This is a genomic window from Flavobacterium lipolyticum, from assembly GCF_020905335.1.
GTDB lineage: Bacteria > Bacteroidota > Bacteroidia > Flavobacteriales > Flavobacteriaceae > Flavobacterium > Flavobacterium lipolyticum.
Genome location: NZ_JAJJMN010000001.1, coordinates 1614804 through 1730146, shown reverse-complemented (window position 1 = coordinate 1730146; position 115343 = coordinate 1614804). Strand labels below are relative to the sequence as shown.

Annotated in this window: 94 protein-coding genes (2 of these 94 cut by a window edge); 55 read left to right on the top strand and 39 right to left on the bottom strand. The window is 36.1% G+C overall.

All coding sequences use genetic code 11. The annotated features are described in order from the left end of the window. From LNQ34_RS07695 to metG, 10 genes are all read right to left on the bottom strand, one after another. Positions 1-37, bottom strand: partial view of a DUF2461 domain-containing protein gene (locus LNQ34_RS07695; protein WP_229999120.1) — the start only. It extends 656 nt beyond the left edge of the window; only the first 37 of its 693 coding nucleotides appear in the window; its start codon is at positions 35-37; its stop codon lies beyond the left edge, outside the window. 520 nt (positions 38-557) lie between these two features. Then, positions 558-746, bottom strand: a complete 189-nt coding sequence (locus LNQ34_RS07690; RefSeq protein WP_017495881.1) for a hypothetical protein — start codon at positions 744-746, stop codon at positions 558-560. Between the two features lie 82 nt (positions 747-828). Further along, positions 829-1347 carry a ferritin gene (locus tag LNQ34_RS07685; RefSeq protein ID WP_202702636.1) on the bottom strand — a complete coding sequence of 173 codons (519 nt, stop codon included), beginning with the start codon at positions 1345-1347 and terminating at the stop codon, positions 829-831. Positions 1348-1442: 95 nt separating this feature from the next. Next, entirely contained in the window at positions 1443-2888 is a 1446-nt protein-coding gene (locus LNQ34_RS07680) for a hypothetical protein (RefSeq protein WP_229999119.1), read from the bottom strand. Between the two features lie 50 nt (positions 2889-2938). Beyond that, positions 2939-3568 (bottom strand): chloramphenicol acetyltransferase, encoded by a 630-nt coding sequence (locus LNQ34_RS07675; protein WP_070906328.1) that lies wholly within the window; start codon positions 3566-3568, stop codon positions 2939-2941. Beyond that, entirely contained in the window at positions 3568-4275 is a 708-nt protein-coding gene (locus tag LNQ34_RS07670; RefSeq protein WP_229999118.1) for an HAD family hydrolase, read from the bottom strand. Before LNQ34_RS07670 ends, LNQ34_RS07675 begins: the two co-directional genes overlap by 1 nt. Before the next feature lie 581 nt (positions 4276-4856). After that, entirely contained in the window at positions 4857-5735 is an 879-nt protein-coding gene (locus tag LNQ34_RS07665; protein ID WP_202702640.1) for a DMT family transporter, read from the bottom strand. 78 nt (positions 5736-5813) lie between these two features. Beyond that, positions 5814-7331: a hypothetical protein gene (locus LNQ34_RS07660; RefSeq protein ID WP_229999117.1), complete on the bottom strand. Its 1518-nt coding sequence runs from the start codon at positions 7329-7331 to the stop codon at positions 5814-5816. A gap of 104 nt (positions 7332-7435) precedes the next feature. Next, positions 7436-7711 carry a hypothetical protein gene (locus LNQ34_RS07655; protein WP_229999116.1) on the bottom strand — a complete coding sequence of 92 codons (276 nt, stop codon included), beginning with the start codon at positions 7709-7711 and terminating at the stop codon, positions 7436-7438. 328 nt (positions 7712-8039) lie between these two features. Next, positions 8040-10097 carry a methionine--tRNA ligase gene (gene metG, locus LNQ34_RS07650; protein ID WP_229999115.1) on the bottom strand — a complete coding sequence of 686 codons (2058 nt, stop codon included), beginning with the start codon at positions 10095-10097 and terminating at the stop codon, positions 8040-8042. Positions 10098-10425: 328 nt separating this feature from the next. Between metG and LNQ34_RS07645 the strand changes: the two genes are divergently transcribed. The 3 genes from LNQ34_RS07645 (at position 10426) to pbp4b (ending at position 13451) form a co-directional block, all read left to right on the top strand. Beyond that, the gene (locus LNQ34_RS07645; RefSeq protein ID WP_070906333.1) at positions 10426-10653 is read left to right on the top strand and encodes a CDGSH iron-sulfur domain-containing protein; all 228 of its coding nucleotides are present in this window, start codon (positions 10426-10428) and stop codon (positions 10651-10653) included. A 151-nt stretch (positions 10654-10804) separates the two neighbouring features. Further along, a complete protein-coding gene (locus tag LNQ34_RS07640; protein WP_202702645.1) occupies positions 10805-11935 on the top strand; it encodes a DinB family protein in 1131 nt (376 codons plus the stop codon). Between the two features lie 298 nt (positions 11936-12233). Then, positions 12234-13451 carry a penicillin binding protein PBP4B gene (gene pbp4b / locus LNQ34_RS07635; protein ID WP_229999114.1) on the top strand — a complete coding sequence of 406 codons (1218 nt, stop codon included), beginning with the start codon at positions 12234-12236 and terminating at the stop codon, positions 13449-13451. 243 nt (positions 13452-13694) lie between these two features. Here the strand turns inward: pbp4b and LNQ34_RS07630 are convergent, their stop codons facing one another. From LNQ34_RS07630 to LNQ34_RS07620, 3 genes are all read right to left on the bottom strand, one after another. Then, positions 13695-14597 (bottom strand): PhzF family phenazine biosynthesis protein, encoded by a 903-nt coding sequence (locus LNQ34_RS07630; RefSeq protein ID WP_089076052.1) that lies wholly within the window; start codon positions 14595-14597, stop codon positions 13695-13697. A gap of 75 nt (positions 14598-14672) precedes the next feature. Continuing rightward, the gene (locus LNQ34_RS07625) at positions 14673-15230 is read right to left on the bottom strand and encodes a YdeI/OmpD-associated family protein (protein ID WP_229999113.1); all 558 of its coding nucleotides are present in this window, start codon (positions 15228-15230) and stop codon (positions 14673-14675) included. Then, positions 15230-15751 carry a DUF6438 domain-containing protein gene (locus LNQ34_RS07620; protein ID WP_229999112.1) on the bottom strand — a complete coding sequence of 174 codons (522 nt, stop codon included), beginning with the start codon at positions 15749-15751 and terminating at the stop codon, positions 15230-15232. The genes LNQ34_RS07625 and LNQ34_RS07620 overlap by 1 nt, the downstream gene beginning before the upstream one ends. A 116-nt stretch (positions 15752-15867) precedes the next feature. On the opposite strand from LNQ34_RS07620, the gene LNQ34_RS07615 reads away from it, so the two are divergent. Then, the gene (locus tag LNQ34_RS07615; protein WP_229999111.1) at positions 15868-16038 is read left to right on the top strand and encodes a hypothetical protein; all 171 of its coding nucleotides are present in this window, start codon (positions 15868-15870) and stop codon (positions 16036-16038) included. 153 nt (positions 16039-16191) lie between these two features. Here LNQ34_RS07615 and LNQ34_RS07610 read toward each other — a convergent pair whose 3' ends face one another. The 3 genes from LNQ34_RS07610 to LNQ34_RS07600 are packed head-to-tail and all read right to left on the bottom strand — an operon-like array spanning position 16192 to position 18213. Next, positions 16192-16884: an outer membrane beta-barrel protein gene (locus tag LNQ34_RS07610; RefSeq protein WP_229999110.1), complete on the bottom strand. Its 693-nt coding sequence runs from the start codon at positions 16882-16884 to the stop codon at positions 16192-16194. 11 nt (positions 16885-16895) lie between these two features. Continuing rightward, positions 16896-17492, bottom strand: coding sequence for a hypothetical protein (locus tag LNQ34_RS07605; protein ID WP_202704215.1), 597 nt, complete (start codon positions 17490-17492; stop codon positions 16896-16898). Position 17493: 1 nt separating this feature from the next. Next, the gene (locus tag LNQ34_RS07600) at positions 17494-18213 is read right to left on the bottom strand and encodes a hypothetical protein (protein ID WP_229999109.1); all 720 of its coding nucleotides are present in this window, start codon (positions 18211-18213) and stop codon (positions 17494-17496) included. Between the two features lie 243 nt (positions 18214-18456). Here LNQ34_RS07600 and LNQ34_RS07595 point away from each other — a divergent pair, with 243 nt between their 5' ends. From LNQ34_RS07595 to proC, 11 genes are all read left to right on the top strand, one after another. Continuing rightward, positions 18457-18999 carry a DMP19 family protein gene (locus LNQ34_RS07595; RefSeq protein ID WP_202704217.1) on the top strand — a complete coding sequence of 181 codons (543 nt, stop codon included), beginning with the start codon at positions 18457-18459 and terminating at the stop codon, positions 18997-18999. Between the two features lie 204 nt (positions 19000-19203). After that, on the top strand, positions 19204-20631 hold the full coding sequence (locus tag LNQ34_RS07590; protein WP_229999108.1) for a T9SS type A sorting domain-containing protein: 1428 nt from the start codon (positions 19204-19206) through the stop codon (positions 20629-20631). Between the two features lie 161 nt (positions 20632-20792). Further along, positions 20793-22064, top strand: a complete 1272-nt coding sequence (gene serS / locus LNQ34_RS07585) for a serine--tRNA ligase (protein WP_202702767.1) — start codon at positions 20793-20795, stop codon at positions 22062-22064. A 110-nt stretch (positions 22065-22174) separates the two neighbouring features. Further along, positions 22175-22999 (top strand): prolipoprotein diacylglyceryl transferase, encoded by an 825-nt coding sequence (lgt, locus tag LNQ34_RS07580; RefSeq protein WP_202702766.1) that lies wholly within the window; start codon positions 22175-22177, stop codon positions 22997-22999. Between the two features lie 116 nt (positions 23000-23115). Further along, entirely contained in the window at positions 23116-24897 is a 1782-nt protein-coding gene (locus LNQ34_RS07575; RefSeq protein WP_202702765.1) for a tetratricopeptide repeat protein, read from the top strand. A gap of 135 nt (positions 24898-25032) precedes the next feature. Further along, entirely contained in the window at positions 25033-25344 is a 312-nt protein-coding gene (locus LNQ34_RS07570) for a DUF4286 family protein (RefSeq protein ID WP_202702764.1), read from the top strand. A gap of 77 nt (positions 25345-25421) precedes the next feature. Next, positions 25422-25607: a hypothetical protein gene (locus LNQ34_RS07565; protein WP_017495903.1), complete on the top strand. Its 186-nt coding sequence runs from the start codon at positions 25422-25424 to the stop codon at positions 25605-25607. 1 nt (position 25608) lies between these two features. Further along, complete coding sequence (locus LNQ34_RS07560; protein ID WP_229999107.1) at positions 25609-26085, top strand: nucleotidyl transferase AbiEii/AbiGii toxin family protein; 477 nt, start codon at positions 25609-25611, stop codon at positions 26083-26085. A gap of 82 nt (positions 26086-26167) precedes the next feature. Continuing rightward, a complete protein-coding gene (gene rsmA / locus LNQ34_RS07555; RefSeq protein WP_017495904.1) occupies positions 26168-26953 on the top strand; it encodes a 16S rRNA (adenine(1518)-N(6)/adenine(1519)-N(6))-dimethyltransferase RsmA in 786 nt (261 codons plus the stop codon). Beyond that, the gene (gene mgtE / locus LNQ34_RS07550; RefSeq protein WP_017495905.1) at positions 26937-28286 is read left to right on the top strand and encodes a magnesium transporter; all 1350 of its coding nucleotides are present in this window, start codon (positions 26937-26939) and stop codon (positions 28284-28286) included. Before rsmA ends, mgtE begins: the two co-directional genes overlap by 17 nt. Before the next feature lie 99 nt (positions 28287-28385). After that, the gene (gene proC, locus LNQ34_RS07545) at positions 28386-29162 is read left to right on the top strand and encodes a pyrroline-5-carboxylate reductase (protein ID WP_202702762.1); all 777 of its coding nucleotides are present in this window, start codon (positions 28386-28388) and stop codon (positions 29160-29162) included. Between the two features lie 105 nt (positions 29163-29267). On the opposite strand, the gene nhaA is transcribed toward proC, so the two are convergent. Both nhaA and LNQ34_RS07535 read right to left on the bottom strand, forming a co-directional pair. Continuing rightward, complete coding sequence (nhaA, locus tag LNQ34_RS07540) at positions 29268-30413, bottom strand: Na+/H+ antiporter NhaA (RefSeq protein ID WP_202702761.1); 1146 nt, start codon at positions 30411-30413, stop codon at positions 29268-29270. A 163-nt stretch (positions 30414-30576) separates the two neighbouring features. Then, positions 30577-31266 (bottom strand): alpha/beta hydrolase, encoded by a 690-nt coding sequence (locus LNQ34_RS07535; protein WP_017495908.1) that lies wholly within the window; start codon positions 31264-31266, stop codon positions 30577-30579. A gap of 333 nt (positions 31267-31599) precedes the next feature. Here LNQ34_RS07535 and LNQ34_RS07530 point away from each other — a divergent pair, with 333 nt between their 5' ends. The 4 genes from LNQ34_RS07530 (at position 31600) to LNQ34_RS07515 (ending at position 33885) form a co-directional block, all read left to right on the top strand. Then, a complete protein-coding gene (locus tag LNQ34_RS07530) occupies positions 31600-32547 on the top strand; it encodes a 2-hydroxyacid dehydrogenase (protein ID WP_229999106.1) in 948 nt (315 codons plus the stop codon). 180 nt (positions 32548-32727) lie between these two features. After that, positions 32728-33111 (top strand): DUF4234 domain-containing protein, encoded by a 384-nt coding sequence (locus LNQ34_RS07525; protein ID WP_229999105.1) that lies wholly within the window; start codon positions 32728-32730, stop codon positions 33109-33111. Next, a complete protein-coding gene (locus LNQ34_RS07520; protein WP_229999104.1) occupies positions 33086-33550 on the top strand; it encodes a DUF2752 domain-containing protein in 465 nt (154 codons plus the stop codon). The genes LNQ34_RS07525 and LNQ34_RS07520 overlap by 26 nt, the downstream gene beginning before the upstream one ends. Before the next feature lie 59 nt (positions 33551-33609). Continuing rightward, positions 33610-33885 (top strand): TM2 domain-containing protein, encoded by a 276-nt coding sequence (locus LNQ34_RS07515; protein ID WP_017495912.1) that lies wholly within the window; start codon positions 33610-33612, stop codon positions 33883-33885. A 64-nt stretch (positions 33886-33949) separates the two neighbouring features. On the opposite strand, the gene LNQ34_RS07510 is transcribed toward LNQ34_RS07515, so the two are convergent. Beyond that, positions 33950-35752 carry a GNAT family N-acyltransferase gene (locus LNQ34_RS07510; protein WP_070906348.1) on the bottom strand — a complete coding sequence of 601 codons (1803 nt, stop codon included), beginning with the start codon at positions 35750-35752 and terminating at the stop codon, positions 33950-33952. 119 nt (positions 35753-35871) lie between these two features. Between LNQ34_RS07510 and LNQ34_RS07505 the strand changes: the two genes are divergently transcribed. The 3 genes from LNQ34_RS07505 (at position 35872) to LNQ34_RS07495 (ending at position 38991) form a co-directional block, all read left to right on the top strand. Then, positions 35872-36633, top strand: a complete 762-nt coding sequence (locus tag LNQ34_RS07505; RefSeq protein WP_202702758.1) for an exodeoxyribonuclease III — start codon at positions 35872-35874, stop codon at positions 36631-36633. A gap of 114 nt (positions 36634-36747) precedes the next feature. Continuing rightward, on the top strand, positions 36748-37692 hold the full coding sequence (locus LNQ34_RS07500) for an OmpA family protein (protein ID WP_202702757.1): 945 nt from the start codon (positions 36748-36750) through the stop codon (positions 37690-37692). Between the two features lie 261 nt (positions 37693-37953). Then, the gene (locus LNQ34_RS07495) at positions 37954-38991 is read left to right on the top strand and encodes an NADP(H)-dependent aldo-keto reductase (protein ID WP_229999103.1); all 1038 of its coding nucleotides are present in this window, start codon (positions 37954-37956) and stop codon (positions 38989-38991) included. A 149-nt stretch (positions 38992-39140) separates the two neighbouring features. On the opposite strand, the gene LNQ34_RS07490 is transcribed toward LNQ34_RS07495, so the two are convergent. The 3 genes from LNQ34_RS07490 to LNQ34_RS07480 all read right to left on the bottom strand — a co-directional run bounded on the left by LNQ34_RS07490 (position 39141) and on the right by LNQ34_RS07480 (position 43776). Beyond that, positions 39141-41105 (bottom strand): transglycosylase domain-containing protein, encoded by a 1965-nt coding sequence (locus tag LNQ34_RS07490; RefSeq protein WP_229999102.1) that lies wholly within the window; start codon positions 41103-41105, stop codon positions 39141-39143. Positions 41106-41260: 155 nt separating this feature from the next. After that, positions 41261-42622 (bottom strand): DNA repair protein RadA, encoded by a 1362-nt coding sequence (gene radA, locus LNQ34_RS07485; RefSeq protein ID WP_202702754.1) that lies wholly within the window; start codon positions 42620-42622, stop codon positions 41261-41263. Continuing rightward, the gene (locus tag LNQ34_RS07480) at positions 42622-43776 is read right to left on the bottom strand and encodes an alpha/beta hydrolase (RefSeq protein WP_202702753.1); all 1155 of its coding nucleotides are present in this window, start codon (positions 43774-43776) and stop codon (positions 42622-42624) included. Before LNQ34_RS07480 ends, radA begins: the two co-directional genes overlap by 1 nt. A gap of 767 nt (positions 43777-44543) precedes the next feature. On the opposite strand from LNQ34_RS07480, the gene LNQ34_RS07475 reads away from it, so the two are divergent. The 6 genes from LNQ34_RS07475 (at position 44544) to LNQ34_RS07450 (ending at position 54651) form a co-directional block, all read left to right on the top strand. Further along, positions 44544-45650 (top strand): hypothetical protein, encoded by a 1107-nt coding sequence (locus tag LNQ34_RS07475; RefSeq protein WP_229999101.1) that lies wholly within the window; start codon positions 44544-44546, stop codon positions 45648-45650. A 13-nt stretch (positions 45651-45663) separates the two neighbouring features. Then, the gene (locus LNQ34_RS07470; protein WP_229999100.1) at positions 45664-47346 is read left to right on the top strand and encodes a glycerophosphodiester phosphodiesterase family protein; all 1683 of its coding nucleotides are present in this window, start codon (positions 45664-45666) and stop codon (positions 47344-47346) included. A 22-nt stretch (positions 47347-47368) separates the two neighbouring features. Beyond that, positions 47369-48448, top strand: coding sequence for a T9SS type A sorting domain-containing protein (locus tag LNQ34_RS07465; protein ID WP_229999099.1), 1080 nt, complete (start codon positions 47369-47371; stop codon positions 48446-48448). Positions 48449-48858: 410 nt separating this feature from the next. Next, positions 48859-52233, top strand: coding sequence for a TonB-dependent receptor (locus LNQ34_RS07460; protein WP_229999098.1), 3375 nt, complete (start codon positions 48859-48861; stop codon positions 52231-52233). A gap of 11 nt (positions 52234-52244) precedes the next feature. Further along, entirely contained in the window at positions 52245-53642 is a 1398-nt protein-coding gene (locus LNQ34_RS07455) for a RagB/SusD family nutrient uptake outer membrane protein (protein ID WP_229999097.1), read from the top strand. A gap of 106 nt (positions 53643-53748) precedes the next feature. Then, positions 53749-54651 (top strand): glycerophosphodiester phosphodiesterase family protein, encoded by a 903-nt coding sequence (locus LNQ34_RS07450; protein ID WP_229999096.1) that lies wholly within the window; start codon positions 53749-53751, stop codon positions 54649-54651. A 168-nt stretch (positions 54652-54819) separates the two neighbouring features. On the opposite strand, the gene panD is transcribed toward LNQ34_RS07450, so the two are convergent. Both panD and panC read right to left on the bottom strand, forming a co-directional pair. Then, positions 54820-55170, bottom strand: a complete 351-nt coding sequence (gene panD, locus LNQ34_RS07445) for an aspartate 1-decarboxylase (RefSeq protein WP_017495920.1) — start codon at positions 55168-55170, stop codon at positions 54820-54822. A gap of 14 nt (positions 55171-55184) precedes the next feature. Further along, on the bottom strand, positions 55185-56063 hold the full coding sequence (gene panC / locus LNQ34_RS07440; protein ID WP_202702746.1) for a pantoate--beta-alanine ligase: 879 nt from the start codon (positions 56061-56063) through the stop codon (positions 55185-55187). A 78-nt stretch (positions 56064-56141) separates the two neighbouring features. Between panC and LNQ34_RS07435 the strand changes: the two genes are divergently transcribed. The 15 genes from LNQ34_RS07435 to LNQ34_RS07365 all read left to right on the top strand — a co-directional run bounded on the left by LNQ34_RS07435 (position 56142) and on the right by LNQ34_RS07365 (position 74843). Then, on the top strand, positions 56142-56948 hold the full coding sequence (locus LNQ34_RS07435; protein ID WP_017495922.1) for a glycogen/starch synthase: 807 nt from the start codon (positions 56142-56144) through the stop codon (positions 56946-56948). A 21-nt stretch (positions 56949-56969) separates the two neighbouring features. Continuing rightward, positions 56970-58592: a BamH family beta-barrel-assembly machinery protein gene (gene bamH / locus LNQ34_RS07430; RefSeq protein ID WP_229999095.1), complete on the top strand. Its 1623-nt coding sequence runs from the start codon at positions 56970-56972 to the stop codon at positions 58590-58592. A gap of 10 nt (positions 58593-58602) precedes the next feature. Then, on the top strand, positions 58603-60453 hold the full coding sequence (gene glmS / locus LNQ34_RS07425; RefSeq protein ID WP_202702744.1) for a glutamine--fructose-6-phosphate transaminase (isomerizing): 1851 nt from the start codon (positions 58603-58605) through the stop codon (positions 60451-60453). Positions 60454-61197: 744 nt separating this feature from the next. Then, positions 61198-64029, top strand: coding sequence for a TonB-dependent receptor domain-containing protein (locus tag LNQ34_RS07420; protein ID WP_229999094.1), 2832 nt, complete (start codon positions 61198-61200; stop codon positions 64027-64029). Positions 64030-64114: 85 nt separating this feature from the next. Continuing rightward, positions 64115-65641: an SGNH/GDSL hydrolase family protein gene (locus LNQ34_RS07415; protein WP_229999093.1), complete on the top strand. Its 1527-nt coding sequence runs from the start codon at positions 64115-64117 to the stop codon at positions 65639-65641. A gap of 231 nt (positions 65642-65872) precedes the next feature. Continuing rightward, positions 65873-67384 (top strand): F0F1 ATP synthase subunit beta, encoded by a 1512-nt coding sequence (gene atpD / locus LNQ34_RS07410; RefSeq protein WP_202700447.1) that lies wholly within the window; start codon positions 65873-65875, stop codon positions 67382-67384. 70 nt (positions 67385-67454) lie between these two features. Continuing rightward, a complete protein-coding gene (locus LNQ34_RS07405; protein WP_017495936.1) occupies positions 67455-67736 on the top strand; it encodes a F0F1 ATP synthase subunit delta/epsilon in 282 nt (93 codons plus the stop codon). A gap of 185 nt (positions 67737-67921) precedes the next feature. Continuing rightward, positions 67922-69058, top strand: a complete 1137-nt coding sequence (locus LNQ34_RS07400; RefSeq protein ID WP_229999092.1) for an aminotransferase class I/II-fold pyridoxal phosphate-dependent enzyme — start codon at positions 67922-67924, stop codon at positions 69056-69058. 210 nt (positions 69059-69268) lie between these two features. Further along, on the top strand, positions 69269-69460 hold the full coding sequence (locus LNQ34_RS07395) for a hypothetical protein (RefSeq protein ID WP_229999091.1): 192 nt from the start codon (positions 69269-69271) through the stop codon (positions 69458-69460). A 78-nt stretch (positions 69461-69538) separates the two neighbouring features. Next, entirely contained in the window at positions 69539-70402 is an 864-nt protein-coding gene (locus LNQ34_RS07390) for a TraB/GumN family protein (RefSeq protein WP_229999090.1), read from the top strand. A 7-nt stretch (positions 70403-70409) separates the two neighbouring features. Then, entirely contained in the window at positions 70410-70913 is a 504-nt protein-coding gene (locus tag LNQ34_RS07385; RefSeq protein WP_202700451.1) for an RNA polymerase sigma factor, read from the top strand. Continuing rightward, a complete protein-coding gene (locus tag LNQ34_RS07380) occupies positions 70903-71517 on the top strand; it encodes a hypothetical protein (RefSeq protein WP_229999089.1) in 615 nt (204 codons plus the stop codon). Before LNQ34_RS07385 ends, LNQ34_RS07380 begins: the two co-directional genes overlap by 11 nt. A 144-nt stretch (positions 71518-71661) precedes the next feature. Beyond that, positions 71662-72279, top strand: coding sequence for a dethiobiotin synthase (gene bioD, locus LNQ34_RS07375; protein WP_202700453.1), 618 nt, complete (start codon positions 71662-71664; stop codon positions 72277-72279). Positions 72280-72379: 100 nt separating this feature from the next. Further along, entirely contained in the window at positions 72380-73651 is a 1272-nt protein-coding gene (bioA, locus tag LNQ34_RS07370) for an adenosylmethionine--8-amino-7-oxononanoate transaminase (protein ID WP_229999088.1), read from the top strand. Positions 73652-73673: 22 nt separating this feature from the next. Beyond that, complete coding sequence (locus tag LNQ34_RS07365; RefSeq protein ID WP_229999087.1) at positions 73674-74843, top strand: beta-ketoacyl synthase N-terminal-like domain-containing protein; 1170 nt, start codon at positions 73674-73676, stop codon at positions 74841-74843. Between the two features lie 335 nt (positions 74844-75178). On the opposite strand, the gene LNQ34_RS07360 is transcribed toward LNQ34_RS07365, so the two are convergent. Continuing rightward, positions 75179-78571 (bottom strand): T9SS sorting signal type C domain-containing protein, encoded by a 3393-nt coding sequence (locus LNQ34_RS07360; protein WP_229999086.1) that lies wholly within the window; start codon positions 78569-78571, stop codon positions 75179-75181. A gap of 365 nt (positions 78572-78936) precedes the next feature. Next, entirely contained in the window at positions 78937-79410 is a 474-nt protein-coding gene (locus LNQ34_RS07355) for a regulatory protein RecX (RefSeq protein WP_229999085.1), read from the bottom strand. Positions 79411-79700: 290 nt separating this feature from the next. Here LNQ34_RS07355 and LNQ34_RS07350 point away from each other — a divergent pair, with 290 nt between their 5' ends. From LNQ34_RS07350 to LNQ34_RS07335, 4 genes are all read left to right on the top strand, one after another. Continuing rightward, a complete protein-coding gene (locus LNQ34_RS07350; RefSeq protein WP_229999084.1) occupies positions 79701-83951 on the top strand; it encodes a LamG-like jellyroll fold domain-containing protein in 4251 nt (1416 codons plus the stop codon). Between the two features lie 174 nt (positions 83952-84125). Then, positions 84126-87440, top strand: coding sequence for a T9SS sorting signal type C domain-containing protein (locus tag LNQ34_RS07345; protein WP_229999083.1), 3315 nt, complete (start codon positions 84126-84128; stop codon positions 87438-87440). Positions 87441-87823: 383 nt separating this feature from the next. Then, positions 87824-88261 carry a T9SS sorting signal type C domain-containing protein gene (locus LNQ34_RS07340; RefSeq protein ID WP_229999082.1) on the top strand — a complete coding sequence of 146 codons (438 nt, stop codon included), beginning with the start codon at positions 87824-87826 and terminating at the stop codon, positions 88259-88261. A 467-nt stretch (positions 88262-88728) separates the two neighbouring features. Then, a complete protein-coding gene (locus LNQ34_RS07335; RefSeq protein ID WP_229999081.1) occupies positions 88729-92217 on the top strand; it encodes a T9SS sorting signal type C domain-containing protein in 3489 nt (1162 codons plus the stop codon). A 17-nt stretch (positions 92218-92234) separates the two neighbouring features. Here the strand turns inward: LNQ34_RS07335 and LNQ34_RS07330 are convergent, their stop codons facing one another. From LNQ34_RS07330 to LNQ34_RS07315, 4 genes are all read right to left on the bottom strand, one after another. Continuing rightward, positions 92235-93101: a cupin-like domain-containing protein gene (locus tag LNQ34_RS07330; RefSeq protein ID WP_202700461.1), complete on the bottom strand. Its 867-nt coding sequence runs from the start codon at positions 93099-93101 to the stop codon at positions 92235-92237. Positions 93102-93182: 81 nt separating this feature from the next. Next, on the bottom strand, positions 93183-94271 hold the full coding sequence (gene bioB, locus LNQ34_RS07325) for a biotin synthase BioB (RefSeq protein ID WP_017497387.1): 1089 nt from the start codon (positions 94269-94271) through the stop codon (positions 93183-93185). Positions 94272-94442: 171 nt separating this feature from the next. Continuing rightward, the gene (locus LNQ34_RS07320) at positions 94443-94880 is read right to left on the bottom strand and encodes a hypothetical protein (protein ID WP_017497388.1); all 438 of its coding nucleotides are present in this window, start codon (positions 94878-94880) and stop codon (positions 94443-94445) included. Between the two features lie 253 nt (positions 94881-95133). Further along, positions 95134-96063 carry a bifunctional riboflavin kinase/FAD synthetase gene (locus tag LNQ34_RS07315; RefSeq protein ID WP_202700462.1) on the bottom strand — a complete coding sequence of 310 codons (930 nt, stop codon included), beginning with the start codon at positions 96061-96063 and terminating at the stop codon, positions 95134-95136. A 198-nt stretch (positions 96064-96261) separates the two neighbouring features. Between LNQ34_RS07315 and LNQ34_RS07310 the strand changes: the two genes are divergently transcribed. Continuing rightward, on the top strand, positions 96262-98958 hold the full coding sequence (locus LNQ34_RS07310; protein WP_229999080.1) for a zinc-dependent metalloprotease: 2697 nt from the start codon (positions 96262-96264) through the stop codon (positions 98956-98958). 84 nt (positions 98959-99042) lie between these two features. Here the strand turns inward: LNQ34_RS07310 and LNQ34_RS07305 are convergent, their stop codons facing one another. Continuing rightward, positions 99043-99726 carry a ComF family protein gene (locus LNQ34_RS07305; protein ID WP_202700464.1) on the bottom strand — a complete coding sequence of 228 codons (684 nt, stop codon included), beginning with the start codon at positions 99724-99726 and terminating at the stop codon, positions 99043-99045. Positions 99727-99824: 98 nt separating this feature from the next. Here LNQ34_RS07305 and LNQ34_RS07300 point away from each other — a divergent pair, with 98 nt between their 5' ends. The 5 genes from LNQ34_RS07300 (at position 99825) to LNQ34_RS07280 (ending at position 105722) form a co-directional block, all read left to right on the top strand. Further along, on the top strand, positions 99825-101366 hold the full coding sequence (locus LNQ34_RS07300) for a glycine--tRNA ligase (protein ID WP_229999079.1): 1542 nt from the start codon (positions 99825-99827) through the stop codon (positions 101364-101366). Between the two features lie 261 nt (positions 101367-101627). Then, positions 101628-102437 carry a LytR/AlgR family response regulator transcription factor gene (locus LNQ34_RS07295; protein WP_229999078.1) on the top strand — a complete coding sequence of 270 codons (810 nt, stop codon included), beginning with the start codon at positions 101628-101630 and terminating at the stop codon, positions 102435-102437. 179 nt (positions 102438-102616) lie between these two features. Then, complete coding sequence (locus LNQ34_RS07290; protein ID WP_229999077.1) at positions 102617-102877, top strand: hypothetical protein; 261 nt, start codon at positions 102617-102619, stop codon at positions 102875-102877. A gap of 185 nt (positions 102878-103062) precedes the next feature. Continuing rightward, positions 103063-105027, top strand: a complete 1965-nt coding sequence (locus LNQ34_RS07285) for a tetratricopeptide repeat-containing sensor histidine kinase (RefSeq protein WP_229999076.1) — start codon at positions 103063-103065, stop codon at positions 105025-105027. Next, entirely contained in the window at positions 105024-105722 is a 699-nt protein-coding gene (locus LNQ34_RS07280; protein WP_202700468.1) for a response regulator, read from the top strand. Before LNQ34_RS07285 ends, LNQ34_RS07280 begins: the two co-directional genes overlap by 4 nt. A 203-nt stretch (positions 105723-105925) precedes the next feature. Here LNQ34_RS07280 and thiL read toward each other — a convergent pair whose 3' ends face one another. After that, on the bottom strand, positions 105926-106972 hold the full coding sequence (thiL, locus tag LNQ34_RS07275) for a thiamine-phosphate kinase (RefSeq protein WP_173965104.1): 1047 nt from the start codon (positions 106970-106972) through the stop codon (positions 105926-105928). 394 nt (positions 106973-107366) lie between these two features. Here thiL and LNQ34_RS07270 point away from each other — a divergent pair, with 394 nt between their 5' ends. Next, the gene (locus tag LNQ34_RS07270; RefSeq protein WP_202700490.1) at positions 107367-107849 is read left to right on the top strand and encodes a DinB family protein; all 483 of its coding nucleotides are present in this window, start codon (positions 107367-107369) and stop codon (positions 107847-107849) included. Positions 107850-107899: 50 nt separating this feature from the next. Next, complete coding sequence (locus LNQ34_RS07265; RefSeq protein ID WP_229999075.1) at positions 107900-108400, top strand: DinB family protein; 501 nt, start codon at positions 107900-107902, stop codon at positions 108398-108400. A gap of 46 nt (positions 108401-108446) precedes the next feature. Here LNQ34_RS07265 and LNQ34_RS07260 read toward each other — a convergent pair whose 3' ends face one another. The 7 genes from LNQ34_RS07260 to LNQ34_RS07230 all read right to left on the bottom strand — a co-directional run. Beyond that, a complete protein-coding gene (locus LNQ34_RS07260; RefSeq protein ID WP_230000583.1) occupies positions 108447-109403 on the bottom strand; it encodes a helix-turn-helix transcriptional regulator in 957 nt (318 codons plus the stop codon). A gap of 622 nt (positions 109404-110025) precedes the next feature. Next, on the bottom strand, positions 110026-110322 hold the full coding sequence (locus LNQ34_RS07255; RefSeq protein ID WP_229999074.1) for a type II toxin-antitoxin system RelE/ParE family toxin: 297 nt from the start codon (positions 110320-110322) through the stop codon (positions 110026-110028). Between the two features lie 3 nt (positions 110323-110325). Continuing rightward, on the bottom strand, positions 110326-110547 hold the full coding sequence (locus LNQ34_RS07250; RefSeq protein ID WP_202700496.1) for an addiction module protein: 222 nt from the start codon (positions 110545-110547) through the stop codon (positions 110326-110328). 236 nt (positions 110548-110783) lie between these two features. Continuing rightward, positions 110784-112580, bottom strand: a complete 1797-nt coding sequence (gene lepA / locus LNQ34_RS07245; protein ID WP_202700498.1) for a translation elongation factor 4 — start codon at positions 112578-112580, stop codon at positions 110784-110786. Between the two features lie 261 nt (positions 112581-112841). Then, positions 112842-113516 (bottom strand): hypothetical protein, encoded by a 675-nt coding sequence (locus tag LNQ34_RS07240; protein ID WP_229999073.1) that lies wholly within the window; start codon positions 113514-113516, stop codon positions 112842-112844. Between the two features lie 4 nt (positions 113517-113520). Further along, the gene (locus tag LNQ34_RS07235; RefSeq protein ID WP_202700500.1) at positions 113521-114513 is read right to left on the bottom strand and encodes an alpha/beta fold hydrolase; all 993 of its coding nucleotides are present in this window, start codon (positions 114511-114513) and stop codon (positions 113521-113523) included. A gap of 342 nt (positions 114514-114855) precedes the next feature. Then, positions 114856-115343 carry the final stretch of a helix-turn-helix domain-containing protein gene (locus LNQ34_RS07230; protein ID WP_229999072.1) on the bottom strand. 625 nt of this gene lie beyond the right edge of the window, so 488 of the gene's 1113 nt are visible here — the last part of the coding sequence; its start codon lies off the right edge, out of view — the gene reads right to left on this strand; its stop codon occupies positions 114856-114858.

Sequence of the window (115343 nt, the reverse complement as noted above, 5' to 3'; positions counted from 1 at the left end):
CAAGTGAGGATTTGGGTATCGTAATGTCGTTTTTCATAGATGAACTGAATGAATCGTAAAAAAAATGGGATTAATTTTAACCGTGAGGAATGCAATGGAGAAAAGCAAAGTTACGCAAAGATTTAAGTATTGTGCGAGTCAATTGTAAAAGTTAAGATTTTCTTCTGCATTGTAATACAGATGATGCGAATTCGTTTCATGCGTGTTCTATTGTTTTGGGATCAATCTCAAGAGTTGGGAAAAAAAGGGCTGAAAGCCCTAAAAGCAACAGCATCTTGCGCAGCACTATGAATTAGGTTAAGGTGCAGAATTGCCCTGAAAGGGCAAAAGCAAACTATACATTATAAGTTCCAATAAAGAATCAACCGCTCTTTTATAAAGTATAATTCAAAATGATATAAATCCAACTTTTGTGCATAAGCTTCTGCCCTTTCAGGGCGTAACCGATATTCGTTATCGTTGCTCATAGTGCTGCGCAGCATTCTATTGCTAAAGCTCTTTCAGAGCAATATTCCCAAAATTAAAAAACCCACCAAATGGTGGGTTTGTATATTTCGTTAAGCAGTTTTTTTGAATAAATCAAACATAGGACAACGCGAGCAACGTTTCTTTTCGCTTTTTTTATATTTCTCACAACAAGAAGATTTACAGTTTTCCAACTTCTTAATGTTCTCAAGGATAGCAGCTTTATTTTTCTTTTTCTTCTTATCCTTTTTTTTGTCCTTGTCTTTTTCTTTCTTGCTCAATTTTCCTCTGTATTATAAAAACAGAGACAAATATAAAAGAAAAAAGTTATTTTTAAATGTTCTAAATAAACTTTAACTTTTTTTATTTTGGGTTGATAGCGATCGAACTTGTAACCGTTAATTGTTGAATATCACGGTCGAACAAGTATAGTCCGCCTTTGTCATCTCCAATTAAGTTGATTTTATCTAAGATTGACTTAGCAGTCGCTTCTTCTTCGATTTGTTCAGAAACATACCATTGTAAGAAATTATGTGTTGCATAATCTTTTTCTTCAAAAGTAATGTGTACCAATTCGTTGATTGATTTTGAAACAAAAAGTTCATGGTTGTAAAGTTCCTCAAACATTTCTTTGAAAGTCGAATAAGATGTTTTAGGCGCTTTCAAATCGGTAATATGAGAGTGACCACCGCGTTCGTTTACATACTTTATTAACTTTAGCATGTGTGCGCGCTCTTCGTCTGACTGTGTGTACATAAATTGCGCAATTCCTTCCAGTCCGTGTACTTCAGCCCAACAAGCCATAGAAAGGTAGGTTTGCGAAGATTCTGCCTCTATGCGGATTTGCTTGTTTAAAGCTATTTCGATATTTTTTGATAACATAATATTTCTCTTTTGTGTAAAGTTAGAGAAAATAATCCATTCCCTTTTTTTTCAAACCTGAAAACATCAGACATTTGGATTAATTCTCAATAAAATTAAGGTCTTTCAAATGAAAATGGTTTCGAAAATACAGCCTTATCGATGATCGGGTTTTGTGTTTCATTTTCCGGAAATCCATCGGTAAATTTTCGCATCTGATATTGTTTTAAAGCAGTATCGTAATATCCTAAAATATAATAATCGTCAAATCTAAAAATGTTGTCCAGAATCGCTTTTCTATTATTGTTTAAAAAGTAATACAAGTTGTCAAGCGCCATTGGTGCAGGATCTTTGGCAACAAATTCTGATTTTTGGTTTAAAGCCGTTTCAAAAAATACGGTTTCATCATTCACAACCGGCAAATAATCCCAGGTAAAAGTATCGTTCATGACCGTATAGTAAGCGCCGCCAACACGTGGAGTTCCACCGAGTGTCATAGAAGTACTAATTCCATTGTTATAAAGTGATAAACCTATTTCTAAAGCAGCGAGATGTTGTAGAAAACGTTTCGTATTCTTTAATTCCCGTGGTTTTCTTTCACCGCCTTGCTGAACGAGGAAAGGTGAGGTTTTAAATCGAATCGTATCTTCCTTTGTAACTCTGATATTTTTTATAAGTTCGCCCGAATCATAATTTTTAATGTCAAGAACCAGTTCATCTTCATTGGCATTGATTTGATAAAGCTTCTTTTCATGATAGAAGGAGTTGCTTATTTTGCGAGGGGTTTTAATCTCAGATTGGACAATTTTCTTTTCAATAACGTCCTGATTCTCCAGATTGAGATCAAAAAGCCGTGTTTCTTTCGCATTATGATCCAGCGTCAGAATAAGATGATTGTCTTCGAGATAAATTTTACTTTTTTTGGAGGCTTTGTCTAAAGGCGTATAATCTTCCGGATCAATTTTTATAATTGGATTCTCTTTGATGAGCTGTGAAAAACTTACCGACTGGCCTCTTTTGTTTTGAAAGGTAAAAGGAGCAAAATCAAATATCCGCTCTTCTACAATTCCGTTTTTAAAAACATAGGCCGTTAAAGTATGACTTGTGAGTTCTTTAGACAACAGGTAGAGTAGATTGTTGCTTTGAAACTTAGCTACGATATATTCGCTCGCGGAAGGGAACAGAAATTTTAAAATCTTATACGTCTTGGTTTCCAAATAATATTTGATCACAAAAATTTCCGAAGATTCTTCGGAAGCCCAATAAAGTGTTGGGTTTCCGTCTTCACTAAAACTATAGCCCAATATCGATTTGTTTTCAAGATTGGCACGTGATACTGTAAATTCGTCCTTTAAAAATAAAGCACTATTGTATCTTAAAATAGTAAGATTCTGAGTATTTGTGGCAAAAACAAATACATCGTGCGTTGCCTTATTTTCGACATTAACGATTGTATTATTCTGATCGTACCTCTTTAAATCTAAAGGATAAGAAGCCAAAACTGTCTGACTCAACAGGGTCGACTGATAGGTTACTAATAAGAGAAGGAGTAGTTTTTTCATATGCTTTTATCGACAAAAATTATTCCAAATTTAAACCTCTTGTGTGCGAATTATTGATTCATTAATTCCTGAAAATAATCCACAAATTGTCCCATGTGTAATCCATCCATTAAGGCGTGATGCACATGAACAGACATGGCAATGGTTCTTTTTCCGGTTGGTGAAACCATCATTTTTCCGAAAGAAACCTTTGGGCAGCTGTCCGGAAAGGTAAAACTGCGGGCATGTGAAAGTGACGTAAAGTTCAACCACGGAATTGCCGAGAAGTGAATTAAATTATCATTTTCAAAAGACCTTGTAAAAAGTCCCGTGGTATTCTGAATGCGTTCTATTTCCTGTAAAGCCGTTTTTTCGAAGGTTTTAAAATCAGGATGGTATTCTATAAATGAAAATCCGAAAGTGCCATCTTCACGTCCGATGGTTGCTGAGGCATCGATTTGGTCATTGATGTAAATCTGATCTCCCGAAATTCGGTATCTAAAATTTTCGATTGCATTTACGGCAACCAGTGTCTTGTGCAAATAATAAATAAAAAAGGAGGATTCGAGACTTTTGGCCGTTTCGTAGGCCTGCGTACAATCAATCTCGACGGTAGCACCAAAAAAGGGTTCTTCCATTTGAATGAAGTGTGCAAAGTGTTCTTTTCTATTCCAGTTTTCTAAGTCTAAAAGTGTTTTCATTACAATAAGTTCTGAAGGATTTCAGTGATTTTTTCAAACGAACTAAAATGTTCGTGTTCTATTTTGTGACTGATTTTTTCATGCTCCCAAGTGGTATGAAACGGAATATGTACCGCATAACCGCCAATGCCTAAAACCGGTAGTACATCTGATTTTAAGGAATTTCCGATCATCAGGAATTCCTCTGCCTGAATGTCTAAACGGCCTAATAATTTCGTATAATCAATTTCCTGTTTGTCTGACATTACTTCGATATGGTGAAAATAATGCCCCAATCCTGAGCGATGCAATTTGCTGTGCTGGTCTTTCAGATCGCCTTTTGTGGCTACAACCAGTTTGTACTTTCCGTGTAGTGTTTTTAGGGTTTCTTCGACGCCGTCAAGCAATTCAATAGGTTTCTCGAGTAGTTCTTTTCCGTATTGGATGATTTTTTCGATAACCTCAATCGGAATGGTATTGTTGGAGATTTTCATTGCAGCTTCGATCATCGACAAAATATAGCCTTTGATTCCGTAACCGTACAGAGACAGGTTCTCAATTTCGATTTTGAATAGTTCCTGCGAAATTCCCTGATGGGAAAGATAATCTTCCATCAAAGCGCAAAATTTATGTTCGGTTTCCTGAAAGTAAGGTTCGTTGACAAATAAGGTGTCATCGGCATCAAATGCGATTACTTTTAAGTTGGGGATTTTGTTTTTATGTAACATAATGTTTTTGTTTCAGGTTTGAAGTTTTTCTTGTTTCAGGTTTTTTAGCCACGAATTCACGAATTTTATTGCCACAGATTAGAATGATTTCAAAGATTTTAAAAAAAAATCTGCCAGATCAGCTAAATCTGCGAGAGCATTTTTTCCCCCACGAATTCACGAATTATTTTTTACAATCGGTCTGTGCCATCTGCGTGAGAATTCTTCAGCCGCGAATTTCACGAATATGCACGAATTTTTATTTTACTGCCACAGATTAGAATGATTTCAAAGATTTCAAAAAAATCTGTCAGATCAGCTAAATCTGCGAGAGTATTTTTTCGCCACGAATTCACGAATTTTCTTGCCACAGATTGGAATGATTTCAAAGATTTTAAAAAAAATCTGCCAGATCAGCTAAATCTGCGAGAGTATTTTTTTAGCCACGAATTCACGAATTTTATTGTCGCAGTTTAAAATAATCTGCCAGATCTGCTAAATCTGCGTGAAACCTTTTATTACGAATTCACGAATTTAATGATTCAGATGAATAATCAATCTGCGAAAATCCGCAAAACCAGCGTCATCCGCGAGCCAATGACTTAGAAAAGCTTTTTTAATGAGATCGTCTTATCATAGAACGTAATTCTAATTCCGAACAGCAAAATGATTCCGCCGAAAACCATTTGTAAAGTTATTTGTTCTTCTAAAAACAACCAAGCTAATATCGAAGTAATTACGGCCTGACTTAATAAACTTAACGAAACTCTTGTGGCGCGCATGTGCTGGGTGGCATAACTGATGGATAGCCAGGCACACAATTGACAAATTACGGCCTGAAGTGCCAGTACAAACCAACCCGTATTGGAGAAACCTGCAAAAGGCTGATCCAGGGCATAACATAGAATTCCTAAATAAATACTCGATGCCAGTAAACTGATAGTCATAAAAGATAAAACATCGATTTCTGAGAGTGCTTTTTTGCTCACCAAAAGATAAATCGAATAAAGAATACCCGATAAAACGGCAAACAGAAAGGCCTGATCAAAATTCAAATCCATGAAAAATTCAAATCCCACCAGCGTGACCATTCCGAATAAGGAAACGACAGTTCCGATCCAGAAATTGGTGGCTGGTCTGATTTTTAGAAAGAAAAAAGAACCAATTCCAACCCAAAGCGGTGATAAATTAGTTAACAAAGATGCCTGAGTTGCACTCGAATCCTGAATAGCAATATTCCAAACAGCAACATCCGAAGAGAATAGAATTCCGCAAAGCACGGCTAATAGTATGAATTTGGTTTTCGGAAGCTTAAAGCTTTTAGTAACCAGTACATAAGGTAAAAGCAAGAGTACCGCAAAAAACATTCTGTAAAAAGCCGAGATTAATCCCGGAGCCAGTTTTAGTTTGACTAATATTGGAAAAATCGAAATACAAAGTATTCCGCCAATCAGGGCTAATCTTGGTTTGGTGAGTTTCATTTTGTTTTAATTTGTACTTTCTAAATAGCTGATTTAAAAGCTCATGTTCTTTCTAAAGAAGTTTAAAATTTATTACAGTTATTCGGTAAAGCTGAAAATTTGGTACTTTTTATTGTTCTTATTATAATTTCCTAGATATAAACTGTTTTTGAACTTAAAAAGTATTAGATCTTTGTATAGAGTTTTAGAAAATATTGATACCGTTTTTTTAATTTCTTCATTCTCTTCTAAGAAAATTCTAGCTTTGTCAAAAGCGGAGATTTTCATCTCACGATCAATATGATTAAAAGTAGAATCAAATATACAATTCGTATAAACTACGGCTTTGTTTTTATAGGAAATTAAATTCGTTACGGTATAACTTCTTCCTGAATTAAAAGGTATCATTGTAGTTCCATTCATTCCCATTCCACCCGTACTCATTAAATTTTGATTCATTGATATTCCAACAGAACTTTGAGTTATATCTTCTGAACTTCCAATAGCGGTATAATAAATTCCATTCAAATTATAGCACGATATACTAGGCGCGTCTTTAATTCTTCTAAGAAATTGTTCTGAATTTTTAATAGGTTTTGTGCTGGAAAAAATATCGTTCTTTCGCCAAAAAAAGCTGTTCTTTTGCTGGAGGAAATCAGAATTTTTAAAATCAATTTCCTGATCATGCAAAACTTTATATTCTTTAAGAATGTTACCATTTAAATCACTAATTGTAAAAAACAAAACGAAAGCATTGGTTTTTATTTGAAGAATTTTGTTGTCAATCAAAAAAGAATTTGATCTAAATGTTATTGCACCATATTCGCCTTTAGTTGTTTTTTGTTGCTTAATAGATTTAAAATTTGGTGTAAAATCCTGAAGATTAATTCTTAAAACTTGTGTAGCATGTGTAGTATTATCAATAGTGAAGATAATCTCCTCTGGATTATAGGTGTAAATTTTGTATCTTTTAGAGCTTAATGCTAATGACGGAGGACTGTCATTGGCTATAGTTTGAAAGCAAGGTTCTGAAGATTCATCCGTTAGAACAGTATATAAGTTCTCGGGATGATCAAATATGTTCTTAAATTCTAAATGCGACAAGTCAACTATTTTTTCGTTTAGATTCCCATTATCGTCAGATATATAAAACTTTAAAGTACTAGTGTTTTTTATTATTGTAATAAGGTAAAACTTATTGTTGATGGTAAGTTCTTGAACTATTTTTTCCTTTTTCAGTTCTAAAGCAATTGGTTTATTTTCAGTTTTCTTGGTTGTAAAATTGATATATTGTGAACTGATTTCTTTTCTGTCTTTCGATGCCCAGAAAACAAAACAATTATTGTCCTTTTGACTATAACCAATAATGCTCTCGTATTTTTTTTCTGGTCTTGCAATCGTTAAAGAGTCTATAATATTGAATTTTTCATCAAATCTTATAGCGTTAGCTTTTTCCTTATCATTTAAAAACAGAATCACTTCTTTTTTATCTTCATTGACGACCTGAAAAAAATCTCTTTTTTCTTCTAATTTTAAATCAAATTCTTTTGCAATATCTTGAGAAAAAGAAGGCAGATTATTTAAAAGCAGGAATGTTAAAAGTATTTTTTTTAGCATGTTCAAGGAGTTATTTTTTGCTAAGATCTTACTTTTTTCTCAAATAAAACACCAAAAAAGAAACGCGTGAATCGATTATCAATTTCACGCGTTTAAGAGAGTGTTTAAGCTGTAGCAATTTCACTGCAGGCTTTTGCTATTTGTTGATCCGAGAAAGGATCAAGTGCCTGGGTTAGCATTTTAATGGTTTTCATACAGCTTATCATTTTAGTGCGCAGCTCCTGGTTGTCACCAATCTCTGTTTCCAGAATTGCCTCGAAAATCTCGGACAAATATTCCGGTTGTTCTCTAAATTCTCCTTCCATCCAAAGAAAGGAAAGAAATTTTGCCACCGCTGGCAGTACATCTTGTTGTGTTGGTTTTTGATTTTCCTCTGTCATGATCGAAAATTTTAAACGCACGAAACCCTCATTTTAGGTGTGACAAAATATTCAAAAGAATAGATCAAGGGCAGTTTCCCGCTCCAGCACCATGATGAGGGTTTCGCTTATTGTTACTTTAAATAAGTTTATTATCGAAAGTCTCTCGAATATTTTGTCAGTACAAACGTACAAATATAAAATTGAAAGAAACAATAAATAAGTAAGAATTTTACCTGTATTTTAATTCAATAAACCCGACAGGTTTTTAAAACCTGTCGGGTTTATAAATTTCTAAATTTAGAAAATTATCGCATTATCAAATTGCCACATTTTCTAATTAAAATAATTAGTTTACCGTTTCCCCATTCGGAGCATCGGCATCCGGATTGATGAAAACCAGTTTTCCTTCGGCATTGGTTGTCATCAGGATCATTCCCTGACTTTCTACACCGCGTAAGGCTCTTGGCGCTAAGTTGGCTAAAACCGAAACACGTTTTCCGATAATTTCTTCCGGTGAAAAGCTTTCGGCAATTCCCGAAACGATCGTACGCACATCGATTCCGGTATCCACTTTAAGTACCAAAAGTTTATTGGCTTTAGGCATTTTTTCGGCTTCCAGAATAGTTCCTACACGAATGTCCATTTTGGCAAAATCTTCAAACTGAATAAGATCTTTTTGTGGTTCAGGCTGTTTGCTTTCGGCAAGATTTGCGGTTTTTGTCGCTTCCAATTTGTCTATTTGTTTTTGTATTTCTTCGTCTTCTATTTTTGCAAAAAGCAATTCATTTTGACCTATTTGATGTCCTGACGGAATTAATTCTGAATTTTCAGCAACATCATTCCATTGCAATTTGCCTTCATTTTTCAGGATTCTGGATAATTTTGCAGCAGTAAAAGGTAAAAATGGTTCCGCCAAAATACTTAACGCAGCAGCAATTTGCGAGGCTACATACAATTGAGTTTTTACACGCTCCGGATTTTCTTTTATGACTTTCCAAGGTTCTTCGTCTGCAAGATATTTATTTCCTAAACGAGCCACATTCATCAACTCGCCCAAAGCTTCACGGAATCTGTAACGCTCTACCGAACTTGAAATAACGGCCGGATACGCTTTTAATTCTGCTAAAGTATTTTCGTCAACTTGAGATAATTCATTTGGTGTTGGAATAAATCCATCGTAATTTTTGTTCACCAAAACTGCAACACGATTAATGAAATTTCCTAAAATAGCAACTAATTCGTTGTTGTTTCTTGCCTGGAAATCTTTCCATGTAAAATCGTTGTCTTTGGTTTCCGGTGCATTCGAAGTTAGGGCATAACGTAAAACGTCTTGTTTCTCCGGAAATTCTTCTAAATATTCGTGCAGCCAAACCGCCCAGTTTTTAGAAGTCGAAAGTTTGTTTCCTTCCAAATTCAAGAATTCATTTGCAGGAACGTTGTCCGGTAAAATATAGCTTCCTTCGGCTTTAAGCATCGCCGGGAAAATGATACAGTGAAAAACAATATTGTCTTTCCCGATAAAATGAACCAGTTTAGTGTCTTCATCTTTCCAGTATGGCTCCCAGTCTTTTCCTTCGCGGGCTGCCCATTCTTTAGTAGAAGAGATGTATCCGATAGGAGCATCAAACCAAACGTATAATTTTTTTCCTTCGGCACCTTCAACCGGAACGTCAATTCCCCAGTCCAGGTCACGCGTTACGGCACGAGGCTCAAGTCCGCCGTCAACCCATGATTTTACTTGTCCGTAAACATTCGGTTTCCAGTCGTTTTTATGTCCAACCAAAATCCATTCGGTTAAAAACTCAGTATATCGATCCAAAGGTAAAAACCAGTGTTTTGTTTCTTTTAAAATTGGAGTTTCTCCGGTAATTGTCGATTTTGGGTTAACCAAATCGGTAGCATTCAATGTCGATCCGCATTTTTCACACTGATCTCCATAGGCTTCCGGATTGTCACATTTAGGACAGGTTCCTACCACAAAACGATCTGCCAGAAACTGATTGGCTTTGGCATCGTACAATTGTTCGGTCACTTCTTCAATAAAATCGCCTTTGTCGTACAAGGTTCTAAAGAATTCAGAAGCCGTATCATGATGAACTTTAGCCGAAGTTCTGGAATAATTGTCAAACGAAATTCCAAAATCAGCAAATGATTTTCTAATAATTCCGTCGTATTTATCGATAACTTCTTGTGGTGTAACTCCTTCTTTTTTCGCTTTCATCGAAATTGCAACACCATGTTCATCGCTTCCACAAATAAATGCAACGTCTTTTCCTTGTAAACGTAAATATCTCGAATAAATATCTGCAGGCACGTAAACCCCCGCCAAATGCCCAATATGAATAGGTCCGTTGGTGTAAGGTAAGGCTGCCGTGATAGTATATCTCTTTGGATTCTGTATCATAACTCAATTTTATTGAGTGCAAAAATAAGCAATAGAATTGAGATTTTGTTATTGCGCGGAGTTTCACAGAGAAAAAGCACAGAGATTCACCGAGTTTTTTCTCATTTCGATCGAAGGGAGACCCGAGTGATGAGGTGTTTTATTGTCCGGCTGAGCGAAGTCGAAGCCAGGCAATACAATTGAACTTAGCGAATCTCTGCGAAAACCTTCGCGTAACTTTGTGCAATACCCCATAAAATAGAACCAGTTTAAACTAGCATACCCGCTAAAATCTTCACAATTTATTTCGCAACCTTTGTGCTCAAAAAAAGAACAAAAAAGCAATTTTATGAGCAAGACAAAACTTATCATCAATAAAAACGGATCGATTAAAATAGAAGGTGACTTCGAAATCATGGATTCAGAAGGAGCTGTTTACGGACTACAAGGAAGATCGGCATTGGGTCTTTGCCGTTGCGGATTATCGGCAAACAAGCCTTTTTGCGATGGCGGGCACCGTAATAATTTCGAACATGAGTCTAAAGCATTCGATTTACCACCAATGAAAACAAACTAAGAACTTCGGTTTTGGTTATTTTTTATAAGGAAGCTGCATCTTAACTGATGTGGCTTTTTTTGTTTTCATTTTTAGATGATTTACTAAATATGATCAGTTATTTCCTTAAAAAAGTGTGTTATATTTACCTAAATTTTTAAAAATATAAAGAATGAAAAAATTGGTGACCCCATTGTTGCTTTTATGTTTTGTTTTGGCTCAGGCTCAAACACAAAAGACGGTTTCGAGTGATTGGACATCCTTCAATCAAACGATAGAAATTCAGTCTCCTGTTAAAAAGAAGTTTAAAGTAATCGCGTCGGTAAAAGTAGAAAGTACCGAACCTCAGGCCTGGGCAGGAGTTTGGGCAAGAGTTGATACTAAGAATGAAGAGGAAGGTTTTTTTGATAACATGAGAGACAGACCAATTAAATCAAACGAATGGAAATCTTATACCGTAGAAGGAACTATCGATAAAAATAGTAAATCACTTAGTTTTGGAGGTTTGTGTTTGTATAACGGTAAATTCTATTTTGATAAATTCGAATTGCTGATCGAGAATGACAAAGGTGTTTTTGAACCGTTGGCGGTTTTAAACGCAAGTTTTGAAACCCCTTTGAAAAATGGTGAAATTCCGAAATGGGGTTTAGGCATTTCAAAAGAGGCAAGTGTAAAAGTGAAAGAGTACAAAATTACTCAGGACAAATCCAGTGCTGATGGAAAAAACAGTTTGTTACTGGAAGGAAGCGGGATTAAACCTCGAGCAGAAGCGAAGATTGGAAATGTGGAAGGAGCGTCGCCAAAAATTGGAGATATGATATCAATGCTTGAAGATCTTAAGTCTCGTGTAGAAAGAACAGTGAAGAACATGAATCAGTACGAAATTGATTATTTACATGACGCAGAAGCCAACCGAATTGGTGCACTGGTGATGCATTTGGCCGCTGCCGAAAAGTACTATCAGGTTTTTACCTTCGAAAACAGAGATTTTAATGAAGAAGAAAAGAAACAGTGGAATGCCGCTTTAAATCTGGACCAGGGTGGGCGAGATGAATTTAAAGGGCATGATATTCAATATTATTTAGACATCTACAATGAAGTAAGAGCCAAAACAATTTCGGAGTTAAAAAAGAGAGACGATGCCTGGTTTGCCGAAGTTCAAACAAAGTATGACATGAGTAATCAATATTGCTGGTTTCATGTTATGGAACATCAGTCGAGTCATCTAGGGCAGATTTTGTTTTTGAAGAAACGTATTCCGCCTCAGCAAAAACCAACCTTACCAAAGGAAATTAAAAAGTAATAGTTTCGATTTTATAAAAGAGGTTGTCCAAAAAGACTTAGTCAATCTCTGAAAATTGCATAAATGAAATTTGTCTCCGATAGGAGTCCTAACATTTTTAGTATAAAAAAGGGGGGGCTGTTCATACTTTGGACAGCTCCCTTTTGTGTTTTGATTTTCGGGAAGATCAGATTAAACAATATGACTTTTATTGCTTTGTAATCCATTTTGAAAAACAAGTGAAAAATTTATGATTTTATTTTAGGTTTTTAATAAAAACAAGTTTATTCTTACATTGTTAATTTAAGAATAAGTAAATATGAAAAGTGAGAATAACAGTTATCCTTTAGAATGGATCGAAAAAATAGATCGTCAAATTATCTTTTCTATCAACAATGGCTTACCGGGAACTGTTTTTACAGCCATTAAAAATGAAGAGAGAATTTTTCAAAAAAGTTATGGCAATCAAAGAATATACAACGAAAAAGAACTGATGCCAAATCCTCAACCAATGAAAGTGGATACAATATTTGATATGGCATCACTAACTAAAATTTTTTCGACCACATTTTCTTATATGAAATTAATAGATGATCGTATATTGTCTATAGAAGATAAAGTCAACAAGTATCTTCCTGAGTTTACAGGAGGTGATAAGGATCAGATTACTATAAAACAAGTTTTACATCATAATTCAGGTTTGCCGTCAAGTTTTCATTTTTATGATCCGGATTATGATCCCGATTTTTATTCTCAATCTCGAGAGAGAACGATCGAATTGTTACCATTGGTTCCTTTATTAAATAAACCCGGTACAGTAACATTGTATAGTGATATTGGGTTTGCTTTGCTGGGGATTATAATAGAAAAAGTCACCGGAATGAGACAAGATGAATTTGTTAAAAAACAGATATATCAGCCTTTAGGACTGAAGAATACCGGGTACATTCTGGATAGTACAGGTCTTGTGCAAGATCGATTTGAAGCAACAGAAAGATGTGGAAACACAAGAGATGGTATGGTTTCATTTCCAAATATCAGAACTAAAACTATTCAGGGAGAAGTTCACGATGAATTTGCTTATTATTCTATGGGACAAGTATCCGGGCATGCAGGATTATTTTCTACTGCTGATGATCTTTCTGTTTTATGTCAGTTGATTCTGAATGGAGGAAAGTATGGTGCTTTTGAACTGTGCTCACAACAAACTGTAGATTTATTTCTTAATACTTTAAATATAGATAAAACTTATGCATTAGGATTTCAAGTTCCTACTGATTTGTGCCATCTTATCTATGGTTTATTACTTCCTCAAGCCGGTCATGCATTTGGTCATACCGGATGGGTAGGGAATTGTTTTGTAATTGACTTTCATCACAATTCAATTGTAATAATTCTCACAAACAAAAAACATACACCTGTAATTCCAACTGCTTATCGGGATAGGTTTGAAGGCGATTTACTGCCTGTCGCAGGTTATGGAGGAACAATACAGCTTTTCTATGGAGGACTCGTTTCTGAAACTGTCAAGAACTAAAAAAAACGGGATATCTGTCATAGAAGAGTATAGAAGGAGTTTTTTCTTTTTGCAATTTTAGATATTTTTTGAGGAATAAATGATCAGAAGTTATCTAAGGTATAAAGTAGAACAGGTGAAATTGATTATTGGGATTATTCTTGGTTTAAGTTTAACCCATCTCGTAAAAGAGCTCATCAGTTTTATACCGTTTCCTGAGAAAAGAGAAGCCTGCTTGTACATTGTATTTTATCGATTATTTTTTTACAAATAAAGTTCTCCGCGCATCGTTATGGTAGAGGAACCTCCAACCAGAATATCTTCTTCGCGATTCATTACTTCAATCATTGAGGGCTGTTTTAATCGTACACCCTGAAGTATTTTGTATTCTTTGTCGGATTTAGTGAATTTCTTTTGTGTTAAAAAGCCAATTAAAGGTCCTGCGGCCGTTCCTGTAGCAGGATCTTCATTTATTCCGATAATTGGGTTGAAAAATCTCGTTTCGACGATATGCTCCTCATTTTCATCAGCGATGGTGAAACAATAAAAACCTTCGAATTTATATTCTTTCGAAATTTCGATTAAAAGCTGATTGTCCGGAACAAAACTATTGAGTATCTGACTGCTTTTTATGGGAACCATGGCATGGGCAACTTCTGTATTGACTATGGTAGGAACAAAAGCATTTACATCTAAATCTTCAATTTTTAAACCAAGTGCAACTGCAATTTTATAAGTTGGAATTTCTTGCTTAATGACTGCCGATTTTTGATGCATTTGAACAAGAGGATAGAAAGTAACCGGATCTAAAGTAACGGTTAACGGAATGGCGGAATGTTTCATGATTACAAAAAGCTCACTTTCGTTTTGCTCATCAAAAATAGGCATTCCTTTTAAGAGAGCACCGCAAACAGCCCCTAGTAAATTATGTCCTGCTCCGTCAATCTCGATTCCTGTTGGGGTAAACGAACGAACCATCAGTGCTTTTTCTCTTGTAGAATAATAAACAAAAGAGGTTTCGGAGTAACCAAATTCTTTAGAGATATCCTGATATGTTTCCAGTTTTAAATTACCATCGGTAAAAACAACAGAAAGCGGATTTCCTTTATAACTTTCGTTTGAGAATACATCTAAAACGTAATATTCTAGTGTTTTTCTTCCCTCCATTTTTTATTTCTTTTTAGCTGAGATTTTTTTAGACGGATTAAAGTTAATATTTATCATTTAGCAAAGCAATAGTTGTTACAACATTCGTTTTTGTTCGGCACTTATCTGTATTGCTTTTTCTAATCTTGAAAGTCTGGTTTTTTCTTGTTTGGCACTCATGATCCAGTGAATCATTACTTTTCTGTACGAGGGTGCCTGATGGCTAAAATATTCCCAGGCTGTTTTGTTAGCTTTAAATTGTTTTTCAAATTCCGGGTCAAGCAGGTAGGCTTCTCTTTCATGCGAGTAGATTTTAGATCTTTCTTCAGATCTTAATTCGAAAGCCTTTAAGCCTTCGGAGAGCATGAGTCCGGCCTTAGTGAGTTCTTCTACTTTTTTGATATTGATGGCACTCCAGATACTGGATTTTTTTCTGGGTGTGAAACGTATCGTATAACTTTCTTCATCGACAGCTCTTCGAACGCCATCGATCCAGCCAAAACAAAGCGCCTGATCAACAGATTCTGACCAGGTCATGCACGGTTTTTTGGTACTCACTTTATAAAAACCAACTAAAAGTTCGGTTTCTTTTTGATAGTGTTTTTCTAACCATGCTCTGAATTTTTCGGGTGTTGAGAAGAAGGTTGGTGTCATTATTCCGTTTTAGTTTTTAATGGAGGTGGGGGTGGTGGGGGAAGAATTGTACTTAAATCGCCAAAGTCAATGACCTGTTTTGTTGGAATAAATTTTAAATGATCTTTAAACTTGGATAAAGAGTTAATAAAATTATAAAGCTCTTTAGGAGCAGTATGTCCGTATACAAATATCGATTTGTTTTTATTATTATTTGAAATGTTAAGCAGATAGGCGCTGCCATCACACAAATTATTCTGTGAATATTCACTTTTAAATTTATTGATGTTTAAACTTTGAAGATGCTTGTATAGTTTTTCTTTTATATTACCATTAATTATGGCATAGAAATTTTCTTTTGGTTCGGGATATCTTCTTTGAAGAAAAATAGTATCGCTATTATTGAACTTAATTGAATTATCATGATGTAAACCAGCATATGAAAAAACGAAGCTATCAAACGGGAAATTCTTAACTTCTGTTTTTTTAGAACAAGATATTAGTAATAAAATTAATAGAAGAGATGTAGATATTATCTTCATAGTGAACTGTTTATTTTTTTGATTCAGAAAAGAAAACGGGCGGATCAAAAGTACTAAATAATTGTCTTTGCAATAAGTTCTTTATCTTTGTAAACGCAATTTAATAAAATGAAATCATGGCGAAAGGACCTGAAAAAAACGGCAAAAACAAGGCTTTGCATACCAAATTGCTAAAACGCAAAAAAGCTAAAGTTCAGGAAGAGAAAAGAGAGCGTGCTTTAAAATTAAAGGCTTTAGTAGCAAAAATGAATCAGAAAAAAAATACGGATGAATATGATCTTATTTAGATTGGAACGTGTTTTCTGCCTTCTCTGTTTTGAGCACAAAGACTGTGTTTCTGTTAATTAAAATAGGGTCTGGATTATTCCCTTTTGGGTAAAACGTAAAAAAAGCAGTAAACAATTATATGTTTACTGCTTTTTTAAATCTGAAGAAAGGTTCTATTTCGAGAGTGAAAATACCTTGTAACTGATAGTAACTGATATCATATTGGTTTTACCTTGAAGGGTGGGGCCGGTGTAATTATTGGAACTATCAAAACTGTGTGTTTGGACATCTTCCAGTAAATTAGCCAACCCTAAACTATATCTCAAGTCAAACCTGAAGTCATTGTATCCGCCTGTTAGTCCTAGTCCTAGCCCATAATTGAATTTAGAACTGTCTTGTAGATCGGATTCATTTAATAAATAGGGTAAATAGTATTGATTAGTAACATCAGCACCTTTTGATGGTGTAATTGGGTCAACGTATGAAACGAAAGCACCTGCCTGAGGTCCAAGGAAAAATCTGTCCTCTTCTGGTTTTAAAATGTAATAGTTAACATAAGCTCCAAAACTTATGTCGGAATATTTGTATTTCGAGTTTTTTGCTTCTTCAAAATTATCCTCGACATATTTTACATCTAATATATTTTGTTTGTATGCAAACTCGAATTGAAAATTGTAATTTTCATGATAACCCAAATGGTACTGTGCTCCAACTGTAAAACCAGGTTTAGAATCAGTGAGTAAATCAGATGATTTTAAATTGTTTTGAGAAAAGCCTGCCGAAATATATACTCCTCTGGGAGCTTGAGCATATGTAGATAAATTATATAATAGTATTGTGATAAAAAGTAGTATGTTTTTTTTCATTATTGTAGATGTTATTGGCATTTAATATATTCTGTGTCGAAGAAAAAGGATAAGATTTCTCGATTATTTTGGTCGTGTAGATCATATTTGCTTAGCTTGGTCATTAAGGCAGGGCAATCCGAAAAGTACTTTTTAATGAATGGAGAGATCTCTCCTCGAAGTGCTATTTTTCCTTCTGTGTTTGTTGATGTACCGTTAATTTGATCTAAAATAGTTTCATTATTATCAATTAAATACAATTCATAAAAAGTTTTTTTAAAGCCTTCTACATGGTGTCCCTGAATTGTTTCTATAATATAGGCAAGACCAACAAGTTTTCGATCGTTTTTTTCGCCATATACAAAATATACATCTGCTTTTTTCTTTTGGTTTAGATGAAACGATTTTAGTAAAGAGGGGCCTATAACGGCATGATCGAGATCTTCAAATTTGATATACTTTTCCCAACTCTTGCCAAGGTTTACATACGATATTCGCTTATCTACCAGGAGTATGTCTGTAACTTCATCACGAGTAAGTATCTTGTTTCCTTTTTTGTCAACTATGTAGGAGTTTTGCGCAAAAGAATTTGAAAATGTAAAAATTAAAATTAGTACTAATAGTTTCATTTTAATTTTCTGTTATAGTTGTTGAAGCATTTAATGTAAAAGAAGATGGTTTAAAAATTACATTACAGAATGCTGCTGTCAGTTTTCCATTTGAAGAAGATATATACACGACTCCTTCGCGGGCGCGAGCAAGATCTAAGTAATTAAAGCTTACGCAAACTTCATTTTTTTCCATGAAAGAAGTGGGACAGGAACTGCAAATAGTATAAATGCCGGGAACTGGTTTTACATCATTAGCAAATTCTATCCTTAGATCGCCCTGAGACGAGCTGGCAGTCATTGTGAAATTATCAGTTCTGTTGGATGTGGATACTGAATTAAATTTTATTGGAGCGAAAGAACCTGTGAAAACAATGGTATTTTTGTTGGTAGTGCAAGGAATATTGGGAGCATTAACTTCAACAAGCAATTTACTTTCGATACTTTCGCAGATTCCTTTTGTTGTTTTTAAGGTGTATTCTCCTGCCATAGCAGATGTAACATTTTTAATAATTGGATTTTGAAGGTTGGACTGAAAATTATTAGGACCAGACCAATTGTATTTAACTTCAAAACCATCATTAAAGGGGGTTTCCAGCTCCAAAGTTGCGCCTGGTACTAATGGGGAGTTACTGCTGATTTCTGCAGTAGGAAGATAACATGTTACAGCATCAGTGGAAGAACAGCTCCCAAACAGGAGTGTGCAGAGGCTTGGAATGAGAAGAAGTAGTTTTTGCTTCATAAAAATGGTGGGAGTAATATTTGTTTTGATTAAAAGAGCGCAAAAGTATGTTTTTTATTAAGTTTTTACCTAGATTTTAAAGAGAAAAATAGCTGCTAATCTTATGTTTCCGGTAAGTAGTTCGTTTGCTTTTGTTTAGGTTCTAAGTCTTTTAATCTGAATTCCTTTTTCTTTAAATTATAGATTTTGTTCTCTGTTTATTTTATCCGAAATTTGCATCAAACACACTTAAATAAATTCAAAATGGAAGAATTTGGCAGAATAATAGTTTCTGAAACGGCAATGAACAGTGAGAATCTGCAGGATGTGATTCACTCGAATATTTCGGTAATCAATTTAATGCGTGAAGAAGGGGTCGATGATGAGTTCATCCATGAAGATGCTTTGATGAGTTATTATTTAGATTTCTATTGGTCACAATATACAGAAGGGAATTTTGCTCAGTTTGTCTATAAATCAGGTTGGAACAAAGAATTAAACGAACTTATTGAAGAAGGTCTGACTTTAATTGGTGCCGAAAAACACTTGGAATTGTTTCAGCAGCAAAGCAAAAAAGTGAGATTGATGAGCAGTGTAAAACTCAATAAATTTTTAAGCGGAAAATTGGAAGGCGTAAACCCAATACGTGATTTACTGAATAACGATGCGTTTTATGAATTAGAAGAAAACCTGGTGAGACTAAATGCCGATTTTTTAAAAAATCATCCCGATTTCGAAGTGCTTTCTGTCGATGATATGTTCGCGACTTTGGAGGAATTTGTGGGACATGAGATTAAGAGAGTTTAGTTTTTTAGGTTCAGAGGGGCAAAGGTTCAGAGGTTTTAGTTGGGTTTTGTCACAGAGATTCGCGGAGTTTTTCACAAAGCTTCACAAAGTTAACCGAAAAGAGCCTTTGGCTCGAGACATATTGTTGGGATGGATTTTAATCCATCCTGAAAGAAAACAAATAATTTTACCTGAAATTACATTTTCCGTCTAATCAATAAAATCTTGAGAAAACAAATTTCCATTTGTAAAAAGGCGGTTTTTGCCTTGCTGTTCTTGCCGATAGTTTTATCCGGTCAGGTGAACAATACAGATACAACTGATAATGTTACCCGTTATTATTACGACGATCAGGTAGTTTCGGTGCAAATTTGGTACGGAGCAGATAAAAATCCGGACAGTACCAAAACATATTATCCGAACGGAAACCTAAATGAAGTTTTTTATTACGACGAAAAAGGGCTAAAAGATTCCGACTGTTTTCAGTACAATCAGGAAGGCGAAAAGTTAGTCACCTGGAATTTTTCGCATGGGAAATTAGTTAGCAGAATTGATCACAAACTGCCTTTCAGTAAAGACAAGGAAGAGTCGGTAAAAAAAGCCCTCAAACTGCTTACTGAAATCAATGTCAAAACAAATTACAATCCCACTAAAGTGAATGATCTGTACAATCGCGGTGTGTTAAGTGTTAGTTTGGGTAATATTACGCTGGCACTTGAGGACTTAAAAAAAGTCGAATACTCGATTGATAAAGATCCTAAAAATAAAAGTATCGTTCTGGCCGATTCGTTAGAACAAAAGAAAGATTTGTTTCGAAGCAAGCTTTACGACAGATTAGCCTTTGTCTATGCATCACTCGAAATGGATAGTTTTGCGATCCAGTATTACCATAAGGCCATAAAAAGTGCTCCGGACGATTTACGAATCCTCTATAATTTTGCTTCATTGCTCCAGCGAAGAAAGATATACGATTTAGCGTGTTTTTATCTGGAGAAAATTGCAGCTGTAAAACCGGATCACGCATATGCAAGATGGAGCCTCGCGAGATTGTACAGCGATACAGGCAATTATGAGAAAGCGATGGAAAATGTTGCAAAAGCTTTTGCAGCTGAAAATACAATTGCAGGCAGAAATTCGGCTTACGGTGGCAGGGATTTAAGAACCATCCGGGGTTTAATCTATCACAAATTAGGAGAATCAAATAAAGGAATCTCCGATTTAAAAGCAGCATTAGAAACGGATAAAAACAATTCGTACGCGATGAAGAATCTGGGGGTTATTTATTTGGAGCAGCATAAATACAAAAAGGCTTGCGAGTTGTTTCAAAAAGTAAAAGAGCTCAATTATGCTCTGATTTATGATGAAACAGATTTATCAGCATTGTTGGAAAGTGCCTGCAATAATACTCCGCATGAAAATACAACTACGAAAAAACCATATGCTTTCCCGAATCCCGCAACAAGTGTAATTTCGATAAAAGACCTTAATGCCGAAAACTTTGATTATGAGTTTTTTAATTTCGAATCGGTTTCTGTTTTAAAAGGAAAAAGTACAGATGGAAAAATAGACGTCTCGACCCTGTCTGCTGGTTTTTATGTGCTTAAAGTGACTATGGCAAATTCAACAGCAAGTTTTAGGGTGATTAAAGAGTGAAGAGTGAAGAGTAATCTCTGCGTATCTCTGTGTTTTCTCTGCGAATCTCTGTGGTACAGCCTCGAAATAACTTTAGAACCAACTTTGTCATGATCTTAGGAAACATTTCCTTAAATTTGCTTCCATTATAAAAAAAATACAATAGTTATAAAAAACAAGCTATGTTACAAATCGCATTTATTAGAGAGAATCAGGAGAAAGTAATCAAGGCTTTAGCAAAACGAAATATCGATGCTAAAAGCGTTGTGGAAGAAGTGGTGCAATTAGACGAAAACCGTCGCGCAACACAAGTAGAATTAGACAACACTTTATCCGAATCTAATAAATTGTCCAAAGATATAGGGGAATTGATGAAAGCTGGCGAGAAATCGAAAGCCGCAATCTTGAAAGAGAAAACAGTTTCCTTAAAAGAAAAAAGCAAAGAATTGGGCGAAAAAGCAGAAGCTTTAGCTGCCGAATTAACCAATAAATTATACACTTTACCCAATCTTCCTGCTGATATTGTTCCCGAAGGAAAAACACCGGATGACAATCTGAACGTTTTTCAGGAAGGAGATATTCCGGTTTTGCACGAAGGAGCACAACCACACTGGGAGTTGGTGAAAAAGTATGATATCATCGATTTTGAATTGGGTGTAAAAATTACTGGAGCAGGGTTTCCGGTTTATAAAGGAAAAGGAGCCCGTTTACAGCGTGCTTTGATCAATTACTTTTTAGACAAAAATACTGCTGCCGGATACAACGAAGTTCAGGTACCGCATTTGGTAAACGAAGCTTCAGGTTATGGAACAGGACAATTACCGGACAAAGAAGGGCAAATGTATCATTCAACTGTTGATGATTTGTATTTGATTCCAACCGCTGAGGTTCCGGTTACGAATTTGTTTCGTGATGTGATTTTAAACGAGAGCGATTTGCCGGTTTTGCATACCGCTTATACGCCATGTTTCCGTCGTGAGGCAGGTTCTTACGGAGCTCACGTGCGTGGATTGAATCGTTTGCACCAGTTCGACAAAGTAGAAATTGTACGTGTGGAGCACCCGGATAAGTCTTATGAAGCATTAGACGGAATGGTCGAACACGTAAAAGACATTTTGAAAGAATTAAAATTACCATACCGTGTTTTACGTTTGTGTGGGGGTGATATGGGCTTCACATCTTCTTTGACTTATGATTTTGAAGTGTTTTCAACGGCACAGGATCGTTGGTTAGAAATCAGCTCAGTTTCTAACTTTGAGACTTTTCAGGCCAACCGTTTGAAATTGCGTTTCAAAGACAAAGACGGAAAAAATCAATTGGCACATACCCTAAACGGAAGTTCATTGGCATTGCCAAGAGTTTTGGCCGGAATTTTAGAAAATTACCAAACTCCGGAAGGAATCGTAGTACCGGAAGTATTACGTCCATACTGTGGATTTGATATTATAAATTAAGATTGAAATAAGGTTTACAGTCGCAGCCTCAGTTTCCAGTGAATTGCACTGAATATTGAGACTGCGACTGAATACTGTAAACCGAGACTGAATACTAAAAAAAGAGGAAGATGGGAGGGATTTTAAATTGGGACGCAGATCCCGTTATTTTTTGGATTACAGATAGTTTTCCATTAAAATATTATGGCGCTTTTTTTGCCTGCGGATTACTGCTGGGCTACGCTATAGTGCGTAATATTTACAAAAAAGAAAATCTTTCGCTCGATAATCTTGATAGTTTATTGGTTTATGTGATCGTCGGGACCATTTTGGGTGCGAGATTGGGACATTGTTTTTTTTACGAACCGTCCTATTTTTTACAGCATCCTATAGAGATTCTGTTGCCCATACAAAAAGTTGCGGGAGTTTATAAATTTGTTGGATACCAAGGGCTCGCTAGTCATGGAGGTTCAATAGGAGTTCTAATCGCTATGGTTTTATATTGCCGAAAGTATAAAGTAAAATTCCTGTGGCTTTTAGATAAAATGGCAATTGGAGTTCCGGTAACGGGAGCTTTTATCAGATTTGGAAATTTTATGAATTCTGAGATTTACGGAAAACCTACCAATGGAAACTGGGGTGTGGTTTTTCAGAGAGATGATTTGATTCCAAGACACCCGACACAGCTGTATGAAGCCTTTGCCTACCTGTTGATTTTTGTGATTTTATTGATGATGTACAAATCAGAGAAGATACGAAAAACGGATGGTTTGATCTTTGGCTATTTCCTGATGTTACTGTTTCTGGCGCGATTTATAATTGAGTTTTTCAAAGAAAATCAGGAAGCTTTCGAAAATAGTATGCTTATTAACATGGGGCAAATATTGAGTATTCCTTTTATTTTGATAGGTCTGGGACTGATTGTCTGGAAGTCTAAGAAGAATGTTCTTATTTAGTTTTCATTCGCGGTTCTCAGTCTCGGTCTACGTTGAATAATGTAAACTGCGACTGCAAACGGAGATCGAGAACTGTGACTATAAACTGTCACTGAACACTGAAAAAAAGCTAAAATATGAAAAACAGCATCATCTATATCGTCTTATTCTGGTCTGCTTTTGCATTTTCACAGAATGAACAGCTTGCGCAGTATTATTACGATAAAGGTGATTTTGAAAAAGCTAAAATCAGTTACGAAGAACTTTTAAACAGTTCGCCGTCCAATACACAATATTTTTTAAGAACAATTGACTGTTATCAGCAGTTGCAGCAGTTTGACACTGCACAGAAAGTAATTCAGGATCGTTACAACAAATACAAACAAGGCGTTTTTTTAGTAGAGTTAGGGTATAATTTCCAACTGCAGAAAAACGATGCGAAAGCCAAAAGTTACTACGAACAGGCGATCGAAAAGATTAAAACCAATCCGAATGATGTTTACGGAGTTGGTAATTCTTTTGAGAAAAAAGTATTGCTTGAGTATGCATTACGAGCCTATCAGACCGCCATGTCAATTCAGCCGAATTATAATTTCAATTTTCAAATCGGAATGTTGTACGGACAGTTAGGGCAGACGGACCAGATGATTGATCTTCTGCTGACAGAATCGTACAAAAATCCACAGAACGCAAATTTAATACAGACACAGCTGTCTCGTTTCATGAACGGTGAAACGGATAATACCGCTTTTAAAGATGCGATGCGAAAAGCTTTGATTCTGAGAACACAAAAAGATCAGGATGTGTTTTGGAATCATTATCTGAGTTGGTTTTATGTACAGCAGAAAGAATTCGGTAAAGCCTTTATTCAGGAAAAAGCAATTTACAAACGCGACCCGGAATCACTCTCAAGCATTGTTAATCTGGGACAATTTGCGTTAAATGAAGATGACACTGACACAGCAGAGGAAATTTTTAATTTTATTCTTCAGACGACTAAAGATCGTGATTTACTCATTCAGACAAATTCGTCTTTGATGCAGATAAAAATCGATAAAGCGCAGGAAAAAGAGTATCCATTAATCAATTCCGAACTACAACAATTGCTCATAACCTATGAAATAACTCCTTTTACCTTATCTTTGCAAATAATTCAGGCACATTTCCTGGCATTTAGTCTCAAAAAGACAGAAGAAGGTAAGGATATTATTAAAAAAGCGCTGGAATTAAATCTGAATGCCTATCAGCAGGCAGATGCGAAAATGGAACTGGCAGACATTCTGCTTTTAGAAGAGAAGTTCAATCAGGCACTTATTTATTATTCGCAAATTCAATTGGATTTGAAGAATGATGTAATGGCGCATGAAGCGAGTTTGAAAGCCGCCAAAACAAGTTATTACAAAGGTGATTTCGAGTGGGCTTTGAAACAGTTTAAAGAATTGAAGGCGGCAAATACGCAATTAATTGCCAATGATGCACTCGAGTATTTTTTACTGATCAACGACAATACAGTTGCCGATTCAACACAAACCGCTTTGAAGCAGTTTGCCAAAGGTGATTTTTTGATGTATCAGAATAAAAAGCAGGAAGCAATAGCTCAGTTTCAAGGGATATTGAAAACGTTTAAAGGGCAGGAAATTGAAGCTGTTACAATGTTGCGTTTAGGTAAAATTTACGAAAGCCTGAAGGATTACACCTCAGCTTTGGCGCAGTACCAGCAGATTATTGACTATCATGGTGACGGAATTTATATCGACGAAGCCTTGTTTTTCTCTGCAGAAATTTACAACGACGAATTGCATAATGCAGAAAAGGCAAAGCCTTTATATGAGAAGGTAATTTTTAATCATCAGGACAGTATTTACTTTGTTGATGCCAGAAAAAAATACCGGGAGTTAAGAGGAGACAAGAATTTATAATTTAGCTCATTAGACTTCTTAGATTTTAGATCACTTAGATTGTTTAGATCTCAAAATATCTCAGCATCTAAGTTTAATAAGCATTAATCTAACATTCTAAGAAGTCTAAGAAGTCTAACAATCTAGAAAGAAAAAATGATTATTTACAACGTTACTACCAATATACACGAGAGCGTTCAGGAGCGATGGTTAAAGTGGATGCAAGAGAAACATATACCGGAAATTCTGGCCACACAAAAGTTTTCTTCGGCAAGAATTGTCAGAGTGATGATTGAGGAAGAAATGGGTGGGATTACCTATTCTGTTCAATATGTTACAGACAGCAAAGAAACGTTAGAACGTTATTATATCGAAGACGAACCGGCATTTCATAGAGAAGCGTTGGAATTATTTGCTGATAAAATGCTTTCTTTCAGAACAGAGCTGGAAGTGATTTCGGAACATTAAAAGAGATTGTTGGATTATTAGATGTTTCGAATAATCCAACAATCTAACGATCTAACAGTCTAACAATCTAAGAAAAGATGGAGATTCGGTTTCAAACAAAAGAAGAAAGCAACAAACAGCAACAGGAAGATTTCCTGAAGTTGTCTAAAACCGAAAGAGTTTACGCTTTTTTTCGTTTGATGGAACAGGTAAGCAGGTTTCCGATTAAGAATAAAGAGGATAAGAATAAAGATAATTTTCTCATTGTGATTAAACCAAAATAGGATGTCAAAATTGTGGAATCAAAACATTGATGAATTTATCACTTTAGCCAATAAACATCAGGTTCGTATGCTTATGGTAGGTGGAGGAGCGGTTAATTTTCATGGTTATCAGCGACATTCAGCAGATGTTGATTTTTGGATCGAGACAACAGCAGAGAATTTTAAAAGACTGATTCTTGTTTTTAACGATATGGGGTATGAAATTGATGATTTTCCTGATAATGTGAAAAGACAAGAACAGAATATATCCGTTAAATTTTCGCCTACAGACTTAGATTTGGAGTTAATTACCAGATTTTCGGTAAATAAAACTTTTGATGAGGCTTATAGGGATAGTGAAGAAACAACGGTTAGTGATAAAACATTTTTAAAATGGAATGTTTTATCACTGGAAGACCTGATTACAAGTAAGATTAAAGCGAACAGAGCTAAAGATTTACTCGATATTCAGCAGCTTCGTGAAATAAATAAGAAGTAGATGATTTGATTGTTAGAGTATTCGATATTTTAATAATCTAACAATCTAGGGAGTCTGACAATCTAAGAATCTAGAAAAGAGAATGGAAAAAGTAAAAGCTAAAAAACATTTAGGACAACACTTTTTAAAGGATGAAAGTATCGCCAAAGCAATTGCAGATACCTTAAGCCTGAACGGATATGATGAGGTTTTAGAGATAGGGCCGGGGATGGGTGTGTTGACTAAGTATTTGCTTGACAAACCAATTAATACACACGTGATCGAGATCGACACAGAATCGGTGGCGTATTTAGGTGAAAATTATCCAAAATTAAAAGATAACATTATTTCTCAGGATTTCCTGAAGTACAATATTAATGAGGTTTACGAGAACAAGCAATTTGCTATTATCGGAAACTTCCCTTATAATATTTCAACACAGATTGTTTTTAGAACTTTAGAATTTAAACATCAGATTCCGGAATTTTCGGGGATGTTTCAAAAAGAAGTTGCAGAACGAATCTGCGAGAAAAAAGGATCAAAGGCTTACGGAATCTTATCCGTTCTGGCCCAGGCTTTCTATACTACAGAGTACCTGTTTACAGTAGATGAAAACGTCTTTATTCCTCCGCCCAAGGTGAAGTCGGGTGTGATGAGAATGACCCGAAAGGAAGATTATAGTCTTCCTTGTGGAGAAAAATTGTTTTTCACAGTAGTGAAAACGGCTTTTCAGCAAAGACGAAAAACATTACGTAACAGTTTGAAAACATTAAATTTAACTGATAAGTTGCGAGAAGACACTATCTTTGATAAACGTCCTGAACAGCTTAGCGTAGAAGAATTTATTGAACTGACTCAAAAAATAGAAGCCGATGGAGTTCAAAGTTAGCAAAGACTTAATCCAACAATTAGAAGAGCACATTGTTAAGAAAAATGACAAGGAACTTGAAATTTTACTTAATGATTTGCACCATGCTGATATAGCCGAAATTCTGGACGAGCTGGATTTCGACGATGCTACCTATATTTTTAAGGTTTTAGATAGTGATAAAACGGCCGAGATTCTTCTGGAACTAGAAGATGATCTTCGTGAAAACATCTTAAGCCGTCTGTCGCCTAAAGAGATTGCAGAAGAGCTTGATGAGCTGGAAACTAATGATGCGGCCGATATTATTGCCGAACTTTCGCAGGACATTAAAGCAGAGGTAATCTCTGAGTTAAACGACGTTGAGCATGCTAAAGACATTGTCGAATTATTGCGTTACGACGAGAATACTGCCGGAGGTTTGATGGGAAAAGAGCTGGTGAAAGTTAATGAAAACTGGAATGTTCTTACCTGTGTCAAAGAAATGCGTATTCAGGCCGAGAATGTTTCCAGAGTACATTCAATTTATGTCGTTGACGATGAGAATCGTTTGAAAGGCAGGCTGTCTCTTAAAGATTTATTGACCACTTCTACCAAAACACAGATCGGAGATATTTACATCAGAAAGTTAAATTTTGTAAATGTTGATACCGAAGATGTTGAAGTTGCCCGTATCATGCAGAAGTATGACTTAGAAGCAATTCCGGTGGTAGACGAGTTAGGCCGTTTGGCAGGAAGAATTACTATCGATGATATCGTAGACGTAATTAAGGACGAAGCTGATAAAGATTATCAGTTGGCAGCGGGTATTACACAAGACGTTGAATCTAACGATAGTGTTCTGGAATTGACCAAGGCACGTTTGCCATGGCTTTTAATTGGAATGGTAATCGAAATTGTGGCATCATTTGTACTAAAGGGTAACGAAGCCACTTTTCAGAAATATTCAACTCTGATTATTTTTGTGCCGTTGCTTTCTGCGACAGCAGGTAACATTGGAGTTCAGGCTTCGGCAATCGTTGTGCAGGGTTTGGCAAACGGAACATTAAAAGAATTCAGCAGAGGATATTTTAGCAAGGAGATAACCGTTTCGATGATTTCGGGAACTATTATTTCATTACTTTTACTGGGATATCATTCCATTATGTACCAACAATACCTGGTAGGAATGGCCATTTCAATTTCGATGATTGTAGTAATTTTGTTTGCAGCGACTCTGGGAACTTTAGTGCCGTTGTTTTTACATAAAAATAAAATCGATCCCGCTATTGCAACAGGACCTTTTATCACCACAACCAATGACGTATTTGGTATTATGCTCTACTTCGGAGTAGCCAAACTTATTCTTGGATTCTAAGTTTTTGCAACAAATTAATAGATAAGAGTGATTATTGATCTCTAAAATCGGCGTAATTTGTAACCCAATAATTCGCTATTAACCAGCCAAATAAAAGCAATGAAAGTACACATTATAGGAGGCGGAAACCTCGGGGTTTCTATTGCCTTGGGAATTGCTAAATTCTCTAAAAATAATCAGGTTACCGTTACAAGAAGAAACACCGCCAGTATTCAGTATTTATCAGAGTATGGAATTACGGTTTCATCAGATAATAAACATACTATTCAGGAAGCTGATGTGGTTATTTTAACCATAAAACCCTATCAGGTAGACACTGTTTTAGCAGAGATTTTGCCTGTTATTAAAGGAAAAACAATTGCCTCGGCTGTAAGTGGATTGTCTCTGGACATGCTTCAGTCTAAAACCAATAATGAATTTGCAGTAGTTAGAATTATGCCCAATATTGCTGCGCAGTTTGGTGAATCGGCAACCTGTATTTCTTTTCCTGAACAAGACAGAGAAAAAGCATTACCAATTGTTGATTTGTTTCAGGATTTGGGGACTGCTCCGGTAATTGACGAAAAATTAATGGATGCAGCAACCGTTCTTGGCGCATGCGGAACAGCCTATGCCTTAAGATATATTCGCGCTTCTATGCAGGCCGGAATCGAAATTGGATTTGATTCTAATACGGCTTTGGCTATCGCTGCTCAAACGGTCAAAGGAGCGGCAAAAATGTTACTGGAGGAACAAGTACACCCCGAACAATTAATCGACCGTGTAACGACGCCTCAGGGTTGTACAATTGTAGGTTTGAATGAAATGGAGCATAATGGTTTCAGCTCATCGCTAATCAAAGGAATTAAGACCTCTTTGAAGCAAATCAAAGGATAGTTATAAACGATATTATTTTAAAAATCCAAATTCCAGGTGTTGATACATTGGAATTTGGATTTTGTGTTTTTTAGAGTTTTGTAGAATTAATTGTTTTATGAAAAACTAGGCCTTCTTTTTCTTCGACAAAGTAAACTTTAGATAGAATAATCCAAAAAGACCTGAAAGCACAGAGGCAATCAGAATAGCGATCTTCGAGAAAACAATAATTTCAGGATCTTTGAAAGCCAGAATAGTGATGAAGATGGACATGGTAAAACCAATTCCGCCCAGCATTCCGGCACCTAGTATATGAGCCCATTTTAAGTTTTTAGGCAAGCTGCACAATCCAAGACTTACACCAATAGCCGAGAAAAGTAAAATTCCTAAAGGTTTCCCTACTACGAGCCCCAGGATAATTCCAAATGTATTAGGGTGATTCAAACCTTCATGCCAGTCCGACTGAATAGCGATACAGGTATTCGCAACAGCAAACAAAGGCAGAATAAAAAAAGCAACCGGTTTGTGTAGAAAATGCTGCAATTTATAAGAAACAGAATTTTCATCGCCACTTCCAAATGGAATTACAAAAGCTAGAATAACTCCCGTGATGGTAGCATGAACACCTGAGTTTAGCATGAAATACCACATTACAACACCTCCGATAAGATACGGGATAAGGTTGTGAACTTTCAAACGATTCAAAACAAACAAGAAAACCCAGATTCCCAACGCAATTGCAAGATTTATAAATGCGATTGAGGTTGTATAAAATATAGCAATAACGATTATGGCTCCCAAATCATCTATAACAGCTAAGGCAGTTAAAAAAACTTTTAGCGACGAAGGAACTTTTTTTCCTAAGAGAGATAAGATTCCAATAGCAAAAGCGATGTCGGTTGCCATTGGGATTCCTGCTCCGTTTTGAGTTGCTGTTCCAAAATTTAAAATCAGAAAAATACCGGCAGGCACTAGCATGCCTCCTAAGGCAGCCATGATAGGTAAAGATGCATTTTTAATATTGGACAATTCACCATGATAAATCTCTCTTTCTAATTCTAAGCCAATTAACAAAAAGAAAATAGCCATTAAACCATCATTAATCCAGTGTGTAATTGAATGTCCGTTGAGGTCTTTTTCCCAGAAAGCAATATATTCCGTTTGATAAGATGAATTGGCAAGATAAAGCGATATGATGGTGACAAAAAGCAGGAGTAGTCCTCCTGATTTTTCATTGTTGAAGAAGGCTTTAAAAGTTTTTGTTAATTTCATTTTTATAAAAGTTCAGTGAATTTAGAAGGGATTTTTTGGAGGCATATATTTTCAAAGTTAAAAAAAAATGAACGAATAAAAAATTCAGGTGTATCGCGTTGCGGGATGCGGTTGCGGTATTAAATAAAAAAAACCGCTAATAGTTAGCGGTTCGGAGTGTTTTTTAGAATGTAGCAGCTGCTTCTAAAATTAAGGCTGTCACTTCTTTGGGGTGTGATGCGAGAGAGGCATGTCCTGCATCGAGACGAATGATTTTTTTGGGGTTTATTCGCTCCGCCATTTCTTTTTCTGTTTCCGGTGGAATCATATTGTCGAAGTTGGAAATTTGATACCAGCTTGGTTTGTTTTTCCATGCCGGTTCACCTGCGATGTCTCCAAAACATTGTCCGTGTATCGGTTTTTGGGCCAGTGATAAGACCAGTGTTTCTTTATGGTCTAAATCCTGAGCAAATGCGTCATGAAACTCGTCATATTTAATCCATAGAAAACCTTTTGGGTCAGGATAAATACTGGCTCCGCCCGATCCTGGTCTACGACCTAAAAGAGCTCCCAGGCTATCTCCTGCATCAGGAGCAAATGCTGCAATGTAAACTAAGCCTACCACTTTATCATGATGTCCGGCACCCGAAATTACTGCTCCTCCATAAGAATGTCCTACCAGAAGCACTTTTCCTTCCTGAGCATCAATTAGATCCTGAGTTTTATTGATGTCATCTTGTAAAGAAGTCAAAGGGTTTTGAACGCTTCGCACTTTATACCCTTCTTTTACTAGTCCCGGAATTACATGTTGCCAATGTGAACCATCTCCCCAAGCACCGTGAACCAAAATAATGGTTAAATCTTTTGTTGCCATAATTACTGTTGTTTAATTGATTAAAATAAAATCTTTAATTTAAAATTCAATATGTGATGTAGCAAAATGGGGCGAGTTGTCCTCCGAAGTAAAAATCTATGCATAAATATATGAAATTAAATAATTCGTTAATGTTAAGATATAGAGAACTTTAATTTGTAACTGTTTTAACTTCAGGGGATAATGTTCTTGCCAGGAAACCGGGAAGCTATTACAGTCCATTTTTTTAAGACCTTTTTTCTTTACATCTCTGTGAACTCCGGAAGCTAATAGTTGAAACGGGAAATTTAAATAAAGAATAAGCTGTATTTTTGTTTTATAAAATAGAGTACAATGAGTATAAAAATTCTTCATATTGATAGCAATCATCCGGTTTTATGGCAACAATTGGAAGATGCAGGTTTTGAAAACCATGCAGATTTTAAATCTTCAAAAGAAGAAATTGAAGCGAAAATTGCAAACTACAACGGAATTGTGATCCGAAGCCGTTTTAAAATTGACAAGACCTTTTTAGATCAGGCAAGTAACTTAAAATTTATTGCTCGTGTAGGGGCTGGCCTGGAAAGTATTGACTGCGAGTATGCCGAAACAAAAGGAATTCATTTAATTGCCGCGCCGGAAGGAAATCGTAATGCAGTTGCAGAACATTCGCTGGGAGTGATTTTGTCCTTGTTTAATAATCTCAATCAGGCAGATGCCGAAGTGAAATCAGGACATTGGAATCGGGAAAGTAACCGCGGTCATGAATTGGATGGTAAAACAGTGGGGATCATTGGTTACGGAAATATGGGAAAAGCATTTGCGAAAAAACTTCGCGGCTTTGAAACGGAAGTGTTGTGTTACGATATTCTGGATAATGTAGGAGATCAAAATGCGAGACAGGTGTCATTAGCTGAGCTACAGCAAAAAAGCGATGTGCTGAGTCTTCATCTCCCGTGGACTCCTGAGACGGATAAAATGGTGGATCAAAGTTTTATAAATGCTTTTTCAAAACCCTTTTGGATTATAAATACCTCACGCGGTAAAAACATTGTCACAGCAGATTTAGTAGAGGCGATGAAAACTAAAAAGATTCTAGGCGCGGGTCTGGATGTTTTGGAGTATGAGAAATTATCTTTCGAAACCTTATTTCAGGAAGAAAGTACGCCGGAAGCCTTGCGATATTTAATGGAGTCTAAAAATGTTTTACTGACGCCTCATATTGCCGGCTGGACATTCGAAAGTCATAAACGACTGGCTCAGGTGATAGCCGATAAGATAAAAGTGGTCTTTAATAGATAGTCTTGTAGGGTGAGATTGAAATTCAGCTTCCTTTTTACAATTAAATAACGAGTTTTTTCTGTAGAGTTTTTGGGTTATAATTAGTTTTTAAGATTATTTTTTAATAATATTGTTTCTAAATAAGGAGTAACCGAAAATCCCAAGAGTAGGACATAACCAATTAATTTTAACTAGTAAAAAATGGAAAACGATTTTAAAGAAACGTCAAATAATTTTAATGACCAAATTCCGGTATTCAAAGTAGATCCAATAATGGTGTTGCTTTTTAGTTTTTTAACTTGCGGATTGTACTTGATTTATTGGAATATTAAAGTATCTGAGGTTTTTAATGCCGTAGCAGGAAAAGAGGTTGTCTCTCAGCCAGTTGCAATCTTTGCAGGATGCTGTATGCCGGTAAATATTTATTTTTATTATTTAGCTGGTAAAGAAGCGTTGCCAAAAGTGTATCAAAGAACTGGAGAGCTTCAAAAAGACCAGTCAACTTTATTAATTGTTTTAGGGTTCTTTTTTCCTATGGCAGCAGCAATGATTGTACAAGGTGATATCAACAGATTATACAAATAATAGTAGAATAAAACGTAAAATTTACGGAATTATCGGTGCAGCAATTACACTGATAATTCCGTTTTTTTTAATGCTCGACAACCATAACGACCATCTGGAGACAGATCAGTCGTTTTGTCCTTTTAAAATGGTAACCGGTTTCCCTTGTCCGGGTTGCGGGATTACTAAATCATTAGTTTATTTTTATGAAGGCGATATCTACAAGTCGCTTAGTTACCATATTCTGGGGCCGTTTGTAATTGTATTTTGCTGGCTTACCATCATTATACTGACCACCGAAATTATTACTAAAAAAGAATATTTTACAGGACTTCTGTACAATAGAAAATTAGCCTACAATATGGCTTGTTTTTTAGCCTTTTATCATTTGATACGCTTGGTTCTTTTTATCAGAGAAAGCTCTTTTGATGATATTTTACATCAGTCCATTTGGTTTTAAGTCTAAGAATATCATCCGCTTAAAGTTGAATTTAGAATAACTAAAAAAACACTATAAAAATGGAAAACAGTAAAACAGAACATTGGAATAATCCTCCGGTTCATCGGGAGGAGAATAAAAAAGTAGTTGCAGGAATCCTGGCAATTTTATTAGGTGCGCTGGGTATTCATAAGTTTTATTTAGGATACAATAAAGAAGGGGTTATTCAACTTATTCTCGGATTTATTTTCGGAATAGGTGGTATAATAGGTGTGATCGAAGGAATAATTTATCTCACCAGATCAGACGAAGAATTTTATCAAACCTATCAGGTTGGTCAAAAAGGCTGGTTTTAAGTCGTTTTAAAGCATAAAAAAATCCCATTTTACGATGGGATTTTTTGTTTGTATGATGATGCAATTAATCTTCTTTCTCCGATAATTTGCGTTCTAATTCTATTTGAAATTCTTCAATAACTGGTTTCATCGTGCTTTCAGGAATATCTGCTATTCTGATATACATTAAACCGTCTACGGCATTATTGAACAAAGGATCGACGTTAAAAGCGACTACGCGGGCATTTTGCTTGATGTACTTCTTGATTAAAACAGGTAAACGTAAATTTCCTGGTTCCAGTTCATCGATAATCTTGTCAAACTTGTTCAAGTCAGACTCGGCTTCGTCAAAGATAAAATCTTTATCAGCGTCTTTAAGTTTTACTTTATAAGCTTTCTTCGGGTGAATATACTGTGCGATATACGGATCATAATAGTTAGACTTCATAAACTCAATCATTAACGATTTAGAGAAGTCAGAAAACTGATTGCTGATACTTACACCACCAAGCAAATATTTATGTTCCGGATAACGTAAGGTGGTGTGAATAATTCCTTTCCACAACAAGAACAAAGGCATTGGTTTTTGCTGGTATTCTTTGATGATAAAAGCACGCCCCATTTCAATTGATTTGTGCATCATATCATGCAATTCCGGTTCGAACCTGAAAAGATCAGTCAGATAAAAACCTTCAATACCATGTTTTGGATAGATTTCAGAACCTAATCCCATGCGATAAGCACCAGCTATTTTTTTGGTGTCATCATCCCACAAAAACATATGGTGATAATACTGGTCGTATTCGTCTAAGTCAATAGATTCGTTAGTTCCTTCGCCCACTTCACGGAAAGTAATTTCACGTAAACGACCAATTTCGTGTAAGATATTCGGAATTGATTTTGCACGCGCAAAAAATACTTCGTAGTTTTTACTCTGCAGCAGCCTGCAGTCACTGTTTCTTAACGCACAAACCTCGTCAATCATTTTTGACTCATTTGCCGGAGTTGCAATTTTTTTAGGTGCTTTCGGAATCTTTAGGCTTGCGGTGTCTAATAATTTGCTGTCTTTCTCAAAAGGATTGGCCAGCATATAGGTTTTCTTTCTTAAAAATTCTGAATATTCTTCAAATGATTCGATTTCATTTTGTTCGTTCACCGAGATTGGTTTTCCGATACGAACTTTAATCACACGGTCTTTTTGCGTAAGCAGCTCCGAAGGTAATTTTGCTGTACGTAAAGTATCGTCAATCTTAGAAAGCCAATAAAACAACTTACTGTTTTTGGCATGGAAGTAAATAGGGATTACCGGAACTTTGGCTTTTCGGATTAACTTCAAAGCGCCTTCTTCCCATGGTTTATCCACGACTAATTTTCCATCCTTGTAAGTCGAAACTTCCCCTGCAGGGAAAATTCCCAACGGTTTTCCGTCACTTAAATGGCGTAAAGTTTCTTTAATACCCACCACACTTGATTTGGCATCCTTATGATTTTCAAAAGGATTGACAGGCATGATGTATTTTTTTAACGGAACAATTCTATGTAGTAAAAAGTTGGCAATGATTTTAAAATTAGGTTCTCTTTCAAGCATTAATTTTAAAAGTAAAATACCATCAATTCCCCCAAGAGGGTGATTTGAAATGGTAATATAAGCACCATCTTTCGGTAAACGTTTTAAATCTTCTTCGGGAATTTCAAATTTGATTTCCATCTCATCCAAAATCCCGTTTAGAAATGCAACATCCTCTAAATGTTTATTATGATCGTAAATTTTATTAAGAGTAGATATTTTAAGGACTTTCATAAGAAGCCAGCCCGAAAAAGTACCCAAAACTCCGTACTTATCAACATTTATCGCTTTTGCAACTTCTTTCGCGGTAACTAAACCCATGTACTATTTTTAATTTATTAAGAGCAGCGAACAAAGATAACAAAAAACTCTACTTTTCGCTGTTTCAAATGCAAACTTTCCACTTTTTTATTACATTTGAAATCCTAAAAAAAACACTGATGAAAATTATTTCTTATAATGTAAATGGAATACGTGCTGCAATAACCAAAGGTTTTATTGAATGGCTACAACAAGCTAATCCAGATGTGATTTGTCTTCAGGAAATAAAAGCTACTGAAGAACAGATTCCGGTTGAGGAGATTACCGCAGCAGGTTATCCCTATCAATATTATTATCCGGCAACAAAAAAAGGATATAGTGGTGTTGCTATCTTATCTAAAACAAAACCCAATAATGTGGTGTACGGAACCGGAATTCAGCATATGGATTTTGAAGGGCGTAACCTTCGTGCCGATTTTGACGATTGCTCTGTAATGAGTTTGTACCTGCCTTCAGGAACTAATATTGAAAGACTGGATCATAAATTTATGTTTATGGACGATTTTCAAACTTATATTAACGAATTAAAATTGACGATTCCGAATCTGATTATTTGTGGGGATTACAACATTTGCCATGAAGCGATTGATATTCACGATCCGGTTCGAAATAAAACGGTTTCAGGATTTTTACCAGCAGAACGTGCCTGGCTTGACGGATTTATGAAATCAGGTTTTATCGACAGTTTCCGTCATTTTAATAAAGAACCGCATCATTATTCCTGGTGGAGTTACCGTGCAGGAGCCCGAGGAAACAACAAAGGCTGGCGTATCGATTACAATCTGGTGAGTAATGTTATGGAGCATAGGTTAAAAAGAGCCGTAATTCTTCCGGATGCCGTTCATTCAGACCATTGTCCTGTTTTAGTCGAAATCGAGTAAAAGTGGTATTGTTATTGTTGAATGAATTGCAGTTTAAATTTAAACATTGACGCTGTCATTGGTATTGAGTTTTGACATTATACGATTATTAATACCCTCCAAATAAAACAAAAAATGATTAAAAAGGCCTCTGTCGGATTATTGGTTGTAGCAATGACTATGACCTCATGCGTATCCAAGAAAATTTACAACGATCTTGAAACCAAATATTCAGATCTGAAAAAAGAAAACCGTGCAATTGCTGATGAAAACGAGAGTTTACAGAAATCAAAAAATCAGTTAGAACTGGATCGTGACGCTTTAACAAAAGATTTAAATGCAACTAAAGCGGATCTTGAAAAACAAAAAGCAGATCTGGCTGCTCAACAGAAAAAATACAAAGTACTTCAGGACTCTTACAATGCGTTAGAGAAAAACAGCAACGATGCTTTAGAAAGTAATATGGCTAAAAACCGTGAACTTTTGGCACAACTGGAAGCGAAATCTAAAAAATTGGCTGATGAACAGGCTCGTTTAGATAAAACAGCAAATCGTCTGAACGAACTCGAAGCGATGATTGCCGCAAAAGAAGAGGCAATGCGTAAATTGAAAGAGACGCTGTCTAAAGCATTAAACGGTTTTGAAGGAAAAGGGCTGACGGTAGAACAGAAAAACGGAAAAGTATATGTTTCGATGGAAAACAAACTGCTTTTTAATTCAGGAAGCTGGGCCGTTGGTACCGAAGGTAGAAAAGCTGTAGTGGAACTTGGAAAAGTTTTGGGCGATAATCCGGATCTTTCGGTTCTAATTGAAGGGCATACCGATGATGATCCGTACGCAGGTTCAGGACCGATTGCCAACAACTGGGATTTGTCTACCAAAAGAGCCACCGCCATTGTAAATATTTTAAGCGAAAATACTAAAATCAATAAGCAAAAATTAACGGCAGCGGGTCGTAGCGAATTTTCTCCGCTGGCAAGCAATGCTACTCCGGAAGGAAAAGCAAAAAACCGCCGTATCGAGATCATTTTAACACCAAGATTAGACGAGATTGCGGAAATGCTTAATAGTATAAATTAAGGTGCTAAGGTTTTAAGGAGTTAAGCTTCTAAGGTTTTTAGGAAAAGGTTCAAAGTTTTGCTTTGGACCTTTTTTTAGTTAGAAGGGTAAGAACTTATAATCCCCCAATTTAATATTTCAGAAGTTTTGGAAAAAATCTTGTAATTTTTTTAACTTTTGTCAAATTTCTATTTGAGAAATAGCATCGTATCTTTGAATTATTAGAATTTTAAAGAAAAACTTAGAACCTTAGCTCCTTAGGGACTTAGCAACTTAAAAAATATGAAATACACCACTTTACCCCATACCGACATAAAAGTTAGTAAAATCAATCTCGGAACGATGACTTTCGGGCAACAGAATACAGAAGCCGAAGGGCATCAGCAAATGGATTACGCATTGGAGAGAGGCGTTAATTTTTTTGATACAGCCGAAATGTATTCCGTTCCAGCACGTGAAGAAACTTACGGAAGTACAGAGAAAATTATAGGAACCTGGTTCAAGAAATCGGGAAATCGTGACAAAGTGGTATTGGCTACTAAAATAGCTGGCCCGAATCCTGCGTTCACATACATGCGTGAAAAAGGTGATTTCTCACCAGCGAGCATCAAATATGCTTTAGAGAACAGTTTAAGACGTCTGCAAACCGATTATATCGATTTGTATCAGCTGCATTGGCCAGAGCGAAAAACCAATTGTTTTGGACAGCGCGCTTTTAACGGTCACGATGATGTTTGGGAAGATAACTTCAGAGAAGTACTAGAAACATTTGATGGCTTAATTAAAGAAGGTAAAATAAAACATATTGGAGTTTCGAATGAAAACGCCTGGGGAATGATGCGCTTTTTAGAAGAAAGCAAATACCAGAACCTTCCAAGGATTAAAACAGTTCAGAATCCGTACAGTTTGCTGAATCGTCTTTTTGAAGTAGGTTCTGCCGAAGTTTCAAAGTATGAAAATGTGGGCTTGTTGGCTTATTCTCCTTTGGCTTTTGGAGTTTTGACGGGTAAATTTTTAACCGGAGAAGCGCATCCAAATGCCAGAATCAATCTTTTTCCGCAATATACACGTTACAACAGTGCACAAAGTACACAGGCCACAAAGTTATATCAGGAAATCGCGATTAAACATGGTTTAACCTTAACTGAATTAGCAATGGGATTTGTGTTGCAGCAACCATTTTTAACAAGTGCTATTATTGGTGCCACGACTATGGAGCAGCTAAAGGAAAATATCGATACCATTGATGTAGTGCTGTCAGAAGAAATTATAGCCGAAATTAATGCTGTCCAGGCCATAATTCCTGATCCGGCTCCTTAAAAATAGTATTTAACCGCAAGGTTCGCAAGGTTTTAATTAAGATGGATAATAGAAAAAGCACACAAAGATTTTAACTTATAATAAAAAATCTTTGTGTGCTTTGCGTAAATCTTAGCGAACCTTGCGGTTAAACTTCGCTTATGCAGTAATTACAAATCAAACTCATCGGCAATAGCCAAAGAATCATTCTTCACCGCTGTAGAATCCGGAGCTTTAATTCTGATCAAGGAACGCGCATTTCCCGAAATGTAAACGGGTAATTGTCCAAGAGTATCTTCAGGAACCAACAAACCTCTTCGGAACATTAAATTCTTCAGGAATTTTTGATTTTTCAATGCATAATCCCTTAAATTACCTTGATCATTAAACTGATACATGAATTTTCTGGGTTTTGGAATAATTGTCGCTAAGTACAGGCATTCATCAACATTTAAATTAGCGGGGCTTTTCTGGAAGTAAAAATGACTTGCTTCTCCAATCCCGTACACATTAGGTCCCCATTCGATGATGTTGAAATAAACTTCCAGCATTCTTTCTTTGCTTACAACGCGATTGTTCTCTAAAATATATACCAGTAAAATTTCTTCGAGTTTGCGCGAAAGCGTTTTTTCTCTGGTGAGGAAAACGTTTTTAATCAACTGCATGCTGATGGTGCTCGCGCCGCGTGAGAATTTTTTCGTTCTGATGTTTTTTAGGATAGATTGTTTAAAAGCCTCATTGATAAAACCACGATGCGAAAAGAAGGACGGATCTTCAGTCGTCAGAACACATTTTCGCAAATAAGGTGAAATCTGATCTAAAGGCGTGTAGTTTGGATTTGCATTCCCTACTAAAATTGGTCGCTGTAGTACATTTTGAATAATAGCTCGGTAAACAAATTCGCCATTTAATTTGTTAAGATCAGCTTCGCCGTATTTCGTGATTTTCAAACCTTCTTTATTGAGTTTACTGTCAAAAACCAAAGCATTCGGTTTGTTTTTATTGAATTTAAAATCGAGCTTATAATCAAAATTTCCGGCAGCTTCCATTCCTTCAAAATGGGTAAACAAACCTTCGGGCAGAGAAACAATAAAATCTTGTGCCTGCATTTTCGGAATGTTTACTTTTAAAGTATAAACGGTATCTTTCTCCGTGTTATAAGAAACATAAGGATGCAGTTTGATTTTATTCAACTGCATGCTTGAAGTGCTGTCAATCGAAATAAAACTATCTCCAAGTAAGAAACGATAATCAAAACGGGCATTTTTGATTATGACATCTTTGCTTGCAATTTTTGGATGATTGATTTTTAAATTAGTGATTGAAGTATAACCATCAAGGTGTAATTCACTGCCGTCTTTTTCAATATTCTGAACATTCAGGCGAATCGAATCAAAGCTCGCTTTTAAGTTGTAGCGTTCGTCTAAGTACGGAACACGAATGGCTCCGGTATCCAGATTAAAAAAACGAATATCGGCTTTTTTATTTCTCGGATCGGCAAAGCCTTTGATGTTCCAGCGCTGATCAAAATTTTTGCTTTGAACATGAAGATTGGTTTCAAGCTGCTTGTTATTTAGAACCAGTTTGTTGATGGCTACAGACGTTTTTTTGCCATTGTCATCGATTCTGAAAGTCAAATTCTCGAGCTTCATATCGGTCGGAACCAGATTTAATAGTTTCGAAATGATGCGATAAGCAAAGGTGGCATATTTGCGCTTTTCATTTTTATCCGAATCTGATTTATCTTTTTTTAAGAATGCATCAAAATTGCGAATATTTCCTTTTTTGACCAACTGAATGTAACCGTTGTTGATTTTTAAAGTTCCAATTTGTACATCACCAATCAATAAATTAGCAAGACTGATACTGGTTTCTATTTTTTGAATATGGCAAAGCGTGTCGGCATTTTTAGGAACCAAAATCACGTTGGTTAATTTTATGCCGGACAAACCGTCAAATGAAGCCGATTTTACGGAAAATGTACTGTTGTATTCCGTGTTCATTTTGTGGGTTACTTTGGCGATAGCTTGTTTTAGAAGTGAATCGCGAAAAAAGTAAAACCCTAAAAAAAACACTACCAATACTAATGCAAGTATGAAGAGTACTTTGTATATTTTTTGTTTTGAGAATTTCATAAAGTTAATTTCATAAAAAGTGCACTTATTCGCAAAATGAACAGTTTTTCAGCCGCTAATTTCTCGAATCAGAGTAACACGAACAAATTTGAACTTGTACTAAATTTAAATAAAAGTTCGTGTTTAATTGGTGTAATTCGTGGCGAAAAAACGAATTATCCAAATAAAATCCCTGCTACATCTTCAATTTTAGCCACAAGCTCAATTTTGATTCCAGTATCCTTTAAAGCAATTTTATTGTATTTGGATACAAAGATAGTGGTGAATCCAAGTTTTTCAGCTTCCTGAATACGTTGGTCAACACGATTTACCGGGCGAATTTCACCCGAAAGTCCAACCTCTCCGGCAAAGCAGAAACCTTTGGTTACCGGAATATCTTCGTTGGAAGATAAAATTGCAGCAACAACAGCTAAATCAATCGCAGGATCGTCAACAGAAATTCCACCTGTAACGTTCAAAAAGACATCTTTGGCCCCTAAACGAAATCCGGCTCTTTTTTCGAGAACCGCCAGAATCATGTTTAGCCTTTTAGCATTATAGCCCGTTGTGCTTCTTTGCGGAGTTCCGTAAACTGCGGTACTGACTAAGGATTGTATTTCGATCATCAAAGGACGCATGCCTTCAAGTGTGGTCGCAATTGCTGTTCCTGATAATTCTTCGTCTTTATGGGAGATCAGAATTTCAGAAGGGTTAGATACTTCGCGTAAACCACTGCCCAGCATTTCGTAAATTCCAAGTTCGGCAGTAGAACCAAAACGGTTTTTTAACGAACGTAAAATTCGGTACACATGATTGCGATCACCTTCAAACTGTAAGACTGTATCGACCATGTGTTCGAGGATCTTAGGGCCTGCAATATTTCCGTCTTTTGTGATATGTCCGATCAGGATAACCGGAATATTAGTTTCTTTGGCAAATTTGATGAGTTCGGCAGTGGTTTCTCGGATTTGAGAAATACTTCCTGCAGTAGATTCAATATAATCGGTATGTAAAGTCTGAATCGAATCGATAATTACAATTTCAGGCTGTATGGCTTCAATTTGTTTGAAGATATTCTGTGTTTTGGTTTCCGTCAAAATGTAGCAATTGTCACTGTTAGGAGTGATTCTCTCTGCGCGCATTTTGATTTGCTTCTGACTTTCCTCGCCGGAAACGTATAAGGTTTTGTAAGGTAGTTTAAGTGAAATCTGAAGCAAAAGTGTACTTTTTCCAATACCCGGTTCACCTCCTAAAAGCGTTAAGGATCCGGGAACAATTCCGCCTCCCAAAACACGGTTTAATTCACCATCAGTAGTATTCATTCGAATTTCCTGTGCCGAATCAATTTCGTTAATTTTTAAAGGACGCGGCGCTTTACCGTTTGAAGTAGGTTCGCTTTTCCAGGCTACCTTTTCCTGCTTCTGGATAATTTCTTCGGCAATAGTATTCCATTCTTTGCAGGCATTGCATTGCCCTTGCCATTTGGCATATTGAGTTCCGCAGTTCTGGCAAAAAAAGGAAGTTTTAACTTTTGACATTATTTGGTGGTTTTTGCTAATGCATTCATCTGGTCCATTTTCTCGTACATCAAATCTTTATTCAAATCACCAATGGGCTCCATTTGAGAAGCATTTTGGTATTTTTTAGAAGCTCTTTTAGGATCTCCCATTTTTTCGTACATCAATCCCAATTCATATTCTCCCAACATGGCTTTTGGATAATTTACATTTCCAATTTCAGCCATCTTGCCTAATTCATCATAAGCATTCTTTTTTAGAATAAGATTTTCAATTACTTTAAAATCACTCATTCTTACCGGAATCTGAACTCCCAGAACTTTAGACATCGTATTGTATTTGTTTTCTAAATAATCAGCATATCCGGTTTCCAGAACGGCAATTTTATTATTGTATTCGGAAGAATTGATAGGCTTGTAAACATCGAAAATTTGATATAAGGCACTAGGTATTGCATGTAAAACCTGAGTATAGTGGGTGGTGCCTTTAAATAAATCGTATTTGTAACTTACTAATGGATTATTAGCGATTTTAATATTGCTGTCTAATTTTTCGATTGGTTCTTTGAGTTTTTTATTGTCACCATCGGCTGCAGAAAGATAATAGAATACAGGTTCTGTGACTTTGGCAAGTTTCTCAGGTATTCTAATTTCCATTTTATTCGCCAGTTCCGGACTAAAAGCAATATAGGCATTAAAAAGAGGCTGCTCTTTGTAAAGGTAAAAATTGATGAAGCTGGCGGTTACGTCATGACCGGCGATAATCCTGAAAGGCGATGTGCGGTATTTTTTCTCAATATAAGGAACCAATTCGGCACCCACAAATTCAAAAAAGTTGGCTCCTTTTTCAAATGGCAGCCCGGTATTTTGATCAATAGTAGTATCGTCTTCGCGTTCGTCGTTTTTGTTTTGATGGACACCAATAATGATCATCTCAGGTAAGTCTCCCCAATAGGTACCATAACTTACGGCACCGGAAAAAGGATCGAATAAATAATCACCATCCAGTAGGTATAAAACGGGATATTTTTTATCGGGATTGGCTTCGTAAGATTCCGGAAGTCCAATGGTTATTCTTCGTTCTTCTCCGAGCTTTTCGGATTTAATGTTGTCAAATTTTTTCTGCGAGAAGACAGAAATTGAAATAAAAGTAATAAGTAGGTAAACTTTTTTCATGAGTTGTGAATTTTGATCTATTAAAAGTTTGGGACATTTTAATGGTTAACAAATATATGCATTTAAGATATTCTATCTTTTAAAAAAATGAAGACTTTCTTCATGGGGAATTGTAAGTATTTTATGGTGATTTGTTTTTTAAAGTTAGAACTAATTGTGTAGCAATTTCAATAAACAAAGCATAATGAGAGGAAAAATTACGTTGTATTATCCTTGGATAGGCTTGTACAAAAGGGTAAAAACAGGTAAACTTTTTTAAGGACGAGATAAAGGAAAACTTCATGAAGTTTTTATAAAAAAAACACTTGTCACGTCAATTGACCACATATAACTAATTATATACCACTTATTAATTAACGCACCTTGTATAAGTAAAATCGGGTTAAATTTATGTAAAATGAAATGAAATTTACCAAATGATAAGGAACTTAATTTTTCTATTGATTTTGCTCTTTAATAGTGTGTTAAGTGTTTTCACTGAGTAGATTATGCCATATTTCATTTTTTGTTTACTAGTGCTGACTTAAATGGTTTTTTGAGTTATGTACTTACAATAACATAATTCTGTTTTTTGTGGGTCGATTTTTAATCAGGTACAAAAATACAACGTCAAGAACTAGGAGATTCAAATAATTACAGGTTTAAAATTAACAGCAACTAAGAGACTAACTCAATAAATATATTTGACAGACCTACAAATTATATTAAAAATCAACGGATTCAATTTTACTCAACGAGTTATTATTAATGACAAAAATCAAGTATTTATGAAAACAACTAAATTTCAAAATCAATTAAAAAGGAAAGATTATTTTTTTAATTTATTTACCTTTTTATTTCTTACAGGTTCCGGTTTTGCTCAAACTTTTATTCCATTACCTTATTCTAGTGATACATATCCGTATTATTATGCCGCATCGATATTTGATTTACTGGTAGATAAAGACAACAATGGCCCTAGTAGTGGTCTAAAAGGTGTAGAAGGTTTTAGATGGTGGCATGATAATGATCAATCTACCGAGTATATGGGAATGTCATTAACCTGGAGCGCTTATAATAAGGCCAATTTATGGGTAAAAGGAGATATTTACTCTCAGGGAAACTTAACGGTTGCCAGTACTAACCCAAATGGTCAACATGACAATTTTAAGGTGCTGGTGGATGATTACAAAACACAACTTATTAGTTATGGAGACGAAAATGGTTTGAATATTTCATCAGATTTAGGAAACAAGGTATACATTGGTGATAGTAACGATACTGTTCTTTTTCCCGGCGAAAATATTGGAATAGGCATTGATTCTCCTCAATTCAAAGTTCATGCAAATGGTACAATAGCTAGTGATTATAATGGCATTCAGGTTAAATTAGCTAACAATAAGACTAAGACTGACGGATGGATTGGTACCGGTTCAAATCATGGTCTATTTATTGGAACAAATGGAACAGGTTCAAACATGTATTTGGACACTAGTGACAATGTATATATTGGTGGTGTACAGCCAAGCGAAATTAATACTTCAAAGAGAAGTTCTTATGATTTATTTGTTCATAAGGGCATATTGACTGAAGATTACGGAATTGGTCCTAAAGCAACATGGGCAGATTATGTTTTTAACGATACTTACAAATTAAAAACACTAAAAGAAATCGATGAATTTATTTCAGTAAATAAACATTTGCCTAACATACCTTCTCAAAAGTCAATATCTGAAAATGGCTATAATTTGCATGAGATGAATGTAAGGCTTTTGGAGAAAATAGAAGAACTTATGCTTTATACAATAAACCAACAAAAGGAATTGGATAAGATTAAAGAGGACTATCAGGGATTGAAAAATTCTATCCGAAATCTAGAGATCAAGCGTCATTAAAAAACCTGAAACAATGAAGAGTATAAATCTTTACTTCAAAAAAATCAACCAGAAAGGCTTGTTTTTTTTGAGTCAATTATTGTTTTTTCTATCTATTACTACGGTATTAGGACAGGAAAAAGTAGCTTTAAACACTACAGCCGAAATAAGTTTACTAAATATTTTTAGTCCGGATGCGGATTTATCGGGAGGAATAATTGGAGAGGTATTGGGTAACGGTAACATTCAAATAGAAGTTTGGACGTATGATGAAAGCAGGCCTTTTAAAAAAGGTACTTTAATTTATAAACTGTCTACTACTGCTACCACAAATAATTTTGCAGGGACTTCATTTACGCAAACAAAGAATTCAATGACTTCCAGTGATGCCGCCTGGCTGTCCAATTACCCTGATACCTGGGAGACTGCCGATATCAAAAGGGCTTTATGGGCAATTGATAAATCTCGTTATGATAAATCTCAAAAAACATCCATTTATAATTTTTTATCGACTAATATTAAAGTAAATATTTTTGTATTTACCACAAATGCAACCTTCTCCAGGATCAAAGTACCGGGAATAGGTGTTATTGGTTCGGCAGGAGGAAATCTACAATTTGATTCAAATCACTTTTGCTATAATTTAGATAATTCCGGTGATCCTATTTGTACTATTTGGAGCAAAATTAAATCTCCAAATTTAGAGCACGGATCTAATTTAGTATTTGCTGCACACAGAGGGTATTGGGGATACGACTTAGGTAATGGCCCTCCTGAAAATACTCCTGAAGCAATAAAAGCCGCCTTGAAGTACACAAAAGTTATAGAATCGGATATTACACGGACGAAAGATAATTTAATAGTTGTAAGTCACGACTATTACTTGCCCCGTCTTACAAACTATTCCGGACCAGATACAGATTATATTTATGATAAAACCCTGAATGAATTGAAAACATTAAAGTTAAGAAAACGCAATGGGACCGTAAGTGACAATAATTTTATAACTTTTTCTGATCTGTTAGATGAAATGATTGCAAACAAAACAATATTAACCATTGATATTAAATCTGCCAAATCCCGAAATCAGATGTATACCAAGGAGTGCATAGCAAGGTGCGATTACGATCCGCTACTGAATCCAACAAACGCAGACAGAATGCAAAAAGAGGATTATATGTTAATATTGAGAAAATGTATTGAAGTAGCGAACACTAAAAATGCCTTAAAATATGTAGCATTCAAAGTAACCTATACCTATGAAGATATTGTAAATGGTATGCCAGCCGATTTCGACAAAAATTTGCTTTCCAAAATCCTATATTTTCCTGTTTTACAACCTGGTGGCGATATTCAGTCTAAAGCTCAATTTATTGATACTTGGTATAGTACTGCCGGCAATAAAATTATGGCTTTTGAAACCAACTTTAAAAGTGAGAGCGAAAGTACTATTAACTCTTTTAGTAGAGGAGGTAAATTATATGGAAACTTATTTGAATATACGTATAAAATAACTGGATTAAGACCAGGAATTTATTCTGAAGAGGCTATGGGACCTAAAGGGAACGTAGACAGATGGGCACAATGGAATATTAAGGATATGCGTATTGACGTTAGAGGAGATCATTATTTTTTAAATAGTATTCCTTACTTTAATATATCCGTTCTCACAACTGACAGACCTGATATCTGGTCCCAAGTACAATCCAATTTTTGATTACATGTAAATTTATACCGTTATGAAAAATATTTCTTTTTGTACTTTTTCGATAGGACAACTAAAACTTTTACCACTGCTATTGCTGCTAAATTTTAATGTGTCATTTTCTCAAGCAGGGCCTTATTCCTACTTTGCACCTTATGGGAATAATGTATTTACAAGCAAATCAGAAGCAGATCATAATTCGCAGATTCTTATAGCGAATCAAATGGATAATTTATCACAAAGTAAAGATGGTCTGGTGATTATATGTGATTTTGAAGCTCCAAAGAATGGAGATCAATTATTAAGTTTTGAAAGCAGTAAAGGGCGATTTTTAGAAGTCTTCTATCAAAATCAAACCGTGATGCTTAGAAGATATCATGAAAATGGTACATATTACGATTATCTTTTATTTGATCCGTTATTTACTTTAAAAGACCAGACTCCTGTTGATGCAGTCTGGACAGTTCGATACTTTTTTACAGCCCGCTTTATGTGGATTGAAGTGCAAATAAAGCAAACTACAATTCCAATTAACACTCAGTATTTGTCAGCAACTTACTTTGGTTTGGATTACAAGTTCAATGATGCTAATTCTCCAATGAATGAATTTTTAAAGAGGACTTCTACCGCTAAAATTCGCATAGGTTCTAATGCTAATAGTACAAAATTTAAAATACCGGGGATAGTTAAGATACATGAATTTAATTATTCAGAACTTAAAGATCATGTACAAACTCATTTTTCATATCCAAAAGAAGAAAATAAGACACAGAAAAAAAGAGAAGTTGCATCCACTCCTGAAGATAAGAATAATGAATTAGAAAAAGCAAAAACAGAGGGTCTAGAAACAAACAGTGATTTTGAATTTAAAGTTTATCCAAACCCATCAAAAGACTATTTTAATATCGATATCAATTCAAATAGTAATCGTGAAATTCAAATTCAAATTTTTAATCTGCAAGGTAAGGAATTGTATTCTGAAGCCAAAAATCTAAATTTAGGCTATAACAAAATTACAATAAACCATAGCAATATTAGATCGGATAGCGATGTAATGTTTTTAAAAATAACGACAAAGGATAATACTTATTCTTATAAACTACTCCACAACTAATCAGTAAAAATACTTTCATATTCCTTAACCGCTTGTTTTACTATAATAGAAATTTAAGGCAGCAACTTTTAAAGAATTAGGTGTTTTAAAATTAATTATTTAACAGCTAATATTAGAAAAAAACCGTTTCATCAAGTAAATCTGTGGTAGTAATAAAACAAGTTACAAATGAGATATGTAAAAGGATGTGATTTGAATTAACAATAAATAAAAGGATATTTTAAAAACAAAAAATATGGAGAAAAAAAGTAACAGTATTTTAAAAAGTTCAAAAAATCGAAAAATAACCATGTTTTCCGGTTCTATGTTTTTAACTGTCTAGCCAAGAAGTTCTGAAACAGGGTATAAAGATAAAAATTGTCTCTTCTTAAGGAATTAGTTATCCAAAAAAATAAATAAAAACCAATTTTATGAATGAAAAAATAAAGGTCACTTTGTTGACCATGATATTGTATTTCCTAAATCTAACGGGATATGCACAAGTTATGACTCTGAATTACAGTGATGTAAGTGTTGGGAAAGCAATAGAAACCCTGAAGGAAAAAAGTGGATACTCTTTTGTTTTTGAATCGGGAGACTTTGATACAAGAAAGATAATTTCGATCAATGCAACAAATCAATCTATTGATGAGATTGTAAAACAAATTATTGTAGGACAGGAGGTTCAGTATGAGATTAAGGATAAAATTATTAGAATAAGAAAGCAAAATAGATTTATCCCTACAGCTACAAAAATTGAAAAAATTACAGGAATAATTACAGATAATAAAGGGCTTTTTATTGCCGGAGCAACAATTGAAAATAGGGAAACCAATAAAGCTACTATTTCTGATTCCGAAGGTAAATTTGATATAGAAGCTTCATTAGGAGATAAACTGGAGATTTCCTATATAAGTTATATTACTACATCAATTACAGTATCTGATAAAAGTATGGTTAGTATTATACTGCAGGAAGATTCTAAAGTTCTTGATGAAGTAATAGTTATTGGCTATGGGAAACAGTCAAAAACGAAGGTAATGGGGTCTTCTGTTCAGATTAAAGCAGAAGAACTTAATAAGGTTGCCGGAGCCAATTTTGTACAACAATTGAGTGGAAAAATGGCAGGAGTTCAAGTTAATGAAACATCAGGACAACCGGGATCCTCTTCAAAGATAATTATTCGCGGTACAGGTACATTAACCGCAGGCTCTAATCCTCTTATTGTTGTAGATGGTGTTCCTCTTTCTGAGGGAGCAACATTAAACGCCATAAATTCCTATGATATCGAATCTATAAATGTTTTAAAGGATGCCGCTTCTGCTGCTATTTATGGATCAAGAGGGGCTAATGGAGTCATTCTGGTTTCTACAAAAAAAGGAAAAAAAGGAGCTCCAATAATATCATTTGATTATTATACCGGTATCCAAAGACAGGCTTCCGGAGTAGAAATAGTAAATGCAAATCAAGCGGCTCAATTTTTCAATGAAGCCAGAGATTGGGGGTATGTGTCTAAAAAACCTGACAGTCGAAGTGAAAATGACGATGAAGCTACAAGAATAGCAAAAGGCGCAGGTAAGCGTGAGCTTAGACTTAATTACCTGAAAAACCCCGGATTAGAAGGGTTAGCAAATACCAGTTGGATGGATGAAGTTTTTAGAGATGCGCCGATAACGAATTATTCACTTGGCGTTTCGGGAGGAAATGAAAAATCAAATTATTACATTTCCGGAAATTATTTCGAACAACCAGGAATTGTTATCGAAACAGATTATAAACGTTATACCTCTTCAATTCGGTTTAATACGGAATTATCAGATAAATTTAAATTTGGTATTAGCTTGAATCCTTCTTATTCGGTTCAGAATAAGTACAATCAAGATGATGGATTTAATACTAATCCTGTTCTCTCGCTTCTTATTTCCTATCCATTTTTTAGTCCTTATAATAAAGATGGTTCTTTAGCTATTGGCAATCAACTTGCTGCAAATGCTCCTCAAGATGGGGCTTTGGCAGAAAATCCGGTTGCGGTCATGAAACTAAATTCAAATGTAGAGAGGTATTTCAGGCTGTTTGGAAATGCTTTTGTTACCTATGATATTAGTGATGGGCTGCAATTTAAAACATTGTTTGGTGGAGACTATAGAAATATTTTAAACCAATTCTACAGTCCGTCTTCAGTAGGTTATTATAGAATGCCCGCTCCCAAGGCAGCTGTAGCTTCTGAGACGAATTCAACTGCAAAAAATATTATTACCGAGAATACATTAAACTATACTAAAAATTTTGGAAAGCATCAAATTGAGCTATTGGCAGGATATACGTATCAAAGAGAAGAAGGAAATTCATCAGATATTGTAGGTACAGGAATACCGGATGATAATCTTCCAAATATTGCGGGAGCCAGCGCCTTTAAGGTGACCAGTTCAAAAGATACATGGGTATTGATCTCCTACCTTGGCCGTGCTCAGTATTTTTATAAAGAAAAGTATCAACTCACAGGGACTTTGAGGCGTGATGGTTCCTCTCGTTTTGGTTCTAATTCAAAATGGGGACTTTTCCCTTCTGTAGCCGGAGGCTGGATAGTAAGTAAAGAAGCCTTTTTTCCTGAAACGACGATTTTTACTTTTGCTAAAATACGTGCCAGTTGGGGTAAAACGGGAAATAATCAAATTGGTTCTTATGGATCTATTCCGTTAGTAAATCCTCAAAATTATGTATATGGAAATGAATTAAATCCCGGATTTGCAACCACCAGTTCCCCTAATCCGAATTTATCATGGGAAACCAGAACGTCAACCAATTTAGGATTGGATTTAACTATCTATAGAAAATTTAATTTCACAGCTGATTTTTATTCGTCGATTACAAGTGATTTGCTTCTAAATGTGCCCGTACCGCAACAATCTGGATTTACAACTTCTACTCAAAATACGGGAGAATTAAAAAATTCGGGTTTTGAAATTTCATTTGAAGGAAACGGGATCAATCTGGGGCAAGTAAAATGGAATTTCGGAGGAAATATTTCAACCAATAAAAGTGAAGTGTTAAAACTGGGAAATAACCAGAATGAAATAATAACAGGTTATCAAGGATCTTACAGGACAAAGGTCGGAGGTCCAATTGCAGAACTTTATGGATATAATATTTTGGGAATTTATAAAACAAATGAGCAAATTGCGACAACACCCCATATGCCTGGCACCCTAACGGGAGACTATATTATGGAAGATATTAACAAGGATGGAATTATTAATGAGAAAGATAAAAAAGGCTTTGGAAGTTATGCTCCTAAGATTGCCTATGGTTTTAATTCTTCTTTTACTTATAAAGATTTTGAATTAAGCTTCTCTATAAACGGAATTCAGGGCAGAAAAAAATTCGCTAAAGAATTGGCCGTGTTTATGGAAGCAGGTGAAGGGTTTTCTATACCCAATACCTATTATTTTGAGAATAGATATCATCCTATTAATAATCCGGACGGTTTTTTGGGGCAACCCAATACGGGAAATTTCTCGTCAAACAGACAAGCTGCCAGAGGATCAAGCATTACTTTTACTAATGCGGACTATATAAGACTTCGAGATATACAAATAGCTTACAATCTGCCTAAGACAGCCATAAAAAAGATTGGTTTAACAAGGGCAAGAATTTACCTTTCGGGTAATAATCTGATAAATATTACGAAATACAGAGGTTTCAATTCTGAAGCAGAAACGGCTAATATTCTTGAAATGGGGTTTAATGATAATCGCATCTATCCTAATACAAAATCTGTAATTTTTGGAACTAACTTAACTTTTTAAAGATGGCTATTATGAAAAGAATAAAAATAATTGGTTTTTTCTGTCTGATGGCGCAGTTTTCCTGCACAGATGATTTGTATCAAGATCCAATCACGTCAAAAGTGGCTACTAAATTTTATAGTACAGAAATCGAAATTGAAGAAGCCGTTAATGGTGTTTATGATGGATTACAATTAAATGGGCTTTATGGACTAAATATGGTGGCATTGGGTGAGATTCCTTCAGACGCGACTTATGATGAAGTTCCATTAAATGATGACGGCACATTTGGCAAGTTGGATAATTTTAGTGTCACAAGTATTGTAGGTTCGATAAGCGAAACCTGGAGAGATTCTTATAAAACAATTCAACGCGCTAATGTGGTATTAAACAGAATTGAGAAGATCCCCTTTAAGGTTGCTGTTGTCAGAGATAATCGGATAGGAGAAATGAAATTTATTCGTGCGCTTTTGTATTTTAACTTGGTAAGATTATATGGAGATGTGCCATTAGTCACTCAGGAAACGATAGATCCTAATAGTTATTTAGGACAGGGAAGAGCTTCGACCAAGGTTGTATATGATCAAATTATAAAAGACCTTACAGAAGCCGAAACCCTTTTACCTGTAAAGGCTGATAAACCGGGCAAGGTAATTAAAACAGCTGCACAAGCTTTATTAGGAAAGGTCTATTTGACCTTGAACGATTTGCAAAATGCTAAAATATGGCTGCTAAAAGTTAAAGATTCTAATATTCATGATTTAGTGTCTATTGCAGACGTTTTTGATATTAACAAGGAAACAAATAAAGAAATATTATTTTCAGTTCAATTTGCTTCCGGCATAAATGGGAATAGTGAAGGAAGCAGTATGCAGCAAATATTTAGTCCTTCAGGAACAATATCGGGAGCAAAGGGACATAACCTTCCGACCAAAAATCTGTATAGTATGTATACAGCCGCAGATAATCGTAAAGGCAAGTATGTTGCTATAACAGCATCGGGAGTTCCTTTTTCTTTAAAACTTACTAAAAGCAGTACAGTTCCTGCGGATGGAGGAAGTAATGTAGTTGTGATTCGTTATGCAGATATTATCTTAATGTTGGCAGAAATAGAAAATGAACAAGGTAATATTACTTTGGCAAAGACTTACTTAAATTTAATAAGAACACGGGCAGGGCTTGCAAATATTTCTTCTGTAAATCAGGTAGATCTGAGAAGTGCTATTGACTTGGAACGAAAACTTGAATTGGTTGGAGAAGGAGATAGATGGTTTGACTTACTTCGCAAAGGAACGGCAATAACGGTAATGAATCAGTGGTTTAAAAGTGAAGGAATATTGATTACAATCGATAGTCATAATCTCTTAATGCCAATTCCTCTAACAGAAATAAATACAGATCCGGCTATCAAACAAAACCCAGGTTATTAGGCTTTAGTAAAAATCAGAAAAGAAGCATGAAAATTGTAATAAGCACCAAAACCATGCTTTTTTTCTGATCGTGAAATTTGTTTAAATCCAAACATAAAAAAGTAAAATGAAAAAAATACTCGTAACGATGGTATTGCTAATACTGTTTTTTGAAACTATTCAAGCTCAGACTCATGCAGATAAGCTCATTAGTGTTTTGCAAGATTCCAAGAGTAAATATGTTTTTGTAGCTGCGCATCGTGGAGACTGGAGAAATGCTCCTGAAAATTCTATAAGAGCGCTAAAAAAATGTATTGAGATGGGAGTTGACATCATGGAAACAGATGTCAGGCTTACAAAAGACAGTGTTTTAGTGTTAATGCACGATACTAGCATTGATCGTACCACGACTGGAAAAGGGAAATTATCGGATTATACTTATGATGAATTGCAGAAATTTTATCTTACTGGTGGTTTAAGCAGAAAGACTTATGAAAGAATTCCAACTTTTGAAGAATTTATGCTTACCGCAAAAGGAAAGATACTAATAAATGTTGATAAGAGTTGGAAATATATGGACAAGGTTGTTGAAGTATTAAAGAAAACAGGAACACTTCGTCAGGCATTAATCAAAGGCGAAGATTCTTATGCTGAGGTTTATACTAAGTATGCTTCGCTAATAAATGATGTTTTATATATTCCCATTATCAGAGAAGAACAGACGAACCTAAATACGTTTGTTGATGACTACCTCAATAAGACTCATCCTATTGCCTTTGAGGTACTGTATTCTTTTGAAAAATCACCTATGTTTGAACAAATAAAAAAGATAAAACAAAGAGGAACAGGGATTTGGGTGAATACCTTATGGGGCGAAATGTGTGCCGGTCATGAAGATGAACGTGCTATAGACTCGCCCGATACAAATTGGGGTTGGGTTATAGAGAATGGAGCTACAATGATACAAACTGACAGGCCAACAGAATTATTAGAATATTTAAAAAGAAAAAGACTGCATACATTAAATTAGCGAAATTCTTGGCAAAACAGGCACATTCAGAGCTAAGTTAATTTTCGAGTAAAACAGTAAAAATGACCGATATTGAAAATCAAAACCGGTCATTTCTGTTTTTTATGGTTTTTTGAAGAATCTTTTTAGGCTACAAAAACAGATTCTTTTAAATTTTGAGAGAAAACCTTACGTTAACGAATTATCATTTTCATTTGGGAAAATGATCCATGGTTTGAACGTTTTAGCTTCTTCAAACTCCAGGGTAGCATAAGAGATGATAATGATAATGTCGTCTTTTTGAACCTTTCTCGCGGCAGGTCCGTTCAGGGTTATTTCTCCTGAATTTTTCTCTCCCTTGATTGCGTAAGTTTCAAAACGTTCGCCATTATTGATGTTTACAATTGCTACTTTTTCGCCTTCAATAATGTTTGAGGCTTCTAGTAAAGTTTCATCAATAGTAATGCTGCCAATATAATTTAAATCAGCGCCGGTCACTTTTACTCGATGAATTTTAGATTTTATAACTTGAATTTGCATGGTGCAAAGGTAAATTAATTTAATGAAATGGTGTCAATCAACCTGATAGAATTAACAAATACCGCTATAAAGGCACGGTAGTTTTTGTCTTTATTTTTATGTTCTATAGGTAACAATGTGGATTCGTCAGCAATGACGAAATATTCGAGTTCAAATCTTTCGTTGTCTTTGAAAGAATTTTCGACAAACTGAATCGTTTCTTCAGGAGTGCCTTTGTGAAATATTTCTTTTGCTTCAGTAAGTACTTTAAAAATTATAGCGGCTTCTTTGCGTTCCTCAGTAGTTAAGCGTTCGTTTCGGGAGCTCATGGCAAGTTGATTGTCTTCTCTGAAAATAGGACAGCCAACAACATTTACGGGTAAATGATTTTTTTCGACCATTTTTTTAACAATCTGTAGCTGCTGAAAATCTTTTTCTCCGAAGTAAGCATTGGTAGGAGTTACGATTTCGAACAAACGTTTTACGATGGTTCCGACTCCGTTAAAATGACCGGGTCTGAATTTTCCTTCCATCTGATTTTCTAAACCGTCAAAATCAAAAGCTTCAGAAACGGTATGTCCTTCGTAAATATCTTCTACGCTAGGAGCGTATAGAATTATTTTGTCGCTTAAACCTCTCATTTTCTTCACATCTTCTTCTAAAGTACGCGGGTATTTTTCGAGATCTTCGGGGTTGTTGAACTGAGTTGGGTTCACAAAAATACTTACAACGGTATCGTCATTTTCTTTGAGTGATCTTTGCATTAAAGCCAGATGCCCTTGGTGTAAAGCTCCCATTGTGGGTACAAATCCAATAGTCGAATTTGTGGTTTTGATAGTTTTTAAATAGGCTATCAAAGCTACTTTACCGTAGAAAATATGCATGGCAGTATTATTAAAATTTACTGCAAACATAATATATTAGTTAATAACTGCATAAAATTTTGTAATTTTGCAACGTTTTTATTACCAAAAATTAAGTAAAATACTATTATGAAAGATAAGAGGATATTATATGTATCATCTGAAGTCGTGCCTTATCTGGCTGAAAATGAGGTTTCTTTAATGTCTTATGACGTTCCGAAAATGATTAACGATCAAGGAGGTCAGATTAGAATTTTCATGCCAAGATATGGAAATATTAATGAGAGAAGACACCAGTTACACGAAGTAATTAGACTTTCAGGAATGAACTTGGTAGTGAATGACTTAGATATGCCATTGATTATTAAAGTTGCTTCCATTCCGAAAGAAAGAATTCAGGTTTACTTTATTGATAATGATGAATATTTTAAACGTAAAGCAACTTTTGCCGACGAAGACGGGGTTTTGTATCCTGATAATGACGAAAGAGCTATCTTTTTTGCAAAAGGAGTTGTTGAAACTGTAAAAAAACTAAACTGGGTTCCGGATATTATCCATGTTCACGGTTGGTTGGCTTCGATGTTGCCTATTTACATGAAGCACTATTATAAAAATGAAGCTTTATTTTCTGAAACTAAGATCGTAACTTCGGTTTACGGACAATCTTTTGATGAAAATCTTGATTTAGAAATGATTAATAAAGTAAAATTTGACGGGGTTCCGCATGAATCAGTTGCTGATCTGGAAACGCCTAACTACGAAAATATCTTAAAAGCCAGTATATTGCATTCTGATGCCGTAATTATTGCTTCTGAGCATGTATCGCCAAGTTTAACAAAATTTATAGAATCTTCAGGAAAACCTTTTTTACCTTTCGCCACGAAAGATGCATTCGCTGAAGCGTATACAAATTTCTATAAAACAATGGGTCTCTAAATTTAAACTTTATTATTACACATGTACAATACTTCTTTTGTTAAGAAAATACTATTAGTTGCAACAGTTGTCCTTTTATATTCTTGCGATAAAGATTTTAATGCGATTGGTGATGGTTTGATCGGAGACGATCATTTTGGTCTGGAATCTGAAAAATATGAAGTTTTAGCTTATAATCAGGAAGTAACCCCAATCCAGTCAAACGGATCGGTAAATTATGGTTTAGGTATTTACGATAATGCAGTTTTTGGTAGTTCCGCTGCCAGTTTTGTGACTCAGGTTGGTTTGGATACGTATGCACCTACTATTGGTGATGCACCAGAAATCGTAAGTGTGGTGCTAAGTGTTCCTTATTTTAATCATGTAAAAACGGCAAACAGTGACGGAAGCAGAACTTTTGTACTGGATTCTATCTACGGAGCCTCTAATGGTAAAATTAAATTAGGGGTTTATGAGTCAGGGGTTCAAATGCGTAGTTCTTATTTTGACGGAGGAGCTCAATTTGCACAGTTGTATAATACAGATATGGATACAGATACAGGTGTGGATAGTTATATTAATTTTGATAAATCTAAAAAACCATATGTTGCTACTGGAAAGGCTTTAAATGACGATCCTAACATAGCACAAAATGATGAATTTTTCTTTAATGCGAGTGAGATCACAGATGTAAGTACAGATCCCACAACGGGTAAAGAAACAAGTACTAAAGTTGCCCCTGAAATGCGTTTGAATCTGAATAAAGCTTTCTTTTTAGATAAAATTCTTAAAGCTCCGGCTGCAAAATTGGCCTCTGCCGATGTTTTTCAGGAGTATTTTAGAGGATTATATTTTAAAGTAGAGCGTTCAGGTAGTAGTCCGGTTAATATGGCTTTGCTGAATTTTGCAACAAATGGTAAAATAACGATCAAGTACAAGGCTAAGACGGCTATAACAACAGACCCAGATACTACAATGGAGGATAAGACCTTAGTTATTAAGCTAACAGGTGCTTCGGCAAGTTTGCTTAAAGAAGCAAAAGACCCTGCTTATGCCAGTGCGATAGCAAATCCAAATAATAAGGCTGGAGACGACAGACTTTATTTAAAAGGAGGTCAGGGATCTTTAGCGGTATTAGAATTGAATGGTTTTGGAGCAAAATTAGATCAAATCAGAACCAATAAGTGGTTAGTGAATGAGGCTAATTTAGTTTTTTCTATTGATACAGATAAAATGACTGGGATTTATGAGCCTAAACGAATTTATTTGTACAACCTGGATGATAATGTGCCTATTGTAGATTACGTTTCTGATGCAACTTCTTCATCTAATCCGTTATTGAATAAGGCAATATATAGTGGGATTATTAATGTAGATCCTACAACCAAAAGAGGTACTACCTATAAAATTAGATTAACCAATCATATTCGTAATATGATTAAGAATGCAACTGTGAAAAACGTAAAGTTAGGTTTGGTGGTGACAGGTGATGCAAGCACAATAGCTTCTAACAAATTAAAACTAAAAAACAACGTTATCTCAGAGGCACCTAGAGCCTCAGTTATTAGTCCATTAGGGACGGTATTATTTGGAGGCACTTCAAGTGCAACTATTCCAAAAGGGAAGAAATTACAGCTTGAAGTTTACTACACGAAACCAAATTAATAATTAATATATGTGTGGAATTGTTGGATATATCGGTCATCGAGAGGCTTATCCTATTGTAATCAAAGGATTAAAGCGGCTCGAGTACAGAGGATATGACAGTGCCGGTGTTATGTTGTATAACACTGAATCAGGGATAAAACTTTGTAAAACAAAAGGGAAGGTTTCGGATCTTGAGGTTAAAGCCAAAGAGAACTTAGACGCAACCGGAAGCATAGGAATTGGACATACACGTTGGGCAACTCACGGAGTTCCAAATGATGTAAACTCACACCCACATCTCTCTAATTCAGGAGAGTTGGTTATAATTCATAATGGAATTATTGAGAATTATGCACCGCTAAAAGAAGAATTAAAAAAGAGAGGTTATACTTTTAAATCAGATACAGATACCGAAGTTTTAGTGAACTTAATTGAAGAAGTTCAGAAAAATGAAGGTTTGAAATTGGGTAAAGCAGTTCAGATAGCTTTAAATCAGGTAGTAGGAGCTTACGCAATTGCTGTTTTTGATAAAAAGAACCCAAATGAAATTGTAGCTGCCAGATTGGGTAGCCCATTGGCAATTGGTGTTGGAGAAGGAGAGTATTTTATTGCCTCTGATGCTTCGCCTTTTATTGAGTACACTTCAAATGCGATCTATCTTGAAGATGGTGAAATGGCAAACATTAGATTGCATAAGCCTCTTAAAGTGAGAAAAATCAAAGATGATTCATTAGTAGACCCTTACATTCAACAGCTTCAAATGAATTTGGAGCAAATTGAAAAAGGAGGGTACGATCATTTCATGCTAAAAGAAATCTACGAGCAGCCAAGTGTTATAAAAGACACGTACAGGGGAAGACTTCATGCCAATGAAGGAATCGTTCAGATGGCAGGTGTTGAAGATAATTTAGAGAAATTCTTAAATGCTAAACGTATTTTAATCGTTGCTTGTGGTACTTCATGGCATGCTGGTTTAGTAGCTGAGTACATCTTTGAAGAATTCACCCGTATTCCTGTTGAAGTAGAATATGCTTCAGAGTTCAGATACCGTAATCCAATCATCAATAAAGACGATGTGGTAATTGCGATTTCTCAATCGGGAGAAACAGCTGATACTATGGCGGCTATTAAGTTGGCGAAAGAAAATGGAGCATTTGTTTTTGGTGTTTGTAATGTCGTAGGTTCTTCTATTTCAAGAGAAAGTCATGCAGGTGCTTATACGCATGCAGGACCAGAAATTGGAGTAGCATCGACTAAAGCCTTTACAACTCAAATTACGGTTTTAACCATGATCGCATTGCGATTAGGTAAAGCAAAAGGAACGTTGTCTAATACGGATTTTCATACCTACTTACAAGAATTAGAGATTATTCCTGAAAAAGTAGCAGAGGCGTTAGAAACTAACGACCGAGCAAAAGAAATTGCAGCAGCATTTAAAGATGCGCCAAATTGTTTGTACTTAGGACGTGGTTATAATTTCCCGGTAGCGCTGGAAGGAGCTTTAAAACTTAAAGAAATCTCTTATATCCATGCCGAAGGTTATCCTGCTGCCGAAATGAAACACGGGCCAATTGCTTTGATTGACGAGCACATGCCGGTTATCGTTATTGCACCTAAACAAGGGCATTACGATAAAATTGTAAGTAACATTCAGGAGATCAAATCCCGTAGTGGTAAAATCATCGCGGTAGTTACTAAAGGGGATACACAAGTTCGCGAATTAGCGGATTATGTGATTGAGATCCCTGAGACTTCAGATGCATTGTCTCCACTGATCACAACCATACCTTTACAATTGCTTTCGTATTACATCGCAGTAATGAGAGGTTGTAATGTTGATCAGCCTCGTAACCTGGCAAAATCAGTTACAGTAGAATAGAAATATTCATTTAAATATTTAGAAATGCGAGGCTCAGGCTTCGCATTTTTTTTTGTTATTTTTTTTCTGGTATAAATTCTTGTAGTTCTGTTTTTCTTATTGATTTGGTTTGTTTAAGATAACGTTGAGAGGTGATTGGATTGTTTTTTTCTACCGGCAATTATTTTAAAATTTAAATTTGTAGGTTTTGAAGTATTAATTTATATATTTGTAGGAAAATTTGTTATTTTTATTGGTGTTTGGCAGATAGGCATTTTGTTCCTGAATAGAGATGGTTTTTTAGTGCGCCTGAGCATTTGCGATTTTATTTTTTCGGTGATTCTAGTTATGAGGGATGATATCGTCGTATGCAATTACCGCTGTTCAATCGGTTTTTGAAAAAGCAAGAAGCTTTGATTGCTTGTACAGAGTACATAGGAATTTGTAACTGATTTGAAAGTGGGATTGTGAAATAGCATTTGTTAAATCTTTGGAGATATTTGGGCTTGCCTTTTTAATTGTCATATTTTTTTTATCCGTGGTGTATTTTTATTAAATCCTCATTTTTTTGCTTTAAAATAATATGTACGCATAGTATTTAGGGTTTTACAAGTTTGATCTTTGAGTTTAATTTAATAAAATCAATTGTCAAATAGTTAATATTGTAACAAATTTTATATCGAATATTTATTTTTTTTAACATTTTTTTATACATATTAAAATTATTTGTATTTTGGTAGTATAAACTAAACAAAATCTAACCAAATGAGAGTCTATTTATTAATTATGTTGTTTTTCAGCGGAATATCTTTTGCGCAGAATTCAATTACCGGTTCTGTGACTGATGGCAGTAAACAAGCTATTCCGGGAGCCAATGTTGTCGTAGTTGGAAGTTCAAACGGTGCTTCTACCGATTTCGATGGTACATTTAAGTTAAATACTTCGGCAAAGCTGCCTTTTACAATTAAGGTTTCGGCTGTAGGTTTCGAGTCCAAAACAATTAATGTTACATCAGTAAATCAAAAGATTAATGTAATTTTAAAAGATGAGGAAACCAAATTAAATGAAATTGTGGTTTCGGCTTCGAGAACTCCTGAGAGAGTACTTGAGTCTCCGGTAACTATTGAAAGAATGGGAATTCAGGAGATCAAGAAAACTGCTTCTCCTTCTTTTTACGATGGACTGGAAAATTTAAAAGAGGTACAGATGAATACCAGTAGTATGTCTTTTAAATCAATCAATACTAGGGGTTTTGCAACGGTAGCCAATACGCGTTTTATGCAGTTGGTTGATGGTATGGACAACTCCTCTCCGCTTTTAAACTTTGTATTGGGGAATTTGATTGGTGTTTCAGAGATAGATGTTCAGAGTGTGGAGTTGTTGCCAGGTGCATCTTCTGCATTATATGGAGCCAATGCTTTTAATGGAATTATGTTCATGAACAGTAAAAGCCCGTTTACGTATCAGGGAGCATCAGCTTATTTTAAATACGGAATGACTTCGCAGGAAGCTGCCGGTACCAATAATTACTACGATTTTGGAATGCGATTTGCACATGCGTTTAATAAATATTTTGCGGCCAAAGCAAATTTTACTTATATGGAGGCTACCGATTGGTATGCTACAAATTATAATGACAAAACAATTCCCGGAATCGATAGAAGTAATATCAATTATGATGGAATTAACGTGTATGGTGATGAAGTTTCGACTAACTTAAAAGGTGTTGGACAGTCATTAGCTGCCTTAGGAATTATTCCTGCTTCAGCTGTAAATTTATTGCCTAGTAAAAATGTCAGCAGAACGGGTTATAATGAAGTAGATCTTACGAACAACAAAGCTGGAAATACCAAAATTGATTTTTCATTGCACGGAAGGCCTTTTGGAGATGATAGATTGGAAATCATCTGGCAAAGTAAATTTGGTACCGGTAACGCGGTTTATCAAGGAGCTAATAGATACTACTTAAATGATTTTTTTATGCAACAACATAAAATTGAATTTAAAGGGAGGAATTTTTTCGTAAGAGGGTATACTACATCGGAAGATGGAGGGCATTCTTATGATATGGGTTTTACCGGAATTAATATAAATAGAAAATGGAAAGATGATAAAACCTGGTTTGGTCAGTATGCAGGGGCATACGTTCAGGCTACTTTAGGAGGAGCCACTCCGGAACAGGCTCATGTAGCAGGAAGAACCACAGCAGATACTGGTCGTTTCTTGCCAGGTACAGCCGCATTTAAAAATGCATTCAATCAGGTAATTGATGACGAAAGTGTACTTACAGGTTCAAAATTGGTAGACAATTCGAAAATTTACCATTCAGATGCAAATTACAACTTTAAAGATTTGATAAAGTTTGCTGAGATTCAGGTGGGTGGATCATTCAGATTGTACGAATTAAATTCTCATGGAAGAATTTATACCGATGGTAACGGTGGGATTAATTATACAGAGTATGGTGCTTACACACAAGTAATGAAAAAGTTTTTGGATGAAAGATTGAAATTTACAGGTTCTATTCGTTACGATAAATCTAAAAATTTCGATGGTAATTTTTCGCCAAGAGTATCTTTTGTGTATTCAGGAGGGGAGAAAAAGAATCATAATTTCAGAGCTTCATTCCAAACTGGTTTTAGAAACCCGTCTACACAGGATCAATATATAGGTTTTAATATTGGTAATGCAGTGTTGATTGGTTCTGCTCCGGACAACTTATTGCGTTATACAGAGACATTACCTGTTTCAACAACTGCAGGTCAGGCTTTTGCCGGAGGTTCTACCGTTGTAATGACTGGAGTCAATGCTTATAATAATTCGTATACTGCCAGTTCTGTAGCTGCTTTTGCTGCTTTGGCAGGAACTAATCCCGTGGCTGCTGCTGCTCTTTTAAGAAAAACAAATATAAATTATGTGAGACCGGAAGAAGTTAAGGCATTTGAGTTAGGATATCGTTCTTTTATCAATGATGTTTCAGTCGATCTTAATGCTTATTATAATGTTTACAATCATTTTATTGGGAATTTGAACGTTGCGGCTCCTTTTTATGGTACAGCGCAAGATGCTCCAAACCCTTTATTAGGACCTACAGATCCTGGATTCCAGACGCTTCATGCGCTTCAGAATGGAAACATCAGAGCGTACCAGTTGTATACCAATACAGATGTTGAAATCAAATCGTTCGGATTTGGAGTTGGTCTTTCTAAAAAAGTGATTGCTAATTTTGAATTGGGAGTAAATTATAATTATGCTCAGTTTGATTTCGATCAGGCCAAAGATCCAAGTTTTGAAGCCGGGTTTAATACGCCAAAACACAGAGTTAAAGTGTCTCTTGGAAATGACAAGTTGTTTGAGAACTTCGGATTCAATGTGAGCGGAAGATGGAATAATGAATACAAATGGGAATCAACTTTTGCAGATGGTGTAATTAAGGCGGCAACTGTAATTGATGCGCAGATTAATTACGGACTTCCGAAATTAAAATCACTTTTCAAATTAGGAGCTTCCAATATTGGAGGAAAAGAATATGCTCAGGTACTTGGTGCAGGATATATCGGTCAGCAATATTTTGTTTCCTGGACGATCAATCCGTAATTTGGGATAATAGACGAAACAAACCTTTTATTCGCTTTTCCGGATACAATATTCAGAAAAGGATAATTATAAAATATAGTAGATCATGGTAAAAAATTTAAAATGGCTGTTTTTGGTTTCAGTAACCTTTATGGCTTGTAATAGTGATGATGCGGTAACGGTCTCAGATTCGTCTGACGGACAACCGTTAACTTCGGGACAGGCGAATTTTTCAAAATATGTTGCGTTGGGAGATTCTTTTGCGGCAGGTTTTTCAGACAATGCTTTGTTTAAGGCCGGTCAGGCAAATGCATACCCTAATATTTTGGCACAGCAATTTGCATTGATAGGTGGCGGTACTTTTACGACTCCTTTTATGGCCGATAATATTGGAGGGTTTTCCTCCGGTGGTGTTCAGGTACCTAGTTTAGGAGTTAGGTTGTATTTAGATGTACCAACAAGTACTCCGGTTCCTGTTAGTGGTGTTTCGGGTACCGATATTAGCGCACGTTTAACGGGAGCTTTCAGTAATTTGGGAATTCCGGGAGCAAAAGCAACACATTTGGCGCTAGCTGGTTATGCGAGTGCTAATCCTTATTTTGGCAGGATTGCTTCTTCGCCTTCGGCAACGGTTTTAGGTGATGCTTTGGCACAGAATCCTACTTTTTTCTCTTTGTGGATTGGGGGTAACGACGTTTTAGGTTACGCTACATCCGGAGGAGACGGATCAAATCCGATTACAGCCCCGGCTACTTTTGATGCTGTTTATAAAAACCTGGCAACAGAATTGTCTAAGAATGGAAGAAAAGGTGTTGTGGCCAATTTGCCGGACATCAGTACCTTGCCGCACTTTACAACAGTTCCTTACAATCCTTTAACGATTTCTGTTTTAGGTGGTGGAAGTACGGCTGTTGGAACGGCAACGATCAATGCACTTAATACACAATTATACGGTCCGTTGAAAAGCGCCTTAAATTTTCTTGGAGTTACGGATAGAATTGATTTACTATCGCTAACTGCAGCAAATCCTTTGTTGATAAAAGACGAAACGCTTGCCAACTTATCGACTCAGCTTACTGCAGTGCTTACGCCATCGGTGGGAGCACAGACTGCGGCATTTTATGGTACTGTTTTTGGACAAGCGCGTCAGGCTAAAGCTACCGATTTGGTGCTTTTGAGTACAAGAGCAGCTATTGGAACGGCACCTACAGCAGCAAACTCAGGAATCGGAATGGTGCCTCCTGCTCCGTTGGATAAATTTGGGATTACGTATCCGTTACAAGATAAGTATGTATTAATTCCGGCAGAGATAACGGAGATCAAAAATGCTACTGCGGCCTATAATTTAACCATTAAAGCAGCTCAGGAGGCAAACGGTCTGGCATTAGTAGATGCAGACGGATTGATGAAACAGTTGTCTACTGCAAACGGGATCTCTGTAAATGGCTATACTTTGACAAGCGCATTTGTTTTCGGAGGAGTGTTTTCTCTGGATGGTGTTCATCCTTCAGCCAGAGGTTATGCATTTATTGCTAATAAGTTTATAGAGTCAATTAATGCAAAATACGGTTCAAATCTAAAAGGAGTAGATGTCGGGAATTACCAGACACTTTATCCTAAAGTTATAAATTAAATTTAATTTTTTCATAAAACAGCCACTTGCTTTCAGAACGCAGTGGCTTTTTTTATGCAGTTAAAAAATGCTGTTTTCGGTATTTGAGGGCTGACTTTTAAGAATCAAACAAAATCGTAGTATTTTTTATAAAAAAAATATTGATTTTATATTTTAAAAATTTATCTTTGCGCTCTGAAAAAAGAGGTATTTTCGATAAACCTAAATAGCTATTTAATAAATACATAAGTAATGTCAAAAGTAATAGGAAAAGTTGCTCAAATCATTGGACCAGTAGTTGACGTAGTTTTCAACGGTAAAGATGTTGAACTTCCAAAAATTTATGATTCATTAGAAATCACAAAAAAAGATGGAACATTATTAGTTCTTGAAGTACAATCTCACATTGGTGAAAACACTGTTCGTACAATCTCTATGGACTCTACAGACGGTTTGTCAAGAGGATATGAAGTAGTTGGAACTGGAAATCCAATCCAAATGCCAATCGGTCCAGACGTATATGGACGTTTATTCAATGTAATTGGAGACGCAATTGATGGTTTAGGCGAATTGCCAAAAACTGGAGAAAACGGTTTGTCGATTCACAGACCAGCTCCTAAATTCGAAGATTTGTCAACTTCATCAGAAGTTTTATTCACAGGTATTAAAGTAATCGATTTGATCGAGCCTTACGCAAAAGGAGGTAAAATTGGATTGTTTGGTGGTGCTGGTGTTGGTAAAACAGTATTGATCCAGGAGTTGATCAACAATATCGCAAAAGGTCACGGTGGACTTTCAGTATTCGCAGGAGTAGGAGAAAGAACACGTGAAGGAAATGACTTACTTCGTGAGATGTTAGAGTCAGGAATTATTAAATACGGTGATGATTTCATGCACTCTATGGAAAATGGAGGATGGGATTTATCTAAAGTAGATATGCCAGGAATGAGAGAGTCTAAAGCTACTTTCGTTTTCGGACAAATGAATGAGCCACCTGGAGCTCGTGCACGTGTAGCACTTTCAGGATTATCTATCGCTGAGTATTTCCGTGATGGAGCAGGAACTGATCAAGGTAAAGACGTATTGTTTTTCGTTGATAACATCTTCCGTTTTACACAAGCAGGTTCTGAGGTATCAGCACTTTTAGGACGTATGCCTTCTGCAGTAGGATACCAACCAACTTTGGCAACAGAGATGGGAGCTATGCAAGAACGTATTACTTCTACAAACAAAGGATCTATTACATCTGTACAGGCGGTTTACGTTCCTGCGGATGACTTAACTGACCCGGCACCGGCAACAACGTTTGCTCACTTAGATGCTACAACTGTATTGTCTCGTAAAATTGCTGAGTTAGGTATTTATCCTGCGGTTGACCCGTTAGATTCTACTTCAAGAATTTTGACTCCTCAAATCTTAGGAAATGAGCATTATGACTGTGCACAAAGAGTAAAAGAAATTCTTCAAAAATACAAACAATTGCAAGATATCATCGCGATCTTAGGTATGGAAGAATTGTCTGAAGAAGATAAATTATCAGTATCAAGAGCACGTCGTGTTCAGCGTTTCTTATCTCAGCCATTCCACGTAGCGGAGCAATTTACAGGTATTCCTGGAGTATTGGTTGATATTAAAGATACTATCAAAGGATTCAACATGATTATCGACGGTGAGTTAGATCATCTTCCAGAAGCAGCTTTCAACTTGAAAGGTTCTATTCAGGATGCTATCGAAGCTGGAGAAAAAATGTTAGCTGAAGCTTAATCTAGTTTTCAGTATTCTGTCGCAGTAATCAGTACTGAGACTGTAAACTGAGACTGTAAACTAAAAAAAAATGATTTTAGATATAGTATCACCAGAAGCAAAATTATTTTCAGGAGAAGTAACATCAGTAACGTTGCCTGGGGTTGATGGAAGTTTCCAAATATTGAATAATCACGCTCCTATCGTCTCTATTTTAGAAAAAGGAACTGTTAAAATTGCTTCTGCAAAGTTTAATTTTTCTAAAGATGTAGCGAGTAAATTCACAAAAGTAAACGAGCAAACTTATACATTAGAGATTGCATCAGGTACTGTTGAAATGAAAGATAATAAAGTAATTGTTTTAGTTGACTAAAGCAGTTTCGGAATAAATAGAAAAAGACTTCAAGTAATTGAAGTCTTTTTTTTTATGCTCTAATTTTTCTTTTTGACTACAGGAAGATATGGTATTCAAAGAGTATTTAAACGATTTATCTCCAATTGGGGTTGTGATAGCAAAGCAATAGCTTATTTTACAATCAATTTTATAACTTTGCTTTTATGAAATTACCGGAGAACCTGAATCAGAAATTAGAGATACGAAAGCAAAATAATTCGCTTAGAAAATTACCGGTTTTTAGTAACCGAATAGATTTTTCATCAAATGATTATATAGGCTTTTCAAAATCAGAATCTATTTTTAAGTTAACTCATACTTATTTGCTGGAAAACGAAATTTTTCAAAACGGCGCAACCGGATCACGATTGATCTCAGGAAATCACTCTTTATATCAAATTACAGAAACGTTTATTGCGGAATTTCATGACGCTGAATCGGCGTTAATCTTTAATTCGGGTTACGATGCCAATGTTGGTTTTTTTAGCGCTGTACCGCAAAGAAATGATGTTATATTGTATGATGAGTTAAGTCATGCCTCTATTCGTGATGGCATCACTATGTCTAATGCAAAATCATATAAATTCAATCACAATGATTTTGAAGATTTAGAACGTCTTATTCAGAAATTTCCGGATACTACGGTTTATATTGTTACCGAAACGGTTTTTTCTATGGATGGGGATAGTCCTAATTTAGAAGAATTAGTAGTCTTGTCTGAGAAGTACAATTGTTATCTGGTAGTTGATGAAGCGCATACTTTAGGTGTATTTGGAGAAAAAGGGGAAGGTTTGATGCAATATTTGAAATTGCATCATAGAATTTTTGCCCGAATTATGACTTTCGGTAAGGGCTTAGGATGTCATGGAGCAACAGTTCTAGGAAGTACAGCTCTTAAAGAATATCTCGTAAATTTTGCCAGAAGCTTCATTTATACTACAGGTTTATCACCTCATTCTGTTGCGACAATTTTTGTAGCCTACAAACAATTGGAAGCAGAGAAAGCAACCATTGAAAAGTTACGCAGTAATATTGTGTTTTTCAATCAGCACAAAAACTTATTAGGACTAAAGCCAATGTTTGTTCGGAGTAAATCGGCAATACAATCGGCTATTGTTCCGGGAAACGAAAATGTAAAACGCCTCGCAGAACAACTTCAGGGTAAAGGATTCGATGTAAAGCCGATACTTTCTCCAACCGTTCCGGAAGGTCAGGAACGTTTGCGTTTTTGTATTCATAGTTACAATTCAGATAAAGAGATCAACGAAGTTTTAGAATTACTGGGAAACTTCGTGTTTTAGGATAATATGTTTCACAGAGATTCACCAAGTTATCACAGAGCTTCGCAAAGTTATTTTGTGAGGCTCTTTTTTCTTTGTGAATCTCTGCGTGAAAAAAAATATTTCCGTCAGCCCTTTGTTTGTGGTCATTTAGAAAAAACTTTTAATTTTTTTGTAACGTTTTGAATGTTTGATTACTTACGAGTCGTAATCAAATAAACCAAAATAATTATGAAAACAACTTCAACACCAATTACCGAAAAAGTATTCCATTTTGTATTTGTCTTTGTTGCTTCGGCGGGGCTGGGATATGCTTTAGTAAATCAATTTATTTTAGATAAACCCAATAAAGAACTACTTCTAATTATGATTTGTCTCTTCGTTGCTTCAATGGCTTCCTGGCAAAGAAAAAAAATATACTAAATCATAGTGCTTATTCAATCATCAATCAAAACAATCAAAACAATCAAAACATCATCAATCATTAAATCAATCAACAAAATGAAAAAATTAGTTACATCTGCACTTGCTGTAATCGCATTAGTTTTTAGTGGAACGACACAGGCACAGAATAAATCTCCAGAACTTGAAAATTCGCTTTTATGGGAAGTGTCGGGAAATGGACTGTCAAAGCCGTCTTACTTATACGGAACAATTCATGCGATATGCTCAAAAGACTATTTTCTATCTGAAAAAACAAAGAAGGCATTTGACGCTTCTACTGAATTGGTTTTAGAAATTGATTTGGCTGATCCAAAAGAAATGGCAGATATGCAGCAAATGGCTATGGGGAAAGAGCCGTTAAGTAAGAAATTGAGTCCGCAACAACTTACGAAATTGGGTGTAATTCTTGAAAAAGCGACCGGAATGACGGTGAAACAAGTGGACGCTTTGAGTATGGCTACAGTAATGAGTCTGATTGCTGTCAAAAGTTTTGGCTGTGATGATATTAAATTTTATGAAATGGAGTTTATCGAGCAAGCTAAGAAAAGAAATATCGACATCGGAGGTTTGGAAACGGTAAAAAGCCAAGTGAAAGTACTCGAGAATGCCTATACAGATGATGAATTGCTTAATATGTTGGAAGGGTTAAATACTTCGCTAACATCTGAGTCAGTTGCCTTTTATAAGACTGAAAATATAAAGGGATTGTATGGTGTTACAGTTGATGAAAAAATGTCGAGTGAAAAAACAAATAAGATTATCTTAGACGATAGAAATGGCAATTGGGTTAAGAAGATGCCGAAATTGATGAAAAATCAGAGTGTTTTTTTTGCAGTAGGATCGGCACATTTGGGAGGTGAGTATGGAGTGATTAATTTATTAAGAAAAGTAGGGTATAAGGTAAAACCAATAATGAATTAAGATTATTTTGAAAGAGAAAGAACAGGAATTTTTAAATCGGATCGAAAGTCATAAAGGAATACTGTACAAGGTTTCCAAGATGTACATGGATAATCCTGACGATCAACAGGATTTGTTTCAGGAAATTATCTGTCAGCTTTGGAAATCGTATGATTCTTTTAGAAATGAAAGTCAGTTTTCGACCTGGATGTATCGTGTAGCCGTGAATACAGCCATTGTTTTTCTGAAAAAGGAAAAACGAAAGGTGGATAAATACGAAATCGCTTCCGAAAATATTAAGGATGATGAAGGAGATTCGCACATCAAAGAAAGTCAGATCGATCATTTTTATAAAGCTGTTCAAAAACTCGAAAAAATAGATAAAGCGATCATTTTTTATCAGCTGGAAGGGTTTTCTCATAAGGAAATTGGAGAGAATTTAGGAATTTCAGAAGGAAATGCCAGGGTAAAATTAAACAGAGCAAAAGAAAAATTAAAAGAAATAATTAAAAATCAGGGATATGGATTTTAACGATATACAAAACGCATGGAACAATGATAAATCGGATAACATTGTTCTTCCGGATGATCTGGAAAAAATACAATCGGCCAATACGCCATTAGACAGAATCAGAAAGAATTTAAAAAGTGAGCTGATTGCGCAGGGAGTTTCAATAGTGTTGATAGGATTTACACCGTATATTTTTCATTTTGAAGAGAAGTACATCGTTCCGTTTTTTTTGCTTTTTGCTATGTTTACCGCGGTTTGTATTTATTATTTGACAAAACTTTATTTTTTCTATAAACGACTTCATAATACCGCTTTAAAAACAAAGGACAATCTGTATGAAACTTATTTTGATATCCGTTTGAATATGGAGTTGTATAAGACTTTCGGATTTGCTTTGACACCTTTTATGATTGTGTTTTTAACGGTTTTAATCTACGATCAGACTTCCAAAACCACCAATTTTGTTATGTTTGACTTTAGCAGTACAGAAATAATTGGTGTTTTTTCAGCTATTCTTTTTTCAATTCTTTCTATGGGATTGTTTTTGGAATGGTGGGTTCGGTTTTATTACGGAAAATATGCTAAAGAAATAAAGAAAGTGATAGACGAATTAAAAGAAGAGTAAGTTAAATAGACCCCATCATACGTGATGGGTTTGTTTTTATTGGTATTTTTGCATCGATTATTAAGCAGGTATTCACCGAGAAAAGATTATTCGATACCAGAAAGCATAATTGTTTTTTGTGAGTATTTGCCAAACAAAAGAAGCATGAAAATATTTATAACCGGAATTTCAACAGATGTTGGTAAAACCGTTACTTCGGCAATCGTTGTTGAAGCTTTAGAGGCCGATTACTGGAAACCTGTTCAGGCCGGAGATTTGGATTTTAGTGATACACACAAGGTAAAATCTCAAATTTCAAATTCGAAATCTCAATTTTTCCCAAATGCATACGAGTTAAATACACCGGCAAGTCCGCATCTGGCAGCAGAAATAGATGGGCTTACGATCGATTTGAAGAAGATTATGGAACCTCGAACTGATAATCATTTGGTTGTAGAAGGTGCAGGGGGGATTTTTGTTCCGTTGAATGAAAAGGATTCCATTATCGATCTAATTCAGGCCGATTATAAAGTAATTGTGGTTTCAAGACATTATTTGGGGAGTATCAATCACACCTTGTTAACCGTAGAAGCGATTCAGAACAGAGGTTTTGAAGTGGCAGGAATCATTTTCAGCGGAAGCGAAAACCAATCGACTGAAAGTTTAATTCTGAATAAAACCGGAATAAAATGTATCGGAAGAATTGATGAAGAACCTTATTTTGATCAAAATGTAATTCGAGAATATGCCGATCAGTTTAGAGAGAACTTACTTAATTTATAGAGAAAACAAGACAGAATAAAGAAAATAGACTTTCTTATCTTTGTCAAAATTGTAGAGTTTAGACTAATTTCTATACTCTAATATCCATATTCTAAACAAGATGACATTAACAGAAAAAGACAGCCAATATCTTTGGCATCCTTATACACAGCATAAAACAGCACAGGCGCCAATTGCAATTTCCAGAGGTGAAGGTGCTTTACTTTGGGATGAGAACGGTAAGGAATATATTGACGCTATTGCCTCATGGTGGGTGAATCCGTTTGGACACAGTAACCGATTTATAGCCGATGCGATTTACAAACAATTAACCACTTTAGAGCATGTGTTGTTTGGAGGTTTTACACACGAACCGGCAGTCAAAGTGGCGGAGAAACTAATTGAGATTCTGCCTAAAAATCAGCAGAAGATTTTCTTTTCTGATAATGGTTCAACAGCAGTTGAAGTAGCTATAAAAGTGGCTTTGCAGTTTTTTTTCAATAAGGGTGAAAAACGTACCACAATAATTGCTTTTGAAAATGCTTTTCACGGAGACACTTTTGCGGCGATGGCAGCAAGTGGAATCTCTTTTTATACACAGGCTTTTCAGGGAATGTTTATTGATGTAGTCCGAATTCCGGTTCCGGTAAAAGGACAGGAACAGGAAAGTTTTGATGCTTTGAGAAATGTGATTCAAAATCATAGTTGCGCCGGTTTTATTTTTGAACCTTTGGTGCAGGGTGCAGCCGGAATGGTAATGTATGAACCGGAGGCTTTGGCAAAACTGATTCAAATCTGCAAAGAGAACAATGTTCTTACCATTGCCGATGAAGTAATGACAGGTTTCGGTAAAACCGGTAAGACCTTTGCAATGGATTATGTGACAGAACTTCCGGATATGATGTGTTTGTCTAAAGCACTAACCGGAGGAACAATTCCGATGGCAATCACCACTTTTACACAAGAGGTTTTTGATGCTTTTTATGATGACGATATCAATAAGGCTTTGTTTCATGGACATACCTTTACTGCAAATCCTACGGGTTGCGCTGCGGCTTTGGCTAGTATTGAATTGTTGCATACAGATGAAATGCAGGCTAATATTGAAAGAATTCATAAGAGTCATTTGGATTTTCAGAAGAAAATTGAAAAGCATTCAAAAGTAACTACCGCGAGAACATTGGGGGTTATTTTTGCAGTTGAAATCAAATCAGATTCAGAAGAGAGTTATTACGGTTCAATGCGAACGAAACTCTATAATTTCTTCATTGATAAAGGTGTTGTTTTGCGCCCTGTCGGAAATATCGTTTATATTTTACCTCCGTATATCATGAGTGATGAGCAGCTTCAAAAAGTATATAAAACCATTGAAGAAGCCATTGAAATGGTGTAATTTTGCGATTAAATAAAATATTTTGAATACACAAAAAATCTCTATAACAGCTTTTTCTTCTATTTCACCTTTAGGAAATACCACGGAATCAGTGTGGGAAAAGTATCTTGATCGTCAACATTGTTTTTCGAAACAGTTTTTAGACCAACAGGAAACTTCTGTCGCCGCTCTGGATGCTGATTCTAAACAAATTGTCTCGGAAATAAGAGAGTCCGATCCTAAGTACAAATTTCTGGATGATTCGGTTTTGTTTGCTTTGACGGCTTCTCGGCAAGCGGTTAAGCAGGCAGGATGGAATTCGGATGATATCTTCGGAATTAACATTGGTTCGTCCCGAGGAGCAACCGATTTATTCGAAAAACATTATAAAGAATACATCGATACAGGAAAAGCACAAACTTTAGCTTCTCCAACAACAACTTTAGGAAATATATCTTCCTGGATTGCTCACGATCTGCAGAGTACTGGACCGGAAATATCGCATTCTATAACGTGTTCAACTGCACTTCATGCCTTGTTGAATGGTGTGGCGTGGTTGAAATCAGGTATGGCCGATAAATTTTTGGTAGGAGGAAGCGAAGCTCCATTGACTGATTTCACGATTGCTCAAATGAGAGCGCTTAAAATATATTCGAGAATCGATCAGGAAACGGAATCATGGCCCAATTTGGCTTTCGATTTTGAGAAAACTCAAAATACTATGATTTTAGGGGAAGGTGCGGCGGTTTGCTGTCTGGAAACCGGCGAGAAAGAGAATGCAATTGCATACATAACAGGTGTTGGTTATGCAACCGAGATTTTAGAACACAATATTTCTATTTCTGCAGAAGCAACCTGTTTTCAAAAATCAATGAAAATGGCTTTAAGGAATATAGCTCCTGAATCGGTTGATGCAATTGTGATGCATGCTCCCGGAACGATCAAAGGCGACTTAACTGAGTTGAGGGCTATTGAAAAAGTTTTTGGATCTCAGTTGCCTTTGCTGACTACCAATAAATGGAAGATCGGACATACTTTTGGAGCGTCCGGTATATTGAGTTTAGAGTTGGCACTTTTGATGTTTCAGCACGATACTTTTATTGGAGTGCCTTTCGGAGAAGAACAAAAACAGACAAAATCGATTAAAAGAATATTGATTAATGCCGTAGGTTTCGGAGGGAATGCAGTTAGCGTTTTGATCGAAAAACCATAATTGGGACTTTCGGAGCCTCATAAATTTACACTATAAAAAAATCCATTCGCCACAGCGAATGGATTTTTTTATAGAACGAATTAACGAATTAACGAATTAACGAATTAACGAATTAACGAATTAACGAATTAACGAATTAACGAATTAACGAATTAACGAATTAACGAATTAACGAATTAACGAATTAACGAATTAACGAATTAACGAATTAACGAATTAACGAATTAACGAATTAACGAATTAACGAATTAACGAATTAACGAATTAACGAATTAACGAATTAACGAATTAACGAATTAACGAATTAACGAATTAACGAATTAACGAATTAACGATTACTGAAACAGTACTTTTCGGGTGACAGTAAAATCATTTGCTAAAGTGACCTTCACCAATAAAACCTGATTGGCTGAAGGTAAATTTTCAATTTGAAAGGTCGCACTGTTTAATTTGTTCTTACTGTATAATTGTTTGCCGGTAATATCAAAAACAACAACTTGTTTAATGTTTTCTTTTGATGAAGACATTTGAATAGTTTTATTGCTAGTCGAAATAAGAATGCCATTTTCGATGTTTTCAAAATCTCCTGTACCTAAAGTTTTGCCTGGTTTATAGCGCAGTGTCAAACGTTCGGTAAAGGTACCGGCTTCGGTTTTAAAAGTATAGTTGCTTTGTGTTAAATCATGAACAGTCCCGGTTGTTTTGTCTTCAATGTAAATGGCTTGATTGCTCATGTTTCCATCTACTTCGTCAATTGCCACAGTAAAATCACCTGCAACTGTTGTGCGGTATCCTAATGGAACAAGATCGGCATCTGTAAATGGCAGAGCACGTCCCTGAATTACATATTTGTTTTTTTGATCCGTAGTGTAAAAATCTAAATATTGATTGCCGTCAAAAGTTAGTCCGTCATATCTGTTTTCATAGTCATTGGTTGCCCCTTCGATGTAGCTTACTAGCAATTGTTTAAAAGCTCCCGTGGTATTGGTCATGTTTAACCAAATGCGGTGTTTTTCTATAGCTGCCACTTTTGAGGTGTTTCCGGGTCTGAAAAACTGACCGTTATTGGCTCCGCCCAATCGCATTAAATTGTTGAACTTCACTTTTCCTGCAGCATTCGTCGTTACAAAAAAGGCTTGCCCGGCTGCTATGTTGCCCGTCGGTTTAGTGCCTTTGTCTTTTGCAGGATCGTTATTGTGCTGTTTATCCGATTTTGCAGAAACTCCTCCACTAAGGTTGTATGAAGCATAGTCATCCGCGCTGTACTGATTACTTGGAACAGGTTTTGCAGGAGTGTTATGCGTCCAGAAATAGAGCGTTCCATCTAACATTGGATTGTCTTTTAAAAGCCTATCAGCACTTAAGGCAGACGGGTACGGATTTCCAATCAGGTGGCCTTTCATTGCGGTTAGGTGTTCTCCCTCTAAATCTCCATTGTTTGGAATTCCTTTGAAAGTTGTGGTAAATTCTTGTTTGGTTGCATTTGTATAGTTCGAGGGGCCTCGAATAATGTAGCCTTTTCCAACAATCATATTGCTTTCTCTATTGGTTCGTACCCATTGTGTACCGTCATTGCCATAATACATAGTGGCAGGCGTAGAAGGCGAAACGTCTACTAATTTTTGTGGAGTTACCGGAGTAGACCAATACAAATAATCTTTTTGGAATATAGGCGGACTGGTACGGATGTATGAAATACTTCCCGTATTCTTAGCATTGCTTTTTTGTATCAAACTGGAACTGTTTTCAAAAACTAAAGATCCGGAGTTTACGTCTATACTATTGGCAATAGTTAAGGTGTTTCCTGATTTTATAGTTACTGTTGCTCCATTCATGATTGTGCAGGAACATCCGTTAAGATCTGTTTCTGCAGTATAATTTCCTGTAAATTGAATTGGATCGTTTAACGAAGGTGTTCCGCCTGACCATTTAGTGCCATTCCACACATTTCCGGGTAGGATTACAATGTCTGACGAATATACTCTTGTGCAGTTATCATCAATGGCAAATTTATAAGTTCCGGGAGCTAATCCTGAAATTTCATATGTGGTTCCGGAAGTTGTATAATTGTAGACAGTTCCTCGTGATTCGACTAATCTTCCTGATGTAGGTACATTTTCTAAAACAACACTTCCGCTTGGGGTAGTACAGGTAGGTTGTTTGATCGTTCCTACTGTTGGGGCAATATTTGCCTGTTTGGTTATAATAGCTTCCGAAATTGCAGTGGTTGCCGTTCCGCAGTTTGATGTTACTACCGCATAGTAATACAATGTTCCTGATGTTGTGGATTGTGGCGTGTAACTATTGGTTCTAGCGCCATTTGCAGCTCCTAATGCCGTTCCGTTTGTGGCAGTTGCAGCAGTATTACTGAACCATTGATAGGTTAAGGTTCCTGATGCTGTAGCGGTAACCGTTAAAGGTGTAAAGGCATCGTTGAGGCATTTGGTTTGAGTAGCGGTAGACTGTGAGGTAATTTCTAATGATGGGTTAACCGTTAGTTTAGCAGTGTTTGAGTTTGTGTTGGTATTGGCAGGACAAGTGGTTGAGCTTCTTGCGACACAACGAACATAGTAGTCGCTGTAGGACAAAGGAAGGTTGGTCAAATTTAAGGTTGCTGTATTATGACCTGATACCCCCTGAACGCCATTGGTATTAGTCCAGTTTGTTGAGCCATTGGCAGAATATTGCCATTGGTAGGTCGCATTCGATGCTGATGCGGTTACGCTAAAGGTGCCGGATTGACCTTCGCAGGCAACTAAATCCTGTGGTTGACTGGTGAACGTTAATCCTGCTTGTACATTGACTGCTATACTGTTTGAGGCATTGCTAGGACACATATAGTCTTTATTTTGTGTAATTACCGAGTAGGTACCCGATGCTGTAACCCTTATGCTTCTGGTAGTTTGCCCGTTTGACCAAAGGTAGTTGTCTTCAATACTTGAAGTCAATACTACACTGCCTCCCTGGCAAAAAGTAGTTGGTCCGCTTGCGGTAATAGTCGGTCTTGACGTTTTTCCGTTAGTGATATTGACATATTTGTATATGGCATCATTTGTTTTACAATCGTTAGAGGCTACAACAGTAAGATTTCCTGCGGTTGAGCTGGTAGTCACGGTAATGGAGTTGGTATTTGCTCCTGAGGTAATAGTCCAGCCAGAAGGCACTGTCCATACATATTTGGTGGCATTTGTTACTGGTGGAATCGAGTAAACTTGCCCTGTATTTCTTGGACATTGTGGTGAAAAACCTGTGATTTCGCCAGTTTCACCTAATGTTTCGTAAACTGTTATCTTTTTTTGAGAGGTTTTAACAGTAGGGCAATTTGGCTGTGTTATCGTATAAATGACGTTTGCAACTCCGGGAGCTTTTGCAATGGCATTGGCGCCTCCGTCACTTTTAGTAACAACTTCGAGAACTGATGGATCTGATGAGGACCAGGTTCCTCCGCTCCATCCTCCGGCGGCCCAGAACAATTCTGTAGAACCTACGCATAATTTACTATTATTGCTGCTAACCGTGCCAGGAGTTGCATTGGAATTGCATTGCGCATTTAAATGACTGACGTTGATAAATAGGCTAAGAGCAACGAGTAATTTAAAGTAATTTTTTGGGGCTTCGAAAGTGTTTTTTATAGCTGAAAAAAAGTTGATTTTTCTATCGGAACTAATTTTTTTTGACGAAAGATTAAAAGGAAAAGGAGGTGTTTTAAAAAGTAAAGTTTTCTTCATAGTAGGTGTATTCTATACAATTTGTTATGCCGGAACAGGATAATTTTTTGCCTTGGCAAAGATAGATACACATACGTGATTGGACATATGAAGGTTTTCGGAACGATCATTTAATCGACAAAATGTCAAAATAGTCGACGAAATGCATCTTTAAAAATGGGATTTTATGTTATTTCTTATAAATAGTAATTTTAAAGTATAAGAAAAATCGCAAAATAGCGCTCGAAATGATTCGTTTTTTAGAACTATAAGCACAAAAAACGTCTTTTAAGTAAAAAATTTGCAAGAAAATTGAATGTGCGAGTGTAGTGATTTTGACGAAAAAAATCAAAAAGTAATGAGGTTAAGCCCGTGATTTTTGTGGGCTAGAATTCTTTCTCAAGCAAAGTAACTTTATCGTAAACAAGAAAACTTTCGTAGCCGCGGCGAAGCATATAGTCGCAGAATTTTTTTCGTTTTTTTAAGGTGTTTTTTTCGGAAATGCTATTCCAGCATCGCTCAGAAAGCTGGTCGAAAGTGGCTTCGTATTCCTCGATAGTAATTTCTTTTAAAGCAAGCGTAATATTAGCCGACGAAATTTGTTTTGCTTTCAGTTCATTGGTAATTCGAATTTTGCCCCAATGTTTCATGCGATGTTTGCCTCTGGCAAAGCTGCAGGCAAATCGGGTTTCGTTTAGAAAGTTAGTTTCAATCAATTGAACCACAATAGTATCGATTTCATCGGCAGTCATTTTTAGGCTGTACAGTTTGGATACGACTTCGGCATGACAGCGCTCCTGATAAGCACAGTAGTGTTCTAACTTCAGTAAAGCCTCTTTGGGAGTGCAAATTGAATTCATGGCTTTTTTCTTTCTTTTTAACGATTACGGCTAAAAATAGTCATTTAAATGTTAAAATCACAACTATTTTTTTTGTTTTTCTCAGAAAAGTCTTTTGTTAAAATGTTGTATATGTGGGGAATTATAATATTTTTGTACACAAAATTAACAGTTTTTTATGACCTTGTAAAACAGGGTTTTAGCTTTTAGTTTTAAAACAAAGTATAAAAAACAACTCCTGAATTTAATAGGGAGTGTTTTTTTGTGTTTTGTTGCCCAAAAACAAATTTAATCATAAATACCACTTTCATATGATTCAAAAATTACTTTTGAGCGTTCGCTCTGTATTTTTAAAATTTTCTGATCCCCAGGCCAGAAAAACTTCTAATCCCGTTATCAAATTAGCCTGTCTGGGAATGTTTTTGGTTATGAATTTGGGGTATGGGCAAACAGTAACCTGGGATGGCTGGAGTGGGGATGGAAACTGGAATACACCAACAAACTGGAGTACCAATTCTGTTCCAACAATTGCGAATGATGTAATTATACCTAATGGTTCTAGTGCAATTCTTAGAACCGTTAATATTAATACGGCGGCCGTTTGTAAATCATTGACCATTAATGGAGGGGGTAGTTCGAATTCAACCACAGCCGTAACAATTACAGGATCAAATTCATTAACGGTTTCAGGAGCAGTAACTATTGCTGCTGTGACAGTAGATGGAATTACTAAATATATAAATGCTGCTGCTGGTTCATTGTCTTGTGCAAGTTTCACAATGCAATCTTCAGGAGGTACAAATAGAAGAAGTAGTTTAAGATTGTCATCGGGAACAATAGAAGTGTCCGGTAACATAGCAATGAATAGTACTAATAATGATGTAACTTTTAGTGGATCAGGATTATTGAAAGTAGGAGGTTCGATGACTTCGGGAACTTTAACTCCTTCAACAGGTACTGTAGAGTATAACAACTCAGGTGCGCAAAATATAGGGAATTATCCTTTTTACAATTTGACGTTATCCGGGAATAGTGGTGCCACTAAAGCATTTTCTTCATCCGGAATTATAACTTCGAATATTCTGACTATTGGCAATGATATAGTGGCTAATTTAAGTACGGTTACACATACCGCAAAGACCTTAATTCTTGGAGGAATAAACAGGCCGTCAGGAACGTGGGGGAGCTCTTCTTCAAATGCAACAAATATTAATGATTTATACTTTTCCGCAGCAACAGGGATCATCAGTGTAACTGCTTGTACGGCACCGACGGCTTTTAATGTAACAGGTACGGGAGGAGCATTTTGTAGTTCAAATGCCGGTTCTTCAATCAGTTTGTCTAACTCGCAGGCTACTTGCCGTTATCAATTAGTAAGAGGTAACGTAGCAGTGGGTTCACCAATAACGGGCACAGGAGCTGCAATCAATTTTGGAACGTTTAATACTACGGGATCATATACCGTTATAGCGACAAATACAACATCATTGTGTTCTGCCGTAATGACCGGATCTGTAAATATTTATCGCTACAGTTCACCGCCGGTTCCTACTGCAACGGTTGTAAATGTTTCTTGCCCGGGAGAAGCCACAGGAAGCATCACAGTTACGAATGCTGTTGCTCCGGCTTCTGCTAATTTTGTTAGTGCAAACAATCAGGGAATAAATTTAAACGCTTCTTTGTTATCTAACAGGGCAGCCTTTACTTTAGAAGGATGGATTAAATTTGATAAGAACAACTATATTGCAAGGATGGCACTTTTTGGTCAGAATGATATTATTGAAGTTGGCTTTGAGGGTAATAATCTTAGATTCTGGACAAGTCGCGGAACGGTGGATTTACCCTTATCTTCATTTCCTGCAGGATATACATGGAATCACGTAGCCGTGACAGCCGACGGTAGTTCTATGAAAATTTATTTAAATGGAGGGACTCCTGTTTCAACTGCAGTAAATACTACCAATTATGGGAGCAACAGCAATACGACAAAAATGGGATATGGGGTTATGGATGATGCCGGAGTGGGTTTAACTGGTGAGATTTTTAAATTGGGAGTTTGGAACAGAGCACTGACTCCAGCAGAAATTGGTGTTTTAGCGTCAGGATTTGTAGACTATGATGCATCACAAAATGGATTACTTGCCGGTTATAGTTTTAATGAAGGCACCGGTTCTACATTATATGGTGTTGGTAGTGCCGCAACGAATGGAACTTTGATGGGGAGTCCTTCTCCGGTATGGACAGATCCTTATACGTATTCATGGACTTCTACCCCTCCCGGATTTACTTCCAGTTCAAAGAACTTAACAGGATTAACCAATAGAACGTATAATTTAGTAACTTCTCTAACAACCTGTACAAATTCAGGTTCATGGACAGTAAACGCAACTAATTTAACAACAGCGATTACAACTCAGCCATCAGCTGCAACTACCTGTGTGGGTAATAATGCAGCATTTAGTGTTGCTGGCACAGGAACCAGTTTAACTTATAAATGGCAGGTTAGTACTAATAGCGGATCAACTTTCAGCGATTTATCCAACGGTGGAGTTTATTCGAATGTTACTTCAGCAACGATGAATATCACTTCTGCTATCGCTACAATGAACAATTATCAATATCGTTGTATTGTTGGAGGTGCCTGTCCATCAGTTACATCAAATGCAGTAACGCTTACAGTGAATTCGGCTATGCCGGCGCCAGTCGTAGGTACTGTGACGCAGCCAACCTGTACCGTTACTTTCGGTAGTATTGCCTTAAGCGGATTACCTTCGGGAGGAACTTTAACAAGATCACCTGGAGCAGTAGCTGTACCTTATACAGGAACGACGGTAACAGATACTAATCTTGCGGCAGGAACCTATTCGTACGCAGTTGCAAATGGTCCTTGTTCCTCAATTTCGACTACAGGAATTGTAATTAATCCGGTTCCGACAGCAACCTATGGTGCGAGTGGATGGGATAACACTGCAACTATAGATAAGAAACTTATTTTTAACTCCAATTTTACTTCAATAGGAGATGTGAGCGGATGTACCTGTGAAGTCAATTCAGGTGCAAATGTTGTAATAGGAGTGGGACATACCTTGAAGATTGCCAATGAGGTTAAAGTACTTAGTGGTGGTACGATGACTTTTAAAAATACAGCAAGTTTAGTACAAACCAATAACGTCACCAATACAGGCGATATTACTTATGAGCGTACCACACCTCCTATATTGCTAAAAGATTATGTGTATTGGTCAACTCCGGTTAGCCCTCAACGATTGGTCGATCTTTCGTCTTTAACGCCTAGCACTATGTATTACGGTTTCGATGGTACACAATGGGTTCGAACGAATAGAACTGATAATATGGTGGTAGGTAAAGGGTATATTATTCGTGCTCCATCCAATTATTCGAATAGTTCTAAGACAGCCTATCCGGCAAGTTTTAAAGGAGTTCCGAACAATGGAAATATCGAAACAGAAATGTTGGCTTCAGGAAAAAGTTATTTGATAGGGAATCCTTACCCGTCTGCTTTAAGCGCAGAGAGGTTTGTTTCAGAGGGCATAGAAGGGTTTATAAAAACAAATGAAAATGTAATAAATGGTACCCTTTATTTCTGGACACACAATACACCGGCAAAACCTGTTCCAAGTAATCAGTACAGTGCGGATGATTATGCTTCATTCAATTTGACTGGAGGAACAGCGGCGAGATCGGATGTAGATTTTGGTTCAGGAGGCGGTGTTAAACCAACTGGAGAAATTGCGGCTGGGCAGTCATTTTTTCTAACGACTAAGGCTGCAGGAAAAATATTGTTTACTAACGCAATGCGATTAGGGGCAACAGATAACGGTCAGTTTTTCAGACCTGCTAATACCTCAAGAAGAACTACTGTTGAAAAGAATCGTATTTGGTTAAACATGACTAGTACAACCGGGGCCTTCAAACAATTATTGTTAGGGTATATAGAAGGTGCAACCAACAATTATGAAACCCTGTATGACGGGTTAAGTCTTGATGGTAACCAGTATTTGGATTTTTACAGTGTAAGTGATGCAAATAAATTTGTAATTCAGGGACGTGCGGTACCTTTTACAGATGCTGATATTGTTCCCTTAGGTTACCGAACTGCTGTTGCAGGCGATTTTACAATTGCAATAGACGAGGTTGATGGTAAAATGACCAATCAGAAGATTTATGTTGAAGATAAAGTAACGGGAGTTATTCACGATTTAACACAAAGCAATTATACTTTTAAAACCGAGGTGGGGAACTTTTCTGAACGTTTGGTATTGCGTTACACCGGTAAAACTTTAGGTGTCGGAGATTTTGAAAACCTTAAAGACGGGATTTTAGTTTCTATAAAAGACAAAGTAATTGCGGTACAATCTTCGCAGGAAAATATTAAAGAAGTTATAGTGTATGACGTGTCAGGAAAAATGCTTTACCATAAAAAGAAAGTAGGTAATACAGAATTACAAATTCAAAACCTGCCATCATCCAATCAGGTTTTGTTGGTGAAGGTAACTTTGGCAAATGATTTTACAACGACAAGAAAAGTTATTTTTCAATAAATTTTAAATAAGAGTTCATTTCAAAAAATCCATTCCGTTTTCGGAGTGGATTTTTTTTTGTCTAAGAAAATAAGGTGTTTAAAAAATCACCAAAATTGGTGATTGTGGATTTTATATAAGGGTTGTAGTTTTAGGCCAAATTATGATCAAAGAAAAACTTAAGCCCCTAGAGTTATGATTAAAAAAATACTTTTTTTCCTTGTTTTGGCAGACTGCTTCCATGGTTCGATACTTTTAGCTCAACAAGGTAATACAATGCAAAACGGAAACTGTCCTGTTGCTGCCGGTGTTACAATTTGTGAAGGAGGTTCAGGTTTTTTAACCGTTTCATCTAGCTGTGCTGCAGTTGCCCAAACCCCTGTAACTGCCAGAGGCAGCGGAGGAGTATCCAATAGCATAGTTTATGGTGATCGTGCAAATACAGACATTACCATAAATGTTCCTTCGTTACCGGCGGGGGCAATAGTAACGTCTACAAATGTTACGATAAGTTTTAAGGCAAATGGTTTTTCCTTTAGAAGTGAGTTGAGGGTTAAGGCAACACCCCCAACAGCAGTTGGAGCAGTTCAGAGTGATTTGAACCCTGTTCCTACACTCGATAGTCCAGGGACTTCAACTAATGTGCCATTAGGAATATGGGGTACTGGGAACCCATCCGGGACTTGGGTATTTGCATTTAGAGAGTCCTTTCTTGATGTTTCTGTAAATACTGATGCAAATATTACAAACATTACCATTAGAGTTAATTATGTTTTGCCGGAAGTAGACTGGTATACATCAGCCTCCGGAGGAACAAAAATTGGTTCAGGGATTTCATTTAATCCGGTAGGTGTTAGCGGTTCAGGTCTTATGGATACCAATACTGCGGGTACAACTCCTTATTATGCGGCTTGTACCAATAATCCTGGTTGTAGAACAATGGTAAATTTTGTGATTAACAAAGCTTCGGTTGCAACGGGTGTTACAATTTGTCAGGGAGGTTCAGGTTCGCTAACGGCTCCATTTACTTGCTCAGGAGTTGCAGTTGCCCAAACCCCTATGATTGCAAGCGGTAGTGGTGGGACAGTAAAAAGCACCGTTTACGGAGGTTCCGGAAACACAGATATTAGTATAATTTTCCCGTCATTACCTGTTGGAGCTGTTGTTACTAGTACCAATGCTACTATAAGTTATAATACAATAGGTCGTTCGTATTTGAATGAGGTACGGGTTAGAATACAGCCGCCAGCTGCGATGGGCACAGTGCTGAATGATATAAGTCCCGTCTCTGTTAGTAATAGAGGGAGTGTTATAGATGTTCCTTTAGCATCTTGGGGAAATACAAATCCTTCAGGAAGTTGGATATTTCGATTTAGAGAAGATCATGATGATGATGAAGATCCGGATGCTAATATTACAAATATTAGCATTACAGTTAATTATACATTACCGGCAACAGTAGATTGGTATACAATGGCTTTTGGTGGTACCAAAATTGGTTCCGGAGTCTCGTTCAATCCGGTAGGTGTTAGTGGTTCAGGTCTTATTGATACTAACACTGTGGGTACGACTCCTTATTATGCGGTTTGTTCCGGTGATTCTCCAGTTTGTAGAACAAAGGTGAATTTTGTAATAAATGAAGTCCTGGGAAAACCAGTAGTGGGATCCGTTACACAACCAACCTGTGTTACGGCTTTTGGCAGTATTGCTTTAAGCGGACTTCCTACTGGGGGAATCTTAACGAGATCACCCGGAGCGATCATGGTACCTTATACCGGAACTGCGGTTACAGATAGTGATCTTGCAGCAGGTACATATACCTATACAGCTGGAAATGGAAATTGTACATCGTTGGCAACTTCGGATATTGTGATTAATCCTTTATCAGTAGCGACTTATAATAAGGGTATTTGGAGCACTGCTCCAACCATAGACAAAAAACTTGTTTTTAACTCTGATTTTACTTCGACAAGCGATGTGAACGGATGCTTTTGTGAAGTTAATTCCGGAGCAAATGTTGTAATCGGGGGTGGACATACTTTGGCCATTGCGAATGATGTTAAAGTATTTACAGGAGGCACAATGAACTTTAAAAATACAGCAAGTTTAGTACAAACCAATAACGTAACCAATACGGGTGATATTACTTATGAGCGTACCACGCCTCCTATATTGTTAAAAGATTATGTGTATTGGTCAACTCCGGTAAGCCCTCAAACATTAGTGAATCTTTCACCTTTAACACCAAGTACCATGTATTACGGTTTCGATGGCACACAATGGGTGCAAACGAATAAGGCTGATAACATGATGGTTGGCAAAGGTTATATTATTCGTGCCCCGTCAAATTATTCGAATACTTCTAAGGCTGCCTATCAGGCAAGTTTTAAAGGAGTCCCAAATAATGGAAATATAGAAACGGAGCAGCTGGCTTCCGGGAAAGCTTATTTAATAGGAAATCCTTATCCGTCTGCTGTAAGTGCAGATGATCTTATTGCTAATGCAGCAAATAATGCTGTAATAAACGGAACACTTTATTTTTGGACTCATAATACGGCTGCGGTTTCTACACTGACAAATCAGTATACGAGCAATGATTATGCTTCTTACAATCTTAGCGGCGGAGTATCGGCAAAATCAGATCCTGGTTATAATAGTGATCGAGTATTTGATAAAGGTATGAAACCAACAGGCAAGATAGCGGCAGGACAAGCTTTTTTTGTGACTACTAAAGCAGCCGGAAAAGTTCTTTTTACCAATTCAATGCGACTGGGGACAGCAGATAATGGTCAGTTTTTTAGATCTGTGAATCCGAAAAAAGAAGCTGCGATTGAAAAGAGCCATGTCTGGTTAAACATGACCAGTGCAACAGGCGCTTTTAAGCAATTATTGGTGGGGTACATACAGGGGGCAACTAATGATTATGATAGTAATTATGACGGGTTAACTTTTGATGGCAACAAATATTTGGATTTCTATAGTATCAGTAATGAGAATAAACTTGTAATTCAGGGACGTGCGGTACCTTTTACAGATGCAGATATTGTTCCTTTAGGTTACCGAACTGCCGTTGCAGGTAATTTTACAATTGCAATAGACGAGGTTGATGGTAAAATGACCAATCAGAAGATTTATATTGAAGATAAAACAACTGGAGTTATTCATGATTTAACACAAAGTAATTATACTTTTAAAACTGAGGTGGGGAACTTTTCTGAACGTTTGGTATTGCGTTACACTGGTAAAACTTTAGGTGTCGGAGATTTTGAAAACCTGAAAGACGGGATTTTAGTTTCGATAAAAGACAAGGTAATTGCGGTACAATCTTCACAAGAGAACATTAAGGAAGTTGTGGTATATGATGTGTCAGGAAAAATGCTTTACCATAAAAAGAAAGTAGGTAATACAGAATTACTAATTCAAAACCTGCCATCATCCAATCAGGTTTTATTGGTTAAGGTAGCTTTGGCAAGTAATTTTACAACAACAAGAAAAGTTATTTTTCAGTAAATTTTAAATAAGAGTTCATTCAAAAAGAATCCATTCCGTTTTTTGGAGTGGATTTTTTTGTGTTTAAGAAAATAAGATGTTTAAAAAAATCACCAAAATTGGTGATTGTGGATTTCATAAAGAGTGTCTATTTTTGCGTTAATTCTTGTTAAAATTTAACAGCTTAACTTTCAATTTTGATAAAAAAAGTGCTTTTTTTTCTGATTTTAACGAACTATTTTCATAGTCCGTGGCTTTACGCGGAACGAGGGAAAGCAGCTGTTTTTTTTAGCGCGATTGATTATGGAAAAAAAGGAAATACAGTGGGAAGGGAATTTTTACAATCCGACAAAAAAAGTTGTACGTTAAGCCTTAATCAAACTTTATGTCGATATTTAATCGGTGTGCAACTGTGTAGCAGTACAGCAAATGATTGTGTAAATGGAATTGGTTTTAATAAGGTTGTATTTCTAAAAGGCGAAAAATTAAAAATACAGAACCATTCAAAACAGGGAGGGTATTCATTTTCTATTGACCGGGAAACTTTTAATGAACGTTTTGTGCTGTCTGATATTGAGGAAACTTTAGCAAGCAACAGTTTTTCGGAGGAAAATCCAGACGTATTTATTTCGGTAGAGGATAGAATTATTAAAGTCATTTCAACTCAGGATATAATCACTCAAATAACTGTTTTTGATATTTTGGGCAAACCACTGTATAGAAAAGAAAATATTGAAAATCTGGAATTTCAACTGCCAAAATTCAATTCTTATCATCAGGTTTTAATTGTGAAAATTAAATTTGGAGACGGGAAAATAATGACAAGGAAAATTTTGCTTTAAATGACTTTCTTAAAGGAATAATCGTTTTTTATCATCGTAAATATATTTAGCATAAACCGCCATATTTACTGGTAAAATGCTGTTTATGATCATATTGAAAAAGTTATAAGTGTTAAATTCTCACAATTAAATCGAAAATATTTAGTTTTAATGTAAATAAAATCGTACCTTGGTTATTGCTTTACGATTGAAATACTTAAAAGCCTGTTAAGTTAATTTTTATCATTTTCTATTGAAGCTTATAAATAGAGTGTCTATACTCTTTACCTGCCTAAAATACTGATTGCTAATTTAAATGCCCCGATTAAATGAAACAAAAAGTACTCTTCACTTCAACATTTCACTTGTACTATCAGGATTAGTCTATCCTGTTTCGGCGTTTTATTTTTTGAGGTATTTAGAAATTACTTTAATCAGATTCTCGTCTGATTGAAAAGTTATGTTTTTAAATATTAAAAAATACCACGATGAGAAAATATTTACTTACACTTCAGTTATTTGCATTGCCTTTATTTTTTTATGCACAGACTAAAACAGTCTCTTTCTCGGCAACAGGAACAACAAATTTAACTACGAGTTTTGTGATTCCGGCCGGTTCAACATCTTTAACAATTAGTGCCTGGGGAGGTGGAGGTGCCGGAGGTGGTACAACTAGTGCCGGATTAAGCTTAGAAAAAGGAGCTGCCGGTGGTGGTGGTGGTGCTTTTGCCGGAGGAGTATATACAATTTCGTCAGGTGCAACAATCTCTCTTACCGCAGGTGGTGGAGGTGTTGGAGGTACCGGAGTTAATGGTCAGACAGGGAAAACCTCTCTGGTCACAGGTCTTGTTTCTGCTGTGGGCGGGGGTGGCGGTACAGCCAATACATCGGGAGGTACTCCGGCCAAAGGAGCGGGAGGTCTTGCTTCTTCAAGTGTGGGTACAAATACATTTGATGGTGGAGCAGGAGTAGACGGACAAAGTGGTTTAACAGCTGCTTCTGGTTCAGGCGGCAATGGAGGAAATGGTGGTGGTGCCGGTGGTGCCGGATTTTCATCTTTATTGGGTACAGCGGATGGAAATCCGGGTACAGTTCCCGGCGGAGGTGGAGGTGGAGCTAAAAGTTCTATTCTTGGGGCAGGGAAAGCCGGAGGTGACGGAGGTCCGGGAAGAGTTGTTATCTCATACGATTGTGCAACTTATAGTCTGACCAGTACGAGTGCTTCAGCGGTAAATATCTGTTCCGGAACATCGTCAACGATAACCCTAAACGGTACTTTACCGGTAGGAGTATATAGCGTTGCTTATCAGGTAGACGGAGTAACTCAGACGCCGGTAACTATGACTGTAAGTGCAAGTGGAACCGGTACTTTTACAGCTCCCGGATTTTCAGCTTTAGGAAGTAAAAGTCTAACAGTTACCTCTTTAACTTCTGGAACAAGTGGCAATGCTGCCGATAATTGTGCTTCAACCATCAGTGCCAATAATACTGCTTCAGTAAATGTAACGTCATCCGGGACAGCTCCTGTTGCTTTAGCAGGAACCGGAGCAACCTGTACCCAGATTACAGCAAATTGGCAATCTGTTTCAGGATCAACGTATTACACATTGGATCTTTCGACAGATATTAATTTTGGAAGTTTTGTTGGAACCTACAACGGTTTGAATGTGGGGAATGTTTTAACGGTAAATATCGCAAGTTTAAGCAATGCGACTACTTACTATTACAGAGTTCGAGCATTTAATGGGACCTGTTTGAGTGCTTATTCGAACACCATAACTTACAAACCTGCTGTTTCTCCGGGGAATGTTGTTTTGCAGGCAGCCACTAATACTTCTTGCACATCATTTATGGCAAATTGGAGTGCAGAAGTCAATGCGGTGAGTTATCTGTTAGATGTCTCTCTTGTAAATACATTTACCACTACTGTCTCAGGATATAATGCCCTTGATATCGGAAATGTAACGACCTATACAGTTACTGGACTGACTGTAGGTACAACCTATTATTACAGACTCAGATCAAAGAATGGTTGTGGAACCAGTGCTACAGTTACCGCAACAGTACAAAATATAACCACATTTACGCAGCCTGGTACACCACTTAATGATCCGGTGGTTCAACCCACCTGTGATGTTCTTACCGGAACTGTGGTTTTAAAGAATTTGCCAAACAGAAATGATTATACGATTACGCAAACCGGTACGTTCTCAAATACTTATTCGGGAGGAGTTGGTGCCGATTGGACTAAATATACCATTACAGGTCTGGCTCCCGGTACTTATAATTTCACAGTACAATATCCGGGCACTTGTGCTTCTTTGTCATTGTCGAATATTGTCGTAAATGCTTTGGCAACGAATACGTATACAATTGCAGGAGGATGGTCACTTGGGACGCCAACGACAAGCCAGAATATTGTTTTTGCAGATGATTTTTCTTCGTCCGGAGATGTGAATAGCTGTGGCTGTACGATAAATGCCGGAAAAAAAGTAACCATAAATAGTTCAAATACGTTAACAGTTAAGAATGCATTAATTGTGAATTCGGGAGCAGGAACCTCTTTGACTTTTAAAACCAGTTCAAGTTTGGTTCAGGTGAATAGTGCAGTTAATTCCGGAAATATTTCGTACGAGAGAACAAGTCCCGGAATTTTAAAAAAGGATTATTTATATTGGTCCACTCCGGTAAATCCACAAAGATTAATCGACCTTTCGTCCGGAACATCAGCAACAAAGTATTTTGGTTACGATGGTGCTCAATGGGTATCTACCGACAGAACAACTAATATGGTGGTAGGCAAGGGGTATATTATTCGTGGTCCGGAGACCTATTCGAATACGGTTAAAACAACCTTCACAGGAATTTTTTCAGGAGTTCCAAACAATGGAAGTCTGGAAGGAGAATCTTTGAGCTCGGGAAAAAGTTATTTGGTAGGAAATCCTTATCCATCTGCTTTAAATGCTGATGCTCTTATAAGTACAAATAGTATACTAGGCGGAACAATCTATTTTTGGACGCATAATACGCCTGTACAACTAACCTATACAAATCAGTACTCAGCCGATGATTATGCTTCTTATAATTTAAGTGGAGGGGTTTCAGCAAAGTCGGATCCATTGCACAGTGACATTCCGGCAAATGATAACGGAATTAAACCAACAGGTAAAATAGCAGCCGGACAATCCTTTTTTGTGACTACTGTAGCAGCAGGAAAAGTACAATTTAACAATTCAATGCGATTAGGTGGAGCCAATAACAATCAGTTTTTTAAAACTGAAAGTGCATCTAAGGAAGTTACTTTGGTGAAAAAACGTATCTGGTTAAACATGAGCAATACGACTGGAGCTTTCAAACAGTTGCTGGTAGGATACATAGAGGGGGCGACTAATGAATATGATAGTAATTATGACGGGATTAGTTTTAATGCTAACCCTTATCTCGATTTTTTTAGCGTGGCAAACGGAAACAATTATGTCATTCAGGGTAGAGCTTTACCTTTTGTAGATACTGATATTGTTCCTTTAGGATATCGTACGACAATCGCGGGTGATTTTACTATTTCAATTGATGAGGTAGATGATAGTATGAATGAACAGGCTATTTATATCGAAGATAAAACAACTGGGGAAGTTCATAATTTAAAACAGAGCAATTATACGTTTACAACCGCAGTCGGAACCTTCTCAGACCGATTAGTGCTGCGTTATACCGGAAAAACATTAGGAACAGACGATTTTGAAAATGGAAAGAATGCTATTGTTGTTTCTGTTAAAAATAGAATAATAAATGTGTCGTCAAAAGAACAGCTTAAAGATGTTTTTGTTTATGATGTGTCGGGGAAACTGCTTTTCAATAAAAGTAAAATTGGGAATAAAGAGTTTCAAATACAAAATTTAACACCAGGTAATCAGATGGTACTGGTAAAAGTGATTTTGGAAAATGATGCTACAGGAACACGAAAAATAGTTTTTTAGAAATATAAAGAATGCTCTTAAGAGGTTTTTTGCAGATTTTCATTGGTATTCCGGATGGCTTTTTCATTTTTATAGTCAATCCATTTTTGACCTTTGAATTTACGCATCATGATATCGAAATAGCGCATAATAAAAACATTGTAAAAGGCTTTGGACAGGTTGGTAATGTTTTTAGGAAAAGCTCTCAGACTCATCGAAAAGCCCGGGGTTAAATATTTCATGTAATGCCAGTATCCTTCAGGCATGTACAGCATTTCGCCATGTTTTAAATTGGTAATAAATCCCTGTGCATTTTTAAGAGCAGGAAATTTTTCATAGTCAGGATTGTCAAAATCAATGTCTTCTCTTGAAATTAAGGCATGTGGTACCTTGTACATGTATTTGGATTGATCGGGAGCAAAAAGCATGCACTGTTTTTCTCCGTGAAAATGAAAATGTAAAATATTGGAGTAGTCAATATCATAATGCATGAACACCCGTGCATTTTCTCCGCCAAAAAATAGCATTGGCATTTGTTTCACCAAATTCAAGCCAATATCCGGCCATAAAAAGTCTTCTTTTAATAGCGGAACTTCTTTCATCAGATTATAAAGAAAAATACGGTAGTTCGTTGGTTTTGATTCCAGAAGATGAATGTAATCACTCATTTTCATAGTGGTATGAGCTTCGTTAAAACCATCTTCATGATTTACAGGTCTGTCATCGTATAGAGGAACAATACTATTTCCGGCGATTTCGTTGATATAAGATAATTTCCATTTGTGATAAGCTGGCCAGTCTTCGGTCAATTCTTCGACAACTACAGGAATTTGATTTTTCACATACTGGGAAATAAAATCAGCCTTTGAGATTTTTTTTACCCTTTCGATTTGCTTTAACTTCATCTCTATTAAATAAAAAAATTGCTTATAACACATGTTATAAGCAATTTAGAAATATTTATCGAGATTTAGGAACTCTTTTTCTTAAATTTTTGATTTGGCCGTAGCTTCAAGATTTCTTTCAATAGTGTGTCCTGGTCTTGACCATTTTGGTTTTTCTCCTAGAGGAACGAACTGAGAATCAGCTGCTTCAACTGTTTTAGGTTGTGAAACTTTTGTAAATGGCTTTTGTGGATTCAATCCTAACATTTCAAACATCTTCATGTCTTCATGTACATCAGGGTTTGGTGTCGTAAGCAGTTTATCACCTGCAAAAATAGAATTGGCCCCTGCAAAAAAGCACATTGCCTGTCCTTCACGGCTCATGTTAGTTCTTCCTGCTGACAAACGAACCTGTGTATCCGGCATTACAATTCTTGTAGTGGCAACCATACGGATCATTTCCCAAATTTCAACTGGTTTTTCCTCTTCCATTGGAGTTCCTTCAACAGCTACCAAAGCATTAATTGGCACAGATTCCGGTTGAGGGTTTAAAGTAGAAAGCGCTACAAGCATTCCGGCTCTGTCTTCGATACTTTCTCCCATTCCAATGATTCCTCCACTGCAAACGGTAACATTCGTTTTACGAACATTCTCGATAGTTTGCAAACGGTCTTCGAAACCACGGGTTGAAATAACATCTTTATAATATTCTTCAGAAGTATCTAAATTGTGGTTGTAAGCATATAGACCTGCTTCAGCCAAACGCTGCGCCTGATTTTCGGTAATCATACCTAAGGTACAGCAAACCTCCATGTCAAGTTTGTTAATGGTACGAACCATCTCTAAAACCTGGTCGAATTCTTCACCATCTTTTACATTTCTCCAGGCAGCTCCCATACATACACGTGATGATCCACTGGATTTTGCACGTAAAGCCTGTGCTTTAACCTGGCTAACACTCATTAGATCGTTTCCTTCAACACCCGTGTTATAACGTGCAGCTTGTGGGCAATACCCGCAGTCTTCCGGACAGCCTCCGGTTTTGATTGAAAGTAAAGTAGATACCTGAACTACGTTAGGATCATGTTTTTGCCTGTGAATTGTTGCTGCTTCATACAGCAAGTCCATCATAGGTTTATTATATATGGCAATTATTTCGTCTTTTGTCCAATTGTGTTTTGTAATGCTCATTGATGCAGTTTTTTGATGCTCCAAAAGTAGTTAAATAGTTCCAATCAACCAATGCCCAATCCTGTAAATGAATATTTGACAGCTATTTTCAAAAAACAAACACTCTAAAATCATATAATTTTAATTTTTTATGATTTTAGAGTGTTATTTAGTTTGATTTACTTTTAAAAATTAATCGGCTGCATATTTGTTATTCCAGTACAGCATCATCATCAATGTAACGATTACTGATGAAGCGATTCCTTCAAAAAGTAAGCAGATGCAATAAGTTGGTACCGAAGGATTTCCGCCAAACATAAAAGTTTCCGAAAGTGTTTTTACATAAGCATCTCCACCCCGGGCATAACTGTAAACGAGCAGTCCAAAAACACTTAAGGCTACACCCACTACAGAGGTAGCCATTGCTGAGACTGCATTTGATACAAAATTAGTTTCACCTTCATGAAGATTCATTCGCATGGTTTTATTCACGCCGTAAAATATAAAAAAGACATTTAGGGTTCGCAGATAGAATAAATGAGCTAAACCTAATACGTTCATCAATAAAAAGTAAATTCCAATTCCAAGGAAAATCAGAAAACCGTTGGTAATTTCTTTAGGTAATTTCATAATGGTTATTTTTAAAGAAGTTAATAGCAAATATTTGATAAACAGAGTTCTATGTCAAATTTACTAAAAAAATAACTACGATGATTTAAAAAGGGTAAAAAGTATGTCAGGCGACATTGTCCTAAAAAAGAAACGATGAATTTTTTATTGTAACACTTAGAAACATAGGTCTAAGTGTCCAAAAATGGGAAGCTAAGAAGGAAAGACTTTTTTTCTGGTTAAAATGATTTCAACTCAGAGGTTGAAAGCTATTCTAAATTTTGTTTAAAAATGCGAGAGCATTTTTTCTGTCCAGATGCAATTGTTCTTTTAACAAATCGACAGAGCCGAACTTTTGTTCTTCCCTCAGGTATTGTAATAACGAAACCTGAATTTTTTTACCATAAATATCGGCATCAAAATCAAAAAGATTCACTTCGATGGTTTGTTTTTGCCCGTCAACAGTTGGATTAAAACCAATGTTCATCATCCCCGAAACCTCTTTTTGATCGATCAAAACTTTTACGACGTATACGCCTGCTTTAGGAATCAGTTTATACTCATCATTAATTTCGATGTTAGCCGTTGGAAAACCAATAGTTCTTCCCAGCTGTTTTCCCTGAACAACTTCACCGGATAAAAAGTAGTGATAGCCCAGATAATCATTTGCCAAAGACATATTTCCTTCGCTGAGTGCTATTCTGATTTTGGTTGAACTTACAGAAACGTCCTGAATTTCCTGAGCGGAGATTTGCTCAACTTCAAAACCGTATTCATGACCGAAAGCGATTAAATCATCAATATTGGCCGTTCTGTTTCTGCCAAAGCGATGATCATGACCAATAATTATTTTCTGGATATGAAACTGATCTACCAAAATTGAATGTACAAACTCTTCAGCGGTTAGTCTGGAGAAACTTTCGTTAAAAGGATGAATGATCAGATTTTCGATTCCGGTTGCTTCCAGAAGCTTTGACTTTTCAGTGATGGTATTTAAAAGTTTTATTTCTGATTTTTCCTGCAGTACCATTCTTGGATGAGGAAAAAAGGTAAGCACTAAACTTTCATACTTTCCGTTTTCAGTGTTTTGGGTAATGCGTTCCAGAATTTTTTTATGGCCAATATGTACACCGTCAAAAGTTCCAAGAGTTAAAATTGTTTTCTTGGTTGACTGAAAATCGTTTATAGAATGAAAGAGCTTCAAAACAAATAATTTAAGATGGTGCAAATTTATACTATTCTATTTTAAATTTAATGCTAAGCGTAATTGATTTTTTACGCTCCAACTGTTAGTTTTTGTGAAAATAGGTCAGTCTATAATTTAAAACTGTATAATTGTCTCTAATAAGTGTAAGATTTTGATTTAATTCGCGTAATTTTGATATACTTTTATATTTAGAATATGAAAAAAAACCTACTTTTTTTATTTTTTACTTTTTGCTGTGCTGGTGTATATGCCCAAAATGATGGTTTGTGGCAAAAAGTTGATGCTGTTTCACTAAGCAAAAGAGGAGTTATGCCTCAATCAGGGCGATTGTACTATAAGCTGAATTCAGATTTTCTGAAGGCTAAACTTAGTGTTACTACTGCTAGAACAGCAAGAAATACTTCGACAGAAATTACATTCCCTAATGCCGGAGGTGTACTGGAACGTTTTTCAGTTTGGGAATCTTCTAATTTTGAGCCTGAGTTACAGGCAAAATATCCGGAAATCAGAGCTTATGAAGGACGCGGTTTAGACGACAAGACGGCGAAGATTTATTTTAGTGTAGCGCCAATTGGGGTTCAGACGATGGTACTTCGTACAGATAAGCCATCAGAATATATCGAGCAAAATCAGGAAGACAAATCGTCCTATGTTTTGTTTACCAAAAATGATGTAGCTTCAAAATCTCGCTTGACTTGTAAAACAACAGACGTATTAGCCAGTTCAAGTACTTCACCCAATACTGCAAAATCGGCAGCAAACAATAAAGTTTTCAAAACCTTTAGACTGGCACTGTCTTGTACAGGTGAATACACCGCTTATTTTGGAGGTACAAAAGCAGGTGCATTGGCAGGAATGAATGCTACTTTGGCGCGAGTAAATGCTGTTTTTAATAAAGACCTCGCTGTAAGAGTGGTATTAATTGCCAATAATGATGCTGTAATTTATACCAATGGGCTAACAGATCCTTATTCTAACCCAGATAGAGGAACCTCTAAAGATCCTTCAGATGGTAATGATTATTGGAGCAAAGAAGTTCAAAGCACTTTAACGAGTGTAATTGGAGAAGCTAATTATGATATCGGACATTTGTTTGGAGCGTCAGGAGGAGGAGGAAATGCAGGTTGCATTGGCTGTGTTTGCGATAGTCCGACACCGTCTGATGCAATGGGGAAGGGAAGTGCTTATACATCACCGTCTGACCAGAAACCGGAAGGTGATAGCTTTGATATTGATTTTGTTGCTCATGAAATGGGACATCAGTTTGGAGGATATCATACTTTTTCTTTTGATGGATCAGAAAGAACAGGCTTAAATGTTGAACCGGGAAGCGGATCAACTATAATGGGTTATGCAGGAGTGTCTAAGGGCTATGATGTTCAGAATCATTCAGACGATTATTTTGCTTACGCCAGCATTCTGCAAATCCAGAATACGTTGTCTGGAAAGAATTGTCCCGTTAGTACAGCCATAGCAAATAATCCTCCGGTAGTTGATGCCGGTGCAGATTATACAATTCCGATTAGTACACCGTTTATTTTAACCGGTACTGGTTCAGCTGTTACTGGTGTGACCTATACCTGGGAGCAATTGGATAGTGCGTCGGGATCATCAACTGCAAACAGCAATAGTACAGCCTATCCTGAAAAACCAAATGGACCTTTATTTAGGTCTGTACGTCCGGGGAATTCACTTGTTCGTTATATGCCCGACTTGAACACTGTACTTTTGAACAAGTTGACCACAACTTGGGAATCGGTTTCTTCTGTTGCAAGAACATTGCATTTTACCCTGACTGCAAGAGACAATGGTGCATCGGGAGTTGCACAGACGAATACTGATACAATGATTGCAACGGTCGTAACTAGTGCCGGACCATTTACGGTTACTTCGCAAAATACAGATGACGTTAGTTGGCCAATAGGATCGAACCAGACTATAACATGGGCAGTGAACAATACCAGTACACTACAGGGATCTTCGTCAGTAAATATCAAGCTATCAACAGATGGAGGTCTGACATTTCCAATAATTTTAGCCTCAAACACACCGAATGACGGTTCGCAAACCGTTCAGATTCCGACCAGTGTAACTGCTTCAACAAATTGCAGACTTAAGATTGAACCAACAGCAAATATTTATTATGCTTTAAATAGTAAGTCGTTTGCAGTGGGGTATACTTCAACGACAACTTGTGATTCTTATAGTTTCGGGAATGCTTTTGCTATTCCTTCCGGAAATTCCTTTACTTCTAAAACGGTAAATGTGCCGGCATCAACCGGGACAATTTCCGATGTAAATGTTTTGGTTAATGTAACACACGATAAGCTTTCAGATTTCGAATTGCAAATAGTAAATCCGCAGGGTACGGTGGTTAATTTATATAATCGTAACAGCTGTGGCGGAATAAATTCTACTTTGGCTCTTCAGTTTGACGATGCCGGAGTTGCTTTAGATTGTTCCAAAACTACAAGTCAGATTGTTGTTCCAATTGATTTATTGAGTGTGTTTAACGGTCAGGATCCTAAAGGAACCTGGAGTTTTAGAGTTCGAGATGCAGTTTCGGGTAATTTTGGAACTATAAATTCAGCTTCATTGAATATTTGCAATAAAGCATTTTTTTTAGGAGAGATTGATATTGAAAATGTAGCGTTTACTTTATACCCGAATCCGAACAGAGGAAATTTTACCATTCAGTTTACTAGTGATTCAATCAACAGAGTTCAGGTTTATGTACACGATATTCTTGGCAGACAAGTATATTTTAACTCTTTTGATAAAACGCCTTATTTTAATCAAAATATTCAATTAGCAGGAGCTACAGCAGGGATGTACCTGGTGACTGTAATAGAGGGGGAGCGCAGAACGGTTAAGAAAATAGTCCTATACTAGAGAAAAGATAAATTTTTGAAAAAAATCCAAATTTCAATAACTGTTGTTGTTGGAGTTTGGATTTTTTTGGATTGGAATTTTATCTTATGAATTTGCCATTGCCATACAGACAATGCTGATTTTGGCACCGGGAATTTTTTGTAAAGCTCTGGAACAGGCTTCAAGGGTAGCGCCCGTTGTCAATACATCGTCAACGATTAAAAAATGTTTGTTGTGATTTTCATTCGAAAATTTGACGTCGAAGATGTTTTCGATGCTTTCGGATCTTCCTAAAAGATTTTTTTTAGATTGGGTTTTTGAATATTTTTTTCGGTACAATAAGCCTGGGTCAAAAGGAATTGCCAGACTTTTAGATAAAGTGGTGCCAAAAGTAGTCACCTGATTATAACCTCGTTTTTTTAGTTTTTTGGGATGCAGTGGTACAGGAATGATTACATCAAAAGGAATTTTTAAACGTAATTCTTTTAAATCTTCGGCATACCAATTACCTAGAAAAGTCCCGATTTCTTCATGACCTTTGTATTTGAGATTATGGATCAGTTCCTGAACAATTCCTTTTTTGTTGAAATACAAAAATGCCGATGCATGCTGCATGTCGATTCTTCCATAAAATTTCTTCACAGCCTCATTTTTTGGATTCAAATGGTATTGAGTAAGAGGTAATTCGTGGCGACAACGGGTGCACAAAATAGTTTCACCACTAAGTAAAAGGGTGTGACATCCGACACAAACTTTAGGAAAAAAGAGGTTGATGAGATAATTAAACACAAATAGAAAGAATTTAGCTATAAAAATAACCAAATCATTGCTTCAAACTTTATTATTTTTCTTTTTTTTAAAAGTACTTTTTATATTTTTGCATCACTATGGCAAAACAAGAAGATTTATTTAAGAATGTGGTTTCGCACGCAAAAGAGTACGGATTTATTTTTCCGTCAAGCGAAGTATACGATGGATTAAGTGCAGTGTATGATTATGCACAAAATGGCGTCGAGTTAAAAAAGAATATTCGTGAATATTGGTGGAAATCAATGGTTCAGATGAATGAAAATATTGTCGGTTTGGATGCTGCAATATTAATGCACCCAACAATCTGGAAAGCTTCAGGCCACGTTGATGCATTTAATGACCCATTAATTGACAATAAAGATTCAAAGAAAAGATACAGAGCCGATGTTTTGGTAGAAGATTATGCTGAAAAACTTAATCTGAAAGCTAAAAAAGAAATTGAAAAAGCGAGTGCTCGTTTTGGAGATGCTTTTAATGAGCAGGAATTTGTTACTACAAATGCCCGTGTAATTGAATATCTGGCTAAAGAAAAAGAAATTAGAGAGCGTTTAGGACGTTCTTTAGGAAATGGAGATTTAGAAGACGTAAAAGCACTAATCGAAGAATTAGAAATTGCTGATCCTGAAACAGGTTCCAGAAACTGGACGGATGTGAAACAGTTCAATTTAATGTTCGGAACGAAGTTAGGAGCTTCTGCAGAGTCTGCAATGGATTTGTATTTGCGTCCCGAAACGGCTCAGGGTATTTTTGTGAATTTCCTTAATGTACAAAAATCGGGTCGTATGAAAGTTCCTTTTGGAATTGCTCAAACGGGTAAAGCGTTCAGAAATGAAATTGTTGCAAGACAATTTATTTTCCGTATGCGTGAATTTGAACAAATGGAAATGCAGTTTTTTGTACGTCCGGGTGAAGAAATGAAATGGTACGAACACTGGAAGACTACTCGTTTAAATTGGCACCTGTCTTTAGGTTTAGGAGAGCAAAACTATCGTTTTCACGATCATGAAAAGTTAGCACACTATGCAAATGCTGCTGCAGATATCGAGTTCAACTTCCCATTCGGATTTAAAGAATTAGAAGGGATTCACTCTCGTACAGATTTTGATTTAAAAGCACACGAAGAATATTCCGGTAGAAAATTGCAATATTTTGACCCTGAGTTGAATGAAAACTACGTGCCATATGTAGTGGAAACTTCTGTAGGTTTAGATCGTATGTTTCTGGCTGTTTTTGCCACTTCATTGCAAGAAGAAGTTTTAGAAGACGGATCAACAAGAACCGTATTGAAATTGCCGGCCGTTTTAGCTCCAACAAAAGCAGCTGTATTACCATTAATTAAAAGAGATGGTTTACCTGAGATTTCTAAAAAAATCATCGAAGATTTAAAATGGGATTTCAACGTAGCGTATGATGAAAAAGATGCAGTAGGTCGTCGATACAGAAGACAGGATGCACTTGGGACACCATTTTGTATTACTGTAGATCATCAAACGATTGAAGACGAAACTGTAACGATTCGTCACAGAGATACAATGAAACAAGATCGCGTTAAGATCTCTGAATTAAAAGACATCATCGAGAACGAGGTTTCAATGAAAAACTGGTTGATGAAAATGTAATATTTACGACATTTAGATATAAAAGCCCAAATTCCTTTAAGGAATTTGGGCTTTTTTAATACCGAATAGTGTATTTTGGCGATTATTTTTGCATTTCATCCTTTTGTGTTAACATTTGTTTGTAATATATTAACAATGAAATAGCAGAATAATTGAAATTTGTATTTTTAATTGCGAATAAATAGCGAAACAGGAGCCTTTTAAAAGGATCGATGAAATAAAAGTTTGTCGGGGGTTTAGGAAAAATCAACTAAAGTAAGATTGAAAAAGTATTCGTATATTATTATTGACGATGATGTGGAAAGTATTTTGAAAACCAGAACAATTGCTGAAGGTTTTTCAGAACTTACTTTTGTGGGATCGGCTGCGAATTATCAATCGGGATTGAATTTGGTTTTAGAGCATCGACCACACCTCATTTTGTTAGAAATAGATCCGAAAGACAGATCAAGCAATTTGTCACTTGCTTTTGTAAATGAACTTCATCGGTTCTTGTCGCTTATTCCTAAGATCATAATCACAACAACAAAAAAAGAGCTTGCTTTTGAGGCTATTCAGCATGGTGTTTTTGATTATATTTTAAAACCTGTTCTACGGATCGACTTGATGAAGACTATTCTGAAACTCGAAAAAGCATTTCCTGCAGATGATTCTGATGCCGTTGAGGAAGACAGTACGCCATTGAGTGAATTGTTTGCTGAACCGGCAAAAAGTGCGGAGCAGCCCCTTGTATTATGTGTGAAATCCTATGGAGATTATCGCTACATCAATTCCAATGATATTAGTTACTTTCAGGCAGATAATAATTCGACCGATATTTATTTGAATTCAGGCGAAATGATAACTGCTTTTAAAACCTTAAAGCACTTTGAGGGCGTATTGTCGCATCCTTTTATTAGGATTCATAACAGTTACATCATCAATCAAAATTATATTGCAAGAATCCATAGCGGGAACTCGACTTGTTATATCAGGAATTCCTCCAAAAAGATTCCTTTTTCGAAAACCTATAAATCAAATGTTGACTTAATTATTGCTGATTTCGCTATAGGGAATTATTTAGAAGTGTAAAAAATAAGCAACTACATTGATTTGCCCCTCATTGACTATCAATTGGGTACGATCTACCATAAACCTTTTTTTTCCTGTTATTTTTTTTAAATGTGTATTTAGTTTTACACCATGCATTCGCGCATAGCGATGATTTTTAAAACTAAAAAAAAACAACAAACATTTAATACCCTCAAATTATGAAAAAAGCAGCTTTAGTATTAGGAATATTTTCTTTAGTAATGGTTTCAACTTCTTTTTCTTCTCCTGAAGTTCCGAATAATTTATCTGCTTCGGCAGTATTTTTTGATGGATCTATTTTTGGTGGTGGAGCTACTAATCAGGGACGACAAAAAGCAGATGTTGCTTCATTAGTAAGTAATTTAAAATCAAATAGTAAGCAATTAAGTAGTTTTGCTTCAGATAGTCAATCAACAAGAATGACTGTAAAAGTAGACTAAGAGAAAAATACAAACGATAAGAAAAAGGCTGTCCATTACGGACAGCCTTTTTTTGTGTCTATACTTTTAGTATTTTTGGTAAAACTCTTATAACGATATTGAAAAATACTTCTCTAATATTATTCCTTTTTTGTTTTGTTTTTTTGGGTTGTAGCGAAAAGAATAAAGAACACAAACCTGATATTTTGCAAGAAGATAGTCTTGCTATTTACCTTTCGTTGGCAAAGGATATCAATCTGCCTCTTGAGTATAAAAAGAAATACAATACAAAAGCATTGATGATTATTACGAATCAGGAAGATGATTCGCTTAATAAAGTAAATCTTTTTAAAGTTGCCAACCGGTATTACAATATGAATGAATGGAAAGATTATCTTCAAACCACAAAATTCATTTTGAAACGATCGATAGACTCCGGAGATTCTGTTAATGTAGCTAAAGCGTACAGTTATTTAGGAGATTATTATGTGTCAAAATCGGTATCAGACAGTGCCTTTTTGAATTATTTTAAGGCCGAGAAAGTTTATTCAAAAATAAATGACAGGTACAATTTAGCTAAGACCTATTTGAACAAAGCGAATCTTCAGTTTAATGAAGGAGATTATTTTGAAAGTGAAATTAGTGTTTTTAAAGCGCTTCGGATCTTAAAGGAGGAAAAGAATGTCAATGATCTGCTTTATGATTGTTACAACTTATTGGGGTTGTTGTACAATGAACGGGAAGAGTTTAATAAGGCTCTTGAATTTCATAATAAAGCATTGGCGATTCTCACAGATAAATCAATCCCGGCTGAGTTTCAATTGAAAGCAACATCATTAAATAATATAGGTTTTGTCAATTTAAAGAAACATAACTACAAGATTGCAAAGTCATATTTTAAGGAAGCTTTGGAAGAGAAAAATTTGTACAAACAAAATGCAACATTGTACGCTATCATCTTAGATAACTTGGCTTATTCTAGATTTAAGTTAGAAGAGCCTGAGGAATTATCTACCCAGTTTTATAAATCATTGAAAATCAGAGATAGTCTTGGTCTTAAATCGGGGGTGGTTTTAAGTAAAATGCATTTGTCGGAATATTTTGCTTCCAAAAAAGATACTTTTAAAGCGATTCAATATTCAAAACAGGCTTTGATTTTGTCCCGTAGCTCAAATCAAATCAATAATGTTTTGGAAGTTCTGAGGCAAATTGCCGTTGTAGATCCTCAAAATGCGTCTGTTTATTCCGCAGAGTTTATTCAGTTAAACGACAAGATGCTTAAATTGGAGAGAAACATGGGGGAAAAATTTTCCAGAATACAATATGAAACCAGCGAAATAAAGAACCAAAATTCAAGTTTACAGGAGAAAAATAAAACCTTAATTTATGTTTTCAGTATTTGCACATTGATTGGTCTGTTTTTTTATGTTTATAAAACACAGCAGGCCAGACACAGGGAATTACTCTTTAAACAACAGCAGCAAGTTGCGAACGAAGACATCTATAATTTGATGATTTTGCAGCAAAATGACATTGAACAAACCCGAATTAAAGAAAAGAAAAAAGTAGCGCAGGATTTACACGATGGTGTGTTGGGAAGAATGTTTGGTGTGAGAATCAGTCTTGATAGTTTAGATAAAGTAGATGAGGGTGAGGCGGCTCCTAAGAGAAAAAAATACCTTGAGGAACTGAAAAAAATTGAAGAAGATATACGTGAGATTTCGCATGATTTAAACAGAGAAAAATCAGAATTAATTAATAATTTTATCGCGATTTTAAACAAATTGTTTGAGGATCAAAGAAACACCTATGAGGTAAAATTAATTAGTTCTTTTGATTCCAATATTAAATGGGAACTCGTGAGTAATAACGTAAAAATTAATTTATACAGAATTATTCAGGAAGCGCTTCAAAATTGCAATAAGTATGCGAAGGCGAGTACAATAGTGGTTGAATTCAAAAGTGAAGTCGACCATTTGGTTTTGTCAATTGCTGATGACGGAATCGGGTTTAATACCAAAACAACAAGAAAAGGTATAGGATTGCATAATATTCAATACAGAGCGACAGAATGTAAAGGCTCTGTTTTATTAAAATCGGCCAAAGGAGAAGGAACTCTTATGATAGTTAAAATTCCAATAGATCAAAAAATAAATCTACAGCATACATGACAATTGACCCCAATCCACAGGCTCCTCAATTAATTAGGAAAAACATTTTAATTGTTGACGATCACCCTTTTATTATTGAAGGATATAAGAATGCGATAACACGTTATAATCCTGATAAGTATCAGTTTTTTATTTTGCAGGCCCATGATTGTAAATCAGGGTATGATTTAATCGAAGATGCTCAGACTCCTGAATTTGATGTTGCTTTTTTAGATATCAGCATGCCTCCATACGAAGAAAAGAATATTTTTTCGGGTGAAGATCTGGCGAAATTACTTCTGAAGAAAATGCCAAAATGCAAAATAATTCTGTTAACAATGTATACCGAATTATTAAAAATTAAAACAATCATCAGAACCATTAGCCCCAATGGTTTAATTATCAAAAATGATCTCACTTTTGATGAATTGCTTTTTGCATTTGATAAAGTAATGAAAAGTGATAAATATTACAGCCAGTCCGTTCAGAAGATACTCAATCAATCGGCTCATAATTCTATTGAAATTGATGAGTTTGACAAGCAAATTTTATTTCACTTGTCAAAAGGAACTTCTGTAGCAGACATGCCGCAATACATTCCAATTTCTGTTAATGAAATCGAAAAGCGCAAAGCGGGTCTTAAAGAACTGCTTAAAGTGAGAAGCGGTTTTGATGAGGACCTGGTCAAAGAAGCGAAATGTAAAGGGCTTTTTTAGAAGGGGAAATTCCAAAAAAAAATCCAAATTCCAGGGATATTACCGGAATTTGGATTTTTTTTATTTCAGTCTCAGTCTCAGTCTCAGTCTCAGTTTTCAGTCTCAGTTTTCAGTCTCAGTTTTCAGTCTCAGTCTCAGTTCTCAGTTTCATTTTTACTAAAGACTGCGACCGGGAACTGCGACTGAAAACTGCGACTAAAAAACTACTCCGTCAGAGCATCCCAGCCACGGGCTTTCAGTGCAATTTTTGTATTGGCACGTGTTACCAGATGAACTCCTTCGCTTTCATCAGCCATGTGACCAATAATAGAGAAGTTAGGGTTGCCTTTTATTTTATCAAAATCATTAATATCGATGGTAAATAATAATTCATAATCTTCACCGCCATTTATAGCAACCGTTGTACTGTCGATATTGAATTCTTCACAGGTCGAAATGAATTGAGGGTCTAGCGGAAGTTTATCTTCATACAAATTACAACCCACTTTTGATTGTTTGCAGAGATGCATAATTTCAGAAGACAATCCGTCTGAAATATCAATCATCGCTGTAGGTTTAATTTCAAGTGCATGCAATAAAGTACGAACATCTTTTCGGGCCTCTGGTTTTAACTGGCGCTCGATCAAATAACTGTACATATCCAGATCCGGCTGGCTGTTAGGATTCACCTGAAAAACCTGTTTTTCACGCTCCAATACCTGCAATCCCATATAAGCTGCTCCTATGTCTCCGGTAACAACAAGTAAGTCGGTTTGTTTGGCACCATTTCGGTAAACAATTTCTTCTTCGTTAGCTTCACCAATTGCAGTGATGCTAATAATTAGTCCTTTTTGCGATGAGGTGGTATCACCACCAATAACATCTACTTTGTACTCTTTTGCAGCATGTGTAATGCCTTCAAATAATTCTTCTAAGGCTTCTAGTGGGAAACGATTAGAAACCGCCACAGAAACCGTTATTTGCGTTGGTTTTGCATTCATCGCACAAATGTCGGACAGGTTAACAACAACCGATTTGTAACCTAAATGTTTTAAAGGCATATACGCCAGGTCAAAATGTACGCCCTCAATTAATAAATCGGTGGAGACCACTACTTTTTTGTCCTTAAAATCAAGGACAGCGGCATCATCGCCTATACTTTTTAGGGTAGATTCCTGAGTGACATCAAAATTTTTGGTTAAATGGTCAATTAGGCCAAACTCGCCTAATTGTGCTATACTGGTACGTTGCGGATTTTTATCTTCGATCATTTTCTTTTAAGTTCCAAAGTTTGTAAGGGGCAAAGGTACAAAGGTTTTGTTTAATTTTTTGGATTGTCGTCTGCATTACTTTTTCATTATAGAGAGCTTTACCGGAAAAATAGATTTCGTTTATTTTCGATAGGATTCTTCCCCCCTTAAATTAGATAAACTCAAAAGGGAAGAAGCTGCTTCATCTGTGTTTTTACTGAGCAAATTTATTGTTTTGTTTTTTAGAGTTTGTTTATCAGTGATTTATGGCGTTGAATCTGAGCAAAATGTAATAAATTTGTGCGTCCTGCTGTTAGAAAAGAAAATATTTTTAAAATTTTATTTTCCTGCTGACAAACTGTTGTCACCGACCCTCAATACTTTTGAAGTATCAAATAATTAAAACTTTAAAATTATGAAAACATTAGCAGCTCAAGTAATTACTCCAGAAGATTTATTGATACACTGGCAAGGACACCGTAAGCTTACACGTAACCTTATTGAAAAATTTCCGGAGAAAGATTTTTTCGAATTTTCAATTGGAGGAATGCGAACTTTCGCCAAGTTGACCGATGAGCTTTTAGCTATCGCAGTTCCGGGTATTAAAGGAATTGTAAACAGAGAAGTGAAGCCATTTTCAGAAGAAGCAACAGAGAAACTGATTTTCAAAGCGCAATATCTTGAAAAATGGGATGAAGCAACAGCTGAAATAAATGAACTCTGGCAAAAATTATCGATCGAAGACTTTAGTGAAAATTTTAACCTTTTTGGTCAGTATGAATTTCCGATATATCAGAACATACTGTATTTTATTGACAATGAAGTACACCACCGCGGACAAGGATATGTGTATTTAAGAGCTTTAAATATAGAACCTCCATTTTTCTGGGAAAGATAATCGTAACCGGAAGTATTTGATAAATTTTATTCTAATATAAATCGAACACTATGAGTTTTAAAAAAATCATGACCAATTATGCCGCTTATAATTTATGGGTAAATCAACAATTTGTGAATTGGCTTTCGGCAAAAACCGATGAATTGCTGCATAAAGAAGTTCTTTCAAGCTATCCAAGCATTATTAAAACGCTACATCATATTTGGGAAACCGAGGAATATTGGTTTTCGGTAATAACTGAAACTCCCCAGCCCGAAAGAAGAGCGAGTACTGATTTAAACAAGGATGAAATATTTGAAGGTTTATTGAGTACCTCCACAAAATTAGCTGCATTTATCACATCATTATCAGACGAACAGTTATTGAAAACAATCAAAATTGAAAATCCATGGTTTCAGTGCGAACAGCCTGTAAGCGACTACTTGCTGCAGGTGGTGAATCACGGAACGTATCACCGAGGACAAATTGTAACCATTGGAAGAAATGTTGGTATTACTGATGCTTCTAACACCGATTATAATTTTTACAATGTGGTAAAAGAGAAACACTAGATTTGAAAAACTCCTAAGGATGATATTTCGCCTTTAGGAGTTTTTTTTATAGCAGTCTTTTACGGTTGATTTCCAGTAATTCCAGTGTTTTGGCCTTGAGTATTTCAGGTTCCAGAATCGTAGCGTAATCTCCATACATTAGAAACCATCGCGGAAATGAGTTTTCGATATCGCGTGACATAAAAGTCATTTCTATTTTTCCGTCTACTTCTTTTTCTGAAATGAATCCGTGGTACTTTTTTTCGGTACCCAGGTAACGGGCGATTTTTTTGTCAACTAAAATTCGGACTTTTGTTGTTGGACAAGTTTCTGTTTTTTTGATATAAGTTTCTAAAGCATCGTGTTCGATCGTAAAATCAGAATCTGTTTTTCGAATACCCTGGATTCTGTCTGTTCTAAATTGACGATAGTCTTGTCGTAAATGACAATATCCTAAAAAATACCAGTTGTTGTTATCGTGAAAAACACCCACAGGTTCTATGTTTCTTTGCGTAGCCGTATCAGTTTCGTAGGTTTTGTACGAAAGTAAAAGCTGTTTTTTCTCTGCAATACCTTCAAAAAGAAGTGCTAAAGTATTTGGCGAATTATCATTAAACATCGGTTCGGAAGTGTTCATTATAACCCGCGATTCGATATTGGACAGCCAGTCTTTATCGGTACTTTTTAAAACAGATTTCAGTTTGTACATGGCCGAAGCATAATGAGCTCCAAGCGAAGGATCGGTAAATTTCTGCATGAGTTTTTCGGCAGCAATAAAGCTGCTTACTTCTTCGCGTGTAAACATAACGGGAGGTAATCTGTAACCGTCCATTAACGCATAACCCACTCCGGCTTCACTGTAAATAGGGACTCCTGAAGCTTCCAGCGTTCGAATGTCTCTATAAATCGTTCGTAAACTACAATCAAAACGATCGGCCAATTCCTGAGCTTTTACAATTTTTTTGGATTGTAATTGGATGAGGATGGCGATAATTCGGTCAAATCGTTTTGGAGTTTCGTCCATTTTTTCTAGGTTCAAAGGTTCAGAGGTTCAAAGTTACAAAGGTTTGATGTTTAAAGAAATAAAAAGCTGTTCCAAATTGAGACAGATTGCTTTTGTTTTGCGTCTGCGATATAATGTGCTCATAAGGTTATTGTTGAAATATAAAATAACAGTTTGCTGGTTTCAAAAAGGTATTTCGCTCCATTGGAGCTTTTTGATGCTGGGGAATTACATTTTCGATGCGTATTTTGCTCCGCTGGAGCAGTTTGAGATAGAAAAAGTGGTAGTTCTTTTCGAGAAAAATTTTAATTGATGTAAAACAAAGGGGCTGAATCATTTATGAGTCAGTCCCTTTGTTTATTCAGATAATTGGCATTGTTTACTCCGTTGGAGCAAAATATTTATAGATAATAAAAAGCAGTAGGGGGAAAAGCTCCAGCGGAGCGGTATATTTTGCCTTACAGTACAGGGTTTTCTAATTTTTGTAAATATCCTGGTCTGCAAAAATTCACGATAATGTGTTTGAACAAAGTGTATGAATTATTTCAATTACAATAAACAATATGTATTGCTCGCTTCTCTAAAAACACAACAATATTAAAAAGTAAAGTACCGATAACTTTAGTCCTTACCTTCATGTTACTTATTTTTTCCAGATCTCAGGATTTCTTGAAGTATGAAAAACAGCAAGAACGTTTACTGTTTTAAGGTCTTCGTTAATTGAATAATGAATTAAAAACGGAAATTTTTCCATCTTCCAACATCTTATTTCATGATATTTCTTTGAAAACAAATATGGATTTTTCTTTAAAGAATTAATTTGTTTTTTGGTTTGATTTTTAAAACGTGATCCCAAACCTTTTGATTGCATTTCATACCATTCAGAAGTATTTTGAATGTCATTGAAAGCATCAATATCTATTTTTAAAGAGTAATTCAAAAATTATAGATTTTTAGCAACATCATCCCAGTCTAAAAGTCTTTCTGGATTTGCTTTGGCTTTTGTTATTCTGTCTAAAACTATTTTCTGATGCTCAACCGGAATTTCCATACTATCATTCCAGATAGCATCATTGATTTTCAGCCTGTCTTTTGGGGATAGTTGTTTTACTGCCTCAATCAATTGGTTAACACTTAGATTGATGTTTAATTTTATAGTTTCCATAAGAACAAAGTTAATGAAAAAATGATTTTAAAGTGAATGAATTTCTTGACAACAAGATTATTTTTATTTGTCTGCTGCTCCGGCTGGAGGTAATTGAGTTTATTCTGAAGCTTTTTTTGAAAAATAGAATCATTACCATAAATTCCTTTTCAAATTGAAACAAAAAAACCTGACAATTTTCATCATCAGGTTTTCTCTATATTCTTTGTTCTTTACTCTATTTTCTCAAAAAAAACTTAGTCGTTCAATTTCAAAACAGCCATAAATGCCTCTTGTGGAATCTCAACGTTTCCTACCTGACGCATACGTTTCTTACCTTTTTTCTGTTTTTCAAGAAGTTTACGTTTACGGGAGATATCTCCACCATAACATTTTGCGGTAACGTCTTTACGAAGTGCTTTAATCGTTTCACGAGCGATAATTTTTGCACCAATCGCAGCCTGAATCGGAATGTCGAATTGTTGTCTTGGTATCAATTCACGTAATTTCTCGGTCATTTTTTTACCGATGTTGTAAGCGTTGTCTTCGTGAATCAAAGCAGAAAGTGCATCAACCGTCTGAGCGTTCAAAAGAACATCCAGTTTTACCAGTTTTGAAGTTCTCATTCCAATAGGAGAGTAGTCAAAAGAAGCATAACCTTTAGAAACCGTTTTTAAACGATCGTAAAAATCGAATACAATTTCGGCCAATGGCATGTCAAAATTCAGTTCCACACGTTCTGTTGTCAAATACGTTTGATTGGTAATCTGACCACGTTTTTCGATACACAAGCTCATTACGTTTCCAACGAAATCGGCTTTTGTAATGATAGTTGCTTTTATAAAAGGTTCTTCAACACGGTCTAAACGAGAAGGTTCAGGCAAGTCTGAAGGATTGTTCACCACAAATGCAGTTTCGGGATCTTTTTTGGTATACGCCAAATACGAAACGTTAGGTACGGTAGTAATAACCGTCATGTCGAACTCACGCTCTAAACGTTCCTGGATAATTTCCATATGAAGCATTCCTAAGAATCCGCAACGGAAACCAAATCCTAAAGCGGCAGAGCTTTCCGGAGTAAAGACTAACGAAGCATCGTTTAATTGCAATTTCTCCATAGAAGAACGCAAATCTTCATAATCTTCGGTATCAACAGGATAAATTCCGGCGAAAACCATTGGTTTTACATCCTCGAAACCTGTAATCATATTGGTTGTTGGTGTTTTGGCATCTGTAAGAGTATCTCCCACTTTTACCTCTTTGGCTTCTTTAATTCCTGAAATTAAATAACCAACATCACCGGTAGAAATTACATTTTTTGGAACCTGATTTAGTTTTAAAGTCCCCACTTCATCGGCAAAATATTCATTGCCAGTAGCCATGAATTTAATTTTTTGCCCTTTTCTGATTTCACCATTCATCACTCTGAAGATAACCTCGATTCCACGAAACGGGTTGTAATGTGAATCAAAGATCAATGCTTGCAATGGTTCGTCAACATTTCCTTTTGGGGCCGGAATTTTTTCAATAATAGCGGCTAAGATATTCTCCACACCAAAACCAGTTTTTCCCGAAGCATGAATAATATCTTCTAATTTACATCCTAATAAATCGATAATATCATCGCTTACTTCTTCAGGATTGGCACTAGGTAAATCTACTTTATTCAAAACCGGAATAATCTCAAGATCATTCTCTAAAGCCAGATATAAGTTGGAAATAGTTTGTGCCTGGATACTTTGTGCTGCATCAACGATTAAAAGAGCACCTTCGCAGGCCGCAATAGATCGCGAAACTTCGTATGAAAAGTCGACGTGACCGGGAGTGTCAATTAAATTTAAAATATATTCTTCTCCCTTGTAAGTGTATTCCATCTGAATGGCGTGACTCTTAATGGTAATTCCACGTTCACGTTCCAGATCCATGTTGTCAAGCAATTGTGCTTTTTCTTCACGAGCTGTAACGGTTTGTGTAGCGCCCAATAAGCGGTCTGCCAGTGTACTTTTACCGTGGTCAATGTGTGCAATAATGCAAAAGTTACGTATCTTCTTCATTTTAATATGTCAATTCTCTAAACGAGTTTAAGTAATTTCCGGGTCTAAATTTGCACTGTAGCAATTGCCTTAGAGCATGTTAATAAACCGCAAAGATAGCGCAAAGTTTTGGATTCTGGAATGTTGATCTTCGATAGTTGAATACGGAATTTTAAAATAGTTTTTAAAAGACTAGATAATACTGTGATTTTTCTAAAAATAGAGCAAATCCGACAGATTTTAAAACCTGTCGGGTTTGGTGTAGCAAAACAATTAACTAAATTATTCTAACTTTAAATTATAACCCAGTTGAAAGTACAACGGAACCATAGGTTTTGTTTTAAAATCCTGGGTAATTACTTTTCCCAGTCGTAAAGTAAGGTCACTTCGGCGAAAGGAATATCCGGCTTGTATGCCGTAGTTGAAATTGCCTCCGGTCGCAGGTTCATACCAACCGTCTTTTACATTGGGATAGACGTCTTTGTAAATAGCCGAATTTTTAAAATGGGTAGCAATGGCTTTATCAAAACCAAATTCTCCGGCGACAAACCATCTCAGTTTATAATACCCAACAATCGCAGTTGCATCGGCGCCAAAGTTTTGTAAGGTGACTAACGGATTTTCGTATCGGCGATAAATTCCGTGAAGGGCGGCATTAAAACGGAAATGATTCAGCTGGTAAAGGTTCAGTTGTCCGCCAATTTTAGTTTTAAAATCATCCAATACTGTTTCGCCTGATGGCAAGGAAAAAGATGCTTCGACTACAATTGGCAGTTTGGTTTTGAGATGGTAACCGTAAGCAAGTTCGTAAACAAAACTATGTTCCCAGCCGGCATTTATGTTTAGAATGTGTTTTTGATTCTTGTTAAGACTTTCCCAGTTTAAGGTTTGAGAATAGGTTTTTCCTACGAAAAGAGAGAAGATAAAGGTGCTGATTAATAATACTGTTTTCATCATGGGATTATTTTAGATCATTTAAATAGTTCAGTACAAAAGGATGCACATTTTCCCATTTGAAGTAGATCATCTCGTGCCCAGTACCTTTTACTTCAGCTAGGGCAGTATTAGGAAAAAAGGCGGCTTCTTTTTGGGCGAAGGATAAACCATAGGACTGATTTAATTCGCCATACAAAAACAGGACTTTCGTTTTGTACTGACTTAGGTTTGTAGTAAAATCAAAGCCTTCATTTTCAGCAATGTCAGTTAAACTTTCTAAAACGGTTGTTCCGATTCGCCAAAATGGGGATGGACCTGAAATACCTTCCTTGTTGCCTTTCGCATAAGAGAAACCTGTAGAAACTCCCAGTTTATAGTCAAGAATTTCATGTTGGTTTTCTTTTCCCGTTAAAAATTGATCGATATACAATAAATTGCTGGTGGCCTCGGAGAATAATTTTATTTTACGGCTCATTTCTCCGTAATCGTCTAATAGTTTTTTGTTTAGTCCGCCCGGTTCCGCCAGAATAACACCATTGATGGCCGTTGGGTATTTGTTGACATAGGCGGCGGCAAGCATGGCGCCCCAGGAATGTCCGAAAAGAAATGTCTTTTGAGTGGGTGTTTTACGGTAATATTTTATGACTTCAGAGAGATCGTCGATCATCAATTGAATGGAGTAGGTGTTTTTGTCGTGTCTTTTGGATAATCCGGAACCTCTTTGGTCGTAAAAAATAACATAGTAACCTTCGTCGGCGAGTTGTTTTACATTCAGACCATTTCTGTAATCAGATCCGGGACCACCATGCAGGAAAACTAACATAGGATGGTTAGGGTTTCCGAAAGTTTCAGCATGAAGTTGTGTTCCGTTTATAAAAATCGAAGGTAAGGTTGGATCCTGGTCGACTGTTTTCGGAACTAAATTTCCGGGTTCATCAACATCATTTTCCTGTTCGCATCCCCAGAAAAGGAAAAGAGAAAGGACAATTGTGACAGAGTAAAAAGCTTTGTTTCTCATTGCATAAATTGGTTTAAATTTCTGCAAAGATGTACTGTGGTACTATGCTGGTCGCCCCAACTTGTAAGGTGGTTCCAGTTTATAACTTAAAAACCTGTCGGGTTTAAAATTGAAGTTATTTCAGGGATTAAGGAATGAGCTCATTTTTTAACACATAGGGACATAGATTTTTATCTTAAAATAAAGGAGATCAAAAAACAAGTTTTCGCACATAGCTATGTTTGTTTGAAACAAATGAAATGCCTTTTCTGAGTTTACAAAAACTATGTTTCTATGTGTTTAGGAGAATTGATTTTTGAATTATAAATTCAAACCCGACAGGTTTTCAAAAACCTGTCGGGTTTAAAATGAAAGTTTTTTTAAATATTCAGAAGGAGAAACTCCAGTTGCTTTTTTGAAGTTTCGGTTGAAAGCTGTTTTTGAATTAAATCCGCATTCAAATGCTATGGAGAGAAAAGTAAATTTTTGATTTTCGGGTAAAAGAATGGTTCTTTTAAATTCTTCAACACGCTGGAAATTGATGTAATCGTAAAAGTTTTTCTGTTCTGCCGAGTTGATAACCTGTGAAAGTATGTTGGGATGAACACTTATCTTTTGGGAAAGCTCGGTTAAAGTTAAATCGGCATTTTTGTAGATTTTTTCATCATCCATGAGTTGTGTCAGTCTTTGATGGATAGCCGTAAGTTCTGAAGAAGTAAGTCCTGATTTCTCGTATTTAATTTTTTCAGATGTATTTTTGGTGTCAACGCTTTCAGATGTTAAAGTCTTAGAATGATTATTTTCGGAAAGCGGCTGATTGGTGAAAATTCCAACCTGCTTAACGCCGAAAT

Excerpts from the sequence above, each read along its gene's own strand:
- LNQ34_RS07500 (WP_202702757.1), top strand. The coding sequence starts at position 36,748 with ATGATTAAAAAGGCCTCTGTCGGATTATTGGTTGTAGCAATGACTATG.
- metG (WP_229999115.1), bottom strand. The coding sequence starts at position 10,097 with ATGATACAGAATCCAAAGAGATATACTATCACGGCAGCCTTACCTTAC.
- bioB (WP_017497387.1), bottom strand. The coding sequence starts at position 94,271 with ATGAGCATTACAAAACACAATTGGACAAAAGACGAAATAATTGCCATA.
- serS (WP_202702767.1), top strand. The coding sequence starts at position 20,793 with ATGTTACAAATCGCATTTATTAGAGAGAATCAGGAGAAAGTAATCAAG.
- LNQ34_RS07355 (WP_229999085.1), bottom strand. The coding sequence starts at position 79,410 with ATGAATTCAATTTGCACTCCCAAAGAGGCTTTACTGAAGTTAGAACAC.
- atpD (WP_202700447.1), top strand. The coding sequence starts at position 65,873 with ATGTCAAAAGTAATAGGAAAAGTTGCTCAAATCATTGGACCAGTAGTT.
- panD (WP_017495920.1), bottom strand. The coding sequence starts at position 55,170 with ATGCAAATTCAAGTTATAAAATCTAAAATTCATCGAGTAAAAGTGACC.
- LNQ34_RS07470 (WP_229999100.1), top strand. The coding sequence starts at position 45,664 with ATGAAGAGTATAAATCTTTACTTCAAAAAAATCAACCAGAAAGGCTTG.
- LNQ34_RS07490 (WP_229999102.1), bottom strand. The coding sequence starts at position 41,105 with ATGAAATTCTCAAAACAAAAAATATACAAAGTACTCTTCATACTTGCA.
- lgt (WP_202702766.1), top strand. The coding sequence starts at position 22,175 with ATGGGAGGGATTTTAAATTGGGACGCAGATCCCGTTATTTTTTGGATT.
- LNQ34_RS07435 (WP_017495922.1), top strand. The coding sequence starts at position 56,142 with ATGAAAGATAAGAGGATATTATATGTATCATCTGAAGTCGTGCCTTAT.
- nhaA (WP_202702761.1), bottom strand. The coding sequence starts at position 30,413 with ATGAAATTAACAAAAACTTTTAAAGCCTTCTTCAACAATGAAAAATCA.
- LNQ34_RS07660 (WP_229999117.1), bottom strand. The coding sequence starts at position 7,331 with ATGCTAAAAAAAATACTTTTAACATTCCTGCTTTTAAATAATCTGCCT.
- LNQ34_RS07600 (WP_229999109.1), bottom strand. The coding sequence starts at position 18,213 with ATGAAGCAAAAACTACTTCTTCTCATTCCAAGCCTCTGCACACTCCTG.
- radA (WP_202702754.1), bottom strand. The coding sequence starts at position 42,622 with ATGTCAAAAGTTAAAACTTCCTTTTTTTGCCAGAACTGCGGAACTCAA.
- LNQ34_RS07680 (WP_229999119.1), bottom strand. The coding sequence starts at position 2,888 with ATGAAAAAACTACTCCTTCTCTTATTAGTAACCTATCAGTCGACCCTG.
- LNQ34_RS07310 (WP_229999080.1), top strand. The coding sequence starts at position 96,262 with ATGAAAAAAAACCTACTTTTTTTATTTTTTACTTTTTGCTGTGCTGGT.
- thiL (WP_173965104.1), bottom strand. The coding sequence starts at position 106,972 with ATGATCGAAGATAAAAATCCGCAACGTACCAGTATAGCACAATTAGGC.
- LNQ34_RS07480 (WP_202702753.1), bottom strand. The coding sequence starts at position 43,776 with ATGAAAAAAGTTTACCTACTTATTACTTTTATTTCAATTTCTGTCTTC.
- LNQ34_RS07675 (WP_070906328.1), bottom strand. The coding sequence starts at position 3,568 with ATGAAAACACTTTTAGACTTAGAAAACTGGAATAGAAAAGAACACTTT.
- glmS (WP_202702744.1), top strand. The coding sequence starts at position 58,603 with ATGTGTGGAATTGTTGGATATATCGGTCATCGAGAGGCTTATCCTATT.
- LNQ34_RS07525 (WP_229999105.1), top strand. The coding sequence starts at position 32,728 with ATGGAAAACGATTTTAAAGAAACGTCAAATAATTTTAATGACCAAATT.
- LNQ34_RS07290 (WP_229999077.1), top strand. The coding sequence starts at position 102,617 with ATGAAAAAAGCAGCTTTAGTATTAGGAATATTTTCTTTAGTAATGGTT.
- LNQ34_RS07280 (WP_202700468.1), top strand. The coding sequence starts at position 105,024 with ATGACAATTGACCCCAATCCACAGGCTCCTCAATTAATTAGGAAAAAC.
- LNQ34_RS07455 (WP_229999097.1), top strand. The coding sequence starts at position 52,245 with ATGAAAAGAATAAAAATAATTGGTTTTTTCTGTCTGATGGCGCAGTTT.
- LNQ34_RS07515 (WP_017495912.1), top strand. The coding sequence starts at position 33,610 with ATGGAAAACAGTAAAACAGAACATTGGAATAATCCTCCGGTTCATCGG.
- LNQ34_RS07300 (WP_229999079.1), top strand. The coding sequence starts at position 99,825 with ATGGCAAAACAAGAAGATTTATTTAAGAATGTGGTTTCGCACGCAAAA.
- LNQ34_RS07395 (WP_229999091.1), top strand. The coding sequence starts at position 69,269 with ATGAAAACAACTTCAACACCAATTACCGAAAAAGTATTCCATTTTGTA.
- LNQ34_RS07640 (WP_202702645.1), top strand. The coding sequence starts at position 10,805 with ATGAAAAAATTGGTGACCCCATTGTTGCTTTTATGTTTTGTTTTGGCT.
- LNQ34_RS07565 (WP_017495903.1), top strand. The coding sequence starts at position 25,422 with ATGGAGATTCGGTTTCAAACAAAAGAAGAAAGCAACAAACAGCAACAG.
- LNQ34_RS07655 (WP_229999116.1), bottom strand. The coding sequence starts at position 7,711 with ATGACAGAGGAAAATCAAAAACCAACACAACAAGATGTACTGCCAGCG.
- LNQ34_RS07235 (WP_202700500.1), bottom strand. The coding sequence starts at position 114,513 with ATGAGAAACAAAGCTTTTTACTCTGTCACAATTGTCCTTTCTCTTTTC.
- LNQ34_RS07605 (WP_202704215.1), bottom strand. The coding sequence starts at position 17,492 with ATGAAACTATTAGTACTAATTTTAATTTTTACATTTTCAAATTCTTTT.
- bamH (WP_229999095.1), top strand. The coding sequence starts at position 56,970 with ATGTACAATACTTCTTTTGTTAAGAAAATACTATTAGTTGCAACAGTT.
- LNQ34_RS07265 (WP_229999075.1), top strand. The coding sequence starts at position 107,900 with ATGAGTTTTAAAAAAATCATGACCAATTATGCCGCTTATAATTTATGG.
- LNQ34_RS07390 (WP_229999090.1), top strand. The coding sequence starts at position 69,539 with ATGAAAAAATTAGTTACATCTGCACTTGCTGTAATCGCATTAGTTTTT.
- LNQ34_RS07620 (WP_229999112.1), bottom strand. The coding sequence starts at position 15,751 with ATGAAGATAATATCTACATCTCTTCTATTAATTTTATTACTAATATCT.
- bioA (WP_229999088.1), top strand. The coding sequence starts at position 72,380 with ATGACATTAACAGAAAAAGACAGCCAATATCTTTGGCATCCTTATACA.
- LNQ34_RS07465 (WP_229999099.1), top strand. The coding sequence starts at position 47,369 with ATGAAAAATATTTCTTTTTGTACTTTTTCGATAGGACAACTAAAACTT.
- LNQ34_RS07535 (WP_017495908.1), bottom strand. The coding sequence starts at position 31,266 with ATGGCAACAAAAGATTTAACCATTATTTTGGTTCACGGTGCTTGGGGA.
- LNQ34_RS07380 (WP_229999089.1), top strand. The coding sequence starts at position 70,903 with ATGGATTTTAACGATATACAAAACGCATGGAACAATGATAAATCGGAT.
- LNQ34_RS07510 (WP_070906348.1), bottom strand. The coding sequence starts at position 35,752 with ATGGGTTTAGTTACCGCGAAAGAAGTTGCAAAAGCGATAAATGTTGAT.
- LNQ34_RS07420 (WP_229999094.1), top strand. The coding sequence starts at position 61,198 with ATGAGAGTCTATTTATTAATTATGTTGTTTTTCAGCGGAATATCTTTT.
- LNQ34_RS07610 (WP_229999110.1), bottom strand. The coding sequence starts at position 16,884 with ATGAAAAAAAACATACTACTTTTTATCACAATACTATTATATAATTTA.
- LNQ34_RS07670 (WP_229999118.1), bottom strand. The coding sequence starts at position 4,275 with ATGTTACATAAAAACAAAATCCCCAACTTAAAAGTAATCGCATTTGAT.
- LNQ34_RS07240 (WP_229999073.1), bottom strand. The coding sequence starts at position 113,516 with ATGATGAAAACAGTATTATTAATCAGCACCTTTATCTTCTCTCTTTTC.
- LNQ34_RS07625 (WP_229999113.1), bottom strand. The coding sequence starts at position 15,230 with ATGACACCAACCTTCTTCTCAACACCCGAAAAATTCAGAGCATGGTTA.
- LNQ34_RS07415 (WP_229999093.1), top strand. The coding sequence starts at position 64,115 with ATGGTAAAAAATTTAAAATGGCTGTTTTTGGTTTCAGTAACCTTTATG.
- LNQ34_RS07400 (WP_229999092.1), top strand. The coding sequence starts at position 67,922 with ATGAAATTACCGGAGAACCTGAATCAGAAATTAGAGATACGAAAGCAA.
- LNQ34_RS07335 (WP_229999081.1), top strand. The coding sequence starts at position 88,729 with ATGAGAAAATATTTACTTACACTTCAGTTATTTGCATTGCCTTTATTT.
- LNQ34_RS07560 (WP_229999107.1), top strand. The coding sequence starts at position 25,609 with ATGTCAAAATTGTGGAATCAAAACATTGATGAATTTATCACTTTAGCC.
- LNQ34_RS07250 (WP_202700496.1), bottom strand. The coding sequence starts at position 110,547 with ATGGAAACTATAAAATTAAACATCAATCTAAGTGTTAACCAATTGATT.
- LNQ34_RS07260 (WP_230000583.1), bottom strand. The coding sequence starts at position 109,403 with ATGGACGAAACTCCAAAACGATTTGACCGAATTATCGCCATCCTCATC.
- panC (WP_202702746.1), bottom strand. The coding sequence starts at position 56,063 with ATGTTTGCAGTAAATTTTAATAATACTGCCATGCATATTTTCTACGGT.
- mgtE (WP_017495905.1), top strand. The coding sequence starts at position 26,937 with ATGGAGTTCAAAGTTAGCAAAGACTTAATCCAACAATTAGAAGAGCAC.
- LNQ34_RS07645 (WP_070906333.1), top strand. The coding sequence starts at position 10,426 with ATGAGCAAGACAAAACTTATCATCAATAAAAACGGATCGATTAAAATA.
- LNQ34_RS07570 (WP_202702764.1), top strand. The coding sequence starts at position 25,033 with ATGATTATTTACAACGTTACTACCAATATACACGAGAGCGTTCAGGAG.
- LNQ34_RS07495 (WP_229999103.1), top strand. The coding sequence starts at position 37,954 with ATGAAATACACCACTTTACCCCATACCGACATAAAAGTTAGTAAAATC.
- LNQ34_RS07595 (WP_202704217.1), top strand. The coding sequence starts at position 18,457 with ATGGAAGAATTTGGCAGAATAATAGTTTCTGAAACGGCAATGAACAGT.
- LNQ34_RS07405 (WP_017495936.1), top strand. The coding sequence starts at position 67,455 with ATGATTTTAGATATAGTATCACCAGAAGCAAAATTATTTTCAGGAGAA.
- LNQ34_RS07450 (WP_229999096.1), top strand. The coding sequence starts at position 53,749 with ATGAAAAAAATACTCGTAACGATGGTATTGCTAATACTGTTTTTTGAA.
- LNQ34_RS07575 (WP_202702765.1), top strand. The coding sequence starts at position 23,116 with ATGAAAAACAGCATCATCTATATCGTCTTATTCTGGTCTGCTTTTGCA.
- rsmA (WP_017495904.1), top strand. The coding sequence starts at position 26,168 with ATGGAAAAAGTAAAAGCTAAAAAACATTTAGGACAACACTTTTTAAAG.
- pbp4b (WP_229999114.1), top strand. The coding sequence starts at position 12,234 with ATGAAAAGTGAGAATAACAGTTATCCTTTAGAATGGATCGAAAAAATA.
- LNQ34_RS07460 (WP_229999098.1), top strand. The coding sequence starts at position 48,859 with ATGAATGAAAAAATAAAGGTCACTTTGTTGACCATGATATTGTATTTC.
- LNQ34_RS07615 (WP_229999111.1), top strand. The coding sequence starts at position 15,868 with ATGGCGAAAGGACCTGAAAAAAACGGCAAAAACAAGGCTTTGCATACC.
- LNQ34_RS07505 (WP_202702758.1), top strand. The coding sequence starts at position 35,872 with ATGAAAATTATTTCTTATAATGTAAATGGAATACGTGCTGCAATAACC.
- LNQ34_RS07270 (WP_202700490.1), top strand. The coding sequence starts at position 107,367 with ATGAAAACATTAGCAGCTCAAGTAATTACTCCAGAAGATTTATTGATA.
- proC (WP_202702762.1), top strand. The coding sequence starts at position 28,386 with ATGAAAGTACACATTATAGGAGGCGGAAACCTCGGGGTTTCTATTGCC.
- LNQ34_RS07530 (WP_229999106.1), top strand. The coding sequence starts at position 31,600 with ATGAGTATAAAAATTCTTCATATTGATAGCAATCATCCGGTTTTATGG.
- LNQ34_RS07360 (WP_229999086.1), bottom strand. The coding sequence starts at position 78,571 with ATGAAGAAAACTTTACTTTTTAAAACACCTCCTTTTCCTTTTAATCTT.
- LNQ34_RS07665 (WP_202702640.1), bottom strand. The coding sequence starts at position 5,735 with ATGAAACTCACCAAACCAAGATTAGCCCTGATTGGCGGAATACTTTGT.
- LNQ34_RS07330 (WP_202700461.1), bottom strand. The coding sequence starts at position 93,101 with ATGAAGTTAAAGCAAATCGAAAGGGTAAAAAAAATCTCAAAGGCTGAT.
- LNQ34_RS07320 (WP_017497388.1), bottom strand. The coding sequence starts at position 94,880 with ATGAAATTACCTAAAGAAATTACCAACGGTTTTCTGATTTTCCTTGGA.
- LNQ34_RS07685 (WP_202702636.1), bottom strand. The coding sequence starts at position 1,347 with ATGTTATCAAAAAATATCGAAATAGCTTTAAACAAGCAAATCCGCATA.
- LNQ34_RS07630 (WP_089076052.1), bottom strand. The coding sequence starts at position 14,597 with ATGGAGGGAAGAAAAACACTAGAATATTACGTTTTAGATGTATTCTCA.
- LNQ34_RS07345 (WP_229999083.1), top strand. The coding sequence starts at position 84,126 with ATGATTAAAAAAATACTTTTTTTCCTTGTTTTGGCAGACTGCTTCCAT.
- bioD (WP_202700453.1), top strand. The coding sequence starts at position 71,662 with ATGAAAATATTTATAACCGGAATTTCAACAGATGTTGGTAAAACCGTT.
- LNQ34_RS07475 (WP_229999101.1), top strand. The coding sequence starts at position 44,544 with ATGAAAACAACTAAATTTCAAAATCAATTAAAAAGGAAAGATTATTTT.
- lepA (WP_202700498.1), bottom strand. The coding sequence starts at position 112,580 with ATGAAGAAGATACGTAACTTTTGCATTATTGCACACATTGACCACGGT.
- LNQ34_RS07350 (WP_229999084.1), top strand. The coding sequence starts at position 79,701 with ATGATTCAAAAATTACTTTTGAGCGTTCGCTCTGTATTTTTAAAATTT.